Raw genomic sequence first — 112,600 nt, 5'->3', positions numbered from 1 at the left:
CTTTGGCCAGGACCAGCTGGCCCAGCTTCTTGACCCCGGGACACCCGAATGACCACGCCTCTTGTGACAATCCTCGACGACGAAGCCGACATCCGCCGGATGCTGACGGATGTGCTGCAAGAGGCCGGGTTCCGCACGCAGGCCTTTGGCCGCGCCCGCGAATTCGAAGCCGCACTAAACCATGTCACCCCCGATGTCTGCCTTGTCGATCTGTCGCTGCCCGACACCGACGGGCTGGCGCTGGTGCATCGGCTGGCGTTGGAGCGCGGCGCGGCGGTCATCATCATCTCGGGGCGGGCGCAGGTGCAGGACCGGGTGACCGGGCTGGAGCTGGGCGCCGACGACTATATCACCAAACCCTTTGAACCCGCCGAGGTGGTGGCCCGCATCCGCGCGCGCATCCGGTCGTCGCGGCCCATGCAGCCCGCCGGAAACACCGCCCGGTTCAACGGCTGGACCGCCCATTTCGACCGCTACGCGCTGGAAGACGAACAGGGCCGCGAAACACCGTTTTCCCACGCGGAATCCGAGGTTCTGCGCATGTTTCTTGACAGCCCCAAGCGGCTGATTTCGCGCGCGCAGATGCAGGAAACGCTGGGCGGGGCGGCGGGTGAAAGTTTCGACCGGGCGATGGATGTCCGCATCTCGCGGCTGCGCACCAAGCTGGGCGAAGACCCCAAGAACCCGCGCCTGATCAAAACCATCTACGGTGCCGGGTACATTTTTCTGGGCGACGTGACCTGGAGCTGAAGCACCGGCGATCCGGCGCGCATCCGGGCGCAAAGCACACGCCAAGGTTGTCGATTCGCATATTCCCTGCCTAAGCTGGCAAGGCGCGACGGGCGTATTTCAGCCCCCTCTCTCCGCGCGCCCATTTCGCCCATCCATTTACAGGAGCACCCCAAATGCCTGACGAGGAAGAAGAAGAGATCCAGATGTTCCGGCTGGAACTGGATAAATTCGGCCAATCCAACAAGCGACGGTTCTATATCATCGAAGATCTCTCGCTGTCCTGCGACATGTGCAAGACGCCCGAAGCCAAGCAGAGCATCTCGCAGATGACCCGCGCGTATTTCGACGAGTTGAAGCGCGAAGAAGCCAGCATGAACGCCAGCATCGACCGCGCAATGAAATCCGCCGCCAAGAAGCGCGGCAAGAACGGATCGGTCGATGCCAAGGCGATGGAGAAGAAGGCCAAGAAGATCCTCGACAAGTTCACCGCGCTGCATCTTGGCGGCACCAAGAAGCTGACGCTGAAGTTCAAAGGCTTCAAGAAGCCGCCATTCCTGGTGTTCGAGGGGAAATTCTAGCCCCGCGCCGTCACCGCATGGGCCAGCACCTGCAACCCGGCCACAAGGTCGGGCTCGGCGGTGTCTTCGGCAAAATCGTGGCTGATTCCGTTGATCGAGGGCACGAACAGCATCGCCACCGGCATCAGCCGCGACACGTTTGTCGCATCGTGCAGCGCGCCTGACACAAGGCGGCGCCACTTGCCCGGCGCCACCACCTTGGCGCCGTCGGCCAGCGCGGTTTGCAGCGCGCTGTCCATCGCCACCGGGTCCAGTCCCAGCATCGGGCCGAACTCCAGAGTCATCCCCGAGGAGTTCGCGATCTCGGCGGCGGTGTCGCGGATGATCTGCTCCATCCGCTCCAGCCGCGAAATGTCACCATCGCGCCATTGCATCGAAAACGTCGCCCGCCCCGGCACGATGGACGAGGCATTGGGGTGCAGCGTGACATGGCCGATGGTCCAGACGGTTGACGGCGTGACCACGTTGCGGAACCGATCATTGATCGCGCTGTTGAAGGCCGACAGCGCCTGAAACGCGTCGCGGCGCAGGTGCATCGGCGTCGTGCCCGCGTGGTTCTGCTGGCCCGTCAGGGTGATGCGCATATCGCGGATGCCAACGATATCGGTGACCACGCCGATCTGCTCGCCGCTGGTGTCCAGTGTTGGCCCCTGCTCGATGTGCATTTCGACAAAGCCGGTGAAGCGGCCCGGATCCACGAACTCGCCCGCCACATCCGCCAGCTTCGCGCGTTCATCGGCAAAGCGGGCGCCATCGTGGGCTGTCAGCGTATCGGCCGTCTCCAGCGTCAGGTTGCCCGACCAGATCGCGCTCCCGGTTGTCACGCCAAAGCGGCCTTCCTCGTCCTGAAAGCTGACGACGGAAATCGCCGGCCCGCCGGATTCGCGACTGGCGCGGGCGATTTCCAGCGCCGCAATCACGCCCAGCGCCCCGTCCAGCCAGCCGCCTTCGGGCTGGCTGTCGGAATGCGACCCCATCAACAGCGATGGCCCCTCGGCCAGACCGAACAGGTTGCCCACCGGGTCGAAGTGAGGGGTCAGCCCGCAGTCGGCCATCTGTGCGGCCAGCCAATGGCGCGCCTGAATGTCGGCAGCAGAAAACGCCGGGCGCACCACACCCTTGCCCACGCCTGCCGCGCCGATGCTGCGAAGGTGGTGCAAATCGCTTAGAAACCGGTCGGGATTCACGGAGATCATGGCTGCCCTTTCGCTGATATCGCGATCAGGCTAGCCGAGCCGGGGCATGGGTGCCACTCAGATCCGCAGGAACGGCTGGATCAGGCGCGGCAGCAGCGTGTTGAAGCGCAGCGGCGCGTCGGTCACCGCAAGGCAGATGCAATCAGCCGAAATATCAGCCACGGGCATGTGGTTCAGCGCCTCGTCGGCGGTTTCCACGTCGCCGCGCGCGAAACTGTCGGTTTCATCCGAAAACGCGCCCTGCAAGACCATTGTCAACTCGGTCCCCCGATGGCCGTGATCGGGCACCGCGGCCCCCGCGGGAATGAACAGCAACCGCGCCGTGGCCTCGCCACTGGTGGGCAGGATCGCCTGCCGCACGCCCAGGCCCACGGGCCGCCAGCGCACCGCGTCGAGATCGCCGCCGATGTAATCGCGCAGCGGGGCGGGGATCACACCGGTCTTTGCCGGCTCGGGGCGCGGCGTTACCTCGGGCGACACCGCATCAATCGCGGCCAGCGCTCGGTCCAGCCCGGCATCGGAGCTGTCAGTCACGGCTTCAAGCACCGCGCCGCCCAGCGCGTCATAGGCTTCGACTTGCGCGCGGCAGCGATCGCACAGCGAAATATGCGTGGCAACCATCAGCGAAAACGCCTCTGGCAGGGCCCCGGCGGAATAGGCCAGCAAGTGGCGGTCTTCTATATGATGTTTGATCTTGGTCTTCATGGCAGACATCATTTCATGTGGTGGCGCAACCGGTCGAGCGCGAGCCGGATGCGGGATTTGATCGTGCCAAGCGGCAGACCGGTTTCAGCGGCGATCTCGCGGTGGCTGAGATCACCGAAATAGGTGCGTTCGATCAGGTGGCGCTGGGCCTCGGGCAGCTTGGTCATCGCGTCTTTCAGGCGCGCGCTGTCTTGCTGCAAGGCCAGGGCATCGGCCTGATCGGTCTCTGGTTCGGGGCCCCAGCCCAGATCTTCGGGTTCGGGCCGGCGCTGCTTGCGCAGCATGTCGATGCGGCGATTCCGGGCAATCGTGAAGATCCACGTCGCCGCCGAGGCGCGGGCCGGATCGAAAAGATGCGCCTTGCGCCATAGCGTCACCATCACGTCCTGCGCACATTCCTCGGCCGTGGTGGCATCGGCGCCGGATTTCATCATGAACCCGCGAATGCGCGGTGCAAAATGACAAAACAGCCGCGCAAAGGCATCACGGTCGCGATGATCGCGGATGCGCCCGATCAGGGCGGGCCAGTCCGGCTCGGCAGACGGTTCCATCGTGGTCAGTTCTTGCGGCTTGCTGCGCACGCGCTTCTTCGCCTTTGGTCCTGCGGCCCGCACCGCGACGGCGGGGCCGTCGGGCAAGTGCCCTGTATGGGACAGTGTATCGAGTTGCGCGCCAGTGAACATACCCCATCTACGCAACAGCCCCTGAGCCGGATCACCCGAGCCATAAAATTTTTCTGACGCGGGCAAAATCGCAGGTTTTTCAATCTATTTGTCATCCGGTTTCACCTAAAGCGCGTAAAGCCTTGGAAGTCACCCAATCGGAGCACCCGGCATATGCCATTTGAACAGACGGCCACGGCCCCAAGAAAAATCGCCGTGATCGGTGCCGGAATATCGGGAATGGGCGCGGCGCATCGCCTGTCAGACCTGCACAACGTCACCTTGTTCGACGCCGCACCCCGGCTGGGCGGCCACGCGCGCACCGTGATGGCCGGGCAGAATGGCACCCAGCCTGTCGATACCGGGTTCATCGTGTTCAACCGCGTGAACTATCCGAACCTCGTGCGGCTGTTTGAAGAGCTCGACGTGCCCGTGGTGGAAAGCGACATGAGCTTTGCCGCCTCGATCGACGGCGGTCGGATGGAATATTCGCTGAAGTCGCTTCGTGCCCTGTTCGGCCAGCCGGTGAACGCGCTGCGCCCCTCATTCCTGCGCATGGTGCGTGATATCCTGCACTTCAACGCGAACGCGCTTGAGGCTGCGCAGGACAAATCGCTCAGCGTGGGCGGCTTGCTCGATCGCCTTGGCACGGGCCGATGGTTTCGCGATTACTACCTGCTGCCGCTGTCCGGCGCGATCTGGTCGTCGCCCAAGGATCGGATCATGGATTTCCCGGCTTGGGCGATGATCCGGTTTTTCGACAACCACGCGCTGTTGCATCATTCGGGCCAGCATCAGTGGTACACGGTGCAGGGCGGATCGGTGGAATATGTCCGCCGGCTGGAGTCTGCGATGCGGCGCAAGGGGGTCCAGATTCGGCTGGATTGCCCGATAAAAGGCGTGCGGCGGATCGGATTGGGCGTCGAGGTGCGCGCCGAGGGGGCCGAATGGGAAGCCTTTGACGACGTGGTGTTCGCCACGCATTCCGACGACACGCTGCGCCTGCTGTCGGATCCCTCCGAGCAGGAACGCCGCGTGCTGGGCGCGATCCGCTATCACCCGAACCGCGCGGTGTTGCACTCTGATGTCTCGGTGATGCCGAACCGGCGGGCGATGTGGTCCAGCTGGAACTATGCCGGGCAAGGCGCCAGCGATGGCGACGGGATCGACCTGACCTATTGGATGAACTCTCTGCAACCGATCCCCCAGGCCGATCCGCTGTTCGTGACGCTGAACAGCCGCCGCCCCATCCGAGAAGAGCTGATTCACGACATCGCCGCCTTCCGCCACCCGGTGTTCGACGGCCCCGCCATCGCCGCCCAGGCCGAGGTTCCGGCCCTGAATGGCACGCGCAACACGTGGTTCTGTGGCGCCTGGGTGCGCAACGGGTTTCACGAAGACGGGCTTGCCAGCGCGCTGGACGTGGTCGCGGGCATCAATCGCATTCCCAACCTGCGGGTCGCCGCCGAGTGAACGCGCGCGTCGATCATATCGCGGGGCATACCTATCACGGGCGCAAGGGCGCGGTGGCGAATGCCTTTCGCTATGGCATTGATTACGTGTTGCTGAATGCCGAAGCCCCGGCCCCGCGCGCGCCGCGCCTGTTTTCCCGCAACGCGGGCAACGTGCTGTCGCTGCACGACCGAGACCATGGCGGGCCTCCGGGCGAAGGCGCGGGCGCACGATGGGCGCGCGACGTTCTGGCGCGGCACCAGCTGCCCTCGCCCGCGCGGATCGACCTGCTGGCGCAGCCGCGCGTGCTGGGCCATGTGTTCAACCCGGTCAGCTTCTGGTTGTGCCACCGTGCGGATGGGGCGCTTTATGCGGTGATTGCCGAGGTCACCAACACCTATGGCGAGCGGCACTCCTATCTGTGCCACCATTCCGACGCCGCGCCCATCACCCCCGAGTCCGAGTTGCATGCGACGAAAATCTTCCACGTCTCGCCGTTTCAGCCGGTGGCGGGCGACTACCGGTTCCGGTTCGACATTCGCGACGATCACATCGGTATCCGCATCGACTATGGCCGTGACAAGGGCGGGCTGATCGCCACGCTGACGGGCGCCCGCAAGCCCCTGACCACGCGCAGCGCACTGGCCATGTTGATCCGCCGCCCGTTCGGGTCGCGCCGGGTGCTGGCGCTGATTCACTGGCAGGCGCTGAAACTGTGGTGGAAGGGGGCAAGATTCCGCCACCTGCCGCCCCCGCCCAAGTCGGATGTCAGCCGCGGCTGAACTGGCAAAACCGCGACGGCGGGCTAGGTCAGGAACCAGATCAAAGCAGCAGAAAAAGCGAAAGGACGGGTGCCATGCACGACTGGCAGGGAAAACGGTATTGGCTGATTGGTGCGAGCGAGGGGCTGGGCGCCGCGCTGGCCGAAAAGCTGAGCCGCGTGGGTGTCGATCTGGTGCTCTCGGCCCGAAATGCCGAGCCGTTGCAGAAGCTGGCCGATCGCCTGCCGGGCCGCGCCGTCGTGCAGACGCTGGATGTGCAGGATGCCGACAGCATCCGCGCCGCCGCCGAGGCGATTGGCGAGGTCGATGGCGTTGTGTTCCTTGCCGGGACCTATTGGCCGATGTCGGCGAAAGAGTGGGACGCCGAGAAGGCCGAAACCATGTTTGACGTGAACCTGACCGGGCTGGCGCGCACGCTGGGCGTGGTCCTGCCGCCGATGGTGGCGCGCGACAAGGGCCATGTTGTCATCACCGGGTCGCTTTCGGGGTTTCGCGGGCTGCCGGGCGCCATCGGCTATGCCGCCTCGAAGGCCGGGGTCATGGCCTTGGCCGAATCGGTCTACGCCGATCTGAAGGATACCGGCGTGCGCGTGCAATTGGCGAACCCGGGCTTCATCAAGACCCGCCTGACCGACAAGAACGATTTCAAGATGCCCATGCTGATGGAGCCGGAAGACGCCGCGCGCTCGGTCTTTGAACACATGGGTTCGGACCGCTTCAAGCTCAGCTTTCCGCGCCCGTTTTCCTATGTGTTCCGGCTCGGCCAGTTTCTGCCGGACTGGCTCTATTTCCGGCTGTTTGCTTGAGATCAAAGACCGCCGTTCCTTTATCGGGTTCACTTGGGCCCGAGACATCAACGGAGGAAAGCCATGGAACTGTCACCTGCCAAGGTCGCGCAGATTGCGCTTATGGGGCACGAACTGGACCGCGCCGAGCCGGAGCTGCGCGGGCTGATCGAGAGGATGAGCGAGCAGGAACAGGCCGAACTGGTCGCCATCCTGTGGATCGGACGCGGCAGTTTCGAGCCCGAGGATTTCGCCGAGGCGGTCTCTACCGCCGCGGCAGAGGCCACCGTACCCTGCGCCGATTACCTGCTAGGTTCGCCGCATATGTCCGACCATCTGGAAAACGGCCTGGACGCGCTTGGCATTTCCGCGATGGACGCCGAAGACGACCTGATGTGAGCTCTCACACCCGCGCGACGTGGTCCTGAAACAGCGCGTTGGCGCGCGCCCAGACCGGCGAATCCGCATCGCCAAGCGTCAGGAGCGTCGGCAGCAATTGCCCCGCGAAATCCTGCGAGCTTTCCAGCGGCAGCATCGAGGGCAGGTTGTCGATTGCCATGATGTCGAGCGGGGGGTCATCGTGCACCCGCACGGCGGGCTTTTCCCATGTGGTCGCGCGGTCATACAGCGGGATCGGGTTGAACGGGCTGTCGGGATCGCAGGCGATATCGCCGATCACCCGCAGGTCGCGCGGTTGCGTCAGCGCCGGTTTCGTCACGAAACGCGGGGTTTCGCGGCGCGCCAGGATGCAGTTCAGAAACACCCCGTGGGCAAGGATTTCCGGGAACGGTCCGCCGCTGGCAGTTTCCGCCATGTCCCAGCGGGTGGGGGTAACACCGACTCGCGTGCACAGATCGGCCGCGCCGGTGCCAACCCGGCCCAACGCCCCGATCACCAGCGCTTTGGGGCGCGGCACCCCGGACCCGTCCAACTCACTTGTCAGCTCGGCCACCATGTCATCGGCGGTGGCATGGCGATGTGCGGGTGGCACCGCGCGGCCCGCCTGTTGCGCGGCCCAGACCGACAGCGCCACCGCCGCCCCGGCGAACCCCGCCCAGTAGCCAAAGGCCGCAACCCGGCGACCCGCATCATCGGTCAGGTATTCCAGATCCAGCAGCGTGCCGCCGCCCGCCTTGAACCGTTTCAGCAGCACCTTACCCGCCGCCTGATCCTTGTAGGCGTGGCCGAACATGATGTGGCGATGGCGCAGCGGCGTGCCATCCTCGGGCAGTTCCTTCAGGCCGAAGATCACCGCATCCTCCGGCGCCTCGGGCCAGCTGTTTTCCGGCGCAATCGTCGCGCCCGCATCGCGGAAGCCGTCGATCGGCAATACACGGGAGGCGCTGTTTTCGACCGTAACGCGCTTGCCCGCAGCGATCAGCGCGGCCACGCCTTCGGGCGTGATGCCGGTGCGGGTTTCATTGTCGCGCTGTTCGGCGCGCACCCAGATATGGGTCATGGGCCTGTCCTTCCGTTGCACGTCAGAAATGGGTCTGCGCGTGACGCCGCTCGGGCGTATCAAGGTGGGGCACCGCGTTGAACAGCACCGGCGTCAGATGCGCGCCAATGGGGTGCAGCCGGTGCATCGAGGTGTTCATGATCGCCAGCGCCACCCGCGAGGCCGCCGGAATATCCAGCCCCAAAGCGCGCCGGATCGCAAAGGAAATCAGCCCGCCCGAAGTGACCACCAGCGCCGGGCCATCGCCCTCGGCAATCTCGGCCAGCGACTGGGCCACGCGGTGTTCGAAATCGGCAAAGCGTTCGGGCACGTCCTCAAGCGCATCATCGGCCCAATGCCCAAACACCATCGGCAGATGGTCGATGAACCCCTCGCGCGAGTCGGGCAGCGCCACGCCATGTTGCCGCTCCATCAACTGCGAGAGCGTGAAATATTCCAATTCGTTCAGGCGCGGATCGACCACCGGTTCCATGCCAAGCCCCATCGAGGCCACGGTTTCGCGGTGCCGCACCAGCGACCCGCAGTACAGCCGCGGGTGAAACGCCTCGGTCTCGCGCAGGTGCTGGCCCAGCCATTCGGCCTGCGCATGGCCCAGCGGGCTGAGCCGGTCATAGCTGGTTTCGTCGCGCGCACCGGTATTGGCCTGACCGTGGCGGATAAGCGTGATATGAGACATGGGCGCCCGTCTTGCAGTGTTCGCGGCCTTTCTAGGGGCCACCGCGCCCCGTGAAAAGGCCCCCGGCAGCGACATGCGGTTCCGAAAGGAAACAGCGCGGCGCAAATTTGGTGGCATGCGTCGGGTTTGGAGAGTCGCGGCGGCTGCGCCCGTGGTCTAACGTGGCGCAATTACCCAGGAGGCAGATATGTCGGACAAGGTGCGTTTCACGCTGAACGGCGAAGAGATCGAGGCCGAAAAGGGCCTGACCATCTGGGAGGTGGCGAATGGCCGCGGCCTAGTGATCCCGCACCTGTGCCACAAACCGGCGCCCGGCTATCGCCCCGATGGCAACTGCCGTGCGTGCATGGTGGAAATCGAAGGCGAACGCACGCTGGCGGCCTCCTGCATCCGCGAACCCAGCGAAGGCATGGTCGTCACCTCTGTCTCGGCCCGCGCCGAACAGGCCCGCCGCATGGTGATGGAAATGCTGGTGACCGACCAGCCCGCTCCCGAGGTCGCCCACGACAAATCCAGCCACCTGTGGGACATGGCCGCGATGAACGGCGTCAGCGAAAGCCGCTTTCCCAAGCTGGAAGAGGGCCGCATACCGCTGCTGGATGACAGCCACGTCGCGATGCGCGTGAACCTGGATGCCTGTATCCAGTGCGGGTTGTGCGTGCGCGCCTGCCGCGAGGTTCAGGTGAACGACGTGATCGGCATGGCGGGCCGGGGGCATGACAGTTTTCCCACCTTCGACATGGCCGACCCGATGGGCGCCAGCACCTGTGTCGCCTGCGGCGAATGCGTGCAGGCCTGCCCCACCGGCGCGCTGATGCCCGCCACCGTGGTCGATGACGCGCAGGTCGGCGACAGCGCCGATTTCGACAGCGAAGTCGACAGCATCTGCCCCTTCTGCGGCGTCGGGTGCCAGGTCTCGCTCAAGGTCAAGGATGGCCGGGTGAAATACGTCGAGGGCATCAACGGCCCCGCCAACGAAGGCCGGTTGTGCGTCAAAGGCCGGTTCGGGTTCGACTATATCCACCACGACCACCGGCTGACCAAACCGCTGATCCGCCGCGAGGACGCGCCCGCCAAGGGGCTGAACGTCGACCCCGGCAACTGGCAGACCCACTTCCGCGAGGCGTCGTGGGACGAGGCGCTGGATTTCGCCGCCAAGGGGCTGAAGGGGCGCGGGCGCGAGGTGGCGGGCTTTGGCAGTGCGAAATGCACCAACGAAGAGGCCTATCTGTTCCAGAAGATGATCCGCCAGGGATTCGGCCACAACAATGTCGACCACTGCACGCGGTTGTGCCATGCCAGCTCGGTCGCGGCGCTGATGGAGAACGTCGGCTCGGGCGCGGTGACGGCCACCTTCAACGAAATCGAAAACGCCGACGTGGCCATCGTGATCGGGGCCAACCCGATCGAAAACCACCCGGTTGCCGCGACCTATTTCAAACAGTTCACCAAGCGCGGCGGCAAGCTGATCGTGATGGACCCGCGCGGACAAGCCCTGAAACGGTTTGCCAGCCACATGCTGCAATTCCGTCCCGGCGCCGACGTGTCGATGCTGAACGCGATCATGCATGTGATCGTCGAGGAGAAGCTCTACGATCAGCAGTATATCGAGGCCTATACCGAGAATTGGGAGGCCGAAAAGGCGCATCTGGCCGATTTCACGCCCGAGAAAATGTCCGAAATCTGCGGTATTGCCCCCGAGGTTCTGCGCGACGTGGCCCGCACATTTGCCGGCGCGCGCGCCGGGATGATCTTCTGGGGCATGGGCGTGTCGCAGCATATTCACGGCACCGACAATTCGCGCTGCCTGATCTCGCTGGCACTGATGACAGGCCAGGTCGGCCGCCCCGGTGCCGGTCTGCACCCGCTGCGCGGCCAGAACAACGTGCAGGGCGCATCGGATGCCGGGCTGATCCCGATGTTCCTGCCCGATTACCAGGACGTGACACAGGACGGCGTGCGCAGCGCCTTTACCGAGGTCTGGGGGTCTGGGGACTTCTCGAACCAGAAGGGCCTGACCGTGACCGAGATCATGGACGCGGTGCACGCAGGCGACATCAAGGCGATGTACGTGCTGGGCGAAAACCCCGCCATGTCGGACCCGGATGTGGATCACGCCCGCGCCGCCCTGGCCAAGCTCGACCACCTCGTGGTGCAGGACATCTTTCTGACCGAAACCGCGAACTATGCCGACGTGATCCTGCCCGCCAGCGCCTTTGCCGAGAAGTCGGGCACAGTGACCAACACCAACCGGCAGGTCCAGATGGGCCGCCCCGCCGTGCCACCCCCGGGCGAGGCGCGCGAGGACTGGTGGATCGAGGTCGAACTGGCGAAGCGGCTGGACCTTGGCTGGACATACAGCGGACCCGCCGAGGTGTTCGCCGAGATGAAGCAGAACATGAAGAGCCTCGACAACATCACCTGGGACAGGCTCGAGGCGCAGAACGTCGTCACCTACCCCTCGCTCTCGCCCGAGGATCCGGGGCAGGCGATCGTCTTCGCCGATGGCTTCCCCCGCGCGGGTGGCCGCGCCCGGTTCACCCCGGCCAGCGTGATCGCCCCCGACGAGGCGCCCGACAGCGATTACCCGATGATCCTGACCACCGGGCGGCAGCTGGAACATTGGCACACCGGCTCGATGACGCGCCGTTCCACGGTGCTCGATGCGGTCGAACCCGAGGCGAACTGCTCGCTGCATCCCAAGACGCTGCGCCGCCTTGGCGTGGCGCCGGGCGGGATGCTGCGCCTGACCACGCGCCGCGGCAGTGTCGAGGTGATGGCCCGCGCCGACCGCGCGGTGGCCGAGGACATGGTGTTTCTGCCCTTTGCCTATGTCGAAGCAGCGGCCAACATCCTGACCAACCCGGCGGTCGACCCCTACGGGAAGATCCCCGAGTTCAAGTTCTCGGCAGTGCGGGTAGAACCCGCAAGCGTGGCCGCAGAATAGGTCAGGCGGAGGGGGGCTCTGCCCCCGCCGCCCTTCGGGCGACTCCCCCGAGATATTTTGAGCCCAAAGAAGGCAGCGGGCGCCCTGCTTCTTTGGGCCGAAAATATCCTCGCCGAAGGCATCGCGCGGCACGCGCGATATGAGCGCGACACCTATCGCTCAAGCGGCAGGGACGTGGAATCCACCTCTGGCGCCAGCTCTTCGAAATCGAAATTGTCCAGCCGGGCGGCGCGTTTGCCGGCCCGTTCGGCAGCAGTGCTGATCTGGTCGAGGTCGGTGCGGGCCTGTGCGAAGTGGGTGTTGAGCTTGCCCACCCGTTCGACCACCAGTTCCATGTCGCGATGCAAAAGCTTCAATGTCGCGCGGATTGCGCCGGCCTGTTCGCGCATTCTTGCGTCTTTCAGGATCGCGCGCATGGTGTTGAGCGTCGCCATGCAGGTGGTCGGAGACACGATCCACACTCTCGCGGCAAAGCCTTCGCGCACCAGGTCGGCGAAATTGGCGTGCAACTCGGCATAGACCGCTTCGGAGGGCAGGAACATCAGCGCCCCGTCGGCGGTTTCGCCTTCGATGATATAGCGCTCGGAGATGGCCTTGATATGGGTCCGTACGGCGGTGCGCAGCGCTTGGCGGGCCTCTTTCACCTGTTGCGGGGTGTCGGCGGCGCGCAGGGATTCATACGCCTCGAGCGGGAACTTGCTGTCGATGGCGATGGGGCCCGGCGGGTTTGGCAGGTGGATCAGGCAATCGGCGCGGCGGCCATTGCCGAGCGTGGCCTGAAGCGCGTAGCTGTCGGGCGGCAAAGCCTTGGACACGATGTCATTCAGCTGGATTTCGCCAAAGGCGCCGCGTGTCTGCTTGTTGCTGAGGATGTCCTGAAGCCCAAGCACGTCGCCGGACAGCTTGGCGATATTATCCTGCGCGCGGTCGATCGTGGCCAGCCGCTCTTGCAGTTGCGTCAGCGAGGTCACCGTTTGTTTCGAGGTGCCATGCAGCGTTTCCTTCATCCGCTCCTGCATCTCGGCGAGCGCACGGGCCGAGCGCATGGCGTTGTCGGCGAGCCGGTCGTTCATCTGCTGCTGGACGGAGGCGAGCCGCGATTCGACGGTCTGGATCACCTGCGCTTGCGCATTGGCCTGCGTGTCGGAGACGGTTTGCAGCCCGCCGCGCAGCTGTTCCTGCCCATAGCCCAGCTGCTGTACATGGCCGCCCAGCACCTGCATATGGCGGGCCAGCGGCTCGGCCATCCGCGCCGCCCGGGCAGAGGCGCGGATCGACAGAACCAGCAGAAACAGCATCAACAGTGCCAGACCGACACCGCCCGAGGCCAGTAGCACGAGCGGGTCGGACAGCGTGACGTCGCCCAGCTGGTTCATGTGCGCCCGAACAGGCGTTCGATGTCCGACAGGCGCAATTCGACATAGGTGGGGCGGCCGTGGTTGCACTGGCCGGAATGCGGCGTCGCCTCCATCTCGCGCAGCAGGGCGTTCATTTCTTCGGCGCGCATCCGGCGGCCCGAGCGGATCGAACCATGGCAGGCGACGCGCGACAGGATCGCCTCGATTCGGGCTTGCAGCGTTGTGGCGCTGCCCGCGTCGGCGAGTTCGTCGAGGATGTCGGCGACCAGCGCGGCGGCGTTGACCTCGCCCAGGATGGCGGGCGTTTCGCGCACCGCAACCGCCGTGCCGCCGAAGGCTTCGATGGTCAGCCCCAGCGCCACCAGGTCGGGCGCAATGTCGAGCAGGCTGTCGCGATCAGACGCCGACAGCTCGACAATCTCGGGGATCAATAACGCCTGCGCCGCAACCCCGTTTTCGGCCATCTGGCGTTTGAGTTTCTCATAGACCAGCCGTTCGTGGGCGGCGTGCTGGTCGACGATGACCATGCCGGTTTCGGTCTGGGCGATGATGTAGTTTTCGTGCACCTGCCCGCGCGCGGCTCCAAGAGGCAGGTGCTCGGCGGGCGTCACCTCGGGCATGGGTTCGGGTTCGACCACGCGGGCCGAGAATCCGGCGTTCAGCTCGTCGAACCCTTGGGGCGCGGGTTCGGCCGGGCGTTGTGCGGCATAGCCCAGGCCCCGTGCGGCGGGCGAGGGGCGATCCATCTGGTAGACGCGCGCGCCGGTGGGTTCGGGGCGCATCGCGCCCAGCGTGGCCCCGGCAACAGTGGTCGAGGCGCGGTGCCCGGCTTCGGCCAGCGCGTGGCGCAGGCCCGACACGATCAGCCCGCGCGCGGTGCCGGGGTCGCGAAACCGGACCTCGGATTTTGCGGGGTGCACGTTGACGTCAACCAACGTCGGATCGCAATCGATGAACAGCGCGGCGGCGGGGTGCCTGTCGCGGCTGAGGAAATCGAAATAGGCGGCGCGCAGGGCGCCATACAGCATCTTGTCGCGCACCGGGCGGCCGTTCACGAACAGGAATTGCGTCACCGCCGCGCCCCGCGAATAGGTGGGCAGCGCGGCATAGCCGAACAGGCGCAGCCCGTCGCGCGTGGCATCGATTCGCAAGGCATTGTCGGCAAAATCGCGCCCGATCACGCCCGACAGCCGCCCGTGCAGCGCATCGAACAGATCGCCCGATTCGGCATCAGCGCGAAACAGCGACCGGCCTTCGCCGCCGCCGCTGACATCGCGCAGGGTAAACCCGATGGCGGGTTCGGCCATGGCAAGGCGGCGCACAGTGTCGGCGATGGCCTGGGTTTCTGCCCGGTCGCTGCGCATGAATTTCAGCCGCGCGGGGGTGGCGTGGAACAGATCGGCCAATTCGACGACCGTGCCCGCGCTCAGCGCCGCCGGGCGCACCGGCTCCATCCGCCCGCCCGAAACGCGGATCACCGCCGCGTCATGGCCCGGCGCGCGACTGGTGACCGAGAGCCGCCCGACCGCGCCGAGCGAAGGCAGCGCCTCGCCCCGGAAGCCGAAGGTGTGGATGTTCAACAGGTCGGTCCCGTCGATTTTCGACGTGGCATGGCGAGCCAAGGCCAGCGGCAGATCGTCGGGCGCGATTCCACAGCCATCGTCCGTTACGCGGATCAGCGTTTTGCCGCCATCGGCGATGTCGATGCGGATGCGCGTTGCCCCTGCGTCAATCGCGTTTTCCACCAGTTCCTTGACCGCAGAAGCCGGGCGTTCAACCACCTCGCCCGCCGCGATACGGTTGATCGCGGCATCGTCCAGCTGCCGGATGACGGGCCGAGACTCGCCGATATTGGGGTTCGCATGTGCCATACCGCAAAACCTAGCATGGCGCAGTTTGATTCTGCCACCCACTCGCTGCGATTTGGCGGGCTGCTTAGGGCGGAAATCCGCAGCACATAATTGTAAAAAATTTTTGTCAAAAAAACCGCCAATCCGCATTGCACCTCCCGACGAAGCCCACTAGATAGCGGGCACGTCAATTGGCGCGGGATGGAGCAGCCCGGTAGCTCGTCAGGCTCATAACCTGAAGGTCGTAGGTTCAAATCCTACTCCCGCAACCAAATTGATCGGCCAACGCCCTCGCATCTGCGGGGGCTTTGTCGTTTTCGGGGCGGCGCGCGGCCGTCCCCTTGCCCCGCCCGGAACCATCGCCATATCTGACAGGTTAAAGCGGCAGGCAGGCGCGGAGTGTCCGATGGGTTACGTGAAGACGGCGATGTTGATGGCAGCGATGACGGCGCTGTTTATGGGGGTCGGTTATCTGATCGGAGGTTCCGGCGGCGCGGTGATTGCCCTTGTTGTCGCGGCGGTGATGAATGGGTTCACCTGGTGGAATTCCGACCGCATGGTGCTGCGGATGCACAATGCGCAAGAGGTTGCCGCGGGCGACCGGTTCGGCCTGCATGATCTGGTGGCAGAGCTTGCGCGCAATGCCGGGTTGCCGCAGCCCAAGGTCTACATCATGAACACCGAGCAGCCGAATGCCTTTGCCACTGGGCGCAACCCCGAGAATGCCGCCGTCGCGGTGACGACGGGGCTGATGCGCAGCCTGTCGCGCGAGGAACTGGCCGGGGTTGTCGCGCACGAGTTGGCGCATATCCGCAACCATGACACGGCGATCATGACGGTTACGGCGACTTTTGCGGGCGCGATTTCGATGCTGGCGAATTTTGCGCTGTTCTTTGGCGGCTCGCGCGAGCGGCTGGGGCTGATTGGCACGCTGATGATGATGTTTCTGGCCCCGATGGCGGCGGCGCTGGTGCAGATGGCGATCAGCCGGACCCGCGAATATGCCGCCGACAAGGCCGGTGCCGAGATTTGCGGGCATCCGATGTGGCTGGCTTCGGCCCTGCAGAAAATCGCGATGGGCGCGGCGCGGATCGATAACCACGCCGCCGAGCGGAACCCGGCCACGGCGCATATGTTCATCATCAACCCGCTGCACGCGCACAAGCACGACAGCCTGTTCGCGACACACCCGGCCACGGAAAACCGCATCGCCGCGCTGCGCGAGATGGCCGGGCAAGCCACGCCCCAGCGGCGCGAGGATCCGCGCGTTCAGCCCAGCGGGATGCCCAAGGTGCGGCGGCGCGGCACGCCGGGGCCGTGGTCGTAAACGGGCCTCAGCCGACCGGCTGGTGACCACCGTTTTCGGCCAGCGCCTCTTCGCGATACAGGCCCAGCTTTTCCATCACCGGCAGGTCGTTCAGGCAGAACAGGCAGGCGTCCTCGGTGTCAGAGGCGTTGGCGTGTTCGTGCCAGGCCCATGCCGGCACGCAGAAGATGTCGCGCTCGGTCCAGTCGAAGCGCTTGCCATTGATGATGGAATGGCCCGATCCCTTGCAGACCTGATAGAGGAAACTGCCGGTGTGCCGGTGCGCCTTGGTCCGCTCTCCGGGGCGCAGCATCTGCATCGACGCCCCCAGCGTGCCCATCACATGCCCTGAATTCACCGGGTTCATGTAGTGCATCAGCACCCCGTCATGGGGCGAGCCATCGCTGTGCGCGGCCAGACCCGACAGCGCCTCGTAGGTGCGATCCCATTCGTATTTGAACATCGGGCTATAGCCTTTTTGCCAGTCACCGCCGCCGGGGCGCAGGCCCGGGTTGCCCCATGTGCGCGTCATGTCGTCGACCGGATAGGTGACCGCCTGCGCCAGATCGGGATGCACCTCGTAGAAATTCGCCTCGAGCGCGTTGACCAGCGGAATGTCCAGCCCGTCCTGCCAGATGCAGGGTGTGCCCTCGCTGGCAACGGCGTGTTCGTGCCATGTGCCGTTCGGCGTGAGCACGAAATCGTTCGCGCCCAGTGTCATCTTGTGCCCGTCCACCACGGTATAGGCGCCCTGCCCCTCCATTATGAAACGGATCGCGCTGGCGGAATGGCGATGCGCGCTGGCGCGTTCGCCGGGATGCATCACCTGAAGCCCTGCGTAAATCCAGCCCACGGCGGCCGCCACATCGGAGCGGCCCGGGTTGTCCAGGTAGATCACCCGCCGCCCGGCCTTTTCCGGCGTTACCAGATCGACCGAGCGCAGCACGTCATCGCGCAGGTCGGCATAGCGCCAGATCATCGGAACCGACTGGCTCACCGGCTCCCAGGGTTCGATCTTGTTCGCCACGGTCCACAGCGCGGCGGCCCCCTTTCGGCCAAGATCGTCGTAATAGGCCAGCAGCTCGGGCGTGTCTTCGACATTGGCGCGCCCGGCAACATCCTCGCGGTGGTTTTCGTGATCTCTGGCCATGGTGGTCTCCTTCTCCCTTGGGCGAAGGGGACCATGTTGCGGCGCGAACCGCAATGGACAAGCGTGTTACTTCGGCCGGGGCATGTGGAACACATCATGCGTGCGCACATAGGCATCGGCGCCATACATCCGCCCGATGAGATCGAGCGCTTCGGGGATCACGCGCGGACGGTCGCCCGGTGTCAGAGCCGTGTCATGGAAATGCGCGGCCAGCACCCGGCCCACGATCAACAACTGATGTGGCCCGGTGTTCACCACCTCTGCGACACGGCATTCATAAGCCACCGGAGCGCCGGTGATGCGCGGGGGCGCGACCTGCGTGCTGGGCGCGGTCGCAACCCCGGCCAGCGTCAGCTCATCCACCTCGGGCGGCAGGGCGGCGCAGGTTTCGTTCATTTGCGCGGCCATCGCCTCGGAGACGAGGTTGACGACGAATTCGCCCCCATCGCGCAGATTGCGGGCTGTGTCTTTCTGGTGCACGTCACCCGGCAGGATCCCCAGCGCCACCACCGGCGGCTCGGACCCCATCATGTTGAAGAACGAATAGGGCGCGGCATTGCGCACCCCCTCGGGCGAGATCGTGGTGACCCAAGCGATGGGCCTTGGCATGATCGAGGACGCCATAAGCCGATAGCAGTCGGCGCCCTCCATCTTGGTGAAATCGAAAGAGCGCGCACCGCTCATACGGCGATGACCGAATGGCGCAGCTGGCCGATTCCATCGACCCCGCATTCCACCACGTCACCCGGCCAGAGCCATTCCTGCGGGTCGCGCCCGGCACCAACGCCTTCGGGCGTGCCGGTGGCGATGATGTCGCCGGGTTCCAGCGTCATGCCTTTGGAAATATCGGCGATCAGTTCGGGGATCTTGAACAGCATGTGCCGCGTGTTCGAGCGTTGCTTTTCCACTCCGTTCACCGTCAGCCACAGGGTCAGATCGTGCGGGTCGCCGACCTCGTCCGCCGTGACGATGCAGGGGCCGAAGGGGGCAAAGGAATCCTGCCCTTTCGACACGATCCACTGGCCGGCGCGGCGACAATCGCGGGCGCTGACGTCGATCATCACGGAATAGCCGAAGACGTGGTTCAGCGCGGCCTCTTCCGACACGCGCCGCGCGGTGGTGCCGATGATCGCGGCCAGCTCGACCTCCCAATCCATCTGCTGCGTCACCTCGGCATTGTGGCGGATCGGCTCGCCCGGCCCGATCACCGTTGTGGTGGGTTTCGAGAAGATCACCGGCTCGGAGGGCAGATCCTTCGCCGTATCCAGCGTGCGCGCGCTTTCGGCGACGTGTTCGACATAGTTCAGCCCGATGCCAAAGATGTTCTTGCGCGGGCGCGGGATCGGCGCCAGCAGGGTGACATTGGGCAGCGGCAGAACCACCTGCGGCGGCAGCGCCTCCAGCCCCGCATCCAGCAGCCGTTGCAGCGCCTTCTGCGTCATCAGCCCCCGGTCGATGAACCCCAGCATCGTGCCCGGCAGATCCACCCCCACGGCCTGCCCCAGCCGCGCGACATCGACGACAAAGCCATCGACAACCGCACCCAGTGTGGCGGCATCCTCGACCGACGCGCGATAGGTTACCAGTTTCATGCGTATCCTCCCATTCCTTGCGCGCACCATGGCGCAAGCCACCGGGAGGGTCAAAATCTTTCAGTCACCACAGATAGATAGCCTGCGCTGGGCAGTATCAATCAGTGCTCTGAAAGGAGTGGTGAGCCGTGCAGGACTGTGCGGGGTGAGGGAAATCAACGGCTTGCACTGGCGAACCGGAAAACCCCAGCCCTTGATTTGATTGGGCTTTTCGGGCCTCTGGCGAACCGTTTCAGGAGTCCCAGAAACCGAAAGGCCGCTGACCGGGCTGGCACCCGCGTCAACGGCCAAATCGAAAAGTTTGCTCAGACTGGATACCAGATCGCACACGTGACCGCAATCGCGGGAGGGGTCGATGTCTGAGCTTCTGCCCTTCTGCAAGATCAAGCTGCAATTCCTGCTGGAGATGGTCACGGACCACGAGCTGGACGACAACGCCTTGCGCGTGGCCCTCTACCTGGCACTGGCGCATGCAGACCACGAGACCGGCGAGAGCCGCCCGTCTTTCGAGACCATAGGTGCGGCCATCGGCAAGCACGCCAAATCGGTGAAACGGGCGCTGAACAAGGTCGAGGCGGCGGGATACATGACCGTGGAGCGCGGGACCAACAAGGGGAAATCCTCGCGCTACCGCCCGACCCAAGCAGCCATGAAACGGGCCACCGAGCGCCGCCGGGAGGGGGACAAGGTTGTCCCGCTTAGCCGCGCCAAAGGGGGACAATCCTGTCCACAAAGCGGGACATTCCCGTCCGGCAAAGGGGGACAAGATCGCCCCCCGAACAGAGAACAAGAACTTAGAAAAGAACAGTGGCGCGCGTCCGCGCCGGATTTGCCTGATGAAGGGCAATCCGGCGGAACGCGCACGGACCTGGTCTTCGTTCCAAGGGGCATCTGCTTTGTCCGGGACTGGGATGCACGGCTGGCCCGGGAAGGCATGACCACGCTGGAACGCAGCCTGCCCCTGTCACCACACGAGCATCACCTGGGCTTCTGGCTTCCGGCCCGGACACCAGCCCCGGCGGATAGCGCGGAATGGCAGGAGCAGTTGCGTCTTCTGCGGGAAGTCATCCGTCAGGCGCAGTATGGCGCATGCGCCGCGTCTTCCGCACCCCGCATCGCGCCCTTTGCACAGCGTCAGATGCAGCGCGCATCGCGTCTTCCGCAGGATGTTGCCCTGACCGTGGGGGAGAACCGCCATGCGGTCTGAGGAAACAGCAAGGCGACCCATGTCATACGCTGGCGCTTCTGACACGGGACCTTGCGGGGGGTGGCAAGCCTCCCCTTCGAACCCCACCGGCGCGGGCAAGACCCGCGCAAAGGAGCCGCTGAGGGAGACCTTCGTCTTTCGTTGCACAGCGGCCGAGAAGGCCGAGCTGCGCGCCAAGGCCGAGGCCGCTGGCCTGCCCGCCGCAACGCTCCTGCGGGAGGCGCTCGGCCTGACCGAGGCGCGCCGTCGCAAGCCCGTGCCGCGCGTCGATCCGGCGCTGGTGCTGGCCGTCGGGCGCATCGGCGGCAACCTCAACCAGATCGCGCGCTGGCTGAACCGCGCAATGCTGGTTGGTCGCACCGACCTCGACAGCCTGACCGTCGCGCGCCGCCTGTTGGTGATCGAACGCCAGCTTGCCCAGCTCCTCGACGAGGCGCGGCGGTGCTGATCAAGTTCTTCACCAACGGCAAGGGCGCAGGTGCGGGGCCGGTCGGCTATCTCGTTGCCGAGCGCGTGCTGGCTTATGACGGCAACCGCGACCTGATCCGCGATGCCGAAGGCCAGCCGATGACGGTCACGCGAGACCCCTTGCCCGAGGTGCTGCGCGGCAACCCCGAGCGCACCGAGGCCCTGATCGACGCCAGCCGCCACCAGTGGACCTACCGGGCGGGCGTGATCAGCTTCGCCGCCGAGGATGCGCCCAGCGAGGCGCAGCAGGCCGAGGTGATGGACGCCTTCGAGCAGTTGGCCTTTGGCGGGCTGGACGGTGAGCAATATGACATGCTCTGGGTCCGTCATAGCCACGAGGACCGCGTCGAGCTGCACTTTTGCACCCCGCGTCTGGAGCTGACCACCGGGCGCAGCCTGAACATCGCGCCACCGGGCTACCAGGACGCCTTCGACAGCCTGCGCGACCTGATGAACCAGCGGCACGGCTGGGCCGATCCGATGGAGCTGGAGCGCGCCCAGGAGGTGCGCGACACCATCGAGGCCCCGACCCGCGCCCAGGGCCGCGACGAGCTGCATGCGTGGATCCTCGATCAGATATCGATGGGTCTGATCGAGGATCGCGCCAGCATGCTTGATGCCCTTGCCGATGCGGGCTTCGACCTGCCGCGCGTCGGCAAGGCCTATCTCACCGCGCAAGACCCCGAGACCGGCGAACGCTAGCGCCTGAAAGGAGAGATTTTCCATGAAGACTGGCAAGCCGACCCGGCTGAGCGAGAAATTGAACGCGGAACTGGACACGATACGCCAGGACTACGCCGCCTCGATGGCATCTCAGCTGGAGAGCTTCAGGATCGATTTGACGGGTATTGTGAGCGACGCGCGGCGTATCATCGAGAACGATACGCGCCACTTCCTGAACGAGAACAGGAGCTTGTTCGAGACGCGGACAGAACAGATCAGACGTTGGCTGACGATCTCGCCTTGGCTGATCTCGGGGCTGATCCTGACGGGGATCGCCTCGATGATGGCCGCGAGCTGGTTCTGGACATCCATGCTGACACGCTCGGAGCTGACGGAACTGGGCCTGACTCGGATCGACCAAGGGGAACAGACCTGGCTGACACTGGACCCGAACCGGACCGAGCTGAAAACCTGCACACTGGCCGGGACGCCGGTCATTTGCATCAAGATCGAGGAGAAATGAATGACGACGCCCCTGACAGCCTTGGAGCGCGACTTGCTCGCCTGCGTCGAGCGGTTGGTGACGGCCTGCGAAACCTCAGCCGCGGAATTGAGCGGCTTGGAAGCGCGCTCGACGAAGAGGCTGCAAGTCCAGTTGGATGGTATCGCGGCTTGCGCGACGTTGCTCATACGCTCGCAGATCGCGTCAATGCAGGCGTTGCGTGGCTTGCTGAGCGAAGAGGCCACCTACAACGCGCTGGACGCGAAGTTGAACGAGAGCTTGAGCTTAGCGAGGGACGCCGAAGAGAGGCTGAGACAGAGCTAGAAGTGCGGGATCGCGAGATGGATCGGGGGCTGACGCATTGATAGCCAACATAGGCACGCCGGAGTGAGCGACGCACACTTCACCACATTTAGGTCATGAAGGACCTCTCTCCACCAGATAAGGCTCGACGAGAGTGAAAACTTTGTTTACCCAGAGAAGTTAAAAACCTCGTTGACGCAGCTATCCCCCATGGCTGGCTATGCGACGGCAGAGGGCGACCAGTGTGACGTGGAGCAGAGAAATGAACAGAGCGGTTTGCCTTGAAGATATCGAGAGCGACTATGTTGGCTTTCTCAACTCGCAAACCCTGCCTTCAAGAAAAGTAGGCCTCCGATACGCATCAGTGTTTTGCGGTGGGGGAGGCTTAGACCTAGGCTTTGCTCTCGCAGGCTTGTCGCCGACTTTCTCTAGCGATCTTGTACCCTATTACTGTGACACCTTAGCCCAAAACCTTGGTGGAAATCACCATGTAGTTGAGCCGCATGATATCTCTGAGTTGTCAGGTTCCCATGTTGAAGCGGTGACAGGAAAGTCGATTGACGTAGTCATTGGCGGCCCGCCATGCCAATCTTTCAGCATTCTGGGATCTCGGGGCTCTACCGAAGACCCCCGAGGGAAGCTTGTGTTTGATTACGCGCGCTTCATTCGTGAGTTGTCGCCACAGGTATTTTTGTTCGAGAACGTACCGGGCATCATGACTCTGAACCAAGGTCGGGATTGGCAGCGGCTAGTTGAATGTTTTGAAGCAGAGACTGGTTTTCATCTATTGATCAATAAGCTGAATGCTGCCGACTTTGGAGTGCCTCAATTCCGACAGCGCGTCTTGTTGATCGGCTTTAAGGATAGCGCTTCAGCGAGAAAATTTTCTTGGCCCGAGCCGACTCATGGGCCTGAAAATAATACAGGTCTCCGTCCCTACCGTACAGCAGGTGAGGCTTTGGTAAACGTGTCTGGCGTCGCAAACCATGTGCTTAGGAAACACTCTCAGCGCGTTATGGACCGGTATAGTTTAGTCGAGCCCGGCGGTCGCGACCGAAAAGATCATACAGATCGGATTCATCCTGAGCGGCCTTCCGGGACCGTATTGGTCGGCTCTGGTGCCGGTGGAGGAAGGCCGTTCATTCATCCCTCCGAGCATCGCCACATTACAGTTCGTGAAGCGGCGCGGCTTCAATCTTTCCCAGACTGGTGGATTTTCGCAGGAGGGCCAACTGCGGCCTATCGCCAAGTCGGAAACGCTGTGCCCCCTTTGATGGCCAAAGCCGTTGCTAGGGAGATCGTAAGAGCACTTTCGTGAAATGTTGATAAGGCCACTTCCACATCCAGGGTACACGTGGAGCTTTTCCCAGCATGCAGCTGGGTTTGACGAGCAGACGATTCGTGGCATGCTAAGTTGCGCTCTACCATTTCAAGGCCAAACCAAAGTTGGCAGCTCAATAACTGAGCTAATGTTGGAGGCTGGCTTGCTGACCGCCAACGAGAGGGATGGCAAAGCAGATGCTTGGCGAGATTACCAACAGATTCTATCTGAACTTGGTTTGATCGTATCCACCAAACTCAGCACAAAATTAGTACTGACAGACGTCGCGAAAGCTTTTGTTGCCGGGGTGGTTTCATTTAAGCGACTCGTTCAAATGCAAGTTTTTCGTTACCAGTACCCGAATGGTCAAAAGCACGATCGCTCAAAAGCGATTAGAGACGCGCTTCATGGGAGTGGAATCACGGTCCCGGATAGTCTGATTGATTTGCACGTTCAATCTGGCGTCTTGATAAAGCCTGGAGTTCTAATACTACAGGTTCTTCTGGGGCTACTCGAACTTGGAGAGGACCCAAGTCTGTCCGCAGACGAATGTCGGGCCATTTTACTTCCATGCAAAACAAATGATGATTGGGAAGCCGCATTGACTGACGTCCTGAAGGCTCGGTCACTTTCTCTCGATCTTTCCTCGGCCCACTCCGAAACGAGACTCAGGAGAAATATCCAGGATTGGTTCAAAATACTGGACCAAACTGGTTTGTTTGAGACTGACGGACGAACAACAATTGCACTTTCTGAGGGCGCAAAAAATGATGCGGCGAACCTTAAGGCAATGTGCCAAGAACAAACCAAGGCTGAAAGTTTTTGGCTGCCCCGTGGGCATGATATCGCAGATAGACTAAGTTGGTTTCAAAGCTTCGGAAGCTATGATTTCACTTTCGAAAACGTGAGAAACGTCGCTGCATCTGAACAGTCGGGTTCAGATGATAATTCGCAAGCTGAAGAACTTTTCCAGGATGAAAGGCCGACTACAAATGGCCCTGTGCGCCTGATTGATTTTGACCCAAGTCAGCTATTCACTCGTGACGCTCCAGATCCATCTTCAACCGTTCAAGATTTGGCTCAAAGTGTGCTCGATGGAGCAATGAAGAGGCATGCCAAAACAGTTCTTCACGACCAGATCGTACTACGCTTTGCAGAGCGATACCTGGCGCAAGGAGCACAGGTAAAAGTTGACCCTAACTCCGTGGATTTGTTTGTGAAATGGGGGCCCAACAAAGCTGCAATATTTGAGGTGAAAACGGTTTCGCAGAGGTCTTTGTCAACGCGAATGAGGCTGGCTGTTGGACAAGTTAAAGAGTATGCGTATCGACTGAGAACTGACGCGGGTGAGGAGCCTGAACAAGCAATAATTATTGATCGCCCTGTAGATGCCGATAGCTGGCAACGCGGCTTCTTAAATGATTATTTGGGCATTGGTTTGATTTGCTCACTGCCACCCACTGAAAAGATTTATGCTCCTTCCGATTCCTCCACATCGAGCAGTTGGGCCGCATCCAAAGATGTGCACAATCATTGAAAACGCAGTATCTGTTGCCATCCGGAAAAAATTAAAAAAGGCAAAAAATTAATTGGTCCCGACACCGCTTAGTGCGTCAACCCGATACGAATTAAACGACGGGAAAAATAACTCTCGATTCCCACTGCCAGTAGGAAGGCTGGGGCGGTCAGGATTGTGATACATGCGGATAGAGCCGCTATGAGCATAGGGGGCGAAGGAATGTTGCCTAAACCAGAGAACACGAACAGAGGCCCCCACGTCATTAGATACACCAACGAACTAATACCCATGATGCTCATCACAGGGCGTGTATACCGGCCTACGTCGGCCTGAATCCGCTCGATTGTCGCCATTTGGTGGCGCTGCCACCTGTCGGGTTGCCTTAGTTCCATTCTCATTCTCTCAACAATTCGATCCAGGTGTGGACGTCGTCCATGGCGATCTCTTTTCCTTCCAGAAAGGACCGGTACCAACGCGCAGCAATCGCCCCACGCTTTTCGCTTTTCAGCCTTGTGCCGCTGTCGGACAGGTACCTGTCCAGCGCGACCTCGAACTCCTCAAGGGCGGCGATGTCATGTTTCATACGTACAGCTTCAACTCCCAACAAAATCCAATTCAGGTCCACATCGAATTTCCGGTGCATCTCGACCAGCGCCTCGACTGGGATCGAGCGCTTGCCGAGCTCATAGCTCTGGTAAGCGCGCAGCGAGATTCCCAGTGCTTCAGCCAGTTTCGCCTGCGACATACCCAACTCGTTGCGCGCAATCGCGATGCGCGCGCCGAGGGCGCTCAGGTAGTTGTAGGGGCGATCCGCCATTTTCGACAGCAATCCACTTGCAGTTGCGTTCATTTGAATGCTATACGCACAAATGAACGTTATTCGTTGTGTTTCGTTATCGGACCATCGCGCATGAGCGCATTCAACCCGATTCGCACTACCTTACGAAAAGGAGAGGGTTTTGGCACAGGAAAAACTGCTTTCACCAAAAGAGCTGGGTGATCTTGTCGGATTAAGCGCTGCGCAAGTTCGCGCGTTGATGAACGATGGACGGCTGGAGTTCGTCGAGATTTCCACAAAAATCAAGCTTCTGACCATGAGCGGCTGGGAGCGGTTCCAGAAGAACGCGACCAGGGTGAAACGCCCTGAAGGCGACCAGCCGCGCTTACCCTTGGGTGAGTCGCAGCACCACAGCCTCTGACGGAAAGGGACACCCCATGGCCATGCCCCGCGCGACCCTGACGCAGAGCGAATTGACACGATACCTCAAGGCGTACCGGGATGCGGGTATTCCGGTCGTGCGGTCAGAGATCAGCCGTGACGGCAAGGTCGTGATCTACAGCACCGAGAAGCAGACCGACGAGGTCAACAATCCGTGGGATCGCCCATGAAACGCCGCAAGCAGTTTCCCGGCGCGACGGCCTATTTCGACCGGCACGGGAAGCGGCGGTGGCGATTTCGCAAGGGTGGGTTTTCGGCAGAGTTGGGGAGTGAGTACGGGTCGGAGGATTTTGTTCGGCGCTATGAGGATGCCGTGAACGGGCACAAGACGCGCGGGTTGATCGGGGCGGATCGGACCAAGCCCTACAGCGTCAGCCAGCTTGTCGCGCTCTGGTATCGCTCGCCCGAGTTCCTTGATCTCGCGCTGAGCACACAGAAGGTCTATCGCGGGATCGTCGAGAAGTTTCGAGAGGAGCATTGCGACAAGCCGGTGCGGCTGATGCAGAGGCGGCATGTGCAGACGATCCTGGCGGAGAAGGCCGAAACCCCGACAGCAGCGAACAACCTGCGCAAGCGGCTGATCCAGTTGATGGATTTTGCGATCACGCTGGACTGGCGCGGCGACAACCCTGCACGCGCAACGAAGCCGTTTCGCGTCGGCGGTGACGGTTTCCATACTTGGGATGAGGACGAGCTGGCGCAGTTCTTCGCGGTCCACAAGCCTGGCACGCTGGCGCATACGGCGGTAACGCTGATGCTCTACACCGGCGCTGCACGAGTCGATGCGGTGAAGCTGGGGCCGAAGAACGTGCGCAACGGCAAGATCGAGTACCGGCGTCAGAAGACGCAGCGTTCTGGCGGGGTGCTGGTTTCCGTGCCGATCCATCCGGACTTGGCCGAGGTGCTGGACAGGCTACCAAAGGACCGTCCCTTCCTGGCCACCCAGAAAGGCACGATGCGCTCCGCTGGTGGGCTGGGCAATCTCATGCAGCGTTGGACTGAAGATGCGAAACTGCCCCAGTGTTCCGCCCACGGGTTGCGGAAGGCCTGCGCGCGTCGTTTGGCCGAGGCCGGGGCCACCGCGCACGAGATCGGCGCGGTCACTGGGCACAAAACGCTGGCCCTGGTGCAGCGCTACACCGAGGCCGCTGGCCGCGAAGGCATGGCCGATTCCGCGATTGAGAAACTGATTGCCCGTCCCAATGGCGAGCGCAATTTGGCGAACCTTCCCAAGAGGTTCGTCAAATCCGACACCAAACCCAAACAGGGAAAGGATAATTTATGAGAAGTGGTGAGCCGTGCAGGATTCGAACCTGCGACCCACTGATTAAAAGTCAGTTGCTCTACCAACTGAGCTAACGGCCCACTCTTGTCGACACCGATGCGTCGGCGTCCTGCTGTCTAAGCTGAAACTCCCGGGGGGATCAACCGCTTAAATCGCGACAAGACAACCAGAAGGTAAATCCAGATTGCCCTGCTGGCGCGGTTCCTAGGCAAGGCGGCGGGAATGGTCAAGCCCTCAATCGCGGTTTTCGCGCATCGCTCTGGAATATGACCAGAACCGGCGTTATATGCGCGCCCATGGATACGCGCGCGCCCCTTGGTTTGCCCTTTATGAAGATGCACGGGCTGGGAAACGACTTTGTCGTGCTGGATTGGCGCGCGCAGGCGTCTGAGGCGTCTGGCGCGCTGGTGGCCGCCATAGCCGACCGTCATTTCGGCGTGGGATTCGATCAGCTGGCGGTGATGTCGGCCCGCGACGGCGGCACGCACCTGACCTTTTACAATTCCGACGGATCCCAGTCGGCCGCCTGCGGCAATGCCACGCGCTGCATCGCCCGCTTCCTGATGGACGAATCGGGCGCGAGCGATCTGGCGCTGACCACCGATCGTGGCACCCTGCTGGCGCGGGATGCGGGCAACGGGCTGACCAGCGTCAACATGGGCCAGCCCCAGCTCGACTGGGCCGAGATTCCGCTGGCCGAGGCGATGGAGACGCTGGAACTGCCGATCGAGGGCGGCCCCGTCGCCACCGGCATGGGCAACCCGCATTGCACCTTCTTCGTCGAGGATGCCGAGGCCGTCCCGCTGGACAGCTTCGGGCCGCGCTATGAACACCACCCGCTGTACCCCGAGCGCACCAATGTGCAGGTCGCGCAGGTGATCGGCGACAACGCGATTCGGATGCGGGTGTGGGAACGCGGCGCGGGAATCACCTGGGCCTCGGGGTCTTCGTCCTGCGCGGTGGCCGTGGCGGCCGCGCGTCGGGGGCTGACCGGCCGGCAAGTCGAAATACATGCTGACGGCGGACGGCTCCTGATCGACTGGCGCGAGGATGGCGTCTGGATGACGGGGCCGACCATGCATGTGTTTTCGGGCACCCTCACACCGCAATTCCTGCAGGCGCTGTCGTGACAGCCCCCCGGTTCACCACGCTTGGGTGCCGGCTGAACGCCTATGAAACCGAAGCGATGAAGGACCTGGCCGGACAGGCCGGGCTGGACAACGCCGTGGTGGTGAACACCTGCGCCGTCACAGCCGAAGCCGTGCGCAAGGCGCGGCAGGAAATCCGCCGTCTGCGGCGCGAAAACCCCACGGCCCGGCTGATCGTGACGGGCTGCGCCGCCCAGATCGAACCGGAACGTTTCGCCGCCATGCCCGAGGTGGACGCCGTGATCGGCAACACCGAGAAGATGCAGCCCGCAACATGGGCGGGGCTGGCGGGCGATTTCGGGACCGAGCCGGTGCAGGTGAACGACATCATGTCCGTGACCGAAACCGCGGGCCACATGATCGACGGCTTCGGAACCCGCTCGCGCGCTTATGTTCAGGTTCAGAACGGGTGCGACCATCGCTGCACCTTCTGCATCATCCCCTATGGCCGTGGCAATTCTCGCAGCGTCCCTGCGGGCGTGGTGGTGGACCAGATCAAGCGGCTGGTCGGCTCGGGCTATCACGAGGTGGTGCTGACCGGCGTGGACCTGACAAGCTGGGGCGCCGATCTGCCCGGCACGCCGCGCCTTGGCGATCTGGTGATGCGCATCCTCCGGCTGGTGCCCGATCTGGCGCGGCTGCGGATTTCGTCGATCGACAGCATCGAGGCCGACGAGAACCTGATGCAGGCCATCGCCACCGAACCGCGCCTGATGCCGCACCTGCACCTGTCGCTGCAACATGGCGACGACCTGATCCTGAAGCGGATGAAACGGCGCCACCTGCGCGACGATGCCATCGCCTTTTGCGAAGAGGCGCGCCGCCTGCGCCCCGACATGACCTTTGGCGCCGACATCATCGCCGGATTCCCGACCGAGACCGAGGCGCATTTCGAGAACTCGCTGAAGCTGGTGACGGATTGCGGGCTGACCTGGCTGCACGTCTTCCCCTACTCCAAACGCGAAGGCACCCCGGCCGCGCGGATTCCGTCGCAGGTGAACGGCAAGGTCATCAAAGACCGCGCCGCCCGCCTGCGCGCGGCTTGCGACGCTCAGGTGGCGCTCCATCTGGCGGCGCAGGTTGGCCAGACACACGCGATCCTGATGGAAAACGCCACCATGGGCCGGACCGAGCAGTTCACCGAGGTGATGCTGTCTGAGCCTGCTGCCGAGGGGAGCATCGTGCAGCGCGTGATTTCGGGGCATGACGGCAAGGTGCTGCTGGCGTGAGCGGGCGAGAATAGTGCAACTTTTTTTGCGAATTGATCCCAGCCAAACTTTATTGATGCCGGCCTAGTGTCGAACGATCGGCAGCATTCGGGACTAGAGAAACGACGCCGAAAATATCGCGAAAGATACCGGCCACAATCGTGTACAAGTCAGTTTCTCGCTGATTCGTTGATTTCTACCGCTTCCGCCTTAGTCAGCTCTGGGTCCACATGGTCGCTAAGCATGCTGCAGAGGACAACATCGACAGCTAGGAGCAGACCGTCCGCATTATCTATGTCCTTCAGGATTTCTTTGGTTAGCTGGAAGTCCTGCCTTGGGTTGTGCAGCAACTCGTGTCGCAGCGAAAATATCCTTGCCAAACCATTTAAGTACTCCGGCTCAAAGCGTACGGCAGTCTCCGGTCGATCTTTGATGCGAATTTGCAGGCCTATCGCTTCCGTCCAAACACTCTTACCAAGAAACTTCGAAAATACTTTGTCTATCTTCTCTACACTTTGGAATGAAGCCTCACTCGAAACCAGCTCAAGTGGATGAATTTGCCGCTTGTAGATATCAATAAGATCTTCAATATCGTACTTTAAGCTGTGTATATGCTTCAACTTGGGAATAAAAAAGCTTGGAGCGCATTTCCTGAAAATGGCGTCGAGCATGTCTCTGAAGTATACTTCGACGTACGTTACAAACGTGATTACAACACTTCTTTCGAGAAGTTTTGGATGCGCATTCTCCATGTCTTCCCCAAGTAAGTCTTGCGCGGCTTCTTTGCATTGATCGACTGATTCTCGCAGGTTTCGATAAGGCCGCGAGTGCCTGAGGGCCCGTATCTCCCTGTTAGAAATAACTTGCTCAAAATCTGGCATGTGAGCTCCTGCCGAGCGGATTTTAGCAATCTTCTGAACTGAAGTTGCAAGGGTATCATTATCATTCGTGTAGCCCCCGGACAACTCGCCTCAAGAATCATCAGCAGTACAACAAATGAGCGTGTCTATTCAGCGGGGCTTTGAAGGCATTTCAGCCTGTGATCGTTTCCCCTGAATCAAAAAACGCCCCCGCAACTATCTGCGAGGGCGTTTCCTGTGTCACCTGCTGGCCAAGCCAGCGGCATAAGTCACTTCTTGTGCTTGCCCTTGTGGGGGGCCCAGATGCGCTTGTTCGTGAGGTAGAGCAGCGCGGCCAGGACGGCGAGGAACAGCACGCCGACGAAACCGGCCTGTTTGCGCGCCATCATCTGGGGCTCGGCGGCCCACATCAGGAAGGCAGCGACGTCCTCGGCCTCGTGGTGGAGCTCGTTCGAGTGGCCATCGGCAAACTCGATATCCTCGCCCTGCAGCGGGGGCGCCATGCCGATCCAGCTGCCCGGCACCATGTGGTGGCCTTCTTCGTCGATACAGCTGGCCGGGAAGCCGCCGGCGGCGAAGACGGTGTTATAGTGGCCGGGGAAATCCTCGGGCGCACATTCGGGCGCTTCCTCATAGCCCGCCAGCAGCGAGGCGATGTATTCCGCGCCGCCGATGCCCTTGACGAACTGGTTGATGCCCAGACCGTAGGGGCCGTGGAAGCCAGCGCGCGCCTTGGCCATCAGGCTGAGGTCGGGTGCCGCGGCCGAGGTGTTGGCCGGAAAGTTGTCCGACGGCACCAGCGCACGGAATTCGCCGGTTTCCTGAACATAGAGCTGGCGGTTGTTGTCTTCGTCCAGCACGGGGAACTGGTTGGCATAGGCGCGCACCTGATCCTCGGGGATGCCGGGGCCGCTTTCGTCGCTCAGCGTGCGGATCGGGACGTAGCGCAGCCCGTGGCAGGCGGAACAGACCTCTGTGTAAATCTGAAGGCCGCGCTGCAGCTGGTTCTGGTCATAAGCGCCAAACGGACCCTCGAACGAGAAATCGTAATCCTCGACGTGGGACTCGGCCCCGGCCGCGAAGGCCGAGACAGGAGCGAGGGCAAGCGCAAGGGCCGTACCGATTGCAAGTTTCTTGAACATTCCTGCGTCCCTTCTTATTCGGCCGGCGTTGCGGCGCCCGCCGCATCGGCGGTGTCGGACTTGCCGTAATGCGAGTCGAAATCTTCCTCGATCGTCGCCGGCAGGGCATCGGGTTTCTCGATCACGCCAAGGATCGGCAGGATCACCAGGAAGTAGGCGAACCAATAGGCCGAGGCGATCAGCGAGAAGCTGGCATAGGGTTCTTCTGCCGGCATGGCGCCCAGCCACATCAGGGCCATGAAATCCACCACCAGCAGCGCGAACCACCATTTGAACATTGGGCGATAGCGGCCCGACCGCACGTTCGACGTATCCAGCCACGGCACCAGCGCCATCACGGCAATCGCGCCGAACATCGCGACCACGCCGAAGAACTTGGCGTCGACGATGCCGCCGGTCAGGAAGGATGCGATCTGCACCACCCAGACTTCGGACGTGAAGGCCCGCAGGATCGCGTAGAACGGCAGGAAGTACCATTCGGGCACGATGTGCGCAGGAGTCGAGAGCGGGTTCGCCTCGATATAGTTGTCGGGGTGGCCCAGGTAGTTCGGCATGAAGCCGACGATGGCCCAGAACACCAGCATCACAACCGCCAGCGCGAACAGGTCCTTCATCACAAAGTAGGGCCAGAACGGCAGCGTGTCTTTTTCCGCTTCGGCCTTCGAGGCGCGGCGCACTTCGACACCGGTCGGGTTGTTGTTCCCGGTCGAGTGGAAGGCCCAGATGTGCACGATCACCAGGCCCGCGATTACGAAGGGCAGCAGGTAGTGCAGCGAGAAGAAGCGGTTCAGCGTCGCGTTATCAACGGCGGGCCCGCCCAGCAGCCAGGTCTGGATCGGTTCACCGATGAAGGGGATCGCGCCGAACAGGCCGGTGATCACGGTTGCGCCCCAGAACGACATCTGACCCCAGGGCAGAACGTAGCCCATGAAACCGGTGCCCATCATCAGAACGAAGATCAGGATACCGATGATCCAGGTCACTTCGCGCGGGGCCTTGTACGACCCGTAATAGAGACCGCGGAAGATGTGCAGGTAGACGGCAACAAAGAACAGCGAAGCGCCGTTGGCATGCAGATACCGCAGCATGAAGCCGCCGTTCACGTTGCGCATGATGTGCTCGACGCTGGCAAAGGCCATGTCGACATGCGGCGTATAGTGCATCACCAGAACGATGCCGGTGACGATCTGCAGCGCAAGGCAGAAGGTCAGGACGATGCCCCAGATCCACATCCAGTTCAGGTTCTTGGGCGTGGGGATCATCAGTGTGTCGTACAGAAGCCCGACAACCGGCAGGCGGCTGTGCAACCACTTTTCGGGGTTTGACTTCGGCTCGTAATGGTCGTGCGGAATTCCGGCCATGGCTGTGTTCCCCTATCCCAGTTTGATCGTTGTGGCGTCGGTGAATTCGGCCACCGGAATATGCAGGTTTTCGGGCGCGGGGCCTTTGCGGATGCGGCCTGCGGTGTCGTAGTGCGACCCGTGGCAGGGGCAGAACCAGCCGCCAAAGTCACCGGCACCATCGCCCAGCGGCACACAGCCAAGGTGCGTGCAGACGCCCATCATCACCAGCCACTCCTCGGCGTTTTCGCCATCGGGGGTAGCCAGGGCGCGGTTCGCGTCGGACGCGGCGCTGCCGGTGGGCAGGTTTTCGTTGCGGGCGTCCTGGTCGGGCAGAGCCGAAACATCGACCGAATTGGCCATCTCGATTTCTTCGGGGGTCCGACGGCGGATGAACACCGGCTTGCCAAGGAATTTGACGCGCAGCTGGGTGCCGACTTCGACGCCGCTGACATCGACGTAGATCGACGACAGCGCCTGAACGTCGGCGGACGGGTTCATCTGATTGACCAGCGGCCAGACGACCGCTCCGGCGGTCACGGCACCGGCCCCTGCCGTGGCAAAGTAGAGGAAATCTCTCCGGGTGCCTTCGTGGTCTTCTGCGTGGGACACGAGGTTTACTCCAATTCAAGCGCCCTTAGAGGGGCAAACAGGCTGTGCGACCGCCACTTGGGCAGCCTCTGACGGGCTTACTAAAGATGGAAGAAAGGTTCGTCCAGCGGTCAAAGGCGCGCATGGGGTCGCAGTCTGCGGTGAGTGTTGCGAAATTTCCCGAATCGCGGGGGGCGATTCGGGCTTGTTTTCCGGTTTCCGGGCGACTCAGGCACCTGCAGGGGGCCGGGTGGCGGCCATGCTGGCATGCGATTCGAACCCGGCATACCACTCGGCCAGCGACTCGTTTCCATCGCGCCAGTTGCGCGCGCCGTGGCGGAAATCGACATATCCCAGCGCGGCACCCACCGCGATCTGGCCGATGTTGACCGGCCCGGCCAGATGACCCATCCAGCGATTGTCGAGGGTGGCGACCGCGCGGGCGATCTTGCCCCACTGGCCTTCGACCCAGTCATCCCAGCGATGCTGTTCGGGGCGCAGACGGCCCTCGTAGGTCATGGCCAGCGCTGCATCCAGAATGCCGTCGGCCAGCGATTCCAGCGTGCGCAGCTCCCACTCGCGGTCGCCGTGGCCATAGAGCCCGCCGTTGCCGCGACGGTCGAGGTAGGCGCAGATCACACGGCTGTCGAACAGGGTCGCGCCATCGTCCCGTTCCAGCGCGGGCACCTTGGCCAGCGGGTTGCGCAGGGCCAGCGGTTCAGCCGGGGCGATGGGGGTGGTGGCGACGGGTTCCAGCGCAACATCGTCCAGCTGGCCGGTTTCGTGCAGAACCATCATCACCTTGCGCACATAGGGCGAGGTGGCGCTGTAGAATAGTTTCATTCGGATCTCCCTGAGTTATGTTGTCTGCGCATCAAGCGCGCGCATGTGGGCGGCGAGCTGCGCCACCTCGGCCCCGAACCCGGCCTGTTCGGCGTGATCGGCGGCGCCCAGACGCGCAGCATCGGGTTTGTTCTGGCTGAACTTCCATGTGCCATCGACGGCGGCAATGGTCAGCCGGAACGGCACGATCATGCGCAGCAGCTTGTTCAGCGGCTCGGGCGCCATCTTGTCCATCGTCCATTCGCGCTTCGGCGCAAGGCGGCGTTCATACTCTGCCGACTGACGCGCCAGCAGGTCGCGCATGTCGTCGTCGGGGCGGCGTTCCAGCGTGCCGCGCAGGTGGACAGCAATGTAATTCCACGTCGGCACCTGCTCGTCGATGCCGTACCAATCGGGCGAGATGTAGCTGTCGGGCCCTGTCACGGCGAGCATGGCGGGCAGCGGCGCTGCATCAGGCTTCGCCAGCGCGCGGGCAATCGGGTTCGACCGGACAAGGTGAAATTCGGCGCAATCCTGTGACAGAATGAAAGGAATGTGCGAGATCAGCGGGCCATCCGCGCCATTGACCGCCAGCGTGCCGAAGCTGCGGGCGCGGGCAAAGGCCAAATTCTGCGCTTGCGTTGCGGTGTGATAGATCTGGTTCGGATGCATCGCGTCTCCCTTCGGCAACAGTGATGCCGCGCGCGAGGGGCTATGGCAATCCGTCTTGGCCCAGATAGGCGCGCAGCGCGGGGGGCGGATCATTCAGCAAGGTGGCGGTTTCCACCGGGGGATGCGCCTGCCCGTCCGCCACCAGCACGGCATGGGAGCAGATGCGCCGGGCATCGGTGGGATCGTGGCTGACCATCAGAAGGGTGGCGCCGGTGTCGGCGCAGACTTCGGCCACCAGATCAAGCATATCCGCCTTCAGCGCGGGGCCAAGCGCAGCAAAGGGTTCGTCCAGCAGCAGAATATCGCGTGACTGCACCAGCACGCGGGCCAGCGCCGCGCGGCTTTGCTGCCCGCCCGACAGCGCGGCGGGTTTGCGTGCGCCAAGCCCGCTTAGCCCGACGCGGGTCAGCGCGGCATCGACCTGCGCGCGCTGCTCGGGGGACAGCCGCAGATCGGGGCGCAGGCCAAGCCCCACGTTCTGCGCCAGCGTCAGATGCGGGAACAGGTTGCCATCCTGGAACAGCATTGCGACCGGGCGTTGGCCCGGCGTGCTGGCGGTGATCTCGGCGTCACGCCAGAGGATGCGCCCGTGCGGCACCGGCAGAAACCCGGCGATACCCCCAAGCAGGGTCGATTTTCCGGCCCCCGAGGGGCCGATGACGGCGACACGCTGGCCCGGAGCGATGGTCAGGTCGGCCTGCACGGCATAGCCGCCGTTTTCGATGGTGATGGCGTCAAGCGTCAGCATGGCGGGCTCCCAGCCAATCGAAAGTTCTAAACAGCGCCAGTGACAGCACCAGCAGCAGCAACGCCCCCCCGGCAGCGGCCTGCATCTGATAGGCGCCCATCAGGCGATAGATTTGCAGCGGCAGAGTCGCCCGGTCGGCGTCGGCAAACAGCGCGATCACGCCAAGGTCGCCCATCGACAAAGCCGCGCCCAGACCGGCGGCAAAGCCGATCTGTCGTCGCAGGCGCGGCAGCAGGACAAGCCGCAGAAAGGACAAACCCGGCATCGCCAGCGATTGCGCCAGCCGCCCCTGGGTGCGCACGACCTCGCGCGCCGGGGGGATCAGGATGCGCAAGGCAAAGGGCAGCGCCATCAGCGCGTTGACCAGCGCCGTCACCGGCCAGGCGAAGGCTGCGGGGCTGGCGATGGGGTGGATCAGGATGAACAGACCGGTGCCCAGCACCAGCGAAGAGACCGCCAGACCCAGCAAACCGGCGGTTTCGACCGTGGCGGCGCGACCCGTGGCAGCGGCAATCGCCATGGGCAGCGCCAGCAACAGCAGGACGGCTGCGCTGGCCAGAGCCACGCCCAGCGACACGCCTGCCGCACGGAACATCGAGTTGGGCAGCGCGGACAGACCCGCAAGCCCGTTGGCGACGATGGCCCCCATCGGCAGCAGCAGGAACGCCGCCGCCAGCGTGATCACCCCTGCATCCAGCGCGCGCAGGCCCAGCCCGTTGGCATCCCAGCGGCGCACGGGCCGGTCGAGCCCGGCGCCAAAGCCGTCGCCCCGGCCAAGGCGCAGCGCCATCAGTGCGGCGCCGAGGGTCAGCGCGATCTGCACCAGCGCCAGCAGCGCGGCGCGGCCCAGGTCGAAATCGAAGCGGAACGCCTGATAGATCGCGAGTTCAATGGTGGTGGCACGCGGTCCACCGCCCAGCATCAGCGCCACGGCAAAGCTGGTCAGGCAGACGGCGAAGATCACCGCCAGCGCGCCGGGCAGCACTTGCCGCAGCATCGGAAATTCCAGCAGGCGGCGGATTGCGCGGGCATCGGCATTCACCTGCGCCGCCAGAAGGAAACGTTCGGCCGGAATGTCGGCCCAGCCTTGCAGCACCAGACGCGTCGCCAGCGGCAGGTTGAAGAAGACATGCGCCAGGACGACTCCGTGAAACCCGTAGATATGCACCGGCTCGAATCCGGCCCAGCCCAGCGCCGTGCTGATCCAGCCGTTGCGCCCGAAGACGGCAAGCAGGCCGATCACGGCCACGATCACCGGCAGGATGAAGGGCGCGCCCAGCAGGGTGATCAGCAAACCGCGCCCCATGAACTGCCGCCGGGCCAGCGCGCGGGCCACGGGCACGGCCAATGCGACACTAACAAGGGCCGAAACCGCCGCCTGCACCACGGTAAAGCGCAGCGCGGACCAGTCGGCGGGGCCAAGTCCCCGGCCGCCTTCGGCCCGCCACAGCACCGCGCCCAGCGCCGCCGCCATCAACGCCGCGATGGCGATGGCGGCGACAACGCCGGAACGGGGCGAGATTACCGGCTGAGTGCGCCAAGCCATTCGGCAAGCGCCGTGTCGCGGGTGGCTTGCGCCTGATCCTCGGGGATCAACAGCGCCTCGCGCGGTTCGACCAGCGCGTCAAAGCCCTTGGGCAGACCCTGTGCCGGGGTGACGGCGGGGTACATCCAGTTCGTCGTGGGGATCACCGACTGGAAGGCGTCACTCACCATGAAGTTCAGGAACTGCTCGGCCAACTCGGGCTGATCCGAGGCGGCCAGACGCCCGGCGACCTCGATCTGGACGTAATGCCCTTCGTCGAAGGACGCGGCATCCTTGGTCGTGTCATCCTCGGCGATGATGTGGTAGGCGGGCGAGGTGGTATAGCTGAGGACCATGTCGGCCTCGCCATCCAGGAACAGGCCATAGGCCTCGGACCAGCCCTTGGTCACCGTCACGATGTTGTCGGCCAAATCGGTCCAGACCTGCGCGGCATCGTCGCCATAGGCGGCCTTGACCCACATCAGCAGCCCCAGCCCCGGCGTCGAGGATCGCGGATCCTGAATCACGATCTTCAGGTCGCTGCGGGCCAGTTCAAGAAAATCCTGCGGGGCGGGCATGTCGGCGGCGTGCACAAAGGCGAAATACCCCCAGTCGTAGGGGATGAAGGTGTCGTCGTCCCATGCCACGGGCAGATCATAGTCGGCCTCGATCTCGGTTGGCGCGAACAGACCCGTTTCGCGGGCGGCGGCGGTCAGGTTGGTGTCGAGCCCCAGCACCACATCGGCCTCAGTCCGGGCGCCTTCCAGCCGCAGGCGGGCCAGCAGCGCGGCACCATCCCCGGCGGCCACGAAATTCAGGGTACAGCCGCAGGTTTCCTCGAACGCGGCCTTCACCGCCGGGCCGGGGCCCCATTCGGTGACGAAACTGTCATAGGTGTAGACGGTCAGCTCCGGCGTTTCGGCCGCAAGGCCGGTGGCACAGAAAATTCCCGCTGCAAATGCAAGATACTTCAAGGCATCCTCCGATTTTGCGGCAAAGGGGCAAGGGTGTGGAGGCTGTCCAACCTTCCCTCCGCCAGTGCGAACTGGTTCAGGTTCTACGGGTTCGCGCGCTGCGCATCTCAGCGCCGGAACAGGTCCGGCGCACCCCGAGGTGAGGCGACCCTATTGCCTGCCTGCAACCGCTGCAAGGCGAAAGCCCTTGAGCGGCCCCGCCTGCCCCGGTATGCCCGCAGGTAAAGGAGCCTGCCCCATGTCCATCAACAGTTTCGGCCATCTGTTCCGCGTCACCACATGGGGCGAAAGCCACGGCCCGGCGCTGGGGGCAACGGTGGATGGCTGCCCCCCAGGCATCGCAATCGACGAAGCCGCGATCCAGCACTGGCTGGACCGACGCAAGCCCGGGCAGAACAAATACACCACCCAGCGGCGCGAACCCGATGCGGTGCGCATCCTGTCGGGCGTGTTCGAGGGCCAGACCACCGGCACCCCGGTGCAGCTGATGATCGAGAATACCGACCAGCGGTCGAAAGATTATTCCGACATAATGGAGAAATTCCGCCCCGGTCACGCCGATATCACCTATTGGCAGAAATACGGCATCCGCGATTATCGCGGCGGCGGGCGGTCTTCGGCGCGCGAAACCGCCTCGCGTGTGGCGGCGGGCGGGCTGGCGCGGGCCGCGCTGGCGTCGTTGGCGCCTTCGGTCGAGATTCAGGCGTACATGGTGCAGGTCGGCCCGCATGGCATTGACCGCGAACAATTCGACGCGGGCCAGATCGAGGCGAACCCCTTCTGGTGCCCTGATGCGGGTGCGGCCAGCCAGTGGGCCGATTATCTGGACGGGCTGCGCAAATCCGGCAACTCGGTCGGCGCGATTGTCGAGGTGGTGGCGCGGGGCGTGCCGGCGGGCCTTGGCGCGCCGATCTATGGCAAGCTGGACACGGATCTTGCCGCCGCGATGATGAGCATCAATGCCGTGAAGGGTGTTGAAATCGGCGAAGGCATGGCCGCCGCCGCGCTGACGGGCGAAGACAACGCCGACGAGATCTTCATGGGGAACGACGGCAAGCCCGTCTATTCCAGCAACCACGCGGGCGGCATCCTTGGCGGCATTTCCACTGGGCAGGATGTGGTGGTGCGGTTTGCGGTGAAACCGACCTCGTCGATCCTGAAAACCCGCCAGACCATCACCAAATCGGGCCAGTCGGCCGAGATCATCACCAAAGGCCGCCACGACCCTTGCGTCGGCATCCGCGCGGTGCCGGTGGGCGAGGCGATGATGGCCTGCGTGATCCTTGACCACCTGCTGCTGCATCGCGGCCAGATCGGCGGCGCCGTCGGCGAAACGCGCGGGACGATCGGCTGACCCTTGGGCACCATCCTTTCCATTGTCTTCCCGCTCTATGCGGCGATTGCCATAGGCTATGGCGCGGTGCGGCTGGGCGCGTTCAAACCTTCTGACATGCGGGTGCTTGGGCACTACGTCATGTCCATCGCGCTGCCCGCGCTGGTGTTCCATGCCATCGCGACGCGCGACATCGCCGAGGTGCTGCAACCGGCGTACCTGATGGTCTATGCGGCGGGCGGGCTGGCCACGATTGCCGCAGCCTATGCGTGGTTCACACTGACCGCGCCCGACAAACGCCGCCGTGCCGTGGCGGTGATGGGATGCGCCTGCCCCAACTCGGGCTTCATCGGCTACCCCTTGTTGCTGTTGCTGTTTCCAGATCTGGCAGGGCTGGTGCTGGCGCAGAACGTGCTGGTGGAAAACGTTCTGCTGATTCCGCTGTGCCTTGTGCTGATGGATCTGGCCGAAGACCGCGAGTCTGTTTCAGTTCCGGCGATGCTGGGCCGGGTGCTGCGCGATCTGCTGCGCCGCCCGCTGATCGTGGGGTTGCTGGCCGGTCTGGCGGTTTCTGCGCTGGGCATGTCGCTGCCCGCCCCTGTGAACCGTCTGTTCGAAATGCTGGCCGCCTCGGCCTCGGCGCTGGCGCTGGTGGTGATCGGGGGCACGCTGGTCGGGCTACCGATGTTCGGCAACCGCGCCATGGCGGCGCAGATCGCACTGGGCAAGCTGCTGATGCACCCGGCGCTGACCACGGTTGCGGCGCTGATGCTGACCGGTGTGGGACTGGTGGTGCTGCCGCCTGATTTGCGGGCCGCGGTGATCCTGTCGGCGGCGATGCCGATGTTCGGGGTCTACACCATATTTGCACAGGAACGCGGGCTGGAGGGCGCGGCCTCGCTGGCCCAGCTGATGGCAACCAGCGCAGCGTTCCTGTCTCTGAGTGCGCTTTTGCTGTGGCTGGCGTGATGGCGCATTCCGGCTTGCACCCCACAGCCCCCCGCCGCAAGGTCGCGCCATGCCCGCACAAATAACCCAACACCGGCCCGGTCTGGCGATCCTGCTGAAACTGTTGGCGGTGTCGATGTTCGTCGTTACCAGCGCGCTGATCAAGGAGACCGCCGATCAAGTGCCCCCGGGCGAGGCGGTGTTCTTCCGCTCGATCTTTGCGATTCCGGTGATTTTGGTCTGGCTGGCCGCGCGGGGGAAACTGCGCGACGGGCTGGTGGCGCGCAATCTGCGTGGCCACCTGGCGCGTGGGGTGCTTGGCACCACCGCGATGGGGCTGTCCTTTGCCGGGCTCGCCTTTCTGCCCCTGCCCGAGGCGACGGCCATCGGCTATGCCACGCCGATCTTCACGGTGATCCTTGCCGCGGTGATGCTGGGCGAACGCATCCGGCTGTTCCGTATCTCGGCCGTGGCGCTGGGGCTGGTCGGCGTGATGATCATGCTTTGGCCCCGGCTTGGCACATCCAGCGCACTGCAGGATACCGCGACTTTGGGTGCGCTGCTGATCCTTGCCGCAACCATCTGCCGGTCTTTCGTGCAGATCCACATCCGCCAACTGGTCCAGACCGAGGATACCGCCGCCGTAGTGTTCTATTTCTCCTGCACCGCCACGGTTCTGGCCCTGCTGACCGCCCCGTTCGGCTGGGTCATGCCCTCGGGGCATACGTTGCTATTGCTGGTGGCGGTGGGGCTAATCGGGGGGATCGCGCAGATCCTTGTCACCTCGTCCTACCGTTTTGGCCCGGCCTCGATGCTGGCGCCGTTCGACTATGCCTCGCTTCTGGCCGCCATCGTGATCGGGTATTTCTGGTTCTCTGAACTGCCGACGCTGGTGATGCTGGCCGGCGCGCTTCTGGTGGTGGCGGGCAACGGGCTGGTGATCTGGCGCGAACGCCAGCTTGGGCTGATGAACGCCAAGGCGCGCTCGGTCAGCTATCCGAAATCCTGAGGTTTCCTAACCCCGCGCGCGGCGTTAGGGTCCGCCCTGCCCAAAGCGTGGAGAGACAGGAATGACCGAGGCAACCGACCACAAGCAAAAGATGCAGGACGTGCAGGCCAAGCAACGCGCCAAGGTGGCCGAGCGGGTCGACCCCGGCCGCGGGCTGGTGCTGGTGCACACCGGCAAGGGCAAGGGCAAGTCCTCGTCCGCCTTTGGTGTGGTGATCCGCGCGTTGGGCTGGAAACAGACGGTGGGCGTGGTCCAGTTCATCAAGGGCAAATGGATCACGGGCGAACGTCGCTTTTTCGAAGAGGCGGGCAACGTCACCTGGTATTCGATGGGCGAAGGATTCACCTGGGATACGCAAGACAAGGCCCGCGACATCGCCGCCGCCACCGCCGCCTTCGACAAGGCGCGCGAAATGATGCAATCGGGCGATTACGATCTGGTCGTGCTGGACGAAATCAATATCGCGCTGAGATATGAATACCTCTCGGTAGACACTGTTCTGGAGGCGCTGAAGGCGCGGTCCGACCGCACCAGCGTCATCCTGACGGGCCGCGACGCCAAACCCGAGATCTGCGATTATGCCGATACCGTGACCGAGATGGGCGAGACGAAACACGCCTTCCAGAGCGGATTCAAGGCCCAGCGCGGCGTCGATTTCTAAACCGCCAATGGGTGGCAGCGCCCGCCGGAACGGGCGCCGCCAGTTCCGTCAGATCGACATACCGGCAGGGTCCAGCGTGACCTTGAACAGCTCGGTATCGCCGCGATCCATCAGGCGCACCGTCATCTGCTGGGTCGCGCCGTCGATGTCGACCAGTCCGAAGAACTGCAAACCGGCGCTGGGCGGCAGGTTCTGGCCCTGCTCCTCGGTCGGTGCTTTCACGTACTTCAGCTCAGGGCCAAAGGTGCCGTCCAGGTCGGCGGGGCCGAAGGTGCCGGCGTGCAGCGGGCCCGACACGAATTCCCAGAACGGTTCGAAATCCTGAAACTGCGCCTGTTCCGGGTTGTAGTAATGCGCGGCGGTGTAATGCACATCGGCGGTGAACCAGACGGTGTTCTGGATGCGCGCCGATTTGATAAAGCGCAGCAGGTCCGCAATCTCCATCTCGCGGCCCTTGGCTTCGCCACCGTCACCATTGGCCACGGCTTCCTGCCCGCCACCGACAACCAGCCCGATGGGCATGTCGGATGCGATCACCTTCCACGTCGCCTGCGACTGCGCCAACTCGCGTTTCAGCCATGCCACCTGTTCGGTGCCCAGAATGCGGGCGGCGTCGGTCAGCTCGGTCTGCAGGTTTTCCGTGTTCGGGCCGCGATAGCTGCGCATATCCAGGAAGAACACGTCAAGCATCGGGCCATAGTTGATCTTGCGATAGACACGGCCTGGCTCGGCCGGGGTGATGCGCAGCGGGGTCATCTCGTGGAAGGCGCGGGTGGCGCGCTGTTGCAGGACACCGATGGATTTCTCGGTATAGCGGTCGTCGTCCATCATCGAGCGGGTCGAGGACCAGTTGTTGATGACCTCGTGATCGTCCCACTGCATGAAGGTCGGGCAGACGGCGTTCAGCGCGCGGACATGATCGTCCATCATGTTGTATTTCCACTGGCCTCGATATTCGTCCAGCGTTTCCGCGACCTTGCGCTTTTCGTCGGTGACGACGGTGTTCTTCCAGATGATCTGGCCGTCCTTCTCCACCTCGTCCTGCAAGGGGCCATCGGCATAGATGGTGTCGCCCGAATGCAGGAAGAAGTCGGGGCGGTGTTTCGCCATCGTCGCATAGGTCAGCATACCGTCTTCGTCGATGCCCCAGCCTTGGCCGACGGTGTCACCCGACCAGGCAAAGCGCACGTCGCGGCGCGACATCGGCGCGGTGCGGAACTGCCCCACGATCGGGTCCGACAGCAGCGAGGTTTCGGTCAGATCGGCAGCCACGAAGCGGTAGAAGATGTCCTGATCCGAAGGCAGACCCTCGACCAGACGCTTCACCGTCATGTCCGAGGACGGGCCGGTGAACAGCGGCGCAAGCTGGCGCGCGTTGGCAAAGCTTTCGGTGGTGGACACTTCCATCATCACCTTCGCAGGGCGGTCGGTGCGGGTCCAGATCATGCCGGAAACAGTGTCTACATCGCCGGATTGCACGCCGTGCGTGAACACAGGGCGCGAACTGGCGCGGCTGATTGCCGGCATTGCAAGAGCGGCGGTAAAGGCGGTGCCACCAGCCAGGAAGGCGCGGCGCGAAGGGCGGATGAGGTTTGGCATGGGATGTGTCCTTGCTGGCCCGGTGTGGGCGTGAACGATGCAAGGGTTTCAACCGGAGTTTGTAACGCGCAGCCGTAGAGGCCGTGAAACTTTTACCAAGGAATTGTGACGTGTTGGTGCGACTAACCCGCCGCCTCGATCTTGTGCCGCAGCGCCTCGACTCGGGCGCGCAGGTCGGCGACCTCTTCCAGCGACAGGCCCGTGGCCTGGAACACGCAGGCGGTGACCTCAGCGGCCTTGTCTTTCAAGGCGCTGCCTGCGTCAGTCAGATGCACCGTTACAACCCGTTCGTCCTGCGCCCCGCGCCGCCGGTTGATCAGCCCGGCGGTTTCCATGCGTTTCAGCAGCGGAGTCAGAGTATTCGACTCTAACGCGACCTGCTCGCCCAGATCGCCGACGCTGCGCCCGTCGCGGTCCCAAAGGGCGACCAACACAAGATATTGCGGGTAGGTCAGGCCCAGCGGGGCAAGAAGTGGCCGATACAGCCGCATCATCGCGTGGCTGGTTGAATACAGCGCAAAGCACAACAGATCGTCGGTGGTGGGCATCGGTTTGGTCATGACGGTAATTTAATCGCGCACGATCTTTCTGCAAGCCTTGAACTAACCATAGGATGACTTATCTATCGCCTACGATTATATCGCACGCGATACAAAAAGGAGACTCTATCATGGCAATCGATCCGGTCTATACCGCGAAAGCAACGGCAACCGGCGGGCGCGACGGCGCCGCCAAAACTGCTGACGGCTCGCTTGACGTCAAGCTGGGTGTGCCGAAGGAAATGGGCGGCGACGGCAAGGGCAACAACCCCGAGCAGTTGTTCGCGGCGGGCTATGCCGCCTGCTATCTGGGTGCGATGAAGTTCGCCCAGTCCAAGGACAAATCGCTGGCCGAGATCCCGGCAGACGCCAGCGTCGAGGCGCATGTGGGCATCGGCCCGCGCAGCGACACCGGGTTCGGCCTGAAGGTCGATCTGGTTGTGTCGATGCCGGGGCTCGACAAGGCCGAGGTGGAAAAGATCACCGAAGCCGGGCATAAGATCTGTCCCTATTCCAACGCGATCAACGGCAACGTCGACGTGACGACCACCGTAGCCTGACGACATGGCGCGGGCGCTCAGTCGATCATCGGCTCCAGCGCCCGTGCCGCATCTGCCAGCCCCCATGGCGGGTTGGCAATGACCATGCCGCTGCCGATCATGCCGTGCCCGGGCCGCGCCGGGGCAAAGCGCACGCGGTGGTGCAGCACCTCTTCCTCCGGATCGCCCAGTGCAGACACCAACCCGGCATCGGCGCCAGAAGCCAGGATAGGATACCACAGCATCACCACGCCAACCGGCCACTTCCGTCGCAAATTGTGGAAAAGCCGTGGAATAGTGTCGAATTCCGTCTTCACCTCATAGCTCGGGTCGATCAGCAGGGCGCCCCGGCGGGGCGTTGGCGGCACCAGTGACAGCGCCATCTGCGGGCCGTCGGTTTCGCGGACCTCGGCCCCCGGAAAGGCAGCGCGCAAGCCTGCCGCCTCGGCCGGGTGTTTTTCGGCCAGCACCATCCTGTCGCCTTCGCGCAGGAAGGCCCGCGCCACGGCAGGCGAGCCGGGATAGGCCATCGGCCCGCCAATCGCGCGCGCGGCACCCAGCGCGCGCAGGTACGGATGATCGGGTGCGAACCGGGATTCCACGCGCAGGATTCCCGCCGCCGCCTCGCCCGTCTTTTCCGCCTCGGCGCTGGTCAGATCATAGATCCCGCGCCCCGAATGCGTTTCCAGGTAGGTGACGGGCTTGGGCTTGCGCACCATGTAGTCCAGCACTAGCGCCAGCAGCGCGTGCTTGTGTACATCGGCCATGTTCCCGGCGTGATAGCCGTGTTGATAGGACAGCATCGCCTGTTCCTCTCCAGAACCCCAAACGCAAACGGGCGCCCGAAGGCGCCCGCAGACTAACCGTGCAAAAGGTCAGGCGCGAACCAGTTTTTCGTAGCTGTCCGAAATGTCGCGGGTCAGGGCGCCAACCTCGAAGGTGAAGTCGCCGATCTGGCCCACCGGGGTCACCTCGGCCGCGGTGCCGGTCAGCCAGCACTGCTCAAAGCTTTCAAGCTCTTCCGGCATGATGTGGCGTTCATGCACGACGATCTGGCGATCCTTCAGCATCTGGATCACGGTCTGGCGCGTCAGCCCGTTCAGGAAGCAGTCGGCCAGCGGCGTATGCACTTCGCCGTCCTTGACGAAGAAGATGTTGGCGCCGGTCGCCTCGGCCACATAGCCGCGATAATCCATGAACAGCGCGTCCGAGCAGCCCTTGGCCTCGGCCTCGTGCTTGGACATCGTGCAGATCATGTAAAGGCCCGCCGCCTTGGCATGGACCGGGATGGTTTCCGGGCTGGGGCGCTTCCATTTGGAAATGTCGAGCTTGGCGCCCTTGAACTTGGCGTCGCCATAGTAGTTGCCCCATTCCCAGCCGGTGATCGCCAGCCGGACCGGGTTGCGCTTGGCCGACACGCCCATGTCTTCGCCCGCGCCACGCCATGCGACCGCGCGCACGTAGGCGTCCGTCCAGCCGTTGGCGGCCAGCATGTCGTATTTCGCCTTTTCGATTTCCTCGACCGTGTAGGGAATTTCGAAATCCAGCATCTGGGCGGATTTGCGCAGGCGTTCGGAATGCTCGACACCCTTAAAGATCTTGCCGTTGTAGCAGCGTTCGCCTTCGAACACGGAACTGGCATAATGCAGCGCGTGCGACAGGATATGGACATTCGCGTCCCGCCAATCGACCATCTTGCCATCCAGCCAGATTTTGCCATCACGATCGTCATACGCTGCCATCGCGGCTCTCCTTTGCGAACGTCTTTTCATTTGTTGCGCAACATACCCCGATAGATAACGGAAAGTTGCGTGGAAACTGGCGCTGCCTACCGCTTGGGCCTTGGAATGTCAATATCGCTGACTTAAGGTGCCACAAATCGTGACAACGGGGATGGCATGTCGGACGGGCGTACACAGGGCGGCGAGAGCCTGCTTTTTCTGACCGACGAACAGTTGCGTCAGGGAAGCGAGGCAATGTTCTTTGCCTATCGGGGGTTTACCGCCGATCCCGACCGTATCCTGGACGATCTGGCCTATGGCCGCGCGCATCACCGGGCGATTCACTTCATCAATCGCGCGCCGGGCACCACGGTGAACAACCTGCTGACCATTCTGGGCGTGACCAAGCAATCGCTGAACCGCGTGCTGCGCACTCTGGTCGAAGACGGGCTGGTGGAAAGCCGGGTCGGCCATGCCGACAAGCGCGAACGCCATCTGCACCTGACCGACGCGGGCCGCGCGCTGGAGGCGCGACTGTCGGATGCCCAGCGCGCCCGGATGCGCGCCGCCTACCGCGAGGCCGGGCCCGAGGCGGTTTCGGGCTTTCGCCAGGTGCTGGAGGCAATGATGGACCCAGAGCTGCGGCGGGTCTATACACGGCTCAGGGATGGGGTGTGATGGCCGAACTTGATGCACATCTGCTGATTGTCGACGACGACGAGCGGATTCGCGATCTGCTGAAGAAGTTCCTGATGCGGCACGGGTTTCTTGTGACCTCGGCGCGCGATGCCGCCCATGCGCGGCGCATCCTGTCAGGGCTGGATTTCGACCTGATCGTTCTGGACGTGATGATGCCCGGAGAAGATGGCATTTCGCTGACCCGCGCGCTGCGCGAGACCAAGGCGACGCCGATCCTGTTGCTGACCGCGCGGGGCGAGACCGAGAACCGGATTTCGGGGCTGGAAGCCGGGGCGGACGACTACCTCTCGAAGCCGTTCGAACCGAAGGAATTGCTTCTGCGGATCAATGCGATCTTGCGGCGTATGCCCGAGTTGCCCGCCGCGGCCACTGCGCCCAAGGTGCTGACGCTGGGGCCGATCCGCTATGACATCGAGCGCGGCGAGATGTGGCAGGGCGAAGAGATCGTGCGCCTGACTGCCACGGAGAGCCAGTTGATGCGGATTTTCGCCGCCCGCCCCGGCGAAGCCGTGAGCCGCACCAAGCTGGTCGAAGATTTGGGGCGCGACCGGGGGCAGGCGCAGGAACGCGCCGTGGACGTGCAGATCACCCGGCTGCGCCGCAAGATCGAGGCCGACCCGAAGCAGCCCCGGTATCTGCAGACGGTGCGCGGCGCCGGGTATATGCTGGCCCCGGACTGAGCCTTTGCGACGACGCGTTTCCGGCGGCGTCGGATTTTGAGTATTTGGGCAAAGAAGAAGATGACAGTTGCGCTGATCACCCATGCCGATTGTTTGCGGTACGAGACGCCCGATGGCCACCCCGAGCGGGTGGCGCGGCTGGAGCATGTGTTGCTTGCGCTGCAGGATCTGGATTTGCTTCGGGTGACGGCGCCTTTGGCTGCCGAAGATGACGTGCTCCGCATCCACCCGGCCAGTTATCTGGCCGATCTGCGGCGCGCCTTGCCCTTGCAGGGGATCGTGCAGATTGACGGCGATACGTTCCTGTCGCCCGGGTCTCTGGATGCGGCGTTTCGCGCGGCCGGGGCCGCTGTGCGGGCTGTCGATATGGTTTTGGGGGAAGAGGCGCACGCGGCCTTTGCCGCGATCCGCCCGCCGGGGCATCATGCCGAGACGGACGTGGCCATGGGGTTCTGCCTGTTCGGCAATGCGGCATTGGCGGCGAAACATGCCCTGGATCATCACGGGCTGTCTCGGGTCGCCGTGGTGGATTTCGACGTGCATCACGGCAATGGCACGCAGGATTTGCTGTGGGACGAGCCACGCGCGCTGGTGATCACCAGCCAGCAGATGCCGCTGTGGCCGGGATCGGGCCGGGCCGATGAAACCGGGGCGCATGACACGATTCTGAACATTCCGCTGACCCCCGACAGCGATGGCGCGGCGATGCGCGCGGCCTATACGCGGCTGGCCCTGCCCCGGTTGCGTACCTTCAAGCCCGAGCTGATCGTGATCTCGGCCGGGTTCGACGCCCATCGTGATGACCCGCTGGCCCAGCTGATGTGGGAGACCGAGGATTTCGCCTGGCTGACCCGCGAGATTTGCGCGGTGGCGGCAGAGTGCTGTGGCGGGCGCGTGGTCTCGACTTTGGAGGGCGGCTATGATCTGAAGGCGCTTGCCGCGTCGGCCCGGGCGCATGTGGAAGAATTGATCAAGGCAGCGACATGACCGAGACACCCGTTACAGACCTGAGCTTTGAACAGGCGATGAAAGAGCTGGAGAGCGTTGTCGACAAGCTGGAGCGCGGCGATGTGGCGCTGGACCAGTCGATTTCGCTGTATGAACGCGGCGCGGCGCTGAAGAAACGCTGCGACGAAGAGCTGAGGCGGGCCGAGGAAAAGGTGGCCGCGATCACGCTGGACGGCAATGGCGCCCCCACCGGAACCAAGCCTGTCGAAGGAATGTGACGTGATCCAGGATCGGCTGTCGACCGTCGGCGGGGCGGTTCAGGCCCATCTGATGACCTGCCTTGACGGGCTGGCACCGCTGCCATTGAGCGATGCGATGCATCATGCCTGCCGGGGTGGCAAGGGGCTGCGCGGGTTTCTGGTGATGGAATCGGCGCGGCTGCACGGGGTGGATGCGGCGCGCGCGCTGTGGCCTGCCGCCGCGATCGAGGCGATGCACGCCTATTCGCTTGTGCACGACGATCTGCCCGCGATGGATGACGACGATCTGCGCCGGGGGCTGCCCACCGTTCATATCAAGTGGGACGAGGCGACCGCGATCCTTGCGGGCGATGCCTTGCAGGCGCTGGCGTTCGAGCTGGTGAGCGATGCGCGGTGTGGCGAGGCAGAGGCGCGGGCCGCACTGTCGCTGGGGCTGGCCCGGGCGGCGGGCGCGCGCGGCATGGTGCTGGGGCAGGCGCTGGACATTGCGGCCGAGGCCGCCGGCACGCCGCTGGATCTGGACGCGATCACCCGGTTGCAGGCGGGCAAGACCGGCGCGCTGATCGAATGGGCCGCCACGGCGGGCGCGGTGATGGCGGGGGCCGATACCGGGCCGCTGGGCCGCTATGCGCGCGACCTCGGGCTGGCGTTCCAGATTGCCGATGACATTCTGGATGTCGAAGGCGACGAGGCCAAGACCGGCAAGCGGCTGCAAAAGGATGCGGCGGCGGGCAAGGCGACATTCGTGTCGCTGCTGGGGCTGGACGCGGCAAAGCGGCGCGCCCGCGATCTGGTGACATCGGCCTGCGATGCCCTAAGTTCCTATGGTGCGGGGGCCGAAACCTTGCGGGAGACCGCTCGCTTCGTTATCTCGCGCGAAAGCTGATCCCGCCCAGACTGGAGGCGCCGTTGTCCGACCGACCTGCCACGCCCTTGCTGGACCGCATTTCGCGGCCCGCCGACCTGAAACACCTCAGCGATGCCGAGCTGACGCAGGTGGCGCACGAGCTGCGGGCCGAGACGATTTCGGCCGTGTCGGTCACCGGCGGGCATCTGGGCGCGGGGCTTGGCGTGACCGAGCTGACGGTGGCGCTGCACGCGGTGTTCGACACGCCCAGGGACAAGATCATCTGGGACGTCGGGCACCAGTGTTACCCCCACAAAATCCTGACCGAGCGGCGCGACCGGATTCGCACGCTGCGCATGAAGGACGGGTTGAGCGGGTTCACCAAACGCTCGGAATCGCCTTACGACCCGTTCGGGGCGGCGCATTCGTCGACTTCGATCAGCGCGGCGCTGGGCTTTGCCGTGGCGCGTGACCTGGGCGGCAACCCGCCCGAGGGGCTGGGCGATACGGTTGCGGTGATCGGCGATGGCGCGATGAGCGCGGGCATGGCGTTCGAGGCGATGAACAACGCCGGGCATCTGAAGAAGCGCATGTTCGTGATCCTGAACGACAACGAAATGTCGATTGCGCCGCCGGTCGGCGCGCTGTCGTCGCATCTGTCGCGGCTATATGCCGAGGCGCCGCTGCACGATCTGAAGGCCGCTGCCAAGGGCGCGGTATCCCTGCTGCCCGGGCCGTTCCGCGAAGGTGCCAAGCGCGCCAAGGAGATGCTGAAGGGCATGGCGATGGGCGGCTCGCTGTTCGAGGCGTTGGGCTTTTCCTATATCGGCCCCATCGACGGGCACGACATGGACGCGCTGCTGCCGATCCTGCGCACCATGCGCGCGCGGGCGACGGGGCCGGTGCTGCTGCATGTGCTGACGCGCAAGGGCAAGGGCTATGCCCCGGCGGAACGTGCGCGCGACAAGGGCCATGCCACGGCCAAATTCGACGTGGTGACCGGCGAGCAGAAGAAAGCGCCGTCGAACGCGCCCAGCTATACCCGCATTTTTGGCGACGAGCTGACCCGGCTGGCGGGCGAGGACGACAAGATTTGCGCGGTGACGGCGGCGATGCCCGATGGCACCGGGCTGAACCTGTTTGCCGAACGCTTTCCCAGCCGCTGTTTCGACGTGGGCATTGCCGAGCAGCACGGCGTGACCTTTTCCGCCGCGCTGGCCGCCGGCGGGATGAAACCGTTCTGCGCGATGTATTCCACCTTCTTGCAGCGCGGCTATGATCAGGTTGTGCATGACGTGGCGATTCAGCGACTGCCGGTGCGCTTTGCCATCGACCGCGCCGGGCTGGTGGGGGCCGATGGCGCCACCCATGCAGGCAGTTTCGATGTGGCCTACCTGGCCAACCTGCCGGGGTTCGTGGTGATGGCCGCCGCCGACGAGGCCGAGTTGAAACACATGGTCGCCACCGCTGCCGCCCATGACGAGGGGCCGATTGCCTTCCGCTATCCGCGCGGCGAAGGCACCGGGGTCGAGCTGCCGGAAAAGGGCGAAGTTCTGGAGATCGGGAAGGGCCGCATTGTGCGCGAGGGCGCGCGGGTGGCGATCCTGTCATTCGGCACCCGTCTGGCCGAGGTCGAACAGGCCGCCGAGGCGCTGGCCGCGCGCGGCATTTCCCCCACCGTGGCGGATGCGCGTTTTGCCAAGCCGCTGGACCGCGACCTGATCCTGCGGCTGGCGGCGGACCACGAGGCGCTGATCACCATCGAGGAAGGCGCGATTGGCGGCTTTGGCAGCCATGTGGCGCAGCTTCTGGCCGAGGAAGGGCAGTTCGATACCGGGCTGAAATTCCGCTCGATGGTACTGCCGGATACCTTCATCGACCATGCCAGCCCGGCCGACATGTACGCGAGTGCCGGCATGAATGCGGCGGATATCGAGGCAAAGGTGCTGGATGTGCTGGGCGTCGCGCGGATTGGCGAAAAGCGCGCCTAGATCAGCCACCAGACCAGTGCGCCCATCGCGCCGATCACGCAGTAGCCCAGGAAGGCATAAAGCCCGTCGTGGGTCAGCAGACCAAAGGTCAGCAGCGCCAACGCCGTGGCACCGACCGAGGTGACCATCGGCAACAGTTCCAGCGCGGGCCATGTCAGCGGCAGCAGAACGCAAACCAGAAAGGCCACCGTGCGTGCGGGGCCTCGGGTGAGCAGGCGCAGGCGAGCGTGGGAATGACGATCAACCCAGGCGCAGGGCTTTTGCAGCCAGTCGAACCCGCGCCGCAGCTTGCTGGCATCGACCCGGCGGCGCAGGATGAACCCCGGCAGCCACAGATGCCGCCGCCCCATCAGCCCCTGCACCGCGATCAGCACGATGATCACGGCGGAAATCGTCGGCACCGTCGGGATCCCCGAGACAGGCGAAATCAGGATCACCGAAATTGCCAGCAGCAGCGGGGTAAAGCTGCGCTCGCCCAAGGCGCCCAGCAGATCGGCCACACTTGCCTTGTCACCATTCGTCGCTCGACGCAGGGCATCCAGCAGATCGGTCAGCCCGCGCAGCCGCGCGGGCGTGGGTTGGTGATCGGCGGTGGCGTCGGTCATTCGGTGGGGGGATCCTGTTCCAGCAAGGCACGCAGGCCGCTGCGATAATCAGGATACAGCAACCGGATTCCCAACGCCTGCTTGATGCGATGGTTCCGCACCCGCTTGCTCTCGGCATAGAACGACCGTGCCATGGGCGTCATCTCGGCCTCGTCATAGAGGACCGCGGGCGGCACTGGCAGGCCCAGCAGCTCGGCGGCATGGGCGATCACCTCTTGCGGCGGGGCCGGGTCGTCGTCGCAGCAGTTGTAGATCGCACCGGGATCGGGCCGGTCGATGGATGCCGCCACGATCTGGGCGATGTCATCTACGTGGATGCGCGAAAACACCTGCCCCTTCTTGATGATCCGCCGCGCCGTGCCCGCGCGCACCTTGGCGAAAGGGCCGCGCCCGGGGCCGTAAATCCCGGCCAGCCGGAAGATGTGCAGCGGCAGACCCGGCACCGCCTGCCAGTCGGCTTCGGCCTGCATCCGCCAGCGCCCGCGCCGGGTGGACGGCGCAAGCGGCGTGGTTTCATCGACCCAGCCGCCGTCATGGTCGCCATAAACGCCGGTGGTCGAGAGATAGCCCGCCCAGTCCAGCCGGGGCGCGATGCGGGCGATGGTGTCGCCCAGCGCGTTCAGAACCGGATCACCATCAGCCGTGGGCCCGGCCGAGATCAGCAGATGCGTCGCCTGCTCCAGCCCCGGCGGCACCCCCCCGTCGCCCGGAAAGATCACCGGCTCGATCCCCGTTTCGCGCAGTGATTCGGCCTTTTCCGCCGTCCGCGTGGTGCCGATGATGCGCCAGCCGCGCGGCAGCAGCAGCCGCGCCAGGGCCTGCGCGCTGTAGCCGTGTCCGAAGGAAAACAATATCTTGTCCATATCGCTTGATGACCCGCCCCGCCCGGCAACTCAAGCGTTACAAAGATTTCTTGATTTTGCATTTTTCGTAACATATCATGCAAGCAGAAAGCGAGGAGGAGCCCGAGCCATGTACAGCCAAGGTCTGATCGGCGCCGATGGGCGCACCGAGGAAACGCCGGAGTTTCTGGCCGCCTTCCAGGCGCGCGTGGATGCCGAGCAAAAGATCGAACCCAACGACGACATGCCCGAAGGCTATCGCCGCACGCTGGTGCGTCAGATTGGCCAGCACGCGCATTCGGAAATCGTCGGGATGCTGCCCGAGGGCAACTGGATCACCCGGGCGCCCAGCCTGCGCCGCAAGGCCGCGCTGCTGGCCAAGGTGCAGGACGAAGGCGGGCACGGCCTGTATCTCTACTCTGCCGCTGAAACGCTGGGCGTCACCCGCAAGCAGATGACCGAAGAACTGCTGGACGGGCGCGCGAAATATTCGTCGATCTTCAACTATCCCACGCTGTCATGGGCCGATATCGGCACCATCGGCTGGCTGGTGGATGGCGCTGCGATCATGAACCAGATCCCGCTGTGCCGCTGTTCCTATGGCCCCTATGCCCGCGCGATGATCCGCGTCTGCAAGGAAGAGAGCTTTCACCAGCGGCAGGGGTACGAGATTGTCATGACCCTTGCGCGCGGCACGCCCGAGCAAAAGGCGATGGCGCAGGACAGCCTGAACCGCTGGTGGTGGCCCTCGATCATGATGTTCGGCCCGCATGACGCCGACAGCCAGCACTCGGATCAGTCGATGGCGTGGAAGATCAAACGCTTCACCAACGACGAACTGCGCCAGAAATTCATCGACGCGACCGTGCCGCAGGCCGAGTTCCTTGGCCTGACGATCCCCGACCCCGAACTGAAGTGGAACGAGGAAAAGGGCGGCTACGATCACGGCCCGATCGACTGGGACGAATTCTGGCGCGTGGTCAAAGGTTTCGGGCCCTGCGCGCGCGACCGTGTCGCCGCCCGCAAGAAGGCATGGGACGATGGCGAATGGGTGCGCGAGGCCGCGCTGGCCCATGCCGAAAAGCGCCGCGCCCGCAAGCTGGCCGTCGCCGCCGAGTAACGCGCATTCAGCGGGGGGCACGCCCCCGCACCCCGGAAATTCTTTATAAGAAGGAAACCACCATGACTGGTGAAGTCCCCCTTTGGGAAGTGTTCATTCGCCCGCGCAACGGGCTGTCACATAAACACGTCGGCTCGCTTCATGCCACGGACGAGGTGATGGCCCTGCAAGCCGCGCGCGATGTCTATACGCGCCGGGGCGAAGGCAATTCGATCTGGGTCGTGCCCTCGGCCGCGATCACCGCCAGCGACCCCGATCAGGCGGGCGAGAATTTCGAGCCGGGCGAGAAAATCTATCGTCACCCGACGTTCTACGACATCCCCGAACAAGTGGGGCACATGTGATGCCCCTGTTCGACGCGCTTCTGGAACTGGCCGACGATCACCTGGTGCTGGGCCACCGGGTCAGCGAATGGTGCGGCCACGCGCCGATGCTCGAGGAAGATCTGGCGATGCCGAACATGGCGCTCGACATGATCGGAACGGCGCGGTCGCTGTACGACTATGCTGGGCAGGTCGAGGGCAAGGGCCGAGGCGAGGACGATCTGGCCTATCTGCGCAGCGAACGCGAGTATCGCAACCTGCTGCTGGTCGAACGGCCCAACGGCGATTTCGCCCATACCATGTTGCGCCAGCTGTATTTCGCGGCCTTCATGCACCCCTATTGGACCGCCGCGCTGACCAGCGAGGATGAAACCATTCAGGGCATCGCGGGCAAGGCGGTCAAGGAAATGGCCTATCACATCCGCCACGCGGGCGAATGGGTGATCCGGCTGGGCGATGGCACCGAGGAAAGCGCGCGCCGCATGGCCGACGCTGCCGAGGCGCTGTCGATCTATGTGGGCGAGCTGTTCGAGGAAGGCGCCGCCGAAGACGTGCCCGCACTGCCCCGCCGTGCCGATCTGCGTGCGACCTGGGAGGCGACGATCGCCGAGGTCTTTGACGAAGCCGGGATGACATTTGAGCCGTCGAAATACCCGCAAAGCGGCGGGCGCGACGGGCGGCATGGCGAACAGCTGGGGCATATGCTGGCCGAGATGCAATCGGTCCACCGGGCCCATCCGGGCGCGACGTGGTAACCGAGGCCACATCGCTGGACGAGGCCCGCGCCTGGGCCGCCGCCGCCGCCGTGCCCGACCCAGAGGTGCCCTGCGTCACGGTGGCCGACCTTGGCATTCTGCGCTGGGTGCGGATGCAGGATGGCGTGGCCGTGGCGGGCGTCACCCCGACCTATTCGGGCTGCCCCGCCGTGCTGGCCATCGAACTGGCGGTCGAGGCCGCGCTTCTGCAAGCCGGGTTCGAGGCACGGATCGAACGGGTCATGTCGCCGCCCTGGACGACCGATTGGGTCACGGATGAGGGCCGCGAGAAGCTGCGCGCCTACGGGATCGCGCCGCCGGTCGAAAGCACGGGGTCGAAACTGGCGCTGTTCGGCGAAACCACCGTGCCCTGCCCGAAATGCGGCAGCACCGACACCGAGAAACTTTCCGAATTCGGCTCGACCGCCTGCAAGGCGCATTACCGCTGCTGCGCCTGTGCCGAACCGTTCGACTATTTCAAATGCATCTGAGGGGCACGACATGTTCCACGATCTGACCATCTCTGACATTCGCCGCGAAACCGCCGACAGCGTCGCCATCAGCTTTGACGTGCCCGAGGCGCTGCGCGACACCTTTGCCTACCGCCCCGGCCAGTATCTGACGCTGCGCGCCGACATTGACGGCGCCGATGTGCGCCGGTCCTATTCCATTGCCAGCGCGCCGGGGACGGCGTTGACCGTGGGGGTGAAACAGATCGCCGATGGCGTGTTTTCTGGCTTTGCCCAGGGGCTGACGCCCGGTGCAAAGCTGGCCGTGATGGCACCCGAAGGCCGGTTCTGCGTGAATGGCGAAAGCGACATCGTGCTGATTGCCGCCGGGTCGGGGATCACGCCGATGGTGTCCATCGCCTCCGAAGCGTTGGCGCGCGGCGCCAATGTCACGCTGGTCTACGGCAACCGTCAAAGCGACAGCATCATGTTCCGCGCCACGCTGGACGCGCTGAAAGACCGCTACTTGGAACAGTTCCGCCTGATCCACATCCTCTCGCGCGAGGCGCAGGATGTGCCGCTGCTGAACGGGCGCATCACAGGCGAAAAGGTTGCCCAGCTGGCGAAATCAGGCGCGGTCGATCTGAAGGCCGCCGATGGCGTGTTCCTGTGCGGGCCGGGCGCGATGATCGACGATGTGGCAGACACGCTGAAAGGCGCGGGTGTCGCACCCGAGCGCATTCATTTCGAACGTTTCTATCAGGACGGCGAAGCCCCCCGCGCGCCCCGCTCGGCGCAGGCCGAAGCCGCCGCCAAATCTGGCGTGGCCGTGACCGTGGTGCTGGATGGGGCCTCGCGCAGCTTCACCGTGGAAGAAGGCGACGACACCGTGCTGGATGCCGCCGCGCGTCAGGGGCTGGAACTGCCGTTTTCCTGCAAGGGCGGCATGTGCTGCACCTGCCGCTGCAAGGTGGCCGAGGGCAGCGCTGAAATGGCGGTGAACTATTCGCTGGAACCATGGGAGACCGAGGCCGGGTTCACGCTTGCCTGTCAGGCCCGCCCGACCAGTGACACGCTGGTGCTGGATTTCGACGCGGCTTGAAATCCTGGCCTCAGACGTCATGTTGTGGGGCATGAGCAAAACAGATTTGGAGGCGGCCTACGCGCTGCAAACCCCCGATGATTCCCGTCGCCTGTATGGCGATTGGGCAAAAGACTACGATTCGACCTTCGCCGCGAAGGAAGATTATGAACTGCACCTGCACACCGCCCGCGCCTTTGCTGAGGCCGGTGGGCAGGGCCCGGTTCTGGACGTGGGCGCAGGCACCGGCCTGTGCGGTCTGGCGCTGGCCGGGCACCGCGTAAAGCCGGTGGATGGCACCGATATCTCGGCCGAGATGCTGGAGGTCGCAAAAATCAAAGGCGTCTACCGCAAAACATTCGAGGCCGATCTGAACGTCGGCCTGCCGGTTGAGGGCGCGCCCTATGCGGGAGTCGTGTCGTCCGGCACGTTCACCACCGGTCACGTTGGCCCCGACGCGATTGAATCGCTGATGCCCGTGGCCCAGCCTGGCGCGATCTTTGCACTGTCAATCAAGGCCTCGCACTACGAATCGGCCGGGTTCGCGGCCAAGTTCGACGCGCTGTCCAAAGGCGCGATACGTGACCTGACCCTGACCGAGACGAAGATTTACGGCACCAAGGCGCAGGGCCACCACAAGGACGATACCGCGCTGATCGCGGTCTTCACCAAGATCTAGAGCTTACTTACCCTTCCACACCGGATCGCGCTTTTCGGCAAAGGCGCGCGCGCCCTCCAGCTGATCCTCGGACGCATACAGCGTATCGACGCTTGCCAGCTGCCGCCGCGTGATCCGGTTCATCGCATCCTGAAACTTGGCGTCTTCCGCGTCGCGCACGATCTCCTTGATCGCGGCGTAGACCAGCGGCGGACCCGAGGCGAGCAGGCGGGCAAGCTCCCACGCGCGATCCATCAGCTGATCCGCCGGGAGGATTTCGTTGACCAGCCCCCAACGATGCGCCTCTTCCGCGTCGAACCAGCGCCCGGTCAGTAGCAGCTCCATCGCGATGTGATAGGGGATGCGCTTGGGCAGCTTGACGCTGGCGGCATCGGCCACGGTGCCCGACCGGATTTCCGGCAAGGCAAAGGTGGCATGATCGGCAGCAAGGATCATATCGGCGCTTAGCGCCAGTTCCAGCCCACCGCCGCAAGCGATGCCGTTTATCGCGGCTATCACCGGCTTGTTCATGCCGCGCAGTTCCTGCAAGCCGCCAAAGCCGCCGACGCCGTAATCGCCATCCACCGCATCGCCATCGGCGGCAGCTTTCAAATCCCATCCAGGGCAAAAGAACTTGCTGCCACCTCCGGTCAGGATGGCCACGCGCAACTCGGGATCGTCGCGGAACCCGGCAAAGACCTCGCCCATGATCCGGCTGGTCACCAGATTGATCGCGTTGGCCTTTGGCCGGTCCAGCGTGACTTCCAGAATGGCGCCCTCGCGCCGGGTTTTCACAACATCCATCAGGGGGCCTTTCGGATCAGAGCATCCACCGCAACCGCCCGCGTGGGCGTGCATATCAGCGGATTGATTTCAACCTCGCAGAGCGTATCCGCGTGGTCGATGACATAGGAATGCAGCGCGTCAGCCGCGTCGAGTATCGCATCGACATGTGCGGCCGGGCGCCCGCGATAGCCCGCCAGCAAGGGGGCACAACGCAGACGCTGTATGGCCTCGCCAACCTGCGCGCGAGTACAGGGCAGCAGCAGGGACGCCGTATCGTCCAGCAGTTCCGTCAGAACACCACCCGCACCAACGGTCAGCAGGAAGCCGTGCGCCGGATCGCGTGTGACCCCGATCAGCAGTTCGGCCACACCATCGGCGACCATTTCCTCGACCAGAAAGCGCTGCCCGGGCATGTCGCGCGCCGCCGCTTCAACCGCGTCAGGCGCAAGGTTCAACCGCACGCCGCCCTGGTCGGATTTATGCGCCAGTCCCAGCGATTTCAGTGCCAGTTTTCCGCCAATGCCCCGCGCGACCTGCCCTGCAGCCTCAGCCGTGTCAGCCGTGCGCGCAGCCGGCACCGGCAGACCATAGGCAGCCAGCGCGGCTTTTGCCTCGGCCTCGGTAAGGGTTTTTCCTTCGCGCTCGGGTCCGGGCAACAACAGCGGGGTCGGGTCGGGTGCATTCGGCTGCGCAGCAGAGATCGCGGCCAACGCCTCTTCCATTCCGCAGAATGGGACAACGCCGCCTTGCATCAAGCGCTGTGCCGTGTCCGAAGGCATCAGCTCGGGCAGGCTGGCGACCACACCGAAAGGCCGCCCGGTCTGCGCCCGCACGACAAGTGCAGCGTCGGTGGCGCAGGCCCAGTCGGCTGCATCGGTATGCGGATAGTCGACAACCGAAAGGGTCATGTCGATTGCCGCGCCCGTCATCGCACCCCATGCCCGCGCCATCGCGGCGGTGTCGCGCCAGATATAGGTGTTGTAATCCAACGGGTTGGCCAGTGCGACCATGGGGCCAAGCGCGGCGCGCAAGCCGTCGGTCTGCTCTGGATCAAGGGGCGGAAATTTCAGATCGTGGGAGAGCGCCAGATCGGCGATCAGGCTGGCCTCGCCCCCGGAGCAACTGATCGAGGCGATACGATTCCCCGCTAGGCGTCCGTTGACGTGCAACAGCTTCAACGTTTCCAGGAAGTCCGAGAGGCTTCCTACCCGGGCAAAGCCGAAGCGTTCCAGCAAGGCGCCCGCGCCCGCATCGTTTCCGGCCAGAGAAGCGGTATGAGAGACCGTGGCCGCCTGCGCATGGCTTGACGCGCCGACCTTAAGCGCCACCACCGCAACCCCGCGCGCGGCCGCACGGGCGGCCAATGCCTCCCACTGGCGCAGATCGCCAAAGCCTTCGATATGCAGGCCAATCGCGGTGATCCGGCTGTCCTCCAACAGGAAATCGGCAATCTCGGCCTGCGTGGTCTGGGCCATGTTCCCACAGGTGACCATGCAGGCAATCGGCAGGCCCCTGCGCTGCATCGTCAGGTTGATCGCGATGTTCGAGGATTGCGTGAGGATAGCGACGCCGCGCTCGACCGGCGCCATGCCATGCTGATCGGGCCAGATCGCGACTCGGTCCAGCGCGTTGACGAAACCATAGCAATTGGGCCCCAGGATCGGCATGTCGCCCGCAGCTTGAACAAGCTGGGCCTGCAGGCCCGCGCCTTCGGCGTCTTCGCGCACCGCTTCACTGAAACCGGATGCAAAACAGACCGCCCCACCGGCATCGCCCGCAGCCAGAGCCTTTACGGTGTCAACTGTGCTGCGCCGGTTCACACCAATGAAGGCCGCGTCGACTGGCTGCGGAATCGCGTTGACGCAGGGCACCGATTGCAGACCGGCAATGACCTTGCCTGCCGGATGCACCGGGATGATGTCGCCCGAGAACCCCATCCGCCGCGCCGCGCCGATGATCGACGCGCACCAAGCGCCACCTCCGATGACGGCGATGGTTCGGGGATTGAACAGGCGGGACAGGTCGCGCGTCATGAGCGGGCCGTGGTGGGTGCGGACTGGTCGGGTTTGAGTATTTCGGCAAAGAAGAAGTCAGAGGTGGTGTCCTTGCTTCTTCTTTGCAGAAATACTCCTGCCGGAGGCATGAAACTAGGCTCCGAGCGGCCGCAGCAGATCGCGGCTGATGATGTGACGCTGGATTTCCGAAGTCCCGTCCCAGATGCGTTCAACGCGCGCGTCACGCCAGAACCGTTCCATCGGAAAATCGTCCATCAGGCCCATGCCGCCGTGAATCTGGATGGCCGCATCGGTGACGCGCGCCAGCATTTCGCTGGCGTAGAGCTTGGCCGATGCGATTTCACGGTTGGCGGGTAAGCCCTGATCCAGGCGGTTGGCAGCAGCAAGAGTCAGCAGATCGGCAGCGTCGATTTCAGTAATCATGTCGGCAAGCTGAAAGCTGACGCCCTGGAACTTGCCGATTTTCTGGCCGAATTGTTCGCGCTCGGCGGCGTAGCCCAGCGCGTGGTCGAACACCCGGCGCGCGCGGCCGACCGACATGGTGGCGACCGTGATTCGCGTGGCGTAGAGCCATGTGTTCATCACCTCGAATCCGCCGTCGACCGCGCCGAGCACCTGCGCATCGGGGAGGCGGCAGTCGTCGAATTCGAGGATCATGTTCTTGTAGCCGCGATGGCTGACAGAGCGGTATCCATCGCGGATGGTGAAGCCGGGCGTGCCGCGATCCACCAGAAAGGCAGTGATGCGTTTCTTGGGGCCCTTGTCTGTCATGTCTTCGCCCGTCGCGATGAAGACAATGACGAAATCGGCGTGGTCCGCGCCCGAGATAAAGTGCTTCGAGCCGTTCATCACCCAGTCGCCGCGGTCGCGCTTGGCCGAGCATGTCATACCGCGCACGTCGGACCCGGCGCCCGGTTCCGTCATCGCCAGCGCGTCCATCCTTTCACCCCGGACGGCGGGCATCAGATAGCGGTCGACCTGGTCGCCCTCGCAGGCCATCAGGATATTCTGGGGCCGCCCGAAGAAATGGTTCAGCGCCATCGAGCCGCGCCCGAGTTCGCGTTCGACCAGCGCGAAATCAAGATGGCATAGCCCTGCGCAGCCCACGCTTTCAGGAAAGTTGCAGGCATAGAACCCCAGTTCGATGGTCTTGCGTTTGATCTCCTCGGCGATCTCCTGCGGGACTTCTCCGGTCCGTTCGACCAGCGCCTCGTGCGGATAGATTTCCTTTTCAACGAAGGCGCGCACGGTGGCGGCGATCATCTCTTGCTCGTCAGTCAGGCCGTATTGCATCGTCGGCTCCCTCAGGCGGCGTAGTCGGCGCCTTCATGGTCAAGGATGCCTTTCAGTTCCGACAGGTGGCGATCGGCCTGTTCGGGGTAGTCCTCCAGCTCTTGCGCGGTCTTCTCGGCCACGTCGTCGGGCAGGATGCGCAGGGGCTGGCCGGTTTGCAGCGCGCGGATATAGGTTTCGGCCGCGCGTTCAAAGAAGTAGAGCCGGTTGAAGGTATCGGCCACGGTGTCGCCGATCACCATCACGCCGTGGTTGCCCATGATCATCACCTTCTTCTTGGGGTCGGCGAAAAGGGCGGCGCAGCGCTTGCCCTCTTCCTCGAAGGCCAGCCCGCCGTACCCGTCATCAATTACGTAGCGGTTGAAGAAGGTGGCGCAGTTCTGGTCGATCGGGGGCAGGCGCGAATCTGCAAGCGAGGCCAGAACCGTGGCGTGAATCGAATGCACATGCATGGCGCAGCGGGCGTGCGGCACCAGCCGGTGCAGCGTCGCGTGCAGGCCCCATGCGGTCGGGTCGGGGGCATCGGGGCCTTCCATCGCCTTGGGGTCGTTGGCATCCAGCTCCAGCAGTTCGGATGCCTTGATGCGCGAGAAATGCACCTGGTTGCGGTTCATCAGGAATTTGGTGCCGTCATCGTTCACCGCCAGAGAGAAATGGTTCGACACGCCTTCGTGCATGTCCAGGCGCGCGGTCCAGCGGAAGGCGGCGGCCAGATCGACGCGTTCCTGCCAGTGGTCCATGTTGGGGCGCAGGTTGGTCACGTTCATTTCGGGGGCTCCTTGAGGGGGTCAGTGGGGCGGCTTGGCACCCAGGCATATCCGTTGTCGCACAGGATATAGCATTCGCGCAGGCCATGAGGTTTGTCGGTGGGCGGTTGCAGGATCGTCGCGCCTGCGGCTTTTGCTGCTGCGGCAGCGGTGTCCGGGTCGCTGTCATACAGGCGGATTTCGATGCCCCCGCCGCGGGGCGGGGTTTCGGGCAGCAGCGCCAGCAGCGGGTTCGCGTGATATGTGCCATCGGCGTGAATCTGAAACACCTGATCGCCGTAGGAGGCAATGGCGAAATCCGCTGTCGGCTGGAAAATCTCCATCCCGAAGACAGCCCGCAGGAAGGCACATTGCGCAGGTACATCCCGCACCAGCAGGTTCAGCCCGATGCCTTTCAGCGATCGGCCGAAATCTTCCGGCGTGACGGTGCCATAGTCCATGGGCGCAGACTTGCCCAATCGGTGGGCCCGGCGCAAGCCCGTGCAACCATGTCGGTTTTGCGAAACCTGCGCGCGCAGGCTTGCGCCCGCGGCGCGAAACGGGACAATTGCCGCATGGATCATTCTGTCTTTCCCGCATGGCCCGACGTGGCCGCCCGGCTGATCGCCGTGGCGGCCGGGCGCGACACTGCCGATTGCGTCATCCGTGGTGGCCAATGGGTCAACGTTCACAGCCGCGAGGTGCTGACCGGCTACGACATCGCGATTGCCGAAGGGCGCATTGCCTGCGTCGTGCCCGATGCCGCCTATTGCACCGGGCCCGATACGCAGATCATCGACGCCGAGGGGCGGTACATGATCCCGGGGCTGTGCGATGCGCATATGCATATCGAGTCGGGCATGCTGACCCCGGCGGAATTCGCCCGCGCCGTGATCCCGCATGGCACCACCAGCATGTTCACCGACCCGCACGAGATTGCCAATGTTCTGGGGCTGGCGGGCGTGCGGATGATGCATGACGAGGCGCTTTTGCAGCCGATCAACATCTTCACCCAGATGCCGTCCTGCGCGCCCTCGGCGCCCGGCCTGGAAACCACGGGGATGGAGATCACCCCCGAGGATGTTGCCGAGGCGATGGGCTGGCCCGGCATCGTGGGGCTGGGCGAGATGATGAATTTCCCCGGCGTCGCCAATGCCGACCCCAAGATGCTGGCCGAAATCGCCGCGACCCAGCGCGCGGGCAAGACGGTGGGCGGCCATTACGCCGCGCCCGATCTGGGCCCGGCCTTTGCCGCCTATGTCGCGGGCGGTCCGGCGGACGATCACGAAGGCACCTGCGAGGCGGATGCCATCGCGCGGGTGCGGCAGGGGATGCGCTCGATGATGCGGCTGGGCTCGGCCTGGTACGATGTCGAACGGCAGATCACCGCGATCACCGAAAAGGGGCTGGATTCGCGCAATTTCATCCTGTGCACCGACGATTGCCATTCCGGCACGCTGGTGAACGACGGGCACATGAATCGCGTGGTGCGCCATGCCGTCGACTGCGGGGCCGATCCGCTAGTGGCTTTGCAGATGGCGACGATCAACACCGCCACCCATTTCGGGCTGGAGCGCGAGATCGGGTCGATCACGCCGGGGCGGCGGGCAGATGTGATCCTGACCTCGGACCTGAGTAAGCTGCCCATCGAGGTGGTGATTGCGCGCGGGCAGGTGGTGGCCCGCGACGGCGCCTGCCTTGTCGACTGCCCGCATTACGACTGGCCCGACAGCGCGCGGCAAACCGTACATCTGGGGCACGCGTTGCGCGCGGCGGATTTCGAGATTGCCGCGCCCGAGGGCGCCAATTCGGTCACGGCCAACGTGATCGGCGTGGTGGAAAACCAGGCCCCGACCAAGGCGCTGAAATGCGACATGCCGGTGATCGACGGTCTGGTCGAAGGCACGGAAGAGGTGTGCCAGATCGCGCTGGTCGAACGGCACCGGGCGACGGGCGGCGTGGTGAACGCGCTGGTCTCGGGCTTTGGCTACACCGGCCGGATGGCGATGGCCTCGACCGTGGCGCATGACAGCCACCACATGATCGTCGTCGGCACCGACCGCGACCAGATGGCGCTGGCCGCGAACCGTCTGGCCGAGGTGGGCGGCGGCATCACCCTGTTCCGCGATGGCGAAGAACAGGCGCTGGTGAAACTGCCCATCGCCGGTCTGATGTCGGACAGCCCCGCAGATCAGGTGGCCGCCAGCGCCGATGCGCTGATCGCCGCCATGGTCGAGTCCGGTTGCACCCTGAACAACGCCTACATGCAGCATTCGCTGCTGGCGCTGGTCGTCATCCCCGAGCTGCGGATTTCCGACCTCGGGCTGGTCGACGTGCGCACTTTCCATAAAATCGAGCTGCTGGATCCGCAGACATGAGCAAGATCGACACCCCCGACAGCTTCCGCGCCGAGAGCTTTGACGACGCCAAGGCGGCCGTCGACCGGCTGATCGAGTTGTACGACGAGGCGACCGATTTCCTGTGCTCGCGCTTTGCGCAGGTGTTGCAGGAAGGCGCGCCGGGCCATCGGCTGCGCGCCTTCTACCCCGAAATCCGGTTTACCACGACATCCTTCGCGCAGGTGGATTCACGCCTGAGCTTTGGCCATGTCACCACACCCGGCACCTATTCCACCACCGTCACCCGGCCTGACCTGTTTCGCGCCTACCTGACGCAGCAGATCGGGTTGCTGATCCGCAATCACGGCCAGCCGATCACCATCGGCCCGTCGCATACGCCGATCCCGATCCATTTCGCGGTTGCACGCCGCCCGGACCTTAGTGTGCCGCAACAAGGGGCATCAAATTTCACCCTGCGCGATGTGTTCGATGTGCCCGATCTGGCAACCACGAACGACGACATCGTGAATGGCACCTTCACCGTGTCGGACGGCGTTGGGCCGCTGTCGCTGTTCACCGCCCAGCGCGTGGATTATTCGCTGGCGCGACTGGCGCATTACACCGCCACCGATGCCGAGCATTTCCAGAACCACGTTCTGTTCACCAACTACCAGTTCTACGTCGCCGAATTCGAAGCCTATGCCCGCGCGATGCTGGCCGATCCCGACAGCGGCTATTCAAGCTTTGTCGCCACCGGCAACGTCGAAATCACCGACGCCGATACGGAGATCGAGCCGCCGCTGAAGCTGCCGCAGATGCCCACCTATCACCTGAAACGTGCAGACGGATCGGGGATCACGCTGGTCAACATCGGGGTCGGCCCGTCGAACGCGAAAACCGCGACCGACCATATCGCCGTGCTGCGCCCCCATGCCTGGCTGATGGTGGGCCACTGCGCCGGGCTGCGCAACACCCAGGCCTTGGGCGATTTCGTGCTGGCGCATGGCTATCTGCGCGAAGATCACGTGCTGGACGACGATCTGCCGGTCTGGACTCCAATCCCCGCGCTGGCCGAGATCCAGACCTCGCTGGAGCAGGCGGTGGCCGAGGTGACCGAACTGTCTGGGTACGAGCTGAAACGGATCATGCGCACCGGCACCGTCGCGACCATCGACAACCGCAACTGGGAGCTGCGCGACCAGTCCGGCCCGGTGCAGCGGCTTAGCCAGTCGCGCGCCATCGCGCTGGACATGGAAAGCGCCACGATTGCCGCCAACGGCTATCGGTTTCGCGTGCCCTATGGCACCCTTCTGTGCGTGTCAGACAAGCCTCTGCATGGCGAATTGAAGCTGCCCGGCATGGCGTCAGACTTCTACAACACGCAGGTTTCCCGCCATTTGAACATCGGAATCCGTGCCATGGAAATGTTGCGAACGATGCCACTGGAACGGCTTCACAGCAGAAAATTGCGCAGTTTTGACGAAACAGCCTTTCTTTAAAGGCGTTTTCAGGCGAAAAAGCGCGGAAAACAGGCTGTTTTGCACTTGGCAAACACCACAATTCGTTGTGTTCTCCCACCATATAACGCTAAAATGCGCGGACGAGGCCCAAATGCTCGGGCGCTAAAGGAGAAAAACAATGGCAAAAGCAATGACCAAGACCCAGCTCGTAGCAGCACTTGCAGAAGAGATGGGCACCGACAAGAAAGCCGCAGGCGCCGCGCTGGACGCCGTCTGCAACCTGATCACCAAGGAAGTGTCGGAAGGCGGCTCGGTCACCCTGCCCGGCGTCGGCAAAATCTACTGCCGCGAACGCCCCGAGCGCATGGTTCGCAACCCCGCCACCGGCGAGCAGTTCAAGAAAGACGCCGACAAGGTCGTGAAGATGACCATCGCCAAGGCGCTCAAGGACAGCGTGAACGGCTGATCTTGCATCCCCGAGGGATTTCGGAAAGGGTCGCCCCGAACGGGCGGCCCTTTTTCGTTGCCCGCGCAGACGAAAGACATCCATGACCCAAACAACCGACACCCGCCCCGCCGCCGCGCCCGTGGATACCGGCGCCATCCTGATGGGGCTGGTGTTTGCCTTCATGTGGTCCTCGGCCTTTACCTCGGCCCGGATCATCGTGGCCGATGCCTCGCCGCTGTTCTCGCTTGGCGCACGGTTCCTGATTTCCGGCCTGCTGGGCGTGGCGATTGCGCGGGCGATGGGGCAGACGTGGCGGCTTACGCCGAAGCAATGGTATGCGACCATCCTGTTCGGCGTCTGCCAGAACGCGCTGTATCTTGGTTTGAACTTCGTCGCCATGCAGACGGTCGAGGCCGGGCTGGCCGCGATCATCGCCTCGTCCATGCCGCTGCTGGTGGCGTTGGCAAGCTGGCTGATCTTTGGCGAAAAACTGCGCCCCCTTGGTATTCTGGGCCTGCTGGCGGGGTTCGCCGGCGTCGCGCTGATCATGGGCAGCCGCATCAGCGCAGGCGTCGATATCATGGGTATCGTGCTCTGCGGCATCGGCGTGCTGGCGCTGGCCTTTGCCACGCTGGCCGTGCGGGGGGCGACCTCGGGCGGGAATTTCATGATGATCGTCGGCTTGCAGATGCTGGTCGGCTCGGCCGTCTTGTTTGCCGCCACGCCGATCTTTGAAACCGTGCGGGTCGAACCGTCGTGGCCGTTGCTGGCGGCCTTTGCCTATACCACGCTGTTCCCCGGGCTGGCGGCGACCTTCATCTGGTTCCTGCTGCTGGACCGGATCGGCCCGACCCGCGCGGCAACGTTCCACTTTCTGAACCCGGTGTTTGGCGTGGCCATTGCCGCCGTCCTGCTGGGCGAGGCGCTGCGCGCGCTGGACGTGGTGGGTGTGCTGATCATCACCGCCGGAATCCTTGCCGTGCAGCTGTCGCGCCAACCGAACCGGCCAGCAAACACCAAGCCGCCCGTCAAACCCTGACGCCGCTCACAAAGGTTTGGGGCGCAAACGGGTTTGATTTCGCGCCCGGCGCCCCATCTACTGAAACAAGCCGACTCATGGAGGACACGATGGCCACCTATACCAAGGATCCGGACCGCATCAGCGCGCTGTCCGAAGAAGAATTCTATGTGACCCAGAACAGCGGCACCGAACGCCCCGGCACCGGCAAGCTGCTGTATAACAAGGAACCCGGCATCTATGTCGATATCGTGTCGGGCGAACCCCTGTTCGCCTCGGCCGACAAGTATGAATCCGGCTGCGGCTGGCCCAGCTTCACCAAGCCGCTGGTGACGGACCATGTGACCGAGATCGAAGATCGCAGCCTTGGCATGATCCGCACCGAGGTGCGGTCGAAACACGGCGACAGCCACCTTGGCCATGTCTTCCCCGACGGTCCGCGCGATCGGGGCGGGCTGCGGTATTGCATCAACTCGGCCTCGCTGCGGTTCATCCACCGCAACGATATGGAGGCCGAAGGCTATGGCGCCTACGTCGATCAGGTGGAGGATGTGGCATGAGCACTGAACGCGCAGTTCTGGCCGGGGGCTGTTTCTGGGGGATGCAGGAACTGATCCGCCACAAGCCCGGCGTGATCGACACCCGCGTTGGCTATACCGGCGGCGACGTGCCGAATGCCACCTATCGCAACCACGGCACCCACGCCGAGGGCATCGAGATCACCTTTGACCCGTCGGTCATCAGCTATCGGGACTTGCTTGAATTCTTCTTTCAGATCCACGACCCAAGCACGCTGAACCGGCAGGGCAACGACCGGGGGCTGTCCTATCGCTCGGCCATCTACTACGTCGACGAGGCGCAGAAAGCCACAGCCGAGGATACCATCGCCGATGTCAACGCCTCGGGCCTGTGGCCCGGCCGCGTGGTGACCGAGGTGGAGCCGGTCGGCGATTTCTGGGAGGCCGAGCCCGAGCATCAGGATTACCTGCAAAGGCTGCCGAACGGCTATACCTGCCACTTTGCGCGGCCCGACTGGGTTCTGCCGCGCCGCAACGCCGCCGAATAGCGCCTAGCTGGCCATGCGGGGCCGCCCGCTGGCCTCGACGGTAATCATCGCTTCGACAAACACCTCGCGGGCTTCGGTCCGCGCGGTGCGAATGTCACGGTCGGTGGTGAATTGCACCGCCTCTGCCCCGGCCGCCGCTGCACCCGCGTCGGCCCGCAAATGGCTCTCAAGCCGCGCCATCGCGTCTTCGGGGCTGGCGAAATCCTCGGGGCCCTCGGGCAGGTGCGCGCGGTATCGCCCCTCGGCCGGGCTGGTCACCGTGCCCGACCGGCGCACCGTCACCCGCCCCACCACCGCACCGATGGCATTCGCCACGCCCGCGTGTTCCGGCAGGATCATCCGACAGCCCAGCCTGTCGCCCACCGCCGGATACCACGCCGGAGCCGAGGCCCCCAACCCCACCACGTCGCGGTTCAGCCGCAGGTCCACCGCCACGATCCCGCGATGCCCGTCCAGCCCAGCCCGCACCAGCGGATGCCGCGCCAGCACATCGGGCGGCGCGCCGAAATCGCCGGTTTCCTCGACAAAGGCCGCTTCCAGCAGCGCATGCACCGTCTGCTCGGTCATTTGGTTTACAATAAGTTCCGCCAGCGCAGGCGCATCCGGTGCCAGCCGCTCGCCGCTGCCCACCCGCCGCCGCACCATCAGCGCCAGCGCCTTGGCCGAGGCCTCGGCATCCCAGCTGTCCAACCGCCCCAGCACATGCAGCGCATCCGACGGCGTGACCCCGGCCAGCTGCACCAGCCCGCGATCCACCAGCCGCCCCAGCGCGCCATGATCCATCCGCGTGCGCAGCAACGCCTGCAACGGCATGACACCCGCGCCCAACCGATCCAACAGATCGCGTTCGCGCGGCGCCAGCCCCGCTTGAGAGACCCCCGGCAAGGCACGCGCAAACCGCGCGTCCAGCTCTCCGGGCACCGTCGCCCGCAGCTGCGCATCCAAGGCGCCATGCACCACTTCCGACGCTTCCGCCGCGATCAGCGCCACAGGGATCACCCGGCGCGGCCCAAGCCGCACGCCACCGCCCAGGCCCTCGGTCACGACATGCACCTGGCTGTCACCGCCCAGCCCGGTGGTGCGCATCGCCACGGCCTCGACCATAGTCCGATGCCCGCCAACCGAAGCACCCGCCGGATCCAACGCCGGACGCCCGTCGCGCAGCAGCGCCACGTCGGTGGTGGTGCCACCGATGTCCGACACCAGCGCATCCTGCGCTCCGGTCAGCCAGCGCGCCCCCACGATCGACGCCGCCGGCCCGCTCAGGATGGTCTCGATCGGACGCAGCCGCGCCTGTTCGGCGGCCATCAGCGCGCCATCGCCCCGCACCACCATCAGCGGCGCATGAATCCCCATGTCGTGCAACCGATCCTGCGCCCGCCCGATCAGCGCGTCGATCATCCCCAACAGCCGCGCGTTTAACACGGCGGTCAACGCCCGCTTCGGCCCGTTCAGCCGCGCCGACAGCTGGTGCGAACAGGTCACCGGCGCGCCGGTGCGCGCGCCAATCGCCTCGGCCACGGCCAGCTCATGCGCGGGGTTGCGGGTGGCGAATTGCCCCGCCACGGCAAAGGCGCTGACCTGATCGCCGACCTGCTCCAGGAAGGCGCCCAGCGCCGCCATATCCAGCGGCGCGGCCTCGCCCCCGCCATGGTCATGCCCGCCGCCGATGCAGACCGCCGGATCGCCGCGCAACACCTCGGTCAGCCCGTGGCGCTCCAGGTCGCCCTCGCGAAACCCGACATAAATCAGCCCGACGCGCCCGCCCTGCCCCTCGACCAAGGCGTTCGTCGCCAGGGTGGTCGAGAGCGAGGCCAGCGCAATCTCGCCCGGCTGCACCCCGGCCTGCTCCAAAACCCGCGACACGGCGGCGCCCACGCCAATCGCCAGGTCCTGCCGAGTCGTCAGGGCCTTGGCGCTGGCCAGCACCTCGGTCTCATCGCGCAGCAACACCGCATCGGTATAGGTCCCGCCCGTGTCCACGCCCAACAGGATCGCCATCCCTATACCTCCGCCAATCGTTCCGCAGCCCAGCGCGCCGCATCCGCAACCGTCGGGTCCGCATCATCCACCAAACCCTGCGCCACCGCGCGCAACGCGGTACGACCCGAATTGCCGATGGCATACAGCACATTCCGCACGAACCGGTTCCGCCCGATCCGCTTGATGGGCGAGCCGGAAAACATCGCCCGAAATGCCGCATCTTCCAGGACAGCCAGTTCAGCCAGCTCCGGCGCCACCAGATCGGGCCGCGCGGTATAGCGCATATCGCTCGCCGCCACGGCGAACTTGTTCCACGGGCAGACGGCCAGACAATCGTCGCAGCCGTAAATCCGGTTGCCCATCAGCGCCCGCAATTCGGGATCAACCGGCCCGTGATGCTCGATCGTCAGGTAAGAAATGCACCGCCGCGCATCCAGCTGATAAGGTGCGGGAAAGGCGTCTGTCGGGCACACATCCAGACAGGCTCGGCACGATCCGCAATGGTCCACCTCGGGCGCATCCACCGGTAATTCCAGCGTGGTAAAGATCGATCCCAGAAACGCCCAGTTGCCCCAATCGCGGCTCAACAGGTTGGTATGCTTGCCCTGCCAACCCAGCCCCGCCGCCTGCCCCAACGGCTTCTCCGGGACCGGCGCGGTATCCACGAACACCTTCACCTCGGCCCCGCCCGCCGCGTCGATCAGCCAGCGCGCCAGCCGCTTCAACCGCTTCTTCACCAGGTCATGATAGTCGCGGTTCTGCGCATAGACCGAAATCGCCCCACGCTCCGACCGCTCCAACACCGCACGCGGGTCCACCTCGGGCGTATAACTCTCGGCCAGCATGATGACCGAGCGCGCCTCGGGCCACAGCGCGGCCGGATCGCCGCGCCAATGGCTGCGCTCGGCCATCCAACCCATCTGACCATGGCGCCCAAGCTCAAGAAACTCGGCCAGCCGCCCGGCCACCTCGGGCACATCGCCGGGACGACACACCCGGCAGGCCACGAACCCCTCGTCGCGGGCCTGCGCCACCAGCCGCGCCTTCAGATCCGCGCCCATGGTTCATCATTCCACAAATACTCTCGGGGGGACTCGCCAAAGGCGAGGGGGGGCCAAGGCCCCCCGCCACGCTCAGAAATCAAGATCGGCATAATGCGGAGGAGGCCGGAACCCCGGGATCTGATCGGCCAGGATCGACCGGAACGCCGGACGCGACTTGATCTTGGCGTACCAGTCCTTCACCGCCTGGCTGCGGTTCCAATCCACGTCCGAGATGTAGTCCAAAGAAGACAGATGCGCGGCTGCGGCGAAATCGGCCAGCGTCATGGAATCCCCGGCCAGCCAGCGGCGATGATCCAGCAGCCAGGTCATGTAATCCAGGTGATACTTGATCGCCTTGGCGCCGTCCTTCACGTTGCGACTGTCAGGATAGCCGCGCCCGGTGACCTTCTTGTTCACCCGCTCATACAGCAGTTTCGAGGTCACCTCGTGGTGGAACTTGTCATCGAACCAGCCCACCAGACGGCGCACCTCGAACCGGCCCTCGGGATCGGTGGGCATCAGCGGCGGTTCGGGGCGGGTTTCCTCGATGTATTCACAAATCGCGGCGCTCTCGGCCAGCATCTTCCCGTCCAGCCGCAGCACCGGCACCTTGGCCGCCGGGTTGCGCCGCAGGAAATCTGCATCGGCTTCCCAGTATCGTTCCTCGACCAGTTCAACCTCTATCCTCTTTTCCGCAAGGCTCAGTCGGACCTTGCGGCAGAACGGCGAGAGGGGAACGTGAAACAGGCGGGCCATGATGATCCGTGGTTGTGGTGAACAGGCTCAGGTGTGCCGTGTCATGGGGAAAGATTCAATCCTCGAAACACGCGGCCCGCCCATCTGCGCGAATGGTGGCCGCCCCGTCACGAATGCCAGCCGCCCGTTTCTTTAGCCATGACGTGGGCCGCGAAGCCGAGCGATCTTTCGGGTCGGGCAGCACAGCGGCAATGGCGGCGGCTTGCTGCGCGCTCAGCTTGTCGGGTGAGACGTTGAAATAATGCCGCGCGGCCGCGTCGATGCCGAACACGCCCTCCCCCATCTCGGCCACGTTCAGATAAACCTCGATGATCCGCCGCTTGGGCCATATTGCCTCGACAGCCGGGGTGATCGCTGCCTCCAGCGCCTTGCGGATCCAGCTGCGCCCCTGCCACAGGAACACGTTCTTCACAACCTGCTGGCTGATCGTCGAGCCACCCCGGTTGCCGCCATCTTCCAGCGCCTTGCGAATGGCGACCACGTCGAATCCCCAGTGCAGGCAGTAATTCGCATCTTCCGCCGCCACAACAGACCGCGCCACCACCGGAGCCACATCTTCAATCGGCACCCAGTCACGCTCGACCTTCCCGATCCGGCGATATTCGGACCAGATCGTATGGGTCAGCGGCGGATTGACGAACCGGTACAGCACCACCAGCGCCAGGATGACAACGATCAGGATCGTCGTGCCCCGAAGCACCCAGAACCCCGCCCAACGAAACGGATGAAACCCGCGATGGCGCAACGCCTCGCGGGTCGTATCGCCCGAGCTTTTCCGTTTACTGCTGCTGCGCTTGCCTGCCGGTCTTGCCATGGGTGCATCCTATCGCAGGTGCGCAACGGTGCCACTTGCAAAATCGGTCATTCGGCCCCGGTGCGAAGATCGCATCGGGGCCAGCCGATTTTCCTGCGCTACTCCGCGGGGATCGCGCCTTGTTCAAGGCTCAGCGGTGCGGCCAAGTGGATCAGCATTTCCTTCGGGCAAACCTGAAGGAAGTTCTGCTTTTCCAGATCCCAGTGCTGAAGAATATCGGCCGCGCGACGGCTGCCGGTTTCCTTCAGATGCCGCTCGATCAGGTCTTCCAGCTGCAGTTCCCAATGGGGCACTGTCACCGGGCAGGTGACCAGCGTTTCCATGTTCATCAGGGTGCGCGCCTTGCCCTCGGGATCGTACAGATACGCCATCCCGCCGGTCATGCCCGCGCCAAAGTTGGCACCGATCTCGCCCAGGATGACGGCAACACCGCCGGTCATATATTCGCACCCGTTGCTGCCGCAGCCCTCGATCACCACCTTCGCGCCCGAGTTGCGCACCGCGAAGCGCTCTCCGGCGCGACCGGCCGCGAACAGGTACCCATCGGTGGCCCCATACAGCACGGTGTTGCCGATGATGGTGTTGTCCGAGGCGACCAGCGGGCTTGCCATCGGCGGACGCACCACGATGGTACCGCCCGACAGGCCCTTGCCGACGTAATCGTTGGCATCGCCCGACACTTCCAGCTTCAGCCCCGGGGCCGCGAAGGCACCCAGCGACTGCCCTGCCGAACCCTGCAGCTTCACCGTCAGGTGATCGGCCTGGAAGGCGTTGCGCATGCCGAAGTTGCGCACAATATGGCTCGACGTGCGGGTGCCGACGGTGCGGTGCGTGTTCTGCACCGCATAGGACAGCTGCATCTTTTCGCCGTCCTTCAGGAAACGCGCGGCGTCGCGGACGATTTCGGCGTCCAGGGTGTCGGGCACCTCGTTGCGGGGCTTGTCGCGATTGTACTTGATCTTGGACGCGCCATCGACGGTGATCAGCAGCGGGTTCAGGTCAAGATCATCCAGATGCGCCGAACCACGGCTGACCTGCGCCAGCAGATCGGCGCGGCCGATCACCTCGTCCAGCGTCCGGGCGCCGATGGCGGCCAGCAGCTCGCGCACTTCCTGCGCGTAGAAGGTGATCAGGTTCACGACCTTGTCGGCGTTGCCGGTGAACTTGCCACGCAGCGCTTCGTCTTGCGTACAGACGCCCACGGGGCAGGTGTTCGACTGGCACTGGCGCACCATGATACAGCCCATCGCGATCAGCGCGGCGGTGCCGATGCCGAACTCTTCGGCCCCCATCATCGCCGCCATCACGATGTCCCGGCCCGTGCGCAAACCGCCATCGGTGCGCAACGTCACGCGATCGCGCAGCTTGTTCATCGCCAGCACCTGATGCGCCTCGGTCAGGCCCATTTCCCACGGCAGACCGGCGTATTTGATCGAGGTCGCAGGCGACGCGCCCGTGCCACCGTTGTGACCCGAGATCAGGATGATGTCGGCCTTGGCCTTGGCGACCCCGGCGGCAATCGTGCCCACGCCCGAGGACGCGACCAGTTTCACCGTCACCTTGCAGCGCGGGTTGATCTGTTTCAGGTCATAGATCAGCTGGGCCAGATCCTCGATACTGTAGATATCGTGGTGCGGCGGCGGCGAAATCAGCGTCACGCCCTTGGTCGAATGGCGCAGCCGCGCAATCAGGTCGGTGACCTTCATGCCCGGAAGCTGACCACCTTCGCCCGGCTTCGCGCCCTGTGCGACCTTGATCTCAAGCTCTTCGCACTGGTTCAGGTATTCCGCCGTCACGCCAAAGCGGCCCGAGGCAACCTGCTTGATCTTCGCACTCGGGTTGTCGCCGTTGGGCTCGGGCACGAAATGCGCCGGATCCTCGCCGCCCTCGCCGCTGTCGGACTTGGCTCCGATGCGGTTCATGGCGACGTTCAGCGTTTTATGCGCCTCGGGCGACAGCGCGCCCAGCGACATGCCCGGCGTCACGAACCGCTTGCGGATCGAGGTGATCGATTCCACCTCTTCGATCGGCACGGGCTTGCCCAGCGGCTTGATGTCCAGCAGGTCGCGCAGATGCGTTGGCGGGTTGCTTTGCATCTTCTTCGAATACTGCTTCCAAAGCTCGAAAGACGCCTTGTTGCAGGCCATCTGCAGCATGTGCATGCTGGTCGCTTCCCAGGCGTGGGTCTCGCCGCTGGCGCGCGCCTTGTAGAAGCCGCCGATCGGCAGCACAGCGGCGTCATTGGCCCATGCGCGGGCGTGCACCTCTTCCGCCTTGCGCTGGATGCCCGATACACCGATTCCGCTGATGCGGCTGGTCATGCCGGGGAAATACTCGGCGCACATCGCGCGGCTCAGGCCCACGGCCTCGAAGTTCAGGCCGCCACGATAGGACGACACCACCGAAATGCCCATCTTGGCCATGATCTTCAGCAGACCCTGATCGACCGCATCGCGATAGCGCGACACCGCTTCGGTCAGCGGGCCGTCCAGCAGGCCGCGTTCGATGCGGTCGGCAATGGAATCCTCGGCCAGGTAGGCGTTGACCACCGTCGCACCGCAGCCGATCAGCACCGCGAAATAATGCGGGTCGATACATTCGGCCGAACGCACGACCAGCGAACAGAAGGTGCGCAGCCCGTTGCGGATCAGGTGGCTGTGGATCGCGCTGGTTGCCAAGATCATCGGCATCGCGACCTTGCCGGGGCCGGAGTGCTGATCGGTCAGCACGATATGCCCCGCGCCCGAGCGCACGGCGTCTTCCGCCTCGGATCGGATGCGCGCCAGCGCGGCGTGCAAGGCACGCTCGCCGGGGGCAAAGGTACAGTCAATCTCGATCATCGGAGCGTTGAACTGTTCGATCACCTTGTCGAACTGCGCATTCGCCACGAAGGGGCTTTCCAGCACCACGATTTCGGTCTGGCTGCTGTCTTCGTCCAGCACGTTCTTGAGGTTGCCGAACCGCGTCTTGAGGCTCATCACGCGGAATTCGCGCAAGGAGTCGATCGGCGGGTTTGTCACCTGGCTGAAGTTCTGGCGGAAGAAATGGCTCAGCGGGCGATACTGTTTCGACAACACCGCACTGGGCGTGTCGTCGCCCATGCTGGCCAGCGCCTCTTTGCCGTCTTCGGCCATGGGCGACAGGATCTGCTCCAGCTCTTCCAGCGAATAGCCTGCCGCGATCTGACGCTTGCGCAGATCGTTGCCAGTGAACAGGGCCTTTTCCTGCACACCCGCCAGAACCTCGTCGGCATCGTTGATCTTGCCGACCCAATCGCCGAACGGCTGGCTTGCGGCCAGTTGATCCTTGATTTCGGTGTCGTGGAACAGCTGGCCGTTTTTCATGTCGACGGCGATCATCTGCCCGGGGCCAAGCGCGCCCTTTTCGACGATCCGCGCCTCGTCCACCGGGACCATCCCCGCTTCGGAGCCCGCAATCAGCAGCCCGTCGCCGGTGACGACATAGCGCATCGGGCGCAGACCATTCCGGTCAAGCCCGGCGCAGACCCAGCGGCCATCGGTCATCGCCAGGGCGGCGGGGCCGTCCCACGGTTCCATCACCGAGTTGCAGTAGGAATACATGTCGCGCCACGCCTGCGGCAGCTCGACCGCCTGCTTGGACCAGGATTCCGGCACCAGCATGGTTTTCGCCATCGGCGCGTTGCGCCCGGCACGCACCAGCACCTCGAACACCGCATCCAGCGCGGCCGAGTCGGACGATCCACCCGCGATGATCGGCTTGATGTCATCAGCCATGTCGCCAAAGGTGCCGCTTGCCATGCGGATCTCGTGGCTTTTCATCCAGTTGGTGTTGCCCTTCAGCGTGTTGATTTCGCCGTTATGGGCCAACATGCGGAACGGCTGGGCCAGCCACCACTGCGGGAAGGTGTTGGTGGAATAGCGTTGGTGATAGATCGCAAACGCGGATTCGAACCGCTCGTCCATCAGATCGGGATAGAAGACGGCGACCTGCTCGGCCAGCATCATGCCCTTGTAGATGATGCTGCGGCACGACAGCGACGCCAGATACAGCTCGTTGATCCCGGCGCTGGCGGCGGCCTTCTCGATCCGGCGGCGGATCACGTACAGTTCGCGCTCGAAGGTTTCCTCGTCCACGCCCTTGGCGTTGGAAATCAGGATCTGTTCAATCTCGGGGCGCGTCGCGTTGGCCTTTTCGCCAAGGCACGACGTATCCACCGGCACATGGCGCCAGCCATAGATATAATAGCCCATGCGCAGAACTTCGGTTTCCACGATGGTCCGGCAGGTTTCCTGCGCGCCGAAATCCGTGCGCGGCAGGAACACCTGCCCCACGGCGATCAGCTCGGTCTTGCGGGGCTTGTGGCCCGTGCGCTCGATCTGGTCATAGAAGAAGGGCACCGGAATTTCGACGTGGATGCCCGCGCCGTCACCCGTCATGCCATCGGCGTCCACCGCGCCGCGATGCCAGATCGCTTTCAGCGCCTTGATCCCGGATTCGACAACCTTGCGGCTTTTCTTGCCATCGACCGACACGACAAGGCCCACACCGCAGGACGAATGCTCGGTCTCTTCGGTGTACAGGCTGTTCTCGGCCATCCACTTGCGCTTCGCCTCTTCGGCGCGTGCCCATGCGTCATCATAGGTTGTCATCTTCATTCCCCTTCTTCCGAGATGCCGAAGCGCGCCAGCGTTTCGGCGCGGGTCAGCCGCGTCCTGTCACCGGCGAATGTGTAGGCTGCCGGTTTGTGGTCGATAAAAATTTCGCTCGTGAAGTCCAGACCAGAGGCATCGTCCAGAATGCCGATCGGGATTTCATAGTTTGCCGCATGCGGGCCATCGGTCACATGGTAATACAACCCGGTGCCGCAGCGCTGGCACCACGCGCGCTCTGCCCAGTCCGAGCTTTGCAGCGTGCGGATGTGCGGCTCGCCCTGCCAGGTGACCGAGGACACCGGAACCGACACGCCCAGAAAGGCAGAGCCCGCCCAGCGGCGGCACATCTCGCAATGGCAGGCGCCAAACGTCGCGGGCACGTCGGTTGCGGTGAACCGCACCGCGCCACACATGCAACCGCCTGTTCGCTCGCTCATCGGGTCTCTCCTGTCTGGCGAAGGGGTTTGCCCCCGCTGGATCGTCGTACCGCAGGGGCCTTGCGGCCCCGGTTGCCCTGTTATTCCGCCGCCATCTGGGGCGCCGCGTCAAAGCTGGTCAGGATCGCGTCGGCGCAGTCGCGCCCGTCGCGGATCGCCCAGACCACCAGCGAAGCGCCCCGGACAATGTCGCCCACCGCGTAAACACCGGGTAAATCCGTTTGGCCGGTGGTGAACTCGGCCCGGATCGTGCCCCAGCGGGTCACCGTCAGCTCGGGCTGGTCCCACAGCGCGGGCAGATCCTCGGGTTCAAACCCCAGCGCCTTGATGACCAGATCGGCGTCTTCCACGTAGTCGGACCCTTCGATCAGTTCCGGCGCCTGACGACCGCTGGCATCCGGCGCGCCAAGGCGCATCTTCTGGACCATCACGCCGGCCACGTTCTCGCCCTTGCTGGTGAAGCCCTTGGGCGCGCTCAGCCATTCGAACACCACCCCTTCTTCCTCGGCATTGGCGACCTCGCGCTGGCTCCCCGGCATGTTGGCGCGGTCACGGCGATACAGGCACTTCACGCTTTCCGCGCCCTGCCGGATCGAGGTGCGCACGCAGTCCATCGCCGTGTCGCCCCCTCCGATCACCACGACGCGCTTGCCCGCCGCGTTCATCCGGCCGCTTTCGAAATCGTCTACCGTGTCGCCAAAGCTCTTGCGGTTGCTGGCGGTCAGGAAATCAATCGCGCGCTCGATGCCTGTCGCGCCGCTGCCCGGCATTTCCAGATCGCGCGATTTGTACACGCCCGTCGCGATGATGACGGCATCATGCGCTTCGCGGATCTCTGCGAATGAAATGTCTTCGCCCACGGCGCAGTTGAGCTTGAACGTCACGCCGCCCTTTTCCAACTGCTCGACCCGGCGCATCACCACGTCTTTTTCCAGCTTGAACCCGGGGATGCCATAGGTCAGCAACCCGCCGCCACGGTCGTAACGGTCATACACCGTCACCTGCACACCCGCACGGCGCAGCACATCCGCCGCTGCCAGGCCGCCGGGGCCCGCGCCGATGATGCCCACGCTTTCGGCCCGCTCGACCGAGGGGTTCGCCGGGGTGACCCAACCTTCTTCCCAGGCGGTATCGGTGATGTATTTTTCGACCGATCCGATGGTCACGGTGCCGTGGCCCGACTGTTCGATCACGCAGTTGCCTTCGCACAGACGGTCCTGCGGGCAGATACGGCCACAGATTTCGGGGAAGGTGTTGGTGGCCTGGCTGACGGCATAAGCCTCTTGCAGGCGGCCCTCGGCGGTCAGGCGCAGCCAGTCGGGGATGTTGTTCTGCAACGGGCAATGGCTTTGGCAATAGGGCACGCCGCACTGGCTGCACCGACTTGCCTGCTCCTTGGCCTTTGCGTCTGCATATTCAGCATAGATCTCGCGAAAGTCTGCGCGACGCTCTTCTGCCTCGCGTTTTTCGGGCATGTCGCGCTCTATTCCGACAAACTTGAGCATAGGCTGCTTTGCCACGGGTCGATCTCCAGCGAAATTCCGGTTGGGCACTGTCTACGGCAGGTTAAATCATATTAAAAGTCAGCATTCCTGACCTATAATGAGATTATTTGTGTCGATGCGCCGCTTACGTCCAGTTTTCGACTGATTTTTAGGTCCGTTACGGACTTATATTGCGCCTTCTCTTTCATATCAAGGCGCTTGTACAAGAGCGCGACGCTACTTTGCCATCGCAGGTCACCCAACCATGCCGCTGTTCCAACTGATTCTCATCGCATTGATTCAGGGAATCACTGAATTTCTGCCTGTGTCCTCCTCGGGGCACCTGATCCTGCTTCCCGGGCTGACTGGGCTGACCGACCAGGGGCAGATGATCGACGTGGCCGTGCACGTGGGCACATTGGGCGCGGTTGTCCTCTATTTCTGGCGCGATGTGCGGACCGGGCTGGCCGGGTTGGTCCCGCTGGTTCAGGGCCGGACAGATACGCCGGGCGCGCGGCTCGCGCTGAACCTGATTGTCGCCACCATCCCGGTGATTCTGGCGGGCGCGGTGCTGCACCTGACGGGATTGGACAATATGATGCGCTCGGTCGCGGTGATCGGCTGGGCCATGTTGCTGTTCGGCCTGCTGCTGTACTGGGCCGATCGCCGCGCGACGCAGGACAAGCACGCCGAAGACTGGACACCGATGGGTGCGGTCAAGCTTGGCCTGTGGCAGGCGGTTGCGCTGATCCCCGGCACTTCACGGTCGGGCATCACAATCACCGGAGCGCTGACGATGGGCTATACCCGAGAAGATGCCGCGCGGCTGTCGATGCTGATGTCGATCCCGACGATCCTTGCCTCGGCGGTGCTGCTGGGCACCGATGCCTATCGTGTGACAGACTTGGCGGTGCTGCGCGATGCCGCGATTGCCGCCGGGATGTCCTTTGCGGCGGCGCTGGCTGCGCTGGCGTTGATGATGCGGCTGCTGCGCAGCGTCAGCTTTACACCCTACGTGATCTATCGTGTGATCCTTGGGGTGGTGCTGCTGGGCTATGCCTACACATAGCCCAGTCTGTTCCCGGCAGGTCAGGCCCGCAGGTTGCGCGCCGAGTCCTTGATCGCGTCGTATTGGCCCGAGGGGCGGAACCGCCACAGGTAATCCGGCAGAACCGACTCGGCCGCCGTGGGCGCGATTCCCAGATCGGCAAAGCCCTTGGACCCGTCCGACACGACATTATCGTTGGCAAGGTTCTTCACCTGATCGCGGGTCAGCACCCCGTTTCCGATCAGACCGAACGACAGGGCCGAGCCCAGATCGAACGCACCCGCCATCAGCCGCGCCACGAAGAACGGCAGCGGCAGCAGGATACGGCGGCGGTGAATCACGCCCAGCATCTGCTGCATCAGCTCGCGGAAGGTCGAAACCTCGGGCCCGCCCAATTCGTAAATCCCAGCGGGCGCCTCGCCCGTTGCCCCCATCACGGCGGCCTGCGCCACGTCATCCACATAGACGGGCTGGAATTTCGTATCGGCCCCGACCAAAGGCAGGAACGGCCCAAGCCGCGTCATGCCAGCAAAACGGTTAAAGAATTCGTCCTCGGGGCCAAAAATGATCGAGGGGCGCAGGATCACGGCATCGGGACGCGCCGCCAGAACGGCGGCTTCGCCTTCGCCCTTGGTGCGGGCGTAATCGCTGTCAGAATCCGCATCTGCACCGATCGCCGACAACTGCACCAGATGCGCCACGCCTTCCACGGCGGAAATGCGGGCGACACGGGCCGCACCATCTGCCTGCACCGCATCGAAACTGTTCTTGCCCGAGGGGACCAGGATACCGACGCAGTTCACCACCGCGTCTGCCCCGGCCATCGCCCGGCGGACCGAGTCGTCATCGCGGATGTTGCACAGCACCGGCTCGACCTGGCCGACCACACCGTAGGGCCGCACAAAGATCGCCTCGTTCGGGCGACGCACTGCGACGCGCACGCGCCAGCCCAGTTTGGCCATGCGCCGCGCGACATAGCGCCCGACAAACCCCGACCCACCGTAGATCGTGACGAGTTTAGACATCGGTAGCTCCACTTCGTTTCCGCCTATCCCGTGTATCGCCCGCCCGCGCGCCAAACAAGGCGCAAATCGCCGCGCTGCCTGTGTGGTAAGGGCAGCCCGATCCGTTCGAACCTGCGGATTTCGGCGAGACTTAAAAATAGTTTCATAATCCTCCAAAAATCCGTTTGACACCCCCGGCGCATAGCCTTACACGCCGCTCCACGACACCTGCCCAGGTGGCGGAATTGGTAGACGCGCTAGCTTCAGGTGCTAGTGTTCGCAAGGACGTGGAGGTTCGAGTCCTCTCCTGGGCACCAGTCGTGGCGATTTAAGTCATTGAATTGCCTTGGTTTTGGCTGATTGTGGGCCCAGCGAGGTCCACAATCACGTCCACAAACTGTGACTAGAAGCTTCGCGACTAAACATCTCCGAATAAAATGCAATGGCACTTACAAGTACCGCCAAGGGGTACCTGAGGCGCTTCAAGGTGCGCTTGCGAAGACCGAGTTCGTAAAGGTGCTTGGAAAGATCGAAGCGGGAGCTTTGCACATTTACTCAAGGTATTACGAGCAGGTCGAACAAATACTCTGGTCTTCTAGGCTCCAAAAGCAGCTTGCCTCCATCAAACTGCGCATCATCCCTCTCGGCGACATGCTCTGCATGCGCCTGCCTGGCAAAGGGTGAGCTGGGCTTCTTGCCTCTGTCAAAGACCGGCGCCGAGCAGCTCTTCGAGATAATCTCGCAGCGCTACGAACGGGGCGCTACGCTCATCACCAGCAACCTGCCGTTCGACGAGTGGACATTCGCCCGTGCGCTCGGACCGATGTCGCGAGCGAGTTCACCCGTCGGAACCGAGCGAATAACCGGCGCTCTGTTGGATCGTCTGACCCTCCACGGCAACATCCTCGATATGTATGGAGAGAGCTTCAGGCTCGCGCAAAGCCGGCCCCGAAATGCCGGACAGGCCCAGTAAAGAACCGCAGCGCGTACCGGAAACCACCGCTCGGGCTACGCCCTCCCGCTGGTTTCCGGTACGCGCATAAACGTGGCCTGCTTTTCCGTCGCCCCATGGCTGGCTTTTGCGCCGCCATTGATGAAAGAGCTGAGTCATTATCGGGACGAGGGCTCGCAATACAGGATTGTTTTTAGCGCCTGTTGCTCGACCTCGAGACCACCTGAACCCCTTTCGGCAGCATGCTGCGCATGCGCCTGTCGGGCAATGGATGAGCATAGCTGGAAACGTCTAGGACAATTCTGCCATGAAGAGAATCTCTTTTCCCTCAAGACCGAACAGACCGCGCGAAAGGTCCATCGCACACGCGACGCCGCCCAAGCAGACCTTTTTGCCTACATGGAATGTTTTCATGACCCGAGACGGCAACATTCAAAATTGGGCCACCTATCTCCGGTGGCGTCCGAAGGCTAAGCTCTTCAAACTTAACGCGGTGTCCACGACACCAGCAGCAGGCCACTTCTACAGAATGATCACTGGCCGGCTGCCGAGCACTGCGTAGAAAACACCGTGATGACCCGAACAACGTACCTGAAGGCACGCCGCGCTGCGACCAGCGTGGCCTTCAAGAGCGGTGTTTAGACACCATATAGGGCAGATCAAGCGTAGCTTGAATGCCAAGCTGCATGCCATGTTCGACAGAAACGACCGTCCACTAAGCCTGCTCGTCACTGCCGGTCGGGTCATCGACGAGATCGACTCGACCGTTGCTGAGCACGACGCTGGATGTCGATTGGCTCGTATTGGGCCTTGGTGATCACCCTGATCGGGCCGGGAACCGTTGACTGCCCAGGGGATACGCGATTGCATTGTTAACCGCTAAGAGCGCCGCAAAAACATGGATTTCAACAAGCGCTGGTTTGAATGGCGTATCCGGATCGAGATTTTGTTTGGCGGCTTCAAAAACTGGCTAACTGTCCCGGCCCGACACGACAGATGCACCAGCGTCTTTCTGTCTGCATCGCAATGGCGCCAACCTTCTTCTAATCGCTATGGGTCCTGACCTTGGCCCGCACGGCGATGAACACAGCGTTCGATTCCCCGAACTGGCCCGAACCAATTATGGCACACGGACGTGAGCCAAAGCAGAAACTCGTCTCACCAGTGAGCGGACTTTTCACCAAATGCTTGCGACCCTTGGCACGTCCGACGGATACAGTGCATCCCGACACGGCTTTGCTGGTAAACGACATAACGGACGCCGGCGTCATCTGACCACAAAATCGGCATGAAGCGCGCCAGCAGCTTTCAGGCTTTTCAAAATATCTATAAGGTCTCGCGGAGAAACTCCCAGAGCGTTCAGCCCTGCAACAACCTCGGAAAGAGTCGTGCCCTCGGGCACTTCGGCGAGCGAAATACCAGGGTCTTCCTCAATCGCCGCTCCGGTCCGTGGGACCACAACCGCCTGGCCATCGGTGAAGGGGTTGGGCTGGACGACCAGAGGAGCTTCTTCGATGCGCAACGTCAAATTTCCTTGGGAAACAGCGACACGCGACAAGCGCACGTCGTCACCCATGACAATCGTTCCCGAGCGCTGATCGACGACAACGCGCGCTTTGCGCTGCGGTTCCACCAACAGGTTTTCAATCCGACCGATGGCGTGCGCAGTCGAAGGACTTCGGCTTGAGGAGACGTCGAATTCAACGGTTCCGGAATCGCGCATGATTGCAACGGATCGTCTGAATTCCTGATTTATCACTCTCTCAATGCGACCCGCAGTGGTGAAGTCAGGCTCTCTCAACGCCAATCGGATCGTATCCAACGAGCCGAGATCGAATTCGATTTCGCGCTCTACCCGAGCGCCTGACGGGATCATTCCAGAGGTAGGAACGCCCTGAACAACGGTGGCGGCGTCACCTTCGGCCGCCGCTCCGCCGGCCAGTATAGCCCCCTGAGCCACGGCATATATCTGCCCGTCCGCAGCGTTCAGAGGGGTCATGATCAATGTTCCACCCAAAAGGCTACCAGAATCGCCAATCGCCGAAACTGTCACATCGATCTGCGATCCGACCCGGGCAAACGGGGGCAGAGTGGCGGTAACTATCACCGCCGCAACATTTTTTGGCCGGAATTGTTCGCCGGTCACGTTGACACCCAGGCGCTCCAGGATACTCGTCATGATCTCTTCGGTGAAAGGCGCGTTGCGCAGGCCGTCTCCGGTGCCGTTGAGACCGACGACCAGCCCGTAGCCGACCAAATCGTTGCCACGCACACCGTCGAATTCGACAAGGTCCTTTAGACGCACCACCCCCGCCCGAGCCGAGGTGGCAAACATCACCAGTACAAGAAATACGCGAAGCCAAATCATCTCAGGAAGCTCGACAAGCTCAATTGCGAGGTGCGCGACGCGACCAGGAAAAGACTTTCCAATTGAAACTGGGCTTCTTCAAGCTGCGGTACAACGTCTACGGGATCGGCTTCGAGCAGTGTATTTCGAGACATTGCCAATGCGGTGCGCGTCGCGTTGTTCCGAACCGAAACCTGTTCGATCCGCGACTGTGAATAGCCAATATCAGCACCAACCGAAGCAAGCGCATCCTGGCCCGACATCAACCCCTCTGCACTGTTGCCCATGATCTCGTTCTGGATATCGCCAGAGAGATTTAACATCGGGTCGGTGGCCAGAGCTGTCAGGGCAAGATCGCGGAGCAAGTTTCTGAATTTCGGATCGTCTGCCATATAGGTCATTGAAACCTGCTCGTCCGATGTGACGGCCATCGGCGCCAGCGGATCGTCCGACCCGGAATACACGGTCGCGCGGAAGCCGCCAGGGCTGTCGAACCATGCCTGGGCCGCCGCCTGGATGGCCGCAGCGCTGCCTAAGCCAGCAATTGTTCCGCGCAGGCCCGAAAGAAGATCGTCCGCCGATGCCAATGGTGCGGCACCCGTGGCGGTACCGCCGAATATGCTGCGACCAGCCACGGACCCGTTGAGTTCGGTAATAACCTGATCCAGGTTGATCGCAGCACGTGCCGAATTGGCCTCGCGCACCGCATCGAGGTGGGTTGGCACGGTCGAAAGCAGATCGGTTGCAAGCTCTTTCCCGATCGTGGCCATGCGTTCGACGCGGGCCTGCGCAGCATCGAGAAAAAGGCCTGCCTCTGTCGTCGCAACCGCAAATCCTTCGAGGCGGGACAAATTCTGATCGATGTCGGTGAGGTAGGAATAATCACCGCCCAATCTTTGTGTCACTTTGCTGGTCTGGCCGGTGGCCAACTCTTGTGACAGGGAATCGATCTGGCGTTTCAGCTGGGTCGCGCGACTGCGCATCAGAAAGCTGCTTGCCAAATCTCCTATCGAAATCGCGCTCATAATCAGATCCTCAGCAGACTTTCCATCATTTCGTCGATAACCTGTATCATCCGCGCGTTGGCCGCATAGGCCTGTTCGATGACGATCAGATTGGCCAGTTCAGCATCGGTATCGACCCCGTTTTCCAGTTCGAGCTTCTTGAGTTCCGCCTGCGAGGCGGAGGAAAACCCAAGATCGCGGTCCGCCCGGTAGCTACCTTGCGCCACTTGAGAGATCACGGTGGCCGCGATATCGGCTGCGGCGAGTGCGCCTGAGCCAAATCCCCCCGACGCGGGCACACGTTTTGACGTCAGTGCCTCGCCAAGTGCCTTGATGAGGGTTGCATCACCCGGGCTCCCAGGAATGGCCGCGCCTAGACCGTCGCGGATTTTCCAGGCATCTCCCCCTTGGGCGGGATCGACAAGCTGGTTCACCTTCAGACGCCCGGCCAGACCAACCTCGTAGGTGGTAACGAAGGCAGCGTTATTGTCGGTGAACAGACCAGGGTCACCGGCCAGAAGGGTCGGATCAACGGTCGGATCTTCAAACCGCTCGACAAGATCACGGGCCTGCGCATCCAGCTCGACCTGCGCTGCCACAGCCAATTCATCGCGTACCTGAAAATTCGCGGCGAGAGTGCCCCCGGCCAGACTTTTGTAGTCGGACCCGGTCTGCACAACCCGTCCGTTGACGACAAGCGCGGACAAAGCACCGCTTTGTAACGTCATATCGGGCGTTATCGTGTGGGTTTGTGAGAATTCGACCTTTGCCGCAGGGCCATCCATCAAGATGACACCACCGTCTGAATAGAGAGCAACCCGACCGCGATCGCGTTGCACGACGCGCACGGGCACAATCTCGTTCACCCGATCGATCAGGTTCTGACGCTGATCCATGAGCGCCTCGGCGCCCGAGCCGCTGGAGCCAAGACTGACGATCCGACCGTTCAAGGTTTCGATATCGCTCAGCGCGTTGTTCAGGGTTACGACGCTGGCTGCAATCTTGGCATCCGCTTCGGCACGCATGTTCTGGATGGTGTCGGACGCCAGATTTAGTCCATTGGCAAGCGCGTTGGCTTCTTGCACGACGGTGCGCAACCGTACGTCGGAATCGGGGCGGCTGGCAGCCGAGATCAGGCTGTTTTCGAACCGGGCCAGCCGTCCGGCAATGGAATCGCCAGCCGTATCCGTGCCGATCGCATTGGTCAGACGGGAATAGAAATCGGCAAGAACCGTTGATTTCCCAAGCGTTGCATCGGCCGACCGGCGACTGGCCAGAAGGGCCGGATCGACATGGCGCGTCGTGCCGACCACCCGGGCGCCAGGGGCGATGTCGCCACGGGTCGACAATTCAAGTGAACGGCGGGCGTAGCCCGGTGTCATCACGTTCGCGATGTTGTCGGACACGACCCCAGATGCGCGCCCGGCGACGTTCAGCCCGCTGAGTGCGGTTGTTAATGCGGTCCCCAGTGTCATTGTTCTGGCTCCTGCTCTGGTGGCGAAGGCCCCGAACCGGGGCCATCAGTTTCAGCGTTTGATGTTGGTGGTTTCCTGCAGCATTTCGTCGACCGTCTGGATCACCTTGGCGTTCGACGAATAGGCGCGCTGCGTCTGGATCATGCTGGTCAGCTCGCTCGCGACATCGGTCGCCGATTCCTCGCGGGCGTAAGACACGATGTCGCCGGTGGGGCCTTCACCCGCGTTCCACAGAAAGAAGGTACCGCTTTCGGTTGACGGCTGATAGGTCTGCCTGTCGAGCGAGACCATGCCATTGGGGTTGGGAAGATCGACAAGCGGAATCTTGTAGACCGTGCGCGTGATGCCGGAATCGAACAGGGCGATGACAAACCCGCTGGCATCAACTTCGATACTGGTGATGTTGCCTACCGGGCTGCCGTTTTTGTTGATTTCGACCGGGGCAAATTTGTCTGACAACTGGGTCAGGCCATTGGACTCGCCGACGATACCGATGTCGACCTCGATCGGACCGCCGGCGACGTTAACAAGAACGGTGCCAGCCACCGGATCATAGGCGCCGCCGGACACTTGCGTGACCGACGCCAGCGCACCCCCGTTGCCGCGCGTGTCATCGAAGGTCAACGTGTATTCACCAATGGTCGTATAGCCGCTGGCCGAATCCTCCAGAACCATTGTCCAGGTGTTCGAATTGCCCGTGGCTGGCACCGTCGGCTCGAACGTGATGCGAATGCTCTCGGATTTGCCAAGGTTGTCGTAGTATTCGATCGACAGTTCTTCGATCTTTCCGACGCTGGTCGATTCGGTCGCTGTGGCAGGCAAGTTGGCCGAGATCAGCATCGCGTCAGTCGGTTCGCCCACGAATTCGTTTACGTTGATCTGCACCGGGGCAAGCGAATCCGATGTATCGCTGGGGAAGGTGGGCACCGTACCATCCGGCAGCGCGGGCCAGCCCAGTAGGACGAGACCGGATTCGGTTTTCAGATAGCCATCGGCATCAGCCCGGAACGACCCCGTTGTGGTCAGCAACATCTTGGACGACCCGTTGCCATCCAGCACGTCAACATGCTGTGCCACAGGGATCATCCCGCGTCCGCGCACGGCCAGATCGGTCGGGTTCGAGGTGGACACCAGCGGCCCGCGCTCATCCACCAGTCGCTGCGTTGTCGCGCGCACCCCGCCTGCAGAGTAATTGCCACCAAGGCGGGCGTTCACCATCGACTGGAAATCCGTATTGACGCGTTTGTATCCATAGGTGGAGGAGTTCGCGATGTTGTCCGAAATCGTCGCCAGGCGGCTGGCATTGGCCGTAAGCCCCGAGACGCCCGCGTTCAGCGATGAGGAAATTGTCATGAGGAGCCTTTCTGCTGCTTCCGATCAACTTCCGTCACAGCTACGCCCTATGACTTAACACCACGCTAACAGGTAAAATCCGCCTCACTTACTCTTTGCCTTTTCTCAGCAGAGTCACTTCGATCCGGTTGTTTCGCGGCGCCATCGTATTGGAAACCGCCGGTTTTCTGTCGGCATATCCCGTCACGCGACGCACCCGCTCGGGTCGAAGCCCGCCGGCCTCCAGTAGGCCATGAGCACGTGCCGCGCGTGCACTCGACAGTTCCCAAACCGGATTTTTCGACTGCACGATCGCGTTGGCACGCACATGTCCACCTACCGCGACACCGTTGTTGATATTGGCCGACACCCGCGCAATCATCCGCAGCAGATCGCGCAAGAGATCGCTTGGCTGATCGGTGCCCTCTTTGAACAAGGGCGTGCCGTCGATATCGAACAACTCGATGATCAGGCCCTCGTCGGTCACACGGGTCACGATGTGCTTCAGCGCCTCGTCGGTCACCAGGCTTTCGCCGCCCTTGCCGTTCAGCGCTTCTTCGATGTCCTTGAACACCTCGTTCTCGGCCTCTTGCTGGGCCTGAGAGTCGACCCCGGTGGCGCCAGCGGACTGGCGGCTTTCGGTGGCATGCGCGTCGGTCGCCCCGGTGCCATCGCTCAGCAGGCTATCCTGCGAAAACACGCTGTCCCCGCCAAAGGGCCCATCGCTGCCGCTTGAAACGGAATGCATCGGAATTGACGGCGAAAAGTAATCCGCCAGCCCTTTGCGTTGCTTGTCAGTTGTTGCGTTCAACAGCCACATCAAGAGGAAGAAGGCCATCATGGCCGTGACGAAATCCGCATATGCGACTTTCCACGCGCCCCCGTGATGACCATCGCCACCACCGCCCTTTTTCCGCTTGATAATGACTGGCGCCACGTTCGGTTGCGCCATAATCCCACTACCTTTTTACTCACCCGCGGGCAGGGGTAGCGGAGAGGCGTTAACATGGCCTTAAACGGGGCCGGTTCCGTTGAGGTCAACGATGGTCCTTTGCTGTTCGGCCACGGTATTTCACTGTCAGCTCCAGCGGTACTTCGGTTTCGTCATACACACCCAGCACGATGCCGCGCCCCCGGCTTTTGGTCCGCATCTCGACCAGTTGTGCATCCGAGCGGGTCGTGCGCTGCGACGGGCGTCGCGCCCATTCATTCAGCTTGGCGTACATATCGGCGCGAACGTCTGCGTGATCCTCGCTTTCCCCCAGATCGACAAGCTCGTCTGGGTCATTCAGCAGATCAAACAGGATTGGCGGAAACCCTCCCTCTGCATGGATCATCTTCCACCGTTTTGTCGCCACCATGAAAAGCACCGCGTCCTGCGTGGACACACCCAGCGTTTCGGCCAGTGGCATTGCGGAATAGTCGTATTCGCAGATCGCAAATTCACGCAGCGGCCCCTTCTGCGTGCCATGCAGGATCGGCATCAACGACCGCCCTTCCAGAATATGGCCCAGCGCACCCGCATCGCCACCGGCGATGTCAACGAAGGTCGGCGCCAGATCAATGCTTTCGACCAAGTCCTCGCACACCGTCCCGCGCGTGGCGTCCGCCTCGGGCGAGGGATCATAAATGATCAGCGGCACTCGGGTCGAGGCATCCTGAAAGAACGTCTTTTCCCCCATCCAGTGATCGCCCAGAAAATCGCCGTGGTCCGAGGTCAGCACGATCACCGTGTCCTTCATCCGCCCGGTCGTCTCCAGCCAGTCGAACAACACGCCCATCTGGTCATCGACCTGCTTGATCAGCCCCATGTAGGCGGGAATCACCGCATCGCGCACCTCGGCGCGGGAGAACGCCTTCCCGATGGGGTTGGTCATGAACCCCTTCAGCACCGGGTGCGCATTTTCGAATTCGGCCTGCGACCGGACCACCGGCGTGATGTGCTCAGGCCCGAACATGTCATGGTAAGGCGCGGGCACGATATAGGGCCAATGCGGCTTGATATAACTCAGATGACAGCACCATGGTCCATCCGCCTGTTCGATGAACTCCATCCCCCGGCGGGTCAGATAGGGCGTTTCGCTGTCATGTTCGGCAATATTTGCCTGCTGCACGGCATTTTTCAGGAACCAGCCCGACAGCACGTTGCCCTCGTCGTCGACGCCCGAATTGGCGTGATCGTGCCAGGGGTTGTCGCCCTCATAGCCCTGTTCGCGCAGATAATCGTTGTATTTCAACGCGCCAAAATCGTCATAAAATCCATCGGGGCCCTCGGGGCGCATCCCGTCGTCGCGTTCGTACACATCGAACCCGCATTCCGCCACCCGCGCGCCGATCAGGCTGTCGGCCGCCAGACCCAGCCGCGCCATCCCCTCGGCGTCGGCGCGCATATGCGTCTTGCCCACCAGATGACAGCCCATGCCCAGCGCGCGCAGGTGATCGCCCATCGTCATCTCGCCCACCTTCAGGGGGATGCCGTTATAGCTCGCCCCGTGGCTGTGAACGTAGCGGCCCGTATAGGTCGACATGCGCGAGGATCCGCAGATTGGCGACTGGATGTAGGCCCGGTCGAACCGCACGCCCATCGACGCCAACCGGTCGATGTTGGGTGTGTGCAGATGCGGATGCCCATAGCACGACAGGTAATCCCACCGCAGCTGATCGAACATGATGAACAGGATGTTCTTGGTCATCGCTGGCCTCCCCTTTGGCGGCGACCTTAGCGGGATCGGCGCCGGATGGAAGCCCGGCTAGCCCGCGACCGGCGCCAGCAACAGGCTCGACTGGCTGTTCAGCACACCCGGCGCATCGCGGATGTCTCGCAACACGCGGTCAAACCCGACGAGCGAATCCGTGCGGATTTCCACCACCAGATCCCATGCCCCATTGGTGGCGTGAATCGTGGAAACACCGGGAATGCGGGTCAGCGTGCGGATCACACTGCGCGACAGGGCGCCTTGCAATTCCACCACCGCGATGGCCCGCACGGCGCCCTCTGCATCCACATCGGTTTCCACCGTGAACCGGCGAATGCGCCCCTCGGCCACCAGCGCATCCAGACGCGCCCGCGCCGTGGTGCGCGACACGCCGGCGGCCTGCGCCAGTTGGGTCATCGGCATCCGGGCATTGGTGCGCAGCGCGGCAATCAGCCGACGATCAGTTTCCGACAGGGGCGCCATGGGTTGGTCATTCTGCCGTTTTTGTTGAACATTCTGGTAAATCTTTCACCATTCTCGATCAATTTGCCACTCGAATTCGCGCACCGGGCTTGCCACATTTGACCAAACGCCCCGATTGCGCAGGCATCGGGTACTATCCGGAGTCTTCTGATGCCCCCCGCTGCCGCAACCCGCCCTGCCCCGTCCGATCTGGCATTTGTGCCATTCGTATCGGTCGACAACATGATGCGGCTGGTCAATGCCATCGGAGTAGAGCCGTTCTTGCGCGAATTGGCCGCCTATATTCATGCCGATTTTCTGCGTTGGCCCGAGTTTGACAAAACCCCGCGCGTCGCCAGCCATTCGCGCGACGGCGTGATCGAACTGATGCCCGCCGCGGATGCCCGCCACTATGGATTCAAATATGTGAACGGCCACCCGAAGAACATGCGCGAAGGATATCAAACCGTGACGGCCTTTGGCGTACTGTCCTCGGTCGCTAACGGCTATCCCGTCCTGCTAAGCGAAATGACCCTGCTGACCGCTTTGCGCACGGCCGCAACCTCGGCCCTCGCAGCCCAGTTTCTCGCCCCGCGCGATGCGGATGTGATGGCGATGATCGGCAATGGGGCGCAATGCGAATTTCAGGCGCTGGCATTTCGGGCGATCAACGGCGTCAATCGGCTGCGACTGTACGATATCGACCCTAACGCAACAGCAAAGGCCGTGCGCAACCTGACGGCGCAGGGGTTCGACGTGGTGCACTGTCTTTCGGCAGAGGCCGCCGTCGAGGGCGCGCAGATCATCACCACCTGCACCGCCGACAAGCAATATGCCACCATCCTGACCGACAACATGGTGGGCTCGGGGGTGCATCTGAACGCCATCGGCGGCGATTGTCCCGGCAAGACCGAACTACACCGCGACATCCTTCTGCGGTCCGACATTTTCGTCGAATACCCGCCGCAAACCCGAATCGAAGGTGAGTTGCAGCAACTGCCCAAGGATCATCCGGTAACCGAACTCTGGTCGGTCATGGCCGGCACAGCCAAGGGGCGCCGCGACGGCAAACAGATCACCCTGTTCGATTCCGTCGGCTTTGCGATCGAGGATTTCAGCGCCCTGCGGTTTGTGCGGGACATGCTGGAAACCCACCCGCATTTCGACAGGCTCGACCTGCTGGCCGACCCGGATGATCCGCGCGATCTGTTCGGGATGCTGATCCGCGCCAGGTAAAATGCATTATGTCTGTCGGCGATTCCAACCGGACGTGGACACCTGTATTCTGACGTCGTTCAAGAAGCCGTGCCAGAGTTGGGCCCGGTTTCGCATCTATGTTGGCTAATGAGGCTTGGGCCAGACTCTACAGCGGCCGGTTTGTCCCGACCACGCGCACCTCATCACGACCCCATTCTGCGATTTCGCCGTTCAAACCGCCGGTGAAAATGCCATACCAGACGGCGGGCTTCATCTTCATTTCCTTGCGCGAAAACACGATCTGGACTGGTGCCGAAAGTGTCCAATAGCCTTTGTCAGGGCCTGTTATCGTTACATCCGGATTGTTGCGCTGGGTCTCGACCATGGGGCGAAACTCGGGCACGTCGATGACATGAACCTCGATCATTGCGGGCCTGCCTTATAGTCGGACACAAGCCGCGCCTTGCGCCGCCAGACGGTATCAATGTCAGGCATCAACCGCCCGCTGGCGCGGCTTTCGGTTTCCACCTCCATCGCCGCCTGCATCGTCAAAGCGGCGTCAACCTCGTCGATCTGTTCGGTTTCGCGCAAGCGGCGCGTCACTTCCACTGGATAGCCATTCGGGTCGGTGAAATAGATCGATTCAAGGATTTCGTGTTTGGTATAGGGCGATACCTTGATACCCCGACGCTCCAGTGTCTCTTTCCACTCGATCAGTTCCGCCTCTGTCTCGACGGCCCAGGCGGTATGGGTCGCGAAATAGAAATGGTGCTCTTCGGGCACATACCGTTCGGGACGCTCGCTGCCGATGTAGTAGAAGAAGGCTATCGTGGCACCGTTCCCCGCCTCGAAAAAGAAGTGCAGGAAATCATGGTGCCCCGGCGGGCCCCATCCCCGCGCGCTGATCGCATGCACCAGCGGCAATCCCAGAATATCGCGATAAAATTCGACCGTTTCGTTCAGCTTCCAGGTTGGGCGCGCGGTGTGATCGACTCCGTTCAGGGACAGTTTGACCCCATCTTCAGAGGCGTGGCGCACACCGGTCAGATCACCCCTGCCCACCCCCATCGCATCGTTGAAACTGGCAGCAGACGAGGCATCGTCTCGGGTGCCAAGCGTGTCTGTCATCTGGTTGTCCTCCCATTACGACTCGCAGTTCCGATTTATTTGACACTATATCAATTATATTCGGTTGCCAAGGAAATTAAGACTATGGCAATAAAACTACATGGCTGATTCAGATGGAAAAAAACGGGGTCGCGGGCGACCTCCGGCAAGCGGAAAATCTGGCGACGGGTTGGTGAACCGCCAGATGATTGTTGACCTCGCCTATGAACAGGGGCGCACCCAGTCGCTGGACGATATCTCTTTCATGCAGCTGGCAAAGGATCTGGGCGTAAAGCCCGGCGCCCTGCATTATCATATCGGCACAAAGGACGATCTGACCTCGGCTATCTTGAACCGGTTCTACAAGGAACTGTTGGCCGAATTTTCCATCCAACCAGTCATTGACGATTGGCGCGAGACACTGGCCCGGTTCGCGCGAACCCTGATGAACCGTCAGCGGGCACATATGGGCGCGGCGCAGCACATCCAGCGCCACGCCAAGTTCCGTATCTTTCAAAGGGTGCGCGAGGGGGAAACCGACTATGGCGCCCGGTTCCTTGACCACATCTTTTGCCTGCTGCGCGATACCGGCTTTTCGCCGCAGACTGCGGCGCTGTGTTATCATGTTCTGGCGCTGCACTGCCTGTCAGCCGCGAATTCCGATAATTCGCAACTGGAACCGGCCGCGCACGAAGCCTTTCTTACAGCCCGGGCGACCGCCTATGACAAAGGCGAAATGCCCGGGTTAGAGTATGGTTTGTTGGCGTTTGCCCGGGTCCGCGCCGAAGACGCCTTCGAGCTGGGATTGACGGCGATCCTTGACCGGTTCGCCGCCATCCGCGCGTCAGAGCAGTGACGGCAGCCAGGCGGTCAGCGGCGGACACGCCCAGACCAGAACCAGCGTCACGATAATCAGCCCGATGAACGGCAACGCCGCAAGATAGGTATCCCGCAACGTCAGTTCGGCCGGGCTTGCCGCGCCCAGCGCGAACAGCGCGTAGCCAAACGGCGGGGTAATCGCGCCCAGGGTCAGGTTCAGCAGGAACAGTGTCCAGAACATCATCGGGTCAAAACCGAAGGTGCCCACCAGCGGCGTATAGATCGGGATGAGGATCAACATCAGCGCAATCTGGTCCAGAAACATGCACAGCACGAACGGAATCAGCATCAGCAGGATCAAAACCGCAACTGGCGGCAAGGTCAGCCCGGCCAGTGCACTTACAAGCTGACTGGTCAGACCGGAAAAAGCCATCAGCTGGGTCAGGATCTTGCTGGCCGCCATGATCAGCAAAATCATCGACGACAGCAAGACAGTGCCGCGCAGAGAGTCGATTATCATGCTCAACGACAGCTTGCGGTAAATGGCAGCCACGGCCAGCGCCCCGAACACACCACAGGCGGCGGATTCGTTCGGCGTCGCTATGCCAAGCAGGATCAACCCCAGAACGGCGAAGATCACGATGGAGAACGGCAGCAGCGACAGCACCGCCCGCAAGGCAGAGCCTTTGGGGCGGCCGGTATCGCGCTGCGTGTCGCGCGACGGATCACGCCACAGCACAGCCTGAACATACAGGAAAAACAACGCCCCGGCGACAAGGCCCGGCAATACACCGGCGGCCAGAAGGGCCGAAATCGACGTGCCCGACAGCATCCCGATCAGCACCACAAGGAAGCTGGGCGGGATCACGGGCGCAAGACAGGCGCCACCCAGAACCAGCCCAGCCAGAAGGTGTTTGTCTCCACCCCGCGCCATACCCTCGGCCATCACTGTTCGGCCCAGCATTGCGGCCACAGCAACAGCCGAGCCCGACAGCGCACCCAGCAGGACCGAAATCAGCACCACGATCACATATTGCCGCCCCCGGACCCGACCAACGATATCGTCGACGGCGTTGAACAAGATGGTGATGCTGCCCGACCGGAACAGAAGCTCACCAAGCAGGATGAACAGCGGCACAGTCACCAGTTCCGAGGTGGTAGAGGTATCAAGGATCGAGGCCGGAAAGATGGATAGCATCTGCGGCCCCATCAGCATCAACGCCGCGAAGATGTTGAACCCAAAGAAGGCGGCAAAGACGGGCACGCCCAGAAAGAACAGCCCGAACAAAACGGCGACACCGGCATAAAGTGGCATTGTCAGACCCTATTCTGGTCGCTGCGCACAGTCGCTACCAGCCCGATGAGGCTGCGCAGCACATGCACCGCGGAAGAGGCAAATCCATAGAAGACGACGGCCAGCAGCCACCAACGCGGGATCGGATAGCCCGCAGCCGTAGCGGTGCCCGCAACATATGCAGCACGTAGAGCGCCCCAGACGATCCATGCCGTCGTGGTCAGAATGGCAAGCGTCAGGATCAACGCGGCGAAACTGAGTAGCAGTCGTCCCATCGGGAAGTTCAGAACCGACTCCAGCAGATTCATCGCGACGTGCTGGCCCCGCGCCGTGACCGCCGGGGCCGCCGCAAAGATGCATCCCGCCAGAAGGTAGCTGGCCCAGTCGGGGCCCCATCCAATGGGCGTTCCAAAGAAGTATCGGGCAAGCGTGCCGATGAAGGACAGTGTGGCAAGCCCGGCCAAAGCCGCGATGGCGGCCCAAAGGCCGGCCTCGGTCAGTCCATCATGGATGCGGGCAAACGCCCGGGGCAGGGGTGAACCTTTACGGCTGGTTGCCGCGCCCTGCCCGGGCGCGGCGGCGGTTTCGGTCATTCCAGCAACCCTGCCGCCTCGACAGCCGCCCGCAAGCGCACTGCTGTTTCGCCATCGCGGGTTTCGGCAAAGGCCCAAGCGCCCTTGACCACTGCATCGTCAAGTTTCGCAGCGACAGAGTCTGACAAGGTCAGGCGTTTCATCCCTGCTTCGGCCATGCGCGCGTGTTCCTGATTATTCAACGTGCGATAGGTGTCAGGTGTCTCATCCTCAAGGATGCTGGCCTGTGTTTCGAACACATCGCGCACCTCTTGCGGCAGCCCGTCCCAGAACGCCTTATTGGCCAGGATCACGTGGGGCGAGGTGATATTCGTCCCGAAATAGTGGCTCGTCACCTCTGTGAAGCCATAGCCAGTTGCCCCGGCCAGGGGAAAGGCTGCGCCGTCCACCACGCCACGTTCAAGCGCGCTGAACATCTCTGGAGGCGGCAGCACCACCGGTGTGCCTCCGATGGCCGTAATGTAGGGATGTTGCGGCGGCAGCGCGCGGATTTGCATCCCCGACAGATCGCCCGCATCTGACAGATCGCGGTTCAGATAGATCGCATAGCCATGCGCCAGCGGAACCGACACCGTGTGCAAGCCAAGCGCGTCATAGGTTTCGCGCACGACATCAATCGCGCCACTGTCACGAAACGCCTGTGCATCCGGGCGAATCGACTCTAACCCAGTCAAAATCGTCGCCGATCCGGTGTGAAAACCGGGATAGGTGCACAAAATCTGGAACAGCCCGTTCTGCGTCGGCTCAAGCTGCTGCAACGGTGGAATGGTTTCTGGTCCAGAAGTCTGAACCTTGATCTCGCCACCCGAGGCTTCGGTCAGCAATTCGGCAAATCGGTCGCAGATCACGACCGAGCCGGGGTAACGGCTGTCCCAGGTTTTCAACATGCGCACTGTCGTTTCCGCCAATGCAGTGGTTGCTGGCATCAGCGCAAGCGCGCAGGCCATCGCCCGTGTCAGGTGTTTCATTGATGTCCTCCCAAGGATTGCGCCGGTTTTGGCGCGATTTTCAGATGTTATTCGGCGGCAGCGGCCATTGGCGCCAAGGCGGCGCCGGCATCGGGCACCACTTGCTCCAGCCCCATTTCGCCCAGCATCGAACGGACGGTGCAGGCCGCCGCCGATGTGACAGGCACACCCAACTGGCGTTCCACCACGGAAAGCGCGGGCAAGGATGGCATCTGGACACAGCAGGACAGAACCACGGCGTCGACGCCTTTGGTATCCAGCCGGGCCACATCCTGCGTTAGCGCCATCGGGTCGCGTGCGGCCACAGCCAGGTTGTCCTCGATTTCCAGCGCGAGACTGTCGTGCACGTCGAAGCCTTCGTTCGCGATGTAGTCGGTAACGCGGTTTGCCAGCGGCTTCATGTAAGGCATCAGCAGGCTGACCTTGCGGGCGCCCATTGCACGCAACCCATCCACAAGCGCCCCGGCAGAGGACACGACGGGAATGTCCTTGCCCTCTTCGGCGATGGCGGTGTGCAGGTTATCTCGCGACACGCAGTGATAGCCGAAGCCCTGGCTCATGATGGCGACAAGACAGGCATAACCCATCACATCAACCTCGGCATCGGCCAGTTCGCGCGCACAGCGCAGCGAATCCCGGTCCATCGCGGCCAATTCTTCGGGGGTAACCTTTTTCATCCGCATCCGGCTGGAGTGAAAGGTGAACCGCTCGGGCCGGATCGCCTCTCGGGCGCGCAGCATGGCGGGAATTTCGGTTTCCATCGTAATGTTCGATGACGGTACGATCTGGCCCACGCGATAGGGTCTCATCCGGCGGTTTCCTGTGTCTGGGGTTCGACGCCACCGTCAGCACGCAGGGCCGCCATGAAACGCGGATGGTCTTGCGCGACACGGCTGGCATCGACACGGCTGGTGCGGGTCAGATAATCGAAGGCGAAATCATGGGCAGACCGGGCCTGCGCCATATGCGCGCCCATGGATTCATACCAAGTATAGCTCTCTTTCGCCGCGCCAATCAGCACATCAGCGGCAGGTTTCCGCGCTTTGACATAGCTGTCCAAGGCGCTGGCGGTATCCGGCGCGTCTTTCAGGGCGCGGGCCAGGGCGATGGAATCCTCCATCGCGATCCGGGTGCCCGACCCGATGGAGAAATGCGCGCGCCTGACGGCGTCTCCGATCAGAACGCGATGTCCGGCTGTCCAGCGGTCGTTCCAGATCGGTTCGAAATTGCGCCATTCGGATTTGTTGGAAATCAGCGGCTGGCCGTGCAGATCGTCGCGGTACAGGTTCTCTACAAACGCTTGCCGCTGGTCATCCGTCATGGATGCGAACCCGCAGCCGTCCCATGCCGCCTTGTCGCATTCCATCACAAAGGTGCACATCTGGTCGGTGTAGGGGTAATAATGCGCACAGAAGGCTCCGCCCCCGGCGTTTCGAAAGCTCAACGTCGGGCGATCATGGGTCAGCTTCGCGCCATACCATGCGAAGGCGTTCGACAACTGCCCGCCGCCAGTGCCGAATTCAGTCTCAAACTGCCGACGCAGAGACGAATTGGCGCCATCCGCGCCAATCACCAGATCGGCGTCATCCAGTCTGGACGGGTCGGTGACGTCGTGGTTGTGGTAAAGGGTGACACCTATCTCTTTGCATAGGTCTTGCAGCACCGCCAGCAGGTGAAGCCGTTCGACCGCGCCACCATAGGCGGCGCCCTCGATCCGTGCAGTGGACCCGTTCAGGATGATGTCCTGATTGCCAAGTGTCTTCGAAATGCCGGTGATCCGGTGATAGCTTTCGGCATCGGCGGCCTGAAGACGCGCCAGCCCGGCCCCGGCCAGCACCACACCAAACCCGAATGTGGCATCGGGTGCGTTGCGTTCGTACACGGTGATATCCGGGGCGTTCAGCCATTTTCGAGCAAGATAGGCAAAGTAGAGCCCTGACGGCCCGCCACCTATGATGTTGATTTTCATGTCAGTTCCCCCTGACGGGTTTCCAAGGCCAAGGTCTTGGCGATGCGGGTCCGCAAGGCGGCTTTGTCGAGCTTGCCGACCTTGGTCAGTGGCAAGGCGTCGATCGGCTCGATCCGTTCTGGCCATTTGAAAATTGCCAGACCGGCGGCTTTCAGAAAGGCGCCCAACTCGGCCACATCGGGCAGGGCGGTTCCGCTGCGGGGTACGACGAACAGGCAAATCTTTTCGCCATGAGTTGGCGACGGCATCCCCACCACAGCCACATCGCCCATCGCAGGATGAGCCATCACAGCGCGCTCGACCTCTTCGCAGTTCACCTTTTCGCCGGCCCGGTCGACCACATCCTTGATCCGGCCCTCGAACGAATAAAACGACTGCCCGTCGATCATGTGGCAGCGCATGAGATCTCCCGAGCGGTAAAAGCCGTCACTGGTGAAAGTTTCGGCGTTGCGCTCGGGTGCATTGTAATAGCCGCGGATGGTATAGGGCCCGGCCACTGCCAGTTCGCCGATCTCACCCAGAGCGACATCTTGTTCGGTGCCCGGATGCAAAATGCGAACCCGGTCGTGTTCGGAAACCGGGCGGCCGCATGTGCCGAACCGCACCTGTTCGGGATCGCCCGGGCGGGTGAACATGATCGTACCTTCGGTCATGCCAAAGATGTGGTGCCCATCCACGCCCATGCCGCGCGTGACGGTTTCCGCAGCGTCGGTCGAAAAGATTTCGCGCAGCGCGCCCGGCCCGATCCGCGATTGATCCATCTCGGCCTGCATCCGCATGATGATCGGCTTGGCCGCCCCCATGATCGTCGGTGACAGGGCATTGTGGGTGTCGCGCATTGCGTCCTGATCTGTGTTGGGCGTAGCCACCACGGATCCACCGGACATCAGGAATGGGCCCCAGCCGCACCCCATGTTCAGGTTGTGTGCAAAGGGCATCGGAATGAACACGCGGTCCTGTGCCGTCCAGCCTTTGAACGCCATCACGGCGCGCATGTTGTAGAGGTATTCGCCATGCATACGCGGAATGATTTTGGGCACTCCGGTGGTGCCGCCCGACAGTTGGAATGCCGCCACTTGCCACGGGTCCTGCGTCACCTCGGCCAACCGTTGACGGGCCGCCTCCAGATCGCCCTGCATCAGCAGCGCCATGTCGACAGCGCCCTCGCGCGCGCTGCCCCTGGTCGAGATGATGGTATCCAACCCCGGAACCTCTGCCTGCATCTTCCGAGCGAAGGCGTGAAAATCGAACTTGGGCGCGTCACTTTCGATGAAATGCGCCCGCGCACCACCAAATTCCGCCAGATATCCGATTTCGGATTCACGATGGGCCGCCAGCGTGCATACAGGGATGATCCCGGCCTTCCAGCAGGCAAGGTAAGCCATCAACGTTTCCGGTGTATTGGTCAGCTGAAAGATGGCCCGGTCCAATGGTTTCAGGCCCAGATCGAGCAGACCGGCAGCGATCTTGTCGGTCGCCTCGTCCAATTCGCGATAGGTTAGCGTACCATCAAGCCAGACGATCGCCGGGCGATCGGCATGTGCCGCGGCAGCGGCGCGAAATCCATCCGCCAAAGTCTCGGCAGGCATCGCACCCATGTCGTGCCAGCGCTTCAGATCGGCCGGATCGGGATAGACGACACCTGGAATGGGATGTTGCGGTGAAAATGTCATTTTATCCTCCCTCGTCATCGTTCAGGCGGCCAGCCGCTGGCCAAGCCAGTCGCGGATGATCGCTCCGGCAACGGCTTGCCCGCTGTCTTCGCCGGGGCCAAGCGGTTGGCCATGGTGGGTGCCGCGAACGGCGTGAAGCTCTTTGTCGGACGCACCCAGCGCTTCGAAAATCTCGTTCAAGTCTTCGGGGAACACGCAGGCATCGGCTGTATAGCGGATCACCAGCGTCGGTTGCCGGATCGCCGGCGCGCAGCGCAGCACATTGGCTTTCGAGCGGAGGCCCGACCATGTCGACAGCCAGCTTTCCGGCGTACAGACCTTGCCAAACCCGACGCCATTCATATTGGTCTTGAACGGATCACGCCCCCAAAGCGACCCCAGCGTGCGGTCTGTCGGATCAAGCGACAGGTCCCAATTGCGCAGATCGGCATCCGTGCGGGGCACGGTAAAGATGGCCTGCCATCCAGCGGTCAGGCGTGCCCCGGTATCCTCCGCCCCGGCCTTTCGGGCATCCTGCCGCGCCCGCACCAGTGCCAGCGCGGTCGCGTCGATCCGTTCTACCCGCGCATGCTGGGCCGCGCGATAACGCGCAACGAATTCGGGTGTGTAAGAGGCACCATCGGAGGTGAATCCATTCGCCTTGGAGAATGGAAACAGACTCGGATCAAGCGATACAGGGTCTGTTTCGTCAGTCACGGAAGGATCGAGGGAGTTCATCAGCAACACACCCTGCCCCGGGTGCGGCGCGACGAAGATCATCGCGTCCGGCGCGATCATCGGGGCTTCGGACAGCTTGACCGGGCGACCAGCCGGCGTGCGGACCTGGCGCGCCTCGGGCGCCAGGGAGGCCTGTTCCGCGTAATAGGCAAACAGCCCACCACCGCCGGAATTGCCAACCAGAACCTGTTTCTCATAGCCGCGCCCGGCCAGAAAACTGGTGCCAGCGTCAACGTCCAGCAGGGCCAGTTCATGTTCCAGTCGCAGATCGTTTCCGGCAGCGCGCGACCCTTGAACCCAGACAGCTATGCCTGCCTCCAGTAATTCGGGAACTAGGTAATGGGTCGCAAGGATTTCGCGCGGATGCATCAGAACGGCAACCGCCGTTTCTCCGCCGCACCGATACAGGTAGCCGGTCACGTTGGCGCCATCGGTCGTGGTCAACGTGTGAACCGAGGCCCGCATGTCCGATGGCAAGCGATCCGGATCCCATTGCGCGCCGCGCAGCCCTGCAAGTGGTCTGAAATCTTTTGCCGCCATGATCCCCTCCGTTGCGTGGCGACCAAGTGACACTTTATTTGATAGTATGTCAATTAAAATTGATACCGTGAAAATAATACTATCACCCCGATAGGGTAACCGCCTGAAAACAATAGGATCATAGGATCACTCAGACCTTGAAGAGTGTCCGGTGACCCGTGAATTTTGCGATTTGAGAGGGCGTATCCGACGCTATGACAGCGCGGCCAGCGCGCGTGCTCCGGCCAGCAGCAGCGATTGATCCGACCCGATAACGAACACTGTTGCCCCGGCGTGCGTCCATTTTTCAAGCTGGTCCGCATTCCCAAGGAACAGCCCGGCGGCAATTCCGGCGGCGCGCGCGGCCTTGATCGTCGCCAATATCGCATCGTCAAGCTCGGGCGCGGTCATTGCACACCCCAACGACAACGACAGATCGGCTGGCCCGACGAACAGAACATCAACGTCCGGCGTGCCCGCGATGGCATCCAGATTGCCCAGGGCTTCGCGGTCTTCGATCTGCGCCATGATCACGGTTTCCGCATCGGCGCGGGTGCGGTAGGGCCCCGCGCCTTCGGTGCCGTAGAACCCGGCTCGACCCGAGGGCGAAAACCCACGGGCGCCCCGGTGGTATTTCACGGCGCGCACCAATGCATCGGCCTGATCGGCCGTTGCCACATGCGGCGCCATAACCCCGGTGCAGCCCAGGTCGAGCCCGGGCCAGATCGCCGGTGCTTCGCCCCCGGCCGAACGGAACAACAGCGGCAAACCGACCGACCGCGCGCCAAGACAAAGCCCATCCAGATCAGACAGTCCAATCGGGCCGTGCTCCATGTCGGCCACGGCGAAATCCAGACCCGCAAGCCCGACAATCTCGGCCACATGCGACGTCGGCGTTTTGATGAATGTGCCTATAACGCGCTCATGCGCGCAGATGCGCTGGCGCAGGGATAACCCGTTTTCGCTTGTTGACCCCATTCCCGCATCCTTTTGCTTTGGCCGCAAGGATGCACAGGGTGCGCGCGGTTACAACCCCGCCCGCACCCGCCAGTTAAGAGGCTTTCTTGTCGTCCTTTTGGTCCGCTTCTGCGCCGGTGGAGACCTGCGTTTCCAGCGGGTCTTCCGGGCGCGGGATGGTATCCACAAGTTCGGCCTCGGGGATATCGTCCGACTTGGAGTCGGGCATGGGTTCGGGTTCGGGCGCCGGATCGGGCTGGCCGACCAGCAGCGGCAGCACATGCGCCGCGACCGCGCCCTGTACCTCGGACCGGGGCGGCGTTTTCCACGCCAGCGTGTCCAGTGCCTCGCAATTGCTGCACACCGGCATCCACGCTGAATGGATCGTGTGGCAATTTTCGCAAACCCACTGCGGACCACGCGGCGCTTCCAGGGCACGGGCCAGCCACGCCCGGACGATGCCATCGCTGGCGCCTTCGCCGCGTTCGATCGCGGCCATCAGCGTCAGCGCGCGCGCGTCGCCCTTTCCCGGTTCGGCCAGATCGCCGAGCGCGCGACGCGCTTCGGGGAAATCCTCGGCGACGACGTACAGTTCGGCCAAAAGCAGGCGAGTTTCCGGGTGGTCGGGATGCGTTTTGGTCAGCACGGTGAAGCGGCGGATCCGCTCCTGCGGCGATTCATTCGGCTCTATCTCGGCAAAAGCGGCGGCCAGATCAGGGTGCGGCTGGGCATCCCACGCCTTGCGCAAAAGCCGCGTTGCGTTCTTGGGTTTGCCCTTTGACACATAGGCGCGGGCGGCCATGGCGGCGGCGGGCACCAGATCAGGCGACAGGCGGTTGGCCTCGATAGCCTGTTCGCGGGCGTCGATGCTGGAATTCTCGTCAAGCACCTCATGCGCTTCCGACAAGGCCAGAACCGCCTCTCGCCGGGTATAGACATCGCGCGGCAGAGTGCCCGATTTCAGCTTGGCACTCAGCGTGCTGCGCGCGCCGGCCCAGTCATGCGCCTGCGCCTGAAGTCGCAGCAGAACGTCTTGCGTTTCCGCGTGTCGGGGTTTCAGGGCAAATGCCTTCTCGGCCAGCTTGCGGGCGGTTTCGGTATCCCCCTCGGCCAGCTTTTGTTTCATGATCCCGCGCACCCCGACAAACCGGGTTTTATCGTCTTCGATCAGTCGCTTGTAGGATTCCGTCGCCTTGTGCCGGTCGCCTGCCATCTCAGCGGCCTGGGCCGTCAACAGGTTGGTCAGCTCTGGCTTGTGCAGATACCGTTCGGCGCGCGCAGCCTTGTTCATCGCCACGCGGCCCTCGCCCGAGGCCAGCGCCATCAGACCATCGGCCAGCGCCTGATACCCCTTCCGCTCGCGTCCACGGCTGAAATAGCGCGAAATCGCGGTTTCATCGCCGCTGATGAAACGCAGGATCGCCACGCAAAGCGACAGGATTTTCAGCAGCACCCAAACCGCGACGACCAGCACGACAATCGCGATCACCGATTGCAGTGGGCCCAGCGTATATTCGGTGCCCGCCACGGTGACCTGCACGCCACCCGAGGTTTCGAGCAGGATCGACGCCCCAATGGCCAGCGCGGCGACGATGGCGACAAAAACCAGGATCTTGATCAGTGACCAAAGCATTGCGCGTCCTTCAGTTGGAATTCACGGGGGTGTTGGTGGCCAGCGACTCGACCGCGTTCAGCGCATCGACACGGGTCTGCGCACGGGCAATCCAGCCCTCCAGCGGGGCGCGGCCAGTCTCGGGCATGGCAGCAAGCTCGGTCAATGCCAGTTCGATACGGCCCTGCACAACGGCGCTTTCGGCACGCGACAGGATGGCGTCCGGGTCATCGCCAGAACGAGGCGAGACCGAGCGCGCGCCAAGCTGGCGCTGCAGGAAGGCGCCGATGCCTTCGCCGTTGCCGCCGCTGCGGGTGGCGGCCAAAGCCTCGCGTGCGGCGGGCGGGAAACTTTCGCGCAATGCGGGAAGCGAGGCGACACCCTCGGCTGCGTGATCGGCCAGCGCCTGCGGCACCTCGGCGCCCGTCTGGGTCAAATCGTCAAGCAGATCGGCATAAGGCTCACCGCTGCCCACTGCCGTTTCAAGGCGGGCAACGACCGTTTGTAGCGTCGCCGCACGCGATGCTTCGGCGGCATTGGCATCCAATTGCCTGGCTTCTTCGATCATCGACTCGACCGTGGCGCGCTGTTCGGCGACCGCATCGCTCAGGCGGGCCAGTTCCCGTTCATAGGCATCCACCGCGGATTGCGGCGCGCCTTCACTGATCGGGCGCTTTTCCAGTGCATCCAGACGGGCCGCGAAATCACCGGTTTCGCTGGCAATCTGGGCGATTTGCCCGCCCAGCGGGTCCAACGCCGCAGCCAGATCGTCGATGCGGGCGGACAGGGCTGGCAGGTCCATTGCGCCCAGCGCGGCAGAAATGTCTTCCTGCGCGGCCTTTTGCTGTGCCAACTCGGCGGACAGGGCCTCAAGCTCGGCGCTGGCATCGGTTTCCTGCCAGGACGGCGGCAACAGCGGGTTCAGCACGTCGCTTTCAGCCACGGCAAAGCCGATCAGCGCAGCAATAGCCCCGCCCAGAAGCGCCGCGCCAAAGGTGCCGCCCTTTCTGGGTTCGGGGGCGGGTTGCGCCACGGGCTCGGGTGGCGTTGTCAGATCGGGCGGCTCTGACGTGTGATCGGCTGGGTCTGCCGCAATATCTGAATCCCCCGCAGGCGACGCATCTGAGGGATCGGTGTGTTCGGCCAGCAAGGGTTCGCTTGCATCCTCTGCCGTATCTGCTTCGGTGTCGGCGGATGTAGCGGAGGCCCCCTCTTCCGCCGGGTCGGTCGGTTTTACATCCGGCTGGACCGTTGCCTCCTTGGGCGTGTCATCCTGCGGCTTGGCGTCGCCATCCGCATCCGTCGGTCCGCTTTTCCTGTCGTCGACCACCTGTAACTTCCCTTTCGAATCCGATCCGGCTTTCGCAATAAAAACACTACTGTGCGCTTCCCTTGGCCTCAAGCCGCGCAGTTTCGGCCAATACACGGCGCAGTTCCTCTGCCATCGCGCGCGCATCTGGCCGACACGCTGTTGAAACTGAGGCAAAACCGCAGGAAAGCAAGGGATCAGCCACCGCATCGGACAGCGCAATCGCATGAATATGCCCCCGTGTCGCAAATTCTTCGACAAATTGTCGCGCCGTGCGCGGCGAAAACACGGGCGCAATCACGGTTTGGCCCGCGTTCAACCGCGCCTGTACCTCAGGCGGGGCGCCTAGAAGACGCTGATCGTAAATCGCGCACTCCGAGGTGGGCAAGCCAGCTTGGGTCAGACGTTCTGCGATGTGTCCCCGCCGATGCCGTCCGCACAGATGCAACAGGGGTGCAGGCGGGCGCCGCGCGATCAGGTTCGCAACCAGCGCATCCGCCGTATCGCCTCCGGTTTGCGCGGCCCACCCCGCGTTGCGCGCTGCCTGCGTGGTGCGCATGCCCACACAGTAGCAGGGCAGATCGGTTGCAAACTGAAGGACGCGGGCGATCTGAACTGCATTTGAGGATGTCAGGATAAGCCCCTGCGCCGCTCCCTGATCTACTATGGTACAGGTCGGCTCAATCTGGATCAGGGGGGCAAAAACAGGCTCTATACAGGACCGAATGTCATCTGGCAGCGTGTCGACAAAGCTGCGGCCAGCCTGCAGCGGTCGTGTCATCAACAAGATGGGCCGCTCGGCAGACATGCAAACCTCGGGATTGTGGGTCAGGGTTCCGGATGGTAGCGATGGCCCGAAGATCTTGCAACGGGCCGCACGATGACACGGGATTTGACAGTTCTCGGGCTGGAAAGCAGTTGCGACGATACCGGCGCAGCGGTTGTCAGGCTGTCGGGCGACACGGGCGGCAGTATCCTTTCGAACGTGGTGTACGGCCAAGCCGAGCTGCATCGCGATTTCGGAGGCGTGGTGCCCGAAATCGCTGCGCGGGCGCATACCTCGAAACTTGATCTGGCAGTCCGCGCCGCACTGACCGAGGCGGGCACGTCGCTTGCTGGAATAGATGCGATTGCCGTGACTGCCGGACCCGGGTTGATTGGCGGCGTGATGGCCGGGGTGATGTGCGCCAAGGGTCTGGCGGCAGCCACGGGCCTGCCACTGATTGGTGTAAACCATCTGGCCGGGCATGCGCTGACCCCTCGGTTGACCGATGGGCTGACCTATCCATATCTCATGCTGCTGGTTTCGGGTGGGCACTGCCAATTCCTGATCGCGCGCGGGCCTGACAGCTTTGCCCGGTTGGGCGGCACCATCGACGACGCGCCGGGCGAGGCATTTGACAAGGCGGCCCGCTTGCTTGGCCTGCCGCAACCCGGCGGGCCTGCCGTGGAACGCGCGGCGCTGGATGGTGATCCCAAAAGTTTCCGCCTGCCTCGGCCCCTGTTGGACCGGTCCGGCTGCGACATGTCATTCTCGGGGTTGAAAACCGCGCTGTTGCGGGCGCGCAATACGCTGATAGCCGATCAGGGCGGGCTGTTCCGTCAGGACGTGGCCGACCTTTGCGCGGCATTCCAATCGTCGGTTTGCGATGTACTGGCGGAAAAAACACGTCGCGCCTTGGCCGAATACATGGTTCTGAACCCCACCCAACCCGCCTTGGCCGTCGCCGGAGGTGTTGCCGCAAATAACGCCATTCGCGCCGTGTTAGAGACGGTATCATCGGATGCAGGCGCGCAGTTCTGCGCCCCGCCATTGGCGCTGTGCACCGACAATGCCGCGATGATTGCCTATGCCGGGGGCGAGTTGTTTCGTTCGGGCCATATCGACGATATGACGCTGACGCCACGACCCCGCTGGCCGCTGGACCGGTCCAGCCCCGCCATGCTGGGCAGCGGCAAAAAAGGCGCGAAAGCATGAGCGTCGGCATCCTTGGTGCGGGCGCTTTTGGCACCGCGCTGGCTGTCACGCTGGCGCGCAAAGGGCTGGACGTGACGATATGGGCCCGTGATGCGGACACGGTTGCGGCGATCAACGAAAAGCGCGAAGCCCCGCGCCTCCCCGGCGTGACACTGCCCGACAGGATAACCGCCAGCCCCGATCTGGCGGAGGTGTCGACGGCACAAACCCTGCTTCTAGCCACGCCGATGCAATCGCTGCAATCGGTGCTGAGCCAGATCGACGCCCCCCTGTCCGGCCAGCACCTTGTCGCCTGCTGCAAGGGGATCGACCTTTCCACGCTGACCGGGCCGACCGGCGTGATTGCCAGGGCCAAGCCAGAGGCGATCCCGGCTATCCTGACCGGGCCCAGCTTTGCCCATGACATTGCACGCGGCTTGCCGACCGCGCTGACGCTGGCCTGCGCCGATCCCAAGGCCGGGGCCGAATTGCAGGATCAACTGTCAACCGCAACGCTCCGCCTTTACCGCTCGACCGATATGACCGGGGCCGAATTGGGCGGCGCGCTGAAGAACGTGATCGCCATCGCGTGCGGCGCCTGCATCGGCGAGGGCATGGGCGACAGCGCCCGCGCCGCGCTGATGACCCGCGGCTTTGCCGAAATGGTGCGCCTGGCCACCCATCTTGGCGCGCGACCCGAAACGCTGGCCGGGTTGTCGGGCCTCGGCGATCTGTCACTGACCTGCACGTCAGACCTGTCGCGCAACTATCGATTTGGTCTGGCTTTGGGGCGACAGGAACCCTTTGACGACACGATTACGGTTGAGGGTGCCAAAACCGCGCTCGCGGTCACCCGGCTGACTGAGACGCTTGGACTTGACCTGCCGATTTGCAAAATGGTGGCCGAGGTGTCGGCGCGCGGCGTTTCGATCGCCGAGGCCATCACCTATCTACTTAACCGGTCCCTGAAGGAGGAATGAATGCTTATTGCTTTGATCGCGAAGGATAAAACAGGCGCGCTGCAGCTGCGCAAGGACAATCGCGCCGCACATCTGGCCTATGTCGAGTCGACCGGCGTTGTGCATATGGCCGGGCCACTGCTGGATGATGCGGGCGAGATGTGCGGCAGCCTTGTCGTTCTGGATGTCGCCGATATGGACGCCGCGCAGGCTTGGGCCGATGGCGATCCATATGCAAAGGCCGGCCTGTTTGACAGTGTCGAGCTGAGCGCATGGAAGAAGGTGATCGGATGACCTACTGGCTGTTCAAGTCCGAACCTTCGACGTGGAGCTGGCAGAACCAGGCCGAGAAAGGCGCCGAGGGCGAGGAATGGGACGGCGTGCGCAACTATCAGGCCCGCAATTTCATGCGCGAAATGAAGCTGGGCGATCTGGGGTTCTTCTATCACTCGCAAAGCGAAAAGGCGGTGGTCGGCATTGTCGAGGTCTGTGCCGAGGTGCACCCCGACAGCAAGGCCGATGATCCGCGTTGGGAATGCGTAGATATTCGCGCGGTAAGGCAATTCACGCAGCCCGTGACGCTGGATCAGATCAAGGCCGATCCGCGGCTTGGCGAGATGGTTCTGGTGAAGAATTCACGCCTGTCGGTCCAGCCGGTGCTGCCCGACGAATGGGCGGCGATCTGCGAGATGGGCCAAACGCAGCCGTGACATAATCGAGAGTCGAGGGGCCGGCACGGGACTGCCGGCACCCTCTCTCACCCACGTGCTCCCATTGCACCACACGTGAAACTGAAATTCGGTCCGGCCCTCCTGGCCTTCGATCACGGTGATACATGCCAAGGTCGGTCAGGGCAAAGGAATTGCCCTTACCAATTGAGTCACATGCAACCGATCAGGCGCCTTAGCCGTAAACGGCCTCTTTGCCAAAGTGCTTGGTCAGCATGTAATAGACCACGGCGCGATATTTGTTCCGCTCGGATTTGCCGTAGGTTTCAATGACTTTCTCGATCCCGCTGTCCAACTCGGGGCTGTCGGACAGTCCCAGTTTCTTGATCAGGAAGTTATTCTTGACGGTTTCCAATTCGCCCGGCTGCGACGAGGCAACGGTCGAAGCGTCGTCGTCATAGATCGACGGGCCGCAGCCGATGGTGACCTTGGTCAGAAGGTCCATATCCGGCGTCATGCCGCATTTCGATGTCAGGTCTTCCGCGTATTTCGCAATCAGATCGTCGCGCTTACCCATGTCGTATTCTCCCACCTGTGTGGCGTGTCCGCCTGTTTACAAAGGCCCCGTTCGGCGCTGATCAGAGCCTAACGGCTGAAATCTCTGCAACAAAGGGAAAATTTTGCGGCATTCCTCATGAACGGCAAAGCGTCTCGCGCACGGGTCAGTTCAGAACCACTCCTTCGGTCGCGCCGTGGCGGGTGCGCTTATCAAGCACCTCGTCCTGCTTGTTCCATTTCTTGATGACGGCGTCGCCGTTGGCGCACCTGGTCTGCTCGATCTCGCGCGCCGCCTGCACACCGTGCGCGCCGTGCTTTTCCTCGTGCGCCTTCAGCGCGCTGACCATCGCCTTCCAGCTTTTGCGCGTGGCGGCGTCCATCTTGCCTTCGTTCTTATGTTTCGGCATCGTGTAGGTGATCTCGACCGACAACGCGCAGCTCCCGCTCCAGCGCACATACCAGTCCGTATAGGCCCAATAGCCGTTCGGTCCCCGCTGCTTCATCTGCTGTTTCAGCCCCTGCACACTGGTGGCATCGACCTCGTAAGTCTTATTCTTCACGCTCACCTTGGGCTTCGCCGCGCCCGCGCCGGCCCCCAGCATCACGCATAGGGCGGTGGCAAGCGTCACTTTGATGATATTCCGAAGGACGTTGGTCATGGACATGCGATCCTGTTCAAGACTTGCAGTGCGGACCTTGCCCTTGCGCACCACGAAAATCAATCGCCG

General features: G+C 63.2%; 113 protein-coding genes, 3 tRNA genes, 1 pseudogene and 1 riboswitch (1 of these 118 cut by a window edge). Of the genes and pseudogenes, 55 read left to right on the top strand and 62 right to left on the bottom strand.

Going from position 1 to position 112,600, the window contains the following annotated elements:
• From FGK64_RS19130 to FGK64_RS19120, 3 genes are all read left to right on the top strand, one after another.
• On the top strand, positions 1-52 hold the 3' portion of the coding sequence (locus FGK64_RS19130; RefSeq protein ID WP_138865441.1) for a hybrid sensor histidine kinase/response regulator. 1,850 nt of this gene lie to the left of the window's left edge; 52 of the gene's 1,902 nt are visible here — the last part of the coding sequence; its start codon lies beyond the left edge, outside the window; the stop codon is at positions 50-52.
• Positions 49-750, top strand: a complete 702-nt coding sequence (locus FGK64_RS19125) for a response regulator transcription factor (protein ID WP_138865440.1) — start codon at positions 49-51, stop codon at positions 748-750. The genes FGK64_RS19130 and FGK64_RS19125 overlap by 4 nt, the downstream gene beginning before the upstream one ends.
• A gap of 155 nt (positions 751-905) precedes the next feature.
• Positions 906-1,310, top strand: coding sequence for a hypothetical protein (locus tag FGK64_RS19120; RefSeq protein WP_138865439.1), 405 nt, complete (start codon positions 906-908; stop codon positions 1,308-1,310).
• Here FGK64_RS19120 and FGK64_RS19115 read toward each other — a convergent pair.
• Genes FGK64_RS19115 through FGK64_RS19105 form a run of 3 tightly spaced genes read right to left on the bottom strand, consistent with a single transcriptional unit; the run spans position 1,307 to position 3,762 of the window.
• On the bottom strand, positions 1,307-2,506 hold the full coding sequence (locus FGK64_RS19115) for a Zn-dependent hydrolase (RefSeq protein WP_138865438.1): 1,200 nt from the start codon (positions 2,504-2,506) through the stop codon (positions 1,307-1,309). The two genes, FGK64_RS19120 and FGK64_RS19115, sit on opposite strands and share 4 nt — an antisense overlap.
• Positions 2,507-2,563: 57 nt before the next feature.
• Entirely contained in the window at positions 2,564-3,211 is a 648-nt protein-coding gene (locus tag FGK64_RS19110; protein ID WP_138865437.1) for a ChrR family anti-sigma-E factor, read from the bottom strand.
• 8 nt (positions 3,212-3,219) lie between these two features.
• On the bottom strand, positions 3,220-3,762 hold the full coding sequence (locus FGK64_RS19105; protein ID WP_246057830.1) for a sigma-70 family RNA polymerase sigma factor: 543 nt from the start codon (positions 3,760-3,762) through the stop codon (positions 3,220-3,222).
• A gap of 285 nt (positions 3,763-4,047) precedes the next feature.
• Here FGK64_RS19105 and FGK64_RS19100 point away from each other — a divergent pair, with 285 nt between their 5' ends.
• The 4 genes from FGK64_RS19100 to FGK64_RS19085 all read left to right on the top strand — a co-directional run bounded on the left by FGK64_RS19100 (position 4,048) and on the right by FGK64_RS19085 (position 7,291).
• On the top strand, positions 4,048-5,346 hold the full coding sequence (locus tag FGK64_RS19100) for an NAD(P)/FAD-dependent oxidoreductase (protein WP_138865436.1): 1,299 nt from the start codon (positions 4,048-4,050) through the stop codon (positions 5,344-5,346).
• Positions 5,343-6,107, top strand: a complete 765-nt coding sequence (locus FGK64_RS19095) for a DUF1365 domain-containing protein (protein ID WP_138865435.1) — start codon at positions 5,343-5,345, stop codon at positions 6,105-6,107. The genes FGK64_RS19100 and FGK64_RS19095 overlap by 4 nt, the downstream gene beginning before the upstream one ends.
• Positions 6,108-6,181: 74 nt before the next feature.
• Positions 6,182-6,913, top strand: coding sequence for an SDR family NAD(P)-dependent oxidoreductase (locus FGK64_RS19090; RefSeq protein WP_138865434.1), 732 nt, complete (start codon positions 6,182-6,184; stop codon positions 6,911-6,913).
• Between the two features lie 63 nt (positions 6,914-6,976).
• On the top strand, positions 6,977-7,291 hold the full coding sequence (locus tag FGK64_RS19085; protein ID WP_138865433.1) for a DUF3775 domain-containing protein: 315 nt from the start codon (positions 6,977-6,979) through the stop codon (positions 7,289-7,291).
• A gap of 4 nt (positions 7,292-7,295) precedes the next feature.
• On the opposite strand, the gene FGK64_RS19080 is transcribed toward FGK64_RS19085, so the two are convergent.
• Both FGK64_RS19080 and FGK64_RS19075 read right to left on the bottom strand, forming a co-directional pair.
• Complete coding sequence (locus tag FGK64_RS19080; RefSeq protein WP_138865432.1) at positions 7,296-8,351, bottom strand: saccharopine dehydrogenase; 1,056 nt, start codon at positions 8,349-8,351, stop codon at positions 7,296-7,298.
• 22 nt (positions 8,352-8,373) lie between these two features.
• Entirely contained in the window at positions 8,374-9,027 is a 654-nt protein-coding gene (locus tag FGK64_RS19075; protein ID WP_138865431.1) for a histidine phosphatase family protein, read from the bottom strand.
• Between the two features lie 187 nt (positions 9,028-9,214).
• Between FGK64_RS19075 and fdhF the strand changes: the two genes are divergently transcribed.
• Positions 9,215-11,974, top strand: coding sequence for a formate dehydrogenase subunit alpha (gene fdhF / locus FGK64_RS19070; protein WP_138865430.1), 2,760 nt, complete (start codon positions 9,215-9,217; stop codon positions 11,972-11,974).
• Between the two features lie 152 nt (positions 11,975-12,126).
• Here the strand turns inward: fdhF and FGK64_RS19065 are convergent, their stop codons facing one another.
• Together FGK64_RS19065 and mutL are read right to left on the bottom strand one after the other, a co-directional pair.
• Entirely contained in the window at positions 12,127-13,350 is a 1,224-nt protein-coding gene (locus FGK64_RS19065) for a DNA recombination protein RmuC (protein WP_138865429.1), read from the bottom strand.
• Positions 13,347-15,203, bottom strand: coding sequence for a DNA mismatch repair endonuclease MutL (gene mutL, locus FGK64_RS19060; protein ID WP_138865428.1), 1,857 nt, complete (start codon positions 15,201-15,203; stop codon positions 13,347-13,349). Before mutL ends, FGK64_RS19065 begins: the two co-directional genes overlap by 4 nt.
• Positions 15,204-15,377: 174 nt before the next feature.
• Between mutL and FGK64_RS19055 the strand changes: the two genes are divergently transcribed.
• Positions 15,378-15,454, top strand: a tRNA-Met gene (locus FGK64_RS19055).
• Positions 15,455-15,588: 134 nt separating this feature from the next.
• On the top strand, positions 15,589-16,509 hold the full coding sequence (gene htpX / locus FGK64_RS19050; RefSeq protein ID WP_138865427.1) for a zinc metalloprotease HtpX: 921 nt from the start codon (positions 15,589-15,591) through the stop codon (positions 16,507-16,509).
• A 7-nt stretch (positions 16,510-16,516) separates the two neighbouring features.
• Here the strand turns inward: htpX and FGK64_RS19045 are convergent, their stop codons facing one another.
• The 3 genes from FGK64_RS19045 to FGK64_RS19035 form a co-directional block, all read right to left on the bottom strand.
• A complete protein-coding gene (locus FGK64_RS19045; RefSeq protein ID WP_138865426.1) occupies positions 16,517-17,638 on the bottom strand; it encodes a cupin domain-containing protein in 1,122 nt (373 codons plus the stop codon).
• Between the two features lie 66 nt (positions 17,639-17,704).
• Positions 17,705-18,322, bottom strand: coding sequence for a flavin reductase family protein (locus FGK64_RS19040; RefSeq protein ID WP_138865425.1), 618 nt, complete (start codon positions 18,320-18,322; stop codon positions 17,705-17,707).
• Entirely contained in the window at positions 18,319-19,230 is a 912-nt protein-coding gene (locus tag FGK64_RS19035; protein WP_138865424.1) for a fumarylacetoacetate hydrolase family protein, read from the bottom strand. The genes FGK64_RS19040 and FGK64_RS19035 overlap by 4 nt, the downstream gene beginning before the upstream one ends.
• A 355-nt stretch (positions 19,231-19,585) precedes the next feature.
• Here FGK64_RS19035 and FGK64_RS19030 point away from each other — a divergent pair, with 355 nt between their 5' ends.
• From FGK64_RS19030 to FGK64_RS19010, 7 genes are all read left to right on the top strand, one after another.
• On the top strand, positions 19,586-20,437 hold the full coding sequence (locus FGK64_RS19030) for a helix-turn-helix domain-containing protein (RefSeq protein ID WP_138865423.1): 852 nt from the start codon (positions 19,586-19,588) through the stop codon (positions 20,435-20,437).
• 19 nt (positions 20,438-20,456) lie between these two features.
• Positions 20,457-20,885 (top strand): plasmid mobilization protein, encoded by a 429-nt coding sequence (locus FGK64_RS19025; RefSeq protein ID WP_171054141.1) that lies wholly within the window; start codon positions 20,457-20,459, stop codon positions 20,883-20,885.
• Entirely contained in the window at positions 20,879-21,607 is a 729-nt protein-coding gene (locus FGK64_RS22625) for a relaxase family protein (protein ID WP_246057827.1), read from the top strand. The genes FGK64_RS19025 and FGK64_RS22625 overlap by 7 nt, the downstream gene beginning before the upstream one ends.
• Positions 21,608-21,629: 22 nt before the next feature.
• Positions 21,630-22,091, top strand: coding sequence for a hypothetical protein (locus tag FGK64_RS22620; RefSeq protein ID WP_246057826.1), 462 nt, complete (start codon positions 21,630-21,632; stop codon positions 22,089-22,091).
• Positions 22,092-22,394, top strand: coding sequence for a hypothetical protein (locus FGK64_RS22615; protein ID WP_246057825.1), 303 nt, complete (start codon positions 22,092-22,094; stop codon positions 22,392-22,394).
• A gap of 241 nt (positions 22,395-22,635) precedes the next feature.
• On the top strand, positions 22,636-23,691 hold the full coding sequence (locus tag FGK64_RS19015) for a DNA cytosine methyltransferase (RefSeq protein WP_171054140.1): 1,056 nt from the start codon (positions 22,636-22,638) through the stop codon (positions 23,689-23,691).
• 166 nt (positions 23,692-23,857) lie between these two features.
• Entirely contained in the window at positions 23,858-25,231 is a 1,374-nt protein-coding gene (locus FGK64_RS19010) for a hypothetical protein (RefSeq protein WP_138865421.1), read from the top strand.
• A gap of 376 nt (positions 25,232-25,607) precedes the next feature.
• Here the strand turns inward: FGK64_RS19010 and FGK64_RS19005 are convergent, their stop codons facing one another.
• Entirely contained in the window at positions 25,608-26,063 is a 456-nt protein-coding gene (locus FGK64_RS19005) for a helix-turn-helix domain-containing protein (protein ID WP_246057824.1), read from the bottom strand.
• Positions 26,064-26,172: 109 nt separating this feature from the next.
• On the opposite strand from FGK64_RS19005, the gene FGK64_RS19000 reads away from it, so the two are divergent.
• The 3 genes from FGK64_RS19000 to FGK64_RS18995 are packed head-to-tail and all read left to right on the top strand — an operon-like array spanning position 26,173 to position 27,717.
• Positions 26,173-26,412, top strand: coding sequence for a hypothetical protein (locus FGK64_RS19000; RefSeq protein WP_138865420.1), 240 nt, complete (start codon positions 26,173-26,175; stop codon positions 26,410-26,412).
• Positions 26,413-26,428: 16 nt separating this feature from the next.
• Complete coding sequence (locus FGK64_RS22250; RefSeq protein ID WP_155846068.1) at positions 26,429-26,602, top strand: hypothetical protein; 174 nt, start codon at positions 26,429-26,431, stop codon at positions 26,600-26,602.
• Positions 26,599-27,717, top strand: a complete 1,119-nt coding sequence (locus FGK64_RS18995) for a site-specific integrase (RefSeq protein ID WP_138865419.1) — start codon at positions 26,599-26,601, stop codon at positions 27,715-27,717. Before FGK64_RS22250 ends, FGK64_RS18995 begins: the two co-directional genes overlap by 4 nt.
• Before the next feature lie 4 nt (positions 27,718-27,721).
• Here FGK64_RS18995 and FGK64_RS18990 read toward each other — a convergent pair.
• A tRNA-Lys gene (locus FGK64_RS18990) sits at positions 27,722-27,797 on the bottom strand.
• A 216-nt stretch (positions 27,798-28,013) separates the two neighbouring features.
• On the opposite strand from FGK64_RS18990, the gene dapF reads away from it, so the two are divergent.
• Entirely contained in the window at positions 28,014-28,847 is an 834-nt protein-coding gene (gene dapF / locus FGK64_RS18985; protein WP_138865418.1) for a diaminopimelate epimerase, read from the top strand.
• Positions 28,844-30,094, top strand: coding sequence for a tRNA (N(6)-L-threonylcarbamoyladenosine(37)-C(2))-methylthiotransferase MtaB (mtaB, locus tag FGK64_RS18980; protein WP_138865417.1), 1,251 nt, complete (start codon positions 28,844-28,846; stop codon positions 30,092-30,094). The genes dapF and mtaB overlap by 4 nt, the downstream gene beginning before the upstream one ends.
• Before the next feature lie 149 nt (positions 30,095-30,243).
• Here the strand turns inward: mtaB and FGK64_RS18975 are convergent, their stop codons facing one another.
• From FGK64_RS18975 to thiB, 9 genes are all read right to left on the bottom strand, one after another.
• Positions 30,244-30,954 (bottom strand): HEPN domain-containing protein, encoded by a 711-nt coding sequence (locus FGK64_RS18975; RefSeq protein WP_138865416.1) that lies wholly within the window; start codon positions 30,952-30,954, stop codon positions 30,244-30,246.
• A gap of 248 nt (positions 30,955-31,202) precedes the next feature.
• Positions 31,203-32,075, bottom strand: coding sequence for a cytochrome c1 (locus tag FGK64_RS18970; RefSeq protein WP_138865415.1), 873 nt, complete (start codon positions 32,073-32,075; stop codon positions 31,203-31,205).
• Between the two features lie 14 nt (positions 32,076-32,089).
• Positions 32,090-33,436, bottom strand: coding sequence for a cytochrome b (gene petB, locus FGK64_RS18965; protein ID WP_138865414.1), 1,347 nt, complete (start codon positions 33,434-33,436; stop codon positions 32,090-32,092).
• Between the two features lie 12 nt (positions 33,437-33,448).
• Positions 33,449-34,027, bottom strand: coding sequence for a ubiquinol-cytochrome c reductase iron-sulfur subunit (gene petA / locus FGK64_RS18960; RefSeq protein ID WP_138865413.1), 579 nt, complete (start codon positions 34,025-34,027; stop codon positions 33,449-33,451).
• Between the two features lie 207 nt (positions 34,028-34,234).
• Entirely contained in the window at positions 34,235-34,849 is a 615-nt protein-coding gene (locus FGK64_RS18955) for a glutathione S-transferase (RefSeq protein WP_138865412.1), read from the bottom strand.
• Positions 34,850-34,864: 15 nt separating this feature from the next.
• Positions 34,865-35,500, bottom strand: coding sequence for an FMN-binding negative transcriptional regulator (locus tag FGK64_RS18950; protein ID WP_138865496.1), 636 nt, complete (start codon positions 35,498-35,500; stop codon positions 34,865-34,867).
• Positions 35,501-35,540: 40 nt separating this feature from the next.
• On the bottom strand, positions 35,541-36,248 hold the full coding sequence (locus tag FGK64_RS18945; protein ID WP_138865411.1) for a thiamine ABC transporter ATP-binding protein: 708 nt from the start codon (positions 36,246-36,248) through the stop codon (positions 35,541-35,543).
• Positions 36,235-37,794, bottom strand: coding sequence for an ABC transporter permease family protein (locus FGK64_RS18940; RefSeq protein ID WP_138865410.1), 1,560 nt, complete (start codon positions 37,792-37,794; stop codon positions 36,235-36,237). Before FGK64_RS18940 ends, FGK64_RS18945 begins: the two co-directional genes overlap by 14 nt.
• Positions 37,770-38,747, bottom strand: a complete 978-nt coding sequence (gene thiB, locus FGK64_RS18935) for a thiamine ABC transporter substrate binding subunit (RefSeq protein ID WP_138865409.1) — start codon at positions 38,745-38,747, stop codon at positions 37,770-37,772. The genes FGK64_RS18940 and thiB overlap by 25 nt, the downstream gene beginning before the upstream one ends.
• Positions 38,748-38,783: 36 nt before the next feature.
• Positions 38,784-38,894: riboswitch (TPP riboswitch) on the bottom strand.
• Between the two features lie 91 nt (positions 38,895-38,985).
• Between thiB and aroC the strand changes: the two genes are divergently transcribed.
• From aroC to cobO, 4 genes are all read left to right on the top strand, one after another.
• On the top strand, positions 38,986-40,101 hold the full coding sequence (gene aroC / locus FGK64_RS18930) for a chorismate synthase (RefSeq protein WP_138865408.1): 1,116 nt from the start codon (positions 38,986-38,988) through the stop codon (positions 40,099-40,101).
• Between the two features lie 3 nt (positions 40,102-40,104).
• The gene (locus FGK64_RS18925; protein WP_138865407.1) at positions 40,105-41,049 is read left to right on the top strand and encodes an AEC family transporter; all 945 of its coding nucleotides are present in this window, start codon (positions 40,105-40,107) and stop codon (positions 41,047-41,049) included.
• A gap of 49 nt (positions 41,050-41,098) precedes the next feature.
• Positions 41,099-42,037, top strand: a complete 939-nt coding sequence (locus tag FGK64_RS18920) for a DMT family transporter (RefSeq protein ID WP_138865406.1) — start codon at positions 41,099-41,101, stop codon at positions 42,035-42,037.
• Between the two features lie 61 nt (positions 42,038-42,098).
• Complete coding sequence (cobO, locus tag FGK64_RS18915) at positions 42,099-42,698, top strand: cob(I)yrinic acid a,c-diamide adenosyltransferase (protein WP_138865405.1); 600 nt, start codon at positions 42,099-42,101, stop codon at positions 42,696-42,698.
• Positions 42,699-42,746: 48 nt separating this feature from the next.
• Here cobO and FGK64_RS18910 read toward each other — a convergent pair whose 3' ends face one another.
• Both FGK64_RS18910 and FGK64_RS18905 read right to left on the bottom strand, forming a co-directional pair.
• Positions 42,747-44,297 (bottom strand): alkaline phosphatase D family protein, encoded by a 1,551-nt coding sequence (locus FGK64_RS18910; RefSeq protein WP_138865404.1) that lies wholly within the window; start codon positions 44,295-44,297, stop codon positions 42,747-42,749.
• 122 nt (positions 44,298-44,419) lie between these two features.
• Complete coding sequence (locus FGK64_RS18905) at positions 44,420-44,857, bottom strand: MarR family winged helix-turn-helix transcriptional regulator (RefSeq protein ID WP_138865403.1); 438 nt, start codon at positions 44,855-44,857, stop codon at positions 44,420-44,422.
• Positions 44,858-44,967: 110 nt separating this feature from the next.
• On the opposite strand from FGK64_RS18905, the gene FGK64_RS18900 reads away from it, so the two are divergent.
• Complete coding sequence (locus tag FGK64_RS18900) at positions 44,968-45,396, top strand: organic hydroperoxide resistance protein (RefSeq protein ID WP_138865402.1); 429 nt, start codon at positions 44,968-44,970, stop codon at positions 45,394-45,396.
• A gap of 17 nt (positions 45,397-45,413) precedes the next feature.
• Here the strand turns inward: FGK64_RS18900 and FGK64_RS18895 are convergent, their stop codons facing one another.
• On the bottom strand, positions 45,414-46,178 hold the full coding sequence (locus tag FGK64_RS18895; RefSeq protein WP_138865401.1) for a 23S rRNA (adenine(2030)-N(6))-methyltransferase RlmJ: 765 nt from the start codon (positions 46,176-46,178) through the stop codon (positions 45,414-45,416).
• 72 nt (positions 46,179-46,250) lie between these two features.
• Positions 46,251-47,117, bottom strand: coding sequence for a branched-chain amino acid aminotransferase (locus tag FGK64_RS18890; protein ID WP_138865400.1), 867 nt, complete (start codon positions 47,115-47,117; stop codon positions 46,251-46,253).
• A 156-nt stretch (positions 47,118-47,273) separates the two neighbouring features.
• Here FGK64_RS18890 and FGK64_RS18885 point away from each other — a divergent pair, with 156 nt between their 5' ends.
• From FGK64_RS18885 to dxs, 6 genes are read left to right on the top strand one after another with little or no spacing between them, the layout of a single operon-like run.
• Positions 47,274-47,774 carry a MarR family winged helix-turn-helix transcriptional regulator gene (locus FGK64_RS18885; protein WP_138865399.1) on the top strand — a complete coding sequence of 167 codons (501 nt, stop codon included), beginning with the start codon at positions 47,274-47,276 and terminating at the stop codon, positions 47,772-47,774.
• Positions 47,774-48,475: a response regulator gene (locus FGK64_RS18880; protein ID WP_138865398.1), complete on the top strand. Its 702-nt coding sequence runs from the start codon at positions 47,774-47,776 to the stop codon at positions 48,473-48,475. The genes FGK64_RS18885 and FGK64_RS18880 overlap by 1 nt, the downstream gene beginning before the upstream one ends.
• 60 nt (positions 48,476-48,535) lie before the next feature.
• Positions 48,536-49,462 carry a histone deacetylase family protein gene (locus FGK64_RS18875; protein WP_138865397.1) on the top strand — a complete coding sequence of 309 codons (927 nt, stop codon included), beginning with the start codon at positions 48,536-48,538 and terminating at the stop codon, positions 49,460-49,462.
• Complete coding sequence (locus FGK64_RS18870) at positions 49,459-49,701, top strand: exodeoxyribonuclease VII small subunit (protein ID WP_138865396.1); 243 nt, start codon at positions 49,459-49,461, stop codon at positions 49,699-49,701. The genes FGK64_RS18875 and FGK64_RS18870 overlap by 4 nt, the downstream gene beginning before the upstream one ends.
• Before the next feature lie 52 nt (positions 49,702-49,753).
• A complete protein-coding gene (locus FGK64_RS18865) occupies positions 49,754-50,569 on the top strand; it encodes a polyprenyl synthetase family protein (protein ID WP_138865495.1) in 816 nt (271 codons plus the stop codon).
• A 23-nt stretch (positions 50,570-50,592) separates the two neighbouring features.
• Entirely contained in the window at positions 50,593-52,521 is a 1,929-nt protein-coding gene (gene dxs, locus FGK64_RS18860) for a 1-deoxy-D-xylulose-5-phosphate synthase (protein WP_138865395.1), read from the top strand.
• Here dxs and FGK64_RS18855 read toward each other — a convergent pair.
• On the bottom strand, positions 52,518-53,126 hold the full coding sequence (locus FGK64_RS18855; RefSeq protein ID WP_138865394.1) for an exopolysaccharide biosynthesis protein: 609 nt from the start codon (positions 53,124-53,126) through the stop codon (positions 52,518-52,520). The two genes, dxs and FGK64_RS18855, sit on opposite strands and share 4 nt — an antisense overlap.
• Positions 53,123-53,989, bottom strand: coding sequence for an SDR family oxidoreductase (locus FGK64_RS18850; RefSeq protein ID WP_138865393.1), 867 nt, complete (start codon positions 53,987-53,989; stop codon positions 53,123-53,125). Before FGK64_RS18850 ends, FGK64_RS18855 begins: the two co-directional genes overlap by 4 nt.
• Positions 53,990-54,098: 109 nt before the next feature.
• Between FGK64_RS18850 and paaA the strand changes: the two genes are divergently transcribed.
• The 6 genes from paaA (at position 54,099) to FGK64_RS18820 (ending at position 58,375) form a co-directional block, all read left to right on the top strand.
• Positions 54,099-55,088: a 1,2-phenylacetyl-CoA epoxidase subunit PaaA gene (gene paaA, locus FGK64_RS18845; protein ID WP_138865392.1), complete on the top strand. Its 990-nt coding sequence runs from the start codon at positions 54,099-54,101 to the stop codon at positions 55,086-55,088.
• Positions 55,089-55,150: 62 nt separating this feature from the next.
• Entirely contained in the window at positions 55,151-55,432 is a 282-nt protein-coding gene (gene paaB / locus FGK64_RS18840) for a 1,2-phenylacetyl-CoA epoxidase subunit PaaB (RefSeq protein ID WP_138865391.1), read from the top strand.
• Positions 55,432-56,166, top strand: a complete 735-nt coding sequence (gene paaC / locus FGK64_RS18835) for a 1,2-phenylacetyl-CoA epoxidase subunit PaaC (protein ID WP_138865390.1) — start codon at positions 55,432-55,434, stop codon at positions 56,164-56,166. Before paaB ends, paaC begins: the two co-directional genes overlap by 1 nt.
• Positions 56,160-56,657 carry a 1,2-phenylacetyl-CoA epoxidase subunit PaaD gene (gene paaD / locus FGK64_RS18830; RefSeq protein ID WP_138865389.1) on the top strand — a complete coding sequence of 166 codons (498 nt, stop codon included), beginning with the start codon at positions 56,160-56,162 and terminating at the stop codon, positions 56,655-56,657. The genes paaC and paaD overlap by 7 nt, the downstream gene beginning before the upstream one ends.
• A gap of 10 nt (positions 56,658-56,667) precedes the next feature.
• A complete protein-coding gene (locus tag FGK64_RS18825; protein ID WP_138865388.1) occupies positions 56,668-57,717 on the top strand; it encodes a 2Fe-2S iron-sulfur cluster-binding protein in 1,050 nt (349 codons plus the stop codon).
• A gap of 31 nt (positions 57,718-57,748) precedes the next feature.
• A complete protein-coding gene (locus FGK64_RS18820) occupies positions 57,749-58,375 on the top strand; it encodes a class I SAM-dependent DNA methyltransferase (protein WP_138865387.1) in 627 nt (208 codons plus the stop codon).
• Positions 58,376-58,378: 3 nt separating this feature from the next.
• On the opposite strand, the gene FGK64_RS18815 is transcribed toward FGK64_RS18820, so the two are convergent.
• The 5 genes from FGK64_RS18815 to FGK64_RS18795 all read right to left on the bottom strand — a co-directional run bounded on the left by FGK64_RS18815 (position 58,379) and on the right by FGK64_RS18795 (position 63,655).
• Entirely contained in the window at positions 58,379-59,158 is a 780-nt protein-coding gene (locus tag FGK64_RS18815) for a carnitinyl-CoA dehydratase (protein ID WP_138865386.1), read from the bottom strand.
• Positions 59,158-61,173 (bottom strand): acetate--CoA ligase family protein, encoded by a 2,016-nt coding sequence (locus FGK64_RS18810; protein WP_138865385.1) that lies wholly within the window; start codon positions 61,171-61,173, stop codon positions 59,158-59,160. The genes FGK64_RS18815 and FGK64_RS18810 overlap by 1 nt, the downstream gene beginning before the upstream one ends.
• A 114-nt stretch (positions 61,174-61,287) precedes the next feature.
• Positions 61,288-62,448: an acyl-CoA dehydrogenase family protein gene (locus FGK64_RS18805; RefSeq protein WP_138865384.1), complete on the bottom strand. Its 1,161-nt coding sequence runs from the start codon at positions 62,446-62,448 to the stop codon at positions 61,288-61,290.
• Between the two features lie 11 nt (positions 62,449-62,459).
• The gene (locus FGK64_RS18800; RefSeq protein WP_138865383.1) at positions 62,460-63,215 is read right to left on the bottom strand and encodes a class II aldolase and adducin N-terminal domain-containing protein; all 756 of its coding nucleotides are present in this window, start codon (positions 63,213-63,215) and stop codon (positions 62,460-62,462) included.
• Entirely contained in the window at positions 63,212-63,655 is a 444-nt protein-coding gene (locus FGK64_RS18795) for a VOC family protein (RefSeq protein ID WP_138865382.1), read from the bottom strand. The genes FGK64_RS18800 and FGK64_RS18795 overlap by 4 nt, the downstream gene beginning before the upstream one ends.
• Before the next feature lie 114 nt (positions 63,656-63,769).
• Here FGK64_RS18795 and ade point away from each other — a divergent pair, with 114 nt between their 5' ends.
• The 6 genes from ade (at position 63,770) to msrA (ending at position 69,525) form a co-directional block, all read left to right on the top strand.
• Positions 63,770-65,572, top strand: a complete 1,803-nt coding sequence (gene ade, locus FGK64_RS18790) for an adenine deaminase (protein ID WP_138865381.1) — start codon at positions 63,770-63,772, stop codon at positions 65,570-65,572.
• Positions 65,569-67,032 carry an AMP nucleosidase gene (locus FGK64_RS18785; RefSeq protein WP_138865380.1) on the top strand — a complete coding sequence of 488 codons (1,464 nt, stop codon included), beginning with the start codon at positions 65,569-65,571 and terminating at the stop codon, positions 67,030-67,032. The genes ade and FGK64_RS18785 overlap by 4 nt, the downstream gene beginning before the upstream one ends.
• Positions 67,033-67,171: 139 nt before the next feature.
• The gene (locus FGK64_RS18780; protein WP_138865379.1) at positions 67,172-67,459 is read left to right on the top strand and encodes an HU family DNA-binding protein; all 288 of its coding nucleotides are present in this window, start codon (positions 67,172-67,174) and stop codon (positions 67,457-67,459) included.
• Between the two features lie 121 nt (positions 67,460-67,580).
• On the top strand, positions 67,581-68,480 hold the full coding sequence (locus FGK64_RS18775; RefSeq protein ID WP_138865494.1) for a DMT family transporter: 900 nt from the start codon (positions 67,581-67,583) through the stop codon (positions 68,478-68,480).
• Between the two features lie 89 nt (positions 68,481-68,569).
• A complete protein-coding gene (gene msrB, locus FGK64_RS18770; protein ID WP_138865378.1) occupies positions 68,570-69,019 on the top strand; it encodes a peptide-methionine (R)-S-oxide reductase MsrB in 450 nt (149 codons plus the stop codon).
• Entirely contained in the window at positions 69,016-69,525 is a 510-nt protein-coding gene (gene msrA, locus FGK64_RS18765; RefSeq protein ID WP_138865377.1) for a peptide-methionine (S)-S-oxide reductase MsrA, read from the top strand. Before msrB ends, msrA begins: the two co-directional genes overlap by 4 nt.
• Before the next feature lie 3 nt (positions 69,526-69,528).
• Here msrA and FGK64_RS18760 read toward each other — a convergent pair whose 3' ends face one another.
• From FGK64_RS18760 to FGK64_RS18730, 7 genes are all read right to left on the bottom strand, one after another.
• Positions 69,529-71,526 (bottom strand): hydantoinase/oxoprolinase N-terminal domain-containing protein, encoded by a 1,998-nt coding sequence (locus FGK64_RS18760; RefSeq protein ID WP_138865376.1) that lies wholly within the window; start codon positions 71,524-71,526, stop codon positions 69,529-69,531.
• Between the two features lie 2 nt (positions 71,527-71,528).
• Positions 71,529-72,569 carry a tRNA epoxyqueuosine(34) reductase QueG gene (gene queG, locus FGK64_RS18755; RefSeq protein WP_138865375.1) on the bottom strand — a complete coding sequence of 347 codons (1,041 nt, stop codon included), beginning with the start codon at positions 72,567-72,569 and terminating at the stop codon, positions 71,529-71,531.
• 72 nt (positions 72,570-72,641) lie between these two features.
• On the bottom strand, positions 72,642-73,307 hold the full coding sequence (gene fzlA / locus FGK64_RS18750; protein WP_138865374.1) for an FtsZ-binding protein FzlA: 666 nt from the start codon (positions 73,305-73,307) through the stop codon (positions 72,642-72,644).
• A 55-nt stretch (positions 73,308-73,362) separates the two neighbouring features.
• Positions 73,363-74,121 carry a monofunctional biosynthetic peptidoglycan transglycosylase gene (mtgA, locus tag FGK64_RS18745; protein ID WP_138865373.1) on the bottom strand — a complete coding sequence of 253 codons (759 nt, stop codon included), beginning with the start codon at positions 74,119-74,121 and terminating at the stop codon, positions 73,363-73,365.
• 98 nt (positions 74,122-74,219) lie between these two features.
• On the bottom strand, positions 74,220-78,752 hold the full coding sequence (gltB, locus tag FGK64_RS18740) for a glutamate synthase large subunit (protein WP_138865372.1): 4,533 nt from the start codon (positions 78,750-78,752) through the stop codon (positions 74,220-74,222).
• Positions 78,753-78,754: 2 nt separating this feature from the next.
• Positions 78,755-79,192 carry a GFA family protein gene (locus FGK64_RS18735; RefSeq protein WP_246057823.1) on the bottom strand — a complete coding sequence of 146 codons (438 nt, stop codon included), beginning with the start codon at positions 79,190-79,192 and terminating at the stop codon, positions 78,755-78,757.
• A gap of 80 nt (positions 79,193-79,272) precedes the next feature.
• Positions 79,273-80,712, bottom strand: coding sequence for an NAD(P)-dependent oxidoreductase (locus tag FGK64_RS18730; protein ID WP_138865371.1), 1,440 nt, complete (start codon positions 80,710-80,712; stop codon positions 79,273-79,275).
• A gap of 229 nt (positions 80,713-80,941) precedes the next feature.
• Between FGK64_RS18730 and FGK64_RS18725 the strand changes: the two genes are divergently transcribed.
• Positions 80,942-81,745 carry an undecaprenyl-diphosphate phosphatase gene (locus tag FGK64_RS18725; protein WP_138865370.1) on the top strand — a complete coding sequence of 268 codons (804 nt, stop codon included), beginning with the start codon at positions 80,942-80,944 and terminating at the stop codon, positions 81,743-81,745.
• Between the two features lie 20 nt (positions 81,746-81,765).
• On the opposite strand, the gene FGK64_RS18720 is transcribed toward FGK64_RS18725, so the two are convergent.
• Positions 81,766-82,749: a complex I NDUFA9 subunit family protein gene (locus FGK64_RS18720; RefSeq protein ID WP_138865369.1), complete on the bottom strand. Its 984-nt coding sequence runs from the start codon at positions 82,747-82,749 to the stop codon at positions 81,766-81,768.
• Positions 82,750-82,958: 209 nt separating this feature from the next.
• On the opposite strand from FGK64_RS18720, the gene FGK64_RS18715 reads away from it, so the two are divergent.
• The 3 genes and pseudogenes from FGK64_RS18715 to FGK64_RS18705 all read left to right on the top strand — a co-directional run.
• A tRNA-Leu gene (locus FGK64_RS18715) sits at positions 82,959-83,045 on the top strand.
• Between the two features lie 353 nt (positions 83,046-83,398).
• Positions 83,399-83,701, top strand: a complete 303-nt coding sequence (locus FGK64_RS18710) for an ATP-binding protein (RefSeq protein WP_171054145.1) — start codon at positions 83,399-83,401, stop codon at positions 83,699-83,701.
• Positions 83,702-83,998: 297 nt separating this feature from the next.
• Positions 83,999-84,154: pseudogene (locus FGK64_RS18705) on the top strand (IS3 family transposase); the annotation flags it as partial.
• Between the two features lie 793 nt (positions 84,155-84,947).
• On the opposite strand, the gene FGK64_RS18700 reads toward FGK64_RS18705, so the two are convergent.
• From FGK64_RS18700 to FGK64_RS18670, 7 genes are all read right to left on the bottom strand, one after another.
• A complete protein-coding gene (locus FGK64_RS18700) occupies positions 84,948-86,048 on the bottom strand; it encodes a flagellar basal body P-ring protein FlgI (RefSeq protein WP_138865367.1) in 1,101 nt (366 codons plus the stop codon).
• On the bottom strand, positions 86,045-87,052 hold the full coding sequence (locus FGK64_RS18695) for a flagellin (RefSeq protein ID WP_138865366.1): 1,008 nt from the start codon (positions 87,050-87,052) through the stop codon (positions 86,045-86,047). The genes FGK64_RS18700 and FGK64_RS18695 overlap by 4 nt, the downstream gene beginning before the upstream one ends.
• 2 nt (positions 87,053-87,054) lie before the next feature.
• Positions 87,055-88,506, bottom strand: coding sequence for a flagellar hook-associated protein FlgK (gene flgK / locus FGK64_RS18690; RefSeq protein WP_138865365.1), 1,452 nt, complete (start codon positions 88,504-88,506; stop codon positions 87,055-87,057).
• Between the two features lie 51 nt (positions 88,507-88,557).
• On the bottom strand, positions 88,558-89,859 hold the full coding sequence (locus FGK64_RS18685; RefSeq protein ID WP_138865364.1) for a flagellar hook protein FlgE: 1,302 nt from the start codon (positions 89,857-89,859) through the stop codon (positions 88,558-88,560).
• An 88-nt stretch (positions 89,860-89,947) separates the two neighbouring features.
• On the bottom strand, positions 89,948-90,793 hold the full coding sequence (locus FGK64_RS18680) for a flagellar motor protein MotB (protein ID WP_138865363.1): 846 nt from the start codon (positions 90,791-90,793) through the stop codon (positions 89,948-89,950).
• Between the two features lie 82 nt (positions 90,794-90,875).
• Entirely contained in the window at positions 90,876-92,531 is a 1,656-nt protein-coding gene (locus FGK64_RS18675) for a sulfatase-like hydrolase/transferase (protein WP_138865362.1), read from the bottom strand.
• 57 nt (positions 92,532-92,588) lie between these two features.
• Positions 92,589-93,017, bottom strand: a complete 429-nt coding sequence (locus FGK64_RS18670; protein ID WP_138865361.1) for an Lrp/AsnC family transcriptional regulator — start codon at positions 93,015-93,017, stop codon at positions 92,589-92,591.
• 150 nt (positions 93,018-93,167) lie between these two features.
• On the opposite strand from FGK64_RS18670, the gene FGK64_RS18665 reads away from it, so the two are divergent.
• Entirely contained in the window at positions 93,168-94,232 is a 1,065-nt protein-coding gene (locus tag FGK64_RS18665) for an ornithine cyclodeaminase (protein ID WP_138865360.1), read from the top strand.
• 127 nt (positions 94,233-94,359) lie between these two features.
• Here the strand turns inward: FGK64_RS18665 and FGK64_RS22375 are convergent, their stop codons facing one another.
• On the bottom strand, positions 94,360-94,620 hold the full coding sequence (locus FGK64_RS22375) for a hypothetical protein (RefSeq protein ID WP_138865359.1): 261 nt from the start codon (positions 94,618-94,620) through the stop codon (positions 94,360-94,362).
• Positions 94,617-95,321 carry a VOC family protein gene (locus tag FGK64_RS18655; RefSeq protein ID WP_210236588.1) on the bottom strand — a complete coding sequence of 235 codons (705 nt, stop codon included), beginning with the start codon at positions 95,319-95,321 and terminating at the stop codon, positions 94,617-94,619. The genes FGK64_RS22375 and FGK64_RS18655 overlap by 4 nt, the downstream gene beginning before the upstream one ends.
• Before the next feature lie 184 nt (positions 95,322-95,505).
• Between FGK64_RS18655 and FGK64_RS18650 the strand changes: the two genes are divergently transcribed.
• On the top strand, positions 95,506-96,156 hold the full coding sequence (locus FGK64_RS18650) for a TetR/AcrR family transcriptional regulator (protein WP_138865358.1): 651 nt from the start codon (positions 95,506-95,508) through the stop codon (positions 96,154-96,156).
• On the opposite strand, the gene FGK64_RS18645 is transcribed toward FGK64_RS18650, so the two are convergent.
• From FGK64_RS18645 to FGK64_RS18595, 11 genes are all read right to left on the bottom strand, one after another.
• The gene (locus FGK64_RS18645) at positions 96,145-97,434 is read right to left on the bottom strand and encodes a TRAP transporter large permease (protein WP_138865357.1); all 1,290 of its coding nucleotides are present in this window, start codon (positions 97,432-97,434) and stop codon (positions 96,145-96,147) included. The genes FGK64_RS18650 and FGK64_RS18645 overlap by 12 nt on opposite strands.
• Before the next feature lie 2 nt (positions 97,435-97,436).
• Complete coding sequence (locus tag FGK64_RS18640; protein WP_138865356.1) at positions 97,437-98,006, bottom strand: TRAP transporter small permease; 570 nt, start codon at positions 98,004-98,006, stop codon at positions 97,437-97,439.
• Positions 98,003-98,974, bottom strand: coding sequence for a TRAP transporter substrate-binding protein (locus FGK64_RS18635; RefSeq protein WP_138865355.1), 972 nt, complete (start codon positions 98,972-98,974; stop codon positions 98,003-98,005). The genes FGK64_RS18640 and FGK64_RS18635 overlap by 4 nt, the downstream gene beginning before the upstream one ends.
• A 47-nt stretch (positions 98,975-99,021) precedes the next feature.
• Complete coding sequence (locus tag FGK64_RS18630) at positions 99,022-99,783, bottom strand: maleate cis-trans isomerase family protein (RefSeq protein ID WP_138865354.1); 762 nt, start codon at positions 99,781-99,783, stop codon at positions 99,022-99,024.
• A complete protein-coding gene (locus tag FGK64_RS18625; protein ID WP_171054138.1) occupies positions 99,780-100,943 on the bottom strand; it encodes an FAD-dependent monooxygenase in 1,164 nt (387 codons plus the stop codon). The genes FGK64_RS18630 and FGK64_RS18625 overlap by 4 nt, the downstream gene beginning before the upstream one ends.
• The gene (locus FGK64_RS18620; protein WP_138865352.1) at positions 100,940-102,616 is read right to left on the bottom strand and encodes an AMP-binding protein; all 1,677 of its coding nucleotides are present in this window, start codon (positions 102,614-102,616) and stop codon (positions 100,940-100,942) included. Before FGK64_RS18620 ends, FGK64_RS18625 begins: the two co-directional genes overlap by 4 nt.
• 21 nt (positions 102,617-102,637) lie before the next feature.
• Entirely contained in the window at positions 102,638-103,873 is a 1,236-nt protein-coding gene (locus FGK64_RS18615; protein WP_138865351.1) for an alpha/beta hydrolase, read from the bottom strand.
• Between the two features lie 192 nt (positions 103,874-104,065).
• Positions 104,066-104,830, bottom strand: a complete 765-nt coding sequence (locus FGK64_RS18610) for an HpcH/HpaI aldolase family protein (RefSeq protein WP_138865350.1) — start codon at positions 104,828-104,830, stop codon at positions 104,066-104,068.
• Positions 104,831-104,903: 73 nt separating this feature from the next.
• Complete coding sequence (locus FGK64_RS18605; RefSeq protein WP_138865349.1) at positions 104,904-106,442, bottom strand: heme biosynthesis protein HemY; 1,539 nt, start codon at positions 106,440-106,442, stop codon at positions 104,904-104,906.
• Positions 106,443-106,452: 10 nt separating this feature from the next.
• Positions 106,453-107,751, bottom strand: a complete 1,299-nt coding sequence (locus tag FGK64_RS18600; protein ID WP_138865348.1) for a COG4223 family protein — start codon at positions 107,749-107,751, stop codon at positions 106,453-106,455.
• A 46-nt stretch (positions 107,752-107,797) separates the two neighbouring features.
• Positions 107,798-108,511, bottom strand: coding sequence for a uroporphyrinogen-III synthase (locus FGK64_RS18595; protein WP_171054137.1), 714 nt, complete (start codon positions 108,509-108,511; stop codon positions 107,798-107,800).
• Positions 108,512-108,610: 99 nt separating this feature from the next.
• On the opposite strand from FGK64_RS18595, the gene tsaD reads away from it, so the two are divergent.
• Genes tsaD through FGK64_RS18575 form a run of 4 tightly spaced genes read left to right on the top strand, consistent with a single transcriptional unit; the run spans position 108,611 to position 111,356 of the window.
• Complete coding sequence (gene tsaD, locus FGK64_RS18590; RefSeq protein ID WP_138865346.1) at positions 108,611-109,708, top strand: tRNA (adenosine(37)-N6)-threonylcarbamoyltransferase complex transferase subunit TsaD; 1,098 nt, start codon at positions 108,611-108,613, stop codon at positions 109,706-109,708.
• Positions 109,705-110,667, top strand: coding sequence for an NAD(P)H-dependent glycerol-3-phosphate dehydrogenase (locus FGK64_RS18585; RefSeq protein ID WP_138865345.1), 963 nt, complete (start codon positions 109,705-109,707; stop codon positions 110,665-110,667). The genes tsaD and FGK64_RS18585 overlap by 4 nt, the downstream gene beginning before the upstream one ends.
• Complete coding sequence (locus FGK64_RS18580) at positions 110,668-110,940, top strand: YciI family protein (RefSeq protein WP_138865344.1); 273 nt, start codon at positions 110,668-110,670, stop codon at positions 110,938-110,940.
• Complete coding sequence (locus tag FGK64_RS18575; RefSeq protein ID WP_138865343.1) at positions 110,937-111,356, top strand: EVE domain-containing protein; 420 nt, start codon at positions 110,937-110,939, stop codon at positions 111,354-111,356. Before FGK64_RS18580 ends, FGK64_RS18575 begins: the two co-directional genes overlap by 4 nt.
• A 193-nt stretch (positions 111,357-111,549) precedes the next feature.
• On the opposite strand, the gene FGK64_RS18570 is transcribed toward FGK64_RS18575, so the two are convergent.
• On the bottom strand, positions 111,550-111,891 hold the full coding sequence (locus FGK64_RS18570) for a DUF2853 family protein (RefSeq protein ID WP_138865342.1): 342 nt from the start codon (positions 111,889-111,891) through the stop codon (positions 111,550-111,552).
• Positions 111,892-112,036: 145 nt separating this feature from the next.
• Positions 112,037-112,585, bottom strand: a complete 549-nt coding sequence (locus tag FGK64_RS18565; RefSeq protein WP_246057828.1) for a DUF922 domain-containing protein — start codon at positions 112,583-112,585, stop codon at positions 112,037-112,039.
• Positions 112,586-112,600 lie beyond the last annotated feature (15 nt).

This window comes from Arenibacterium halophilum, from assembly GCF_005938225.1.
GTDB classification, from domain to species: Bacteria; Pseudomonadota; Alphaproteobacteria; order Rhodobacterales; family Rhodobacteraceae; genus Arenibacterium; species Arenibacterium halophilum.
This window is presented reverse-complemented; position numbering and strand designations above follow the sequence as displayed.

Bases quoted from the DNA above. Each gene is read 5' to 3' on its own strand.
- FGK64_RS19125 (WP_138865440.1), top strand. From the start codon at position 49: ATGACCACGCCTCTTGTGACAATCCTCGACGACGAAGCCGACATCCGC.
- FGK64_RS19120 (WP_138865439.1), top strand. From the start codon at position 906: ATGCCTGACGAGGAAGAAGAAGAGATCCAGATGTTCCGGCTGGAACTG.
- FGK64_RS19115 (WP_138865438.1), bottom strand. From the start codon at position 2,506: ATGATCTCCGTGAATCCCGACCGGTTTCTAAGCGATTTGCACCACCTT.
- FGK64_RS19110 (WP_138865437.1), bottom strand. From the start codon at position 3,211: ATGAAGACCAAGATCAAACATCATATAGAAGACCGCCACTTGCTGGCC.
- FGK64_RS19105 (WP_246057830.1), bottom strand. From the start codon at position 3,762: ATGGAACCGTCTGCCGAGCCGGACTGGCCCGCCCTGATCGGGCGCATC.
- FGK64_RS19100 (WP_138865436.1), top strand. From the start codon at position 4,048: ATGCCATTTGAACAGACGGCCACGGCCCCAAGAAAAATCGCCGTGATC.
- FGK64_RS19090 (WP_138865434.1), top strand. From the start codon at position 6,182: ATGCACGACTGGCAGGGAAAACGGTATTGGCTGATTGGTGCGAGCGAG.
- FGK64_RS19085 (WP_138865433.1), top strand. From the start codon at position 6,977: ATGGAACTGTCACCTGCCAAGGTCGCGCAGATTGCGCTTATGGGGCAC.
- FGK64_RS19080 (WP_138865432.1), bottom strand. From the start codon at position 8,351: ATGACCCATATCTGGGTGCGCGCCGAACAGCGCGACAATGAAACCCGC.
- FGK64_RS19075 (WP_138865431.1), bottom strand. From the start codon at position 9,027: ATGTCTCATATCACGCTTATCCGCCACGGTCAGGCCAATACCGGTGCG.
- fdhF (WP_138865430.1), top strand. From the start codon at position 9,215: ATGTCGGACAAGGTGCGTTTCACGCTGAACGGCGAAGAGATCGAGGCC.
- FGK64_RS19065 (WP_138865429.1), bottom strand. From the start codon at position 13,350: ATGAACCAGCTGGGCGACGTCACGCTGTCCGACCCGCTCGTGCTACTG.
- mutL (WP_138865428.1), bottom strand. From the start codon at position 15,203: ATGGCACATGCGAACCCCAATATCGGCGAGTCTCGGCCCGTCATCCGG.
- htpX (WP_138865427.1), top strand. From the start codon at position 15,589: ATGGGTTACGTGAAGACGGCGATGTTGATGGCAGCGATGACGGCGCTG.
- FGK64_RS19045 (WP_138865426.1), bottom strand. From the start codon at position 17,638: ATGGCCAGAGATCACGAAAACCACCGCGAGGATGTTGCCGGGCGCGCC.
- FGK64_RS19040 (WP_138865425.1), bottom strand. From the start codon at position 18,322: ATGAGCGGTGCGCGCTCTTTCGATTTCACCAAGATGGAGGGCGCCGAC.
- FGK64_RS19035 (WP_138865424.1), bottom strand. From the start codon at position 19,230: ATGAAACTGGTAACCTATCGCGCGTCGGTCGAGGATGCCGCCACACTG.
- FGK64_RS19030 (WP_138865423.1), top strand. From the start codon at position 19,586: ATGTCTGAGCTTCTGCCCTTCTGCAAGATCAAGCTGCAATTCCTGCTG.
- FGK64_RS19025 (WP_171054141.1), top strand. From the start codon at position 20,457: ATGTCATACGCTGGCGCTTCTGACACGGGACCTTGCGGGGGGTGGCAA.
- FGK64_RS22620 (WP_246057826.1), top strand. From the start codon at position 21,630: ATGAAGACTGGCAAGCCGACCCGGCTGAGCGAGAAATTGAACGCGGAA.
- FGK64_RS22615 (WP_246057825.1), top strand. From the start codon at position 22,092: ATGACGACGCCCCTGACAGCCTTGGAGCGCGACTTGCTCGCCTGCGTC.
- FGK64_RS19015 (WP_171054140.1), top strand. From the start codon at position 22,636: ATGAACAGAGCGGTTTGCCTTGAAGATATCGAGAGCGACTATGTTGGC.
- FGK64_RS19005 (WP_246057824.1), bottom strand. From the start codon at position 26,063: ATGAACGCAACTGCAAGTGGATTGCTGTCGAAAATGGCGGATCGCCCC.
- FGK64_RS22250 (WP_155846068.1), top strand. From the start codon at position 26,429: ATGGCCATGCCCCGCGCGACCCTGACGCAGAGCGAATTGACACGATAC.
- FGK64_RS18995 (WP_138865419.1), top strand. From the start codon at position 26,599: ATGAAACGCCGCAAGCAGTTTCCCGGCGCGACGGCCTATTTCGACCGG.
- dapF (WP_138865418.1), top strand. From the start codon at position 28,014: ATGGATACGCGCGCGCCCCTTGGTTTGCCCTTTATGAAGATGCACGGG.
- FGK64_RS18975 (WP_138865416.1), bottom strand. From the start codon at position 30,954: ATGCCAGATTTTGAGCAAGTTATTTCTAACAGGGAGATACGGGCCCTC.
- FGK64_RS18970 (WP_138865415.1), bottom strand. From the start codon at position 32,075: ATGTTCAAGAAACTTGCAATCGGTACGGCCCTTGCGCTTGCCCTCGCT.
- petB (WP_138865414.1), bottom strand. From the start codon at position 33,436: ATGGCCGGAATTCCGCACGACCATTACGAGCCGAAGTCAAACCCCGAA.
- FGK64_RS18955 (WP_138865412.1), bottom strand. From the start codon at position 34,849: ATGAAACTATTCTACAGCGCCACCTCGCCCTATGTGCGCAAGGTGATG.
- FGK64_RS18950 (WP_138865496.1), bottom strand. From the start codon at position 35,500: ATGCATCCGAACCAGATCTATCACACCGCAACGCAAGCGCAGAATTTG.
- FGK64_RS18945 (WP_138865411.1), bottom strand. From the start codon at position 36,248: ATGCTGACGCTTGACGCCATCACCATCGAAAACGGCGGCTATGCCGTG.
- FGK64_RS18940 (WP_138865410.1), bottom strand. From the start codon at position 37,794: ATGGCTTGGCGCACTCAGCCGGTAATCTCGCCCCGTTCCGGCGTTGTC.
- aroC (WP_138865408.1), top strand. From the start codon at position 38,986: ATGTCCATCAACAGTTTCGGCCATCTGTTCCGCGTCACCACATGGGGC.
- FGK64_RS18920 (WP_138865406.1), top strand. From the start codon at position 41,099: ATGCCCGCACAAATAACCCAACACCGGCCCGGTCTGGCGATCCTGCTG.
- cobO (WP_138865405.1), top strand. From the start codon at position 42,099: ATGACCGAGGCAACCGACCACAAGCAAAAGATGCAGGACGTGCAGGCC.
- FGK64_RS18910 (WP_138865404.1), bottom strand. From the start codon at position 44,297: ATGCCAAACCTCATCCGCCCTTCGCGCCGCGCCTTCCTGGCTGGTGGC.
- FGK64_RS18905 (WP_138865403.1), bottom strand. From the start codon at position 44,857: ATGACCAAACCGATGCCCACCACCGACGATCTGTTGTGCTTTGCGCTG.
- FGK64_RS18900 (WP_138865402.1), top strand. From the start codon at position 44,968: ATGGCAATCGATCCGGTCTATACCGCGAAAGCAACGGCAACCGGCGGG.
- FGK64_RS18895 (WP_138865401.1), bottom strand. From the start codon at position 46,178: ATGCTGTCCTATCAACACGGCTATCACGCCGGGAACATGGCCGATGTA.
- FGK64_RS18890 (WP_138865400.1), bottom strand. From the start codon at position 47,117: ATGGCAGCGTATGACGATCGTGATGGCAAAATCTGGCTGGATGGCAAG.
- FGK64_RS18885 (WP_138865399.1), top strand. From the start codon at position 47,274: ATGTCGGACGGGCGTACACAGGGCGGCGAGAGCCTGCTTTTTCTGACC.
- FGK64_RS18880 (WP_138865398.1), top strand. From the start codon at position 47,774: ATGGCCGAACTTGATGCACATCTGCTGATTGTCGACGACGACGAGCGG.
- FGK64_RS18875 (WP_138865397.1), top strand. From the start codon at position 48,536: ATGACAGTTGCGCTGATCACCCATGCCGATTGTTTGCGGTACGAGACG.
- FGK64_RS18870 (WP_138865396.1), top strand. From the start codon at position 49,459: ATGACCGAGACACCCGTTACAGACCTGAGCTTTGAACAGGCGATGAAA.
- FGK64_RS18865 (WP_138865495.1), top strand. From the start codon at position 49,754: ATGACCTGCCTTGACGGGCTGGCACCGCTGCCATTGAGCGATGCGATG.
- FGK64_RS18855 (WP_138865394.1), bottom strand. From the start codon at position 53,126: ATGACCGACGCCACCGCCGATCACCAACCCACGCCCGCGCGGCTGCGC.
- FGK64_RS18850 (WP_138865393.1), bottom strand. From the start codon at position 53,989: ATGGACAAGATATTGTTTTCCTTCGGACACGGCTACAGCGCGCAGGCC.
- paaA (WP_138865392.1), top strand. From the start codon at position 54,099: ATGTACAGCCAAGGTCTGATCGGCGCCGATGGGCGCACCGAGGAAACG.
- paaB (WP_138865391.1), top strand. From the start codon at position 55,151: ATGACTGGTGAAGTCCCCCTTTGGGAAGTGTTCATTCGCCCGCGCAAC.
- paaC (WP_138865390.1), top strand. From the start codon at position 55,432: ATGCCCCTGTTCGACGCGCTTCTGGAACTGGCCGACGATCACCTGGTG.
- FGK64_RS18825 (WP_138865388.1), top strand. From the start codon at position 56,668: ATGTTCCACGATCTGACCATCTCTGACATTCGCCGCGAAACCGCCGAC.
- FGK64_RS18820 (WP_138865387.1), top strand. From the start codon at position 57,749: ATGAGCAAAACAGATTTGGAGGCGGCCTACGCGCTGCAAACCCCCGAT.
- FGK64_RS18815 (WP_138865386.1), bottom strand. From the start codon at position 59,158: ATGGATGTTGTGAAAACCCGGCGCGAGGGCGCCATTCTGGAAGTCACG.
- FGK64_RS18810 (WP_138865385.1), bottom strand. From the start codon at position 61,173: ATGACGCGCGACCTGTCCCGCCTGTTCAATCCCCGAACCATCGCCGTC.
- FGK64_RS18805 (WP_138865384.1), bottom strand. From the start codon at position 62,448: ATGCAATACGGCCTGACTGACGAGCAAGAGATGATCGCCGCCACCGTG.
- FGK64_RS18800 (WP_138865383.1), bottom strand. From the start codon at position 63,215: ATGAACGTGACCAACCTGCGCCCCAACATGGACCACTGGCAGGAACGC.
- FGK64_RS18795 (WP_138865382.1), bottom strand. From the start codon at position 63,655: ATGGACTATGGCACCGTCACGCCGGAAGATTTCGGCCGATCGCTGAAA.
- ade (WP_138865381.1), top strand. From the start codon at position 63,770: ATGGATCATTCTGTCTTTCCCGCATGGCCCGACGTGGCCGCCCGGCTG.
- FGK64_RS18785 (WP_138865380.1), top strand. From the start codon at position 65,569: ATGAGCAAGATCGACACCCCCGACAGCTTCCGCGCCGAGAGCTTTGAC.
- FGK64_RS18780 (WP_138865379.1), top strand. From the start codon at position 67,172: ATGGCAAAAGCAATGACCAAGACCCAGCTCGTAGCAGCACTTGCAGAA.
- msrB (WP_138865378.1), top strand. From the start codon at position 68,570: ATGGCCACCTATACCAAGGATCCGGACCGCATCAGCGCGCTGTCCGAA.
- msrA (WP_138865377.1), top strand. From the start codon at position 69,016: ATGAGCACTGAACGCGCAGTTCTGGCCGGGGGCTGTTTCTGGGGGATG.
- FGK64_RS18760 (WP_138865376.1), bottom strand. From the start codon at position 71,526: ATGGCGATCCTGTTGGGCGTGGACACGGGCGGGACCTATACCGATGCG.
- queG (WP_138865375.1), bottom strand. From the start codon at position 72,569: ATGGGCGCGGATCTGAAGGCGCGGCTGGTGGCGCAGGCCCGCGACGAG.
- fzlA (WP_138865374.1), bottom strand. From the start codon at position 73,307: ATGGCCCGCCTGTTTCACGTTCCCCTCTCGCCGTTCTGCCGCAAGGTC.
- mtgA (WP_138865373.1), bottom strand. From the start codon at position 74,121: ATGGCAAGACCGGCAGGCAAGCGCAGCAGCAGTAAACGGAAAAGCTCG.
- gltB (WP_138865372.1), bottom strand. From the start codon at position 78,752: ATGACAACCTATGATGACGCATGGGCACGCGCCGAAGAGGCGAAGCGC.
- FGK64_RS18735 (WP_246057823.1), bottom strand. From the start codon at position 79,192: ATGAGCGAGCGAACAGGCGGTTGCATGTGTGGCGCGGTGCGGTTCACC.
- FGK64_RS18725 (WP_138865370.1), top strand. From the start codon at position 80,942: ATGCCGCTGTTCCAACTGATTCTCATCGCATTGATTCAGGGAATCACT.
- FGK64_RS18720 (WP_138865369.1), bottom strand. From the start codon at position 82,749: ATGTCTAAACTCGTCACGATCTACGGTGGGTCGGGGTTTGTCGGGCGC.
- FGK64_RS18700 (WP_138865367.1), bottom strand. From the start codon at position 86,048: ATGATTTGGCTTCGCGTATTTCTTGTACTGGTGATGTTTGCCACCTCG.
- FGK64_RS18695 (WP_138865366.1), bottom strand. From the start codon at position 87,052: ATGAGCGCGATTTCGATAGGAGATTTGGCAAGCAGCTTTCTGATGCGC.
- flgK (WP_138865365.1), bottom strand. From the start codon at position 88,506: ATGACACTGGGGACCGCATTAACAACCGCACTCAGCGGGCTGAACGTC.
- FGK64_RS18685 (WP_138865364.1), bottom strand. From the start codon at position 89,859: ATGACAATTTCCTCATCGCTGAACGCGGGCGTCTCGGGGCTTACGGCC.
- FGK64_RS18675 (WP_138865362.1), bottom strand. From the start codon at position 92,531: ATGACCAAGAACATCCTGTTCATCATGTTCGATCAGCTGCGGTGGGAT.
- FGK64_RS18670 (WP_138865361.1), bottom strand. From the start codon at position 93,017: ATGGCGCCCCTGTCGGAAACTGATCGTCGGCTGATTGCCGCGCTGCGC.
- FGK64_RS18665 (WP_138865360.1), top strand. From the start codon at position 93,168: ATGCCCCCCGCTGCCGCAACCCGCCCTGCCCCGTCCGATCTGGCATTT.
- FGK64_RS22375 (WP_138865359.1), bottom strand. From the start codon at position 94,620: ATGATCGAGGTTCATGTCATCGACGTGCCCGAGTTTCGCCCCATGGTC.
- FGK64_RS18655 (WP_210236588.1), bottom strand. From the start codon at position 95,321: ATGACAGACACGCTTGGCACCCGAGACGATGCCTCGTCTGCTGCCAGT.
- FGK64_RS18650 (WP_138865358.1), top strand. From the start codon at position 95,506: ATGATTGTTGACCTCGCCTATGAACAGGGGCGCACCCAGTCGCTGGAC.
- FGK64_RS18645 (WP_138865357.1), bottom strand. From the start codon at position 97,434: ATGCCACTTTATGCCGGTGTCGCCGTTTTGTTCGGGCTGTTCTTTCTG.
- FGK64_RS18640 (WP_138865356.1), bottom strand. From the start codon at position 98,006: ATGACCGAAACCGCCGCCGCGCCCGGGCAGGGCGCGGCAACCAGCCGT.
- FGK64_RS18635 (WP_138865355.1), bottom strand. From the start codon at position 98,974: ATGAAACACCTGACACGGGCGATGGCCTGCGCGCTTGCGCTGATGCCA.
- FGK64_RS18630 (WP_138865354.1), bottom strand. From the start codon at position 99,783: ATGAGACCCTATCGCGTGGGCCAGATCGTACCGTCATCGAACATTACG.
- FGK64_RS18625 (WP_171054138.1), bottom strand. From the start codon at position 100,943: ATGAAAATCAACATCATAGGTGGCGGGCCGTCAGGGCTCTACTTTGCC.
- FGK64_RS18620 (WP_138865352.1), bottom strand. From the start codon at position 102,616: ATGACATTTTCACCGCAACATCCCATTCCAGGTGTCGTCTATCCCGAT.
- FGK64_RS18615 (WP_138865351.1), bottom strand. From the start codon at position 103,873: ATGGCGGCAAAAGATTTCAGACCACTTGCAGGGCTGCGCGGCGCGCAA.
- FGK64_RS18610 (WP_138865350.1), bottom strand. From the start codon at position 104,830: ATGGGGTCAACAAGCGAAAACGGGTTATCCCTGCGCCAGCGCATCTGC.
- FGK64_RS18605 (WP_138865349.1), bottom strand. From the start codon at position 106,442: ATGCTTTGGTCACTGATCAAGATCCTGGTTTTTGTCGCCATCGTCGCC.
- FGK64_RS18595 (WP_171054137.1), bottom strand. From the start codon at position 108,511: ATGACACGACCGCTGCAGGCTGGCCGCAGCTTTGTCGACACGCTGCCA.
- tsaD (WP_138865346.1), top strand. From the start codon at position 108,611: ATGACACGGGATTTGACAGTTCTCGGGCTGGAAAGCAGTTGCGACGAT.
- FGK64_RS18585 (WP_138865345.1), top strand. From the start codon at position 109,705: ATGAGCGTCGGCATCCTTGGTGCGGGCGCTTTTGGCACCGCGCTGGCT.
- FGK64_RS18580 (WP_138865344.1), top strand. From the start codon at position 110,668: ATGCTTATTGCTTTGATCGCGAAGGATAAAACAGGCGCGCTGCAGCTG.
- FGK64_RS18575 (WP_138865343.1), top strand. From the start codon at position 110,937: ATGACCTACTGGCTGTTCAAGTCCGAACCTTCGACGTGGAGCTGGCAG.
- FGK64_RS18570 (WP_138865342.1), bottom strand. From the start codon at position 111,891: ATGGGTAAGCGCGACGATCTGATTGCGAAATACGCGGAAGACCTGACA.